Origin of the sequence: Leptospira fletcheri, from assembly GCF_004769195.1 — a bacterium.
Classification (GTDB): domain Bacteria; phylum Spirochaetota; class Leptospiria; order Leptospirales; family Leptospiraceae; genus Leptospira_B; species Leptospira_B fletcheri.
In genome coordinates this window covers 1,208,190-1,323,532 of the sequence record NZ_RQET01000004.1, presented here as the reverse complement: position 1 = coordinate 1,323,532, position 115,343 = coordinate 1,208,190, and the positions used below count along the sequence as shown (strand labels likewise).

Below are 115,343 nucleotides of genomic sequence, written 5' to 3'. Positions count from 1 at the left end.
AAGGTGTGCGGTTGATCAATCCGATCCTAACCATATAGGATTCGTAATGATCCTCCAAGGTCCGTTCCTCTTCCCCTACCACCGCCGAAATCGGCCGAAGCCCCACCGGTCCGCCCTTATACCTATCTATCATACATTCTAGAATTTGGCGATCCATTCTGTCCAAACCGTACTCGTCGATTCCTAATCTGCGGAACGCTTCTTTGCAGGCGGACATTTCGATGCGACGATCACCCTGGACTTCGGAAAAATCCCGAACCCGTTTCAACAAATGATTCGCGATCCGAGGAGTCTTGCGGGACCGGCGACCGATTTCCCAGGCGGAATTCTCCTCGATCTCGTAACCTAGGATTTTGGCGGAACGAAGTACGATCTGCTTCATCTCCGCATCATCGTAATAATCCAAACGGGAATGGATCCCGAATCTACTCTTCAAAGGATCGGAAATCAATCCGCTTCGGGTAGTCGCTCCGATCAAAGTAAAAGGCTTCAACTTGATCTGAACGGTCTGCGCGGTGATTCCTTCCCCCACGAGAAGATCGATCATGAAATTCTCCATAGCGGGGTAAAGGATCTCTTCCACTTTTCTTCCGAGAGAATGGACCTCGTCGATGAATAGGATATCGCCTTCCTGCAAGTCCGTAAGCAATTTGGCGAGATCCGCCCCACGAGTCAGAACCGGCGCGGAAGTTACGACGATCCTTGCGCCTAATTCCTGGGCAATGATTCCCGCCAGAGTGGTCTTCCCCAACCCCGGAGGTCCGGAAAGAAGCACGTGATCCAGGGCCTGCGCTCTTCGCTTCGTCGCCTCCACGAAAACCGAAAGGTTCGCAAGGGTTTCTTTTTGGCCGACAAACTCGGAAAAAAAGGAAGGACGTAAGGTAGCCTCCTCCTCGAATTTTTCCTCCGGATTCAAAGTATGTCTGGCCAAAAAATTTCTCTTATTCCTTAAGTTTAACCGAAATCTTGAGGGTCTGTCCCTTTCGGAACACGGTGATGGTAAGTCTCTGACCGACTTTCGATCCGCGGATCTTGGCGACGACTTCCGACGCGTTCTTGACCTTGGTTCCGTCGATATCCAAAATCACGTCTTCGATTTCGATCCCGGCGTCGGCAGCTGCGCTTCCGTTCACCACTTGTCTCACGAAGGCTCCTGCAACCGCCGGAAGTTTCAACTCCTTAGCGATCTCTTCCGTCACATCGTCCAAGCCTACTCCTAGTTTCGGACGTTTGACTTTTCCTCCGGATTTCAATTCTTCTACGATCGATTTTGCCTCGTTAATCGGGATCGCAAAACCTAACCCGATCGAACCTCCGCTCGGAGACACGATCATCCGATTGATTCCGATGACTCTTCCGTTGATGTCAAGGAGAGGTCCACCGGAATTCCCTTGGTTGATCGCGGCGTCGGTCTGGATATAATGGACTCCCGAATTGTCGATTCCGCCTCGGCCCACTGCGGAAACGATGCCCACGGTCATGGATTGGTCTAGACCCCAGGGAGCGCCGATCGCGATCGACCAATCTCCCACTTTAACGGCGGAAGAATCGCCTAACTCGATGGGGACCAGATTCGCTTCGGCCTGGATCTTAAGTAGGGCCACATCGATGGTCTGGTCCGAGCCCACCAATTGAGCCGGAAATTTCTTTCCATCCTTCGTACTGACGGTAAATTTATCCCAACCACCGACCACGTGTTCGTTGGTAAGAATGTATCCGTCCTTACTCAAAATGATTCCGGAACCGAGTCCGCTCTGTTTTTCTTTCTGAGGCCGTACCCTGCCCCGACGTCCATAATAAAAATCGAAAAAAGGATCGAACCCTTGTTGGGTCACGGTACGTTCCGTAGCGACGGAAACCACACTCGGAGAAGTGTTCGTATACACTTCTTCGAACGCTTGTTGGATGGAAATGGCGGCTTTTGCGGACGCGGACGGTTCCCGATCCGCCTTCGCATTTAAAAATAACGAGCTATTATTGGAAGTTCCGCAATAGAGCACGGGCGAAATAAGAGTACCCGCAAGCACGGACACGCAAATCACCAGGAAATTTTTGAATCTGTCGGTTTTTTTCATGGATTCCTTTCCTCAGGAATGGGATTCCGGTTGGGTACGCATCAGGATTCGCCGGAAATCGACTCTGTCAAGTTGGTTTCGGAAAACGTTAATGGCACCACATCCGGGATTTTTTGTTTTTGAAGGTTTAGACGGCAGCGGAAAAAGCACCTTGAGCCGTCACGTATTCGACCTACTTTCCCGGAAAGGTGTTCCCTCAATTTGCTTCGCGGAACCCACGAAATTCGAAACGGGACTCTATCTTAGAAAATTTTTGAGTGGAGAACTGGAACTTTCGGGAGAAGAGCAAATCGGAGCCTTTCTGAAAGATCGGGAAGTCTCCCTCCAAAGGAATATTCTCCCGGCGTTAAACGAAGAAAAAATCGTCCTGCTAGATCGATACATGTATTCCACGGCTGCATACCAGTCCGGTCCCGAATTTTCCGCCAGGGAAATACTCGAAAGAAATCGAGCTTACGGCTTTCCTGAACCGGATCTTCTTTTTTATTTGGATCTGGAGCCGAAACAAGCTCTGGCTCGCTTGGAAGGAAGAAAAGAGGCCAAGGAAAGATTCGAATCTCTAGGAACTCTGGAAAAAATACGAAACTCGTATGAAAGCATCCTTCCGGAAAATACGGTACGCTTAGACGCGAACCGACGTCCGGAAGAACTCGCGGATCTGGTTGCGAAGAAAATCCTCTCAGTTTGTGGAAAGAGTCGCTAGGTTTCGAAGAGTTTCCTCATGGATGGCCGCTTCTCGATCCAATTGGTCGGCCATGTTCAAGAGTTTTCTTTTACGGTCCGATCCGGAGGAAAGCTTCGGTTCCTCGGCAGCTAGTTCCCGCAAATGATTCGCCTCGCCCCGTTTCCTCTTTGCAAGGCTCTGTAGGTATTTTCGGACGACTTCTTTTTGTTCCGGTGTGGAGAGGCTTTCAACCAAAGCTTTCTCGGTCAGTCGGGCTTCTTCTTCCGCCGAAAAGGAAACGACGGCCAGGGGAAAAAACGATAAAACCAGGACCAATCCGGAAAGGATCCTCCAGAAATGCACCGGTCTCAAACCAAATTTCTGATTCATGGGTCTCTATTTCTAAATCCCTAAGGATTTTTACTTTTTTGTCTGTAGAATAGGACCCTTCCTTTTTCTGTACACGAAAAAACGGGAATACCCCTCTTTTCGGTTCGAAAGATTGCATAGAATGCTGTTGACTCGGGAGCTTCGTCCAAAAAACTCTCCTCCATACCGCACCTATAGCTCAACGGATAGAGTACAGGCCTCCGGAGCCTGGGGTCCAGGTTCGAGTCCTGGTAGGTGCAGAGAAACAAGGACTCGAAGCGAGTTCTTGGAAAGCAAGCATAGCGACCCATAGGGAGCGTACATGCTTGCGACCGAGCCACAGGATGTGGCGAGGCAAGAACGAGACGCCGTGGAGCTTAGTTTGTCACGAAGGCAAACTGCGTAACGGCGAGTCCTGGTAGGTGCAGAGAAACAAGGACTCGAAGCGAGTTCTTGGAAAGCAAGCATAGCGACCCATAGGGAGCGTACATGCTTGCGACCGAGCCACAGGATGTGGCGAGGCAAGAACGAGACGCCGTGGAGCTTAGTTTGTCACGAAGGCAAACTGCGTAACGGCGAGTCCTGGTAGGTGCAGATAGAACAAGGACTCGAAGCAAGTTCTTGAGAGCAAGTATAGCGACCATAAGGAGCGTAAATGCTTGCGACCGAGCCGCAGGATGTGGCGAGGCAAGAACGAGACGCCGTGGAGCTTAGTTTGCCACGAAGGCAAACTGCGGTTCGGCGAGTCCTGGTAGGTGCAAGAGCGACTCCCGCACCGCGGGACCGCGCTACTCCGGGCTTTGGTCGCAAGCAAAGATTTTCCGCACTCCATTGATTCCCATTTCCGAACGCTTGCGACTGCTTCGCACCCTACGTATCGCTGTCGCGTTCGAAAATTCGCTTTTAAGAGCTACACTCTTCCTTACATTCGTTGTCCGATTTTCGACTATCGCGCACCAAAGTAAAGCATTGACAATGCATATAAATTCTCTATTTTATGCATATTATGAGAACGACCGTAGATATTCCGGAAGAACTATTTTTGGAAGCGATGAAATTGACTCGTCTGAAAACCAAAACCGAAGTAATTAAGGAAGGACTTACCTCTCTGATCAGAAGGGAAAAGTTAAAAGACCTAAAAAAATACAAAGGTCACGTCAATCTCCCGATTGATCTGAATGATTTACGGAAGCGATGAGTCGCGTTCTATTGGATTCATCCGTTTGGATCGAATATTTTAGGAATGCCGACTCGCCAATTTCGGCCAGTGTCGACGAGTTGATTGATGCCGAAAATATCTACACGAATGATCTGATTCTGACCGAGTTGATTCCTTTTTTGAAATTAAGGAGGCAATCGAAAATTATCGCTTCCTTAGAAGCAGTCGAACGTCTCCCATTGGAAATCGACTGGGAGCAAGTCATCGAGTATCAAATCCTGAATCTTAAAAACGGAATCAATCATGTCGGCATCCCAGATCTGATCATCGCCCAAAATGCCGTTCAAAATAAAGTATTGCTTTTCACATTAGATAAACATTTTAAGCTAATGAAGGAAACCCTTAAGCTGAAAATTTATTAAGACGCCGCTACGCATTCATTTCTCCCGACCGCGCTACTCCAGCACTTCCACTTCTTTCCAATTTCCTCTCTGTAAGGCGATCTCTTTTGCGCTCAATCCTTCATTCGTTTTTCGCTCCGGATCGGCACCATGCTTTAAAAGGAAAGCGACTATGGAACTATTCCCTTGCCGAGAAGCTGCGATATGCAAAGGAGTGTATCCACCTTCCTCCTGACTGAAGTTCGGGTCGGCTCCCTTTTCGATCAGTAATTTCACGGTTTCGTCCCTTCCCGCGGCGACTGCGGAATGAAGCGGAGTGTTGCCGAAAGAGAATTTACTTTTGGATCTTGCTTGGAGATCGGCGCCATGATCCAAAAGATAAGCGACCAAAGAAGTTCTCCCGAAATGCGCCGCCAGATGCAAGGGAGTCCAACCGTCTTTGCTATAGGATCGAGCCGCGTCGGGATCTTTTGCCAATAATTCCCCCACTCTTTTTTCGTCTCCGATAGCTGCGGCCTCGAACAAATTCAGAGGAATCTCCAAACCTAAATAGGCCTGGATGATATCCTCTTTTCCATAATACAGTGCGAATAAAAACGGAGTGATCCCTTCCGGATTCGCCACGGATCCGAGAGAAGGATTTTCGCGCAATGCAAAGATCACCTGGGATTTTTGTCCAGAAGCGATCAAATGAAATATATCGGACATGGGTAAAATATCTCCCGAAGCTCAAAGAGGGATAGTGACCGAAATCCGAAGTTTGTCAATTCGGATTAAGCCTTAAAGAAATCTAATTCTCTTGTAACTTAAAAAGATCGAAGGGCTGTAGATCCACCGAAATCGGAAGCGGAGTGAGAAGAGAATTTCCGTTCGACGTGTCGAACATGCTCACCCCTGGTCTGGTAAATTCGGTATTTGCCACGTACAAGATTCGATCCGAGCCGAGTAGCAGCGCGGAAAGGCTAGCGTCGAAGGAGGAAGGTATGTAAAGTAACGTAGCGGATTTTACTCCTGTAGAAGGATCGAAAGCCTGTAACGTTTTGTTAAAAGAAGCGTCCAAAACACTAGCATAACCCAGATGGTCGTTAGCGATCTGTACCACCATAAGATCCCCTCCCGCAGTCGTTTCCAGATACAGCGGATTCGCTCGGAAGCTTCGCGTGGAAAGTTGGAACGCGACGATCGCGCCGTCCAACGCGCTGATATACCCCAACCGATTCGGCGTCGCTATCACCAAATGCGGCTCTCCGAAAAGATTCAGAAGTTGGGGTTTCCCGACGGGATTGGCAAAAGGGAAATGATAAACAGCGAGAACGGTATCCGAAACGATATCTATTTCCAGAAGATAGGAAACTCCGCTCGGAGGAAAATATCCGCTCGGATCGTTTCGGTCCAATCTTTCCAAGCATACGAAAAGGCTATTTCCCACGATCTTCATCCCGGACATTTCCGGAAGTCCGTCCGGAATTCCGGAAGTGGAGGTCGTCTCGGAATATCCGCCTAGATCCAAAGCTCCCAACGAGGCGCCGTTACTCGGGTTGATGATCTTTAGGAAGCGGGAATTGTAGAGAGATACGTATGCCTTGTTCGGACCCGCGAATTCGATATCTCCCGGATTGGTTCCCGCTCCCATGGACCATTCCGCCTCGGTCTGAAAGGCGAGATCGGGATCCAGTACCTGTACACTATCTCGATTTAACCGATTAATAATATACACTTTTCCGTTATAATACCGACCGACCGCATCCGAATGAATGGGAGTCAACCCAGGATACGAGACTTTCAGGTCCGGATTCAATACCTTGAACCGACCCGAACTGCTGAAGTCTGTCGTTACCACTCCTATGTTTCCCGAAATGTTCGGCGTCAAAAACAAAGAGTACAATGGAGGCCTTTTGATATCCTCGCAGTCGATCGAAGCGAAGAGTAAAAGTCCGATTAGAATTCGACGGAACCTCATCTTAGAACCTCCCGCTTAAGGTCGCGAACCAATTTCTTCCCGGAAGAGGATACCCTACGATGTCTTCCACCTTTTTGTCTCCCGCATTCCGAAAATCCATCGTAAGTAGGAGTTCTCGAGGCGCTCTTTCCGCCGCCTTCCCCTCCTCCTCCGAAGAGGAATAGAGAACGAACGTCAAATACAGATTCCAGATCTGTCTCGCCGGCTGGTAATTGATGTATTCGTTGGTTCTATCCTTGAATACGGCGCCTACATAAACCAGTTCTACTCCGCCTTCCCATCTCTTCGTGCGGTAGCCTAACGTGGAAGAGAGTTCGTGTTTCGGTCGAAGCGGAAGGTATTTCCCTTTCAAATACGGCGCGTCGGAAGTGTTGATCGCCAATTGATAAGTATAATCGACCAGGAACTTCCAACCTTTGAACTCCGTTTTTTGGGAAACTTCCGCACCGTCTATCTTCGCGGAGTCTATATTTTCCGGTCTCAAGGTAAATTGAGAATTCGGAATGAAAAGAATCATATCCGAAATCCTTTTCCGGAAATACGAAACGGAAGCTTGGGACCGAAGATTTCCGGCCGAATACTTTCCCGAAAATCCGGCGTCCAAATTTCCGCTCTTCTCCGGTTTTAAACTATCGTTGGGTAATATGGTGCCGACTTCTCCGAACAATTCCAGAAAACTAGGGATCCTGTATTGCTTCGAAGCATTGGCTTTGAAATCTAAGGAGGCCGTTTGTGTTTCGAACAGCTTATACAGTACGCCTGTCTTGGGATTGGAAAAGGAAGTGCTCTTATTGGCCGACGCTAACGGATCCTGTCTCTGGAACCAAGGAGTATCGGTTTGGAAACGATCCTGATAAAGATCCCAGGAAACGCCTGGAGTAAGAATCAATGTTTCACCGAACAACCGGATCTCGTCCTCCAACTGAGCGGTCAGATAGGTACGGGATTTTTCCGGTTCATAAATCACATCTTGGTTATTGACGTTGCTCCTACTCCGGCCGAAGGTTTCTCTCTCCCATCCGAAATGGGTACGGACGATCTGCCCGTAATCCAGTAAATAAAACGTAGGAGTGGCTTGCAGACCGGATTGGTGGATCTTAGCCGAGGAATTGGGAGCGCCGGAAGAAAATTCCGATTTGGGATCATAGAGTTGGTCGTTCGCAAATGTGGTAAATGCCCGGGTCTCCATCCGGAAACGCCCGTCGAACAATCCTTTGGTGTCCGTGGAAACCGAAGAAGTGTTTCTGAGATACTTCCGGTGAACCCGGGTTGTCTGATTGGATGCCGGCCCCGGAATTCCCTGGGAACGATAATTTAGATCATTCCAAAATCGGATTTTCGTACGGCCTAGATCTCCGTCCAGGCCGAGCATTCCGGTGGATCTTTCGTATTGAGCGTTTCTCCTTCGATCTACTGTATCATCGTACGGATTTACGATCACTGTCCCGTGAGGATTCAAAAACGGAAAATTCTGATCGGATTTCTCTCCCAAAAAAAATAGGCTGGTGCCGATTCCTCCGTATGTTCCTGTATGTGCCAAGGTTCCTTTTCCCGTACCGAAACTTCCTCCTCCTAGGTTGATCCTTGTTTTCGGAAGTCCTGTGGATTTTCGAGTGACCAGGTTCACGCTTCCCCCGATCGCCGATCCGGAAAATCCGACGGGAGCCCCGCTGCGATACACTTCCACGCTTTGCAGATTGTCGAAGGGTAAATCGGCAAGATTGACCTCCCCTCCTTGGGAATTGTTAAAAGGAACACCGTCTATAAAAATCCGAGACTGGTTGGGATTCGTGCCTCTCAAGGAAAGCGTCGAATAAGAACCTAAGCCCCCGTATCTACGGACTCGAACACCGGCTTCCCTTTCCAAGACATCCGGCAAGCTAGTATAACGCGAACTATATTGGTCCAGATTGATGGAAGACTGGAATCCGCTCGGATTCTTCCGAAAATTTTCCGGCTGGGAAGAGTCGGCGACCTTACCCAAAACTCGGATCGGAGCGGATTCCTGCGTGGTCTGGCCTTGCGCGAAAATGGAGATAGAAAAAAAAGCCAACCCGAACAGGAAGAACCGGTTCCGGCGCAAATCAAAAGATCCGTCTTTAAGAAAAGTACCTGTATCTAAGGGGGCCAAAAATTTCTCCCGGACGGGAGAAGATACGAGCGGACTAAAAAAGGCGCGCGAAAGGACTTCCCGCCCGACCTTAATTCCCGAAAGTCCGACAATCGATAAGCGTTAGGACAGGTCTTCTGGCTCGTGCCGGAGATCGGCGCCTTCCCGTCCAATCGGACAGTGGCGGTTGCCGTCCCCTTTTAAAAGGCACTTACAGCTGCGGGCTCAGCTCCGGTTTTGCACCGGATTCCCTTTTTCCCTCTGCTTGCGAATCCAGCTTTCTTCTCGAAAGCGGCAAGGCAATCGCAAAAAAGATCGATTTGCCTCCTTTTCATTCGCAGAATGAAATATTTTCTTGAAGTCGTCGGGTCTAAAGCCAGAATGTTTGCATCCAAAATTCACGAAAAAACCCGGAGCATAGAACCCCGAATGAAACTGAACAATCTGTCACTATGGCTTTTCACCGGAATCGTACTCTTTTCCGCTTCTTCCGTATCCGCGATCGGAACCTACTCGGAAGGTTGGGCCGTAGCGAAACTGACCCAATTCGAAAGCAGAGGACTCATCTTCGATTCGTACGAAGGCACTCTGGAAATGATGTCCTTCGACGCGTCGGAAAAATGCGATGAAATGAAGGACGAATGCTTCACTCCGGTAAAGAAAAAAGTTCCTTTCAGCGTCAGACCCGAAACTACCGACGCGGTGAATTTTTTGAACAAGAGCCTAAATCAGGACGTACTCGTTCATTATAGAATCCATAGAATCACACCTCTCGCCTTGTCGACGGACTTCGAAGTCCTGTCGGCCCAAAAGCAGGAGACCGTTTTGACGAAAGAGATCGCGGAAAAACTCGCGGGGCCCAAGACGGGATCCAAGAGAAATTTTTCCGTCACCGGTAGGATTCTAAATTTAGAATATAAGGGAACCTTAATAGGAACGTACGAAGGAATTTTTCTGGACGAAACCAGGGGAAAGGTCCATCCGTTTTCCGTTACGAACGAGGACATCGCGAATTTCGCCTGGTCCGCGATGAGGTTCAACCTGAAATACTTCTTAGGGATCTCCGTCGCATTTACCACGGGAGCCAGGGAATCCCATTACGATCTGTTCGAAGTGAACTTTAAAAACCCGGCGGGAGCTTTGGAGTCGCCTCCACCGTCCAATTGACGAAAAAGAAGGGAAGACCGCGCTAACGGGTGGATCTTCCCTTCTTCAAAACGAAAACCTTAAGGCAGGACCGTTCCGTCGGAATGGATTTTCGGACCCTTACCGGGAAAATCCGCCTTGGTCAGGGATTGCAAGAGTTCTACCGTTTTGTTTTCGGGGTCCGGAGCCGGAACTCCGTTTTGGCTGAGCTGTAGAGGTAAAATTTTTCCTCTTACGAAATTTCCCTTCTGATCCAGATCCGCTTCCAATACCAAAGAATATCCGCCGTAACCCTTCGTGGAAAACACCCTGTACCCCAAAAAATTTCCCAAGGAATACGCGATCAATCTTCCTCGATAAAGTTCCATGGCCCTAGGCAGGTGAGGACCGTGACCGATAAATAGATCGGCCCCCGCATCGATCAATGCGTGGGACAGTGCGACTAGATTTCCCCTGTACTCGCCGTAAAACCTTTCCTGCTCGTTCTTGACGTGGAGCGCAGGACCTCCTTCCGATCCTCCGTGCACGGAGATAAAGACCAATTGGGCTTTTCTCTTTGCTTCCTTGACCAGGGCAACACCGTCCGCAATGTCGTTCACGTTATTGTGAGCGGCCTTCATGTGACTGAATCCGATCCAAGCAACCGTGGTATTCTTTACTGTCATGTAAGTGATGGCGCCTTTTTTTCCGGTGTACCGGAGTCCGGCGGCGGAAAGATTCTTAGCGGTATCGTCGAAACCTTGCTGGTGAAAATCCAAACTATGGTTATTCGCGATGGAAAGAACGTCGAAACCCACATCCTTTAGAATTTTTGCATACGAAGGAGGAGTCCGAAAAGCGAAGATCAGAGGGCGATTGATATTCTTGGAGGAGGTAGGATAATCCGTAAGAGTACTTTCGAAATTCGCAAAAAGGATGTCCGCACCGCGGAGGGAGGATTCCACTGAGGAGAAAAGAGTGTTTCTCGGGTCGGAAGGAAGTCGATTGTCGGGATAATTCGTTCCCATCACCAAATCGCCGACAGCCTTGATCTTGATCGTCTCCGTTTCGGCCCAAATCGGATTCGAAACGAAGGCCAAGAGGAGAATCGCACGACTCAAAAAAAACGGAATTCTCTGCATAGTGGGAGATTTTTCCGACCTTGATTTTCCGAAAAGCCGTTTTCGATGGTACCGAAACGCCGATCCTCAAGATAAAATTTTGGCCTCGGCTTTTCCCGAAGTACCGATGAGAAAACTATATGGACCGAATCCCTTGCAATACTTGCTATACGGAAGATTTTCGCCCTTTGTTTTCGAAGGCAAGTTCGCGAGGAGAAACGTTTCGTATCGTGGAATGCAAACGATGCGGTCTCGTACAAGTAAACCCTCAACCTTCCCCGGGGGAAGTGGCGAAATACTACGAGGATTCCTATTTTACCCGAAGGACGGACAGAGGGTACGATGATTATTATTCCGAATCCACGAAGAGGGAAATCTCCCGGGTGTACAATTTGAACCTAGGAGATCTGGATTTCTTTACCTGGGAAAAAAACCTGGGACCTTCCAAAACCGCCTTGGATGTGGGTTGTGCGGCGGGGTATTTTTTGGACTATTTGAGAGACCGGGATTGGCAGGCCAAGGGCCTCGACATCGCTTCCGGGCCGGTCGCTTTTGCCGTAAACGAGCTGAAATTAGATGTGGAACAGACGGACTTTCTGACCTGGGATCCCGCCGGAACAAAACAATTCGATCTAATAACCCTTTGGGCGAGCCTCGAACACCTCCACTACCCCAAACAAACCCTGGAAAAAATCCTTCTCCATTTAAAACCGGGAGGGAGATTGATTCTCTCCACTTGTCGTTACGGACTCTTGGCCCGCACTTTAGGTCCCAAATGGAGATACCTAAACGTGCCGGAGCACCTGTATTATTATAGCCTGGACGGAATCGAAAAGCTCTGCATGGAACTCGGATACTTGCCCCTCTCTCATATCAGCTATGGAAGCGGCCTAACGATGAGAAAGAATGCAGGTTGGAAATTCAAGGTGTCGAAAAAAATTTCGGACTGGGCCGTCAAGTTCTTCGACCAAGGAGACATGATGGCGCTCTCCTTCGGTAAGACAAAATATTGATCCGAATTCGGATTTCGCGGAACCGAAAAGTCGATTGCTAGTTCGAGCCGGGTTTTTCCTTCACTCGAATCACCTTGGTCGCGAAGATCACCTTATAGATCTCTTTTTTCGGTATGACGGACTCCTTCTTCTGTTCCCCTTCATCCCATTCCACTTGGATGTTATCCACGTCCTGGCTCAGGACCCTCGCCTCTTGGATCCTACCGGTCCGATAAATGATGGTGCTATAATTCTTGCCCGCAGAATCCGCCGGACTGCTCTTATCCAGATATTTCCGAAGGGAATCCTCGAAGGTTCTTTCGCTCTCCGCAAAAAAATCCGTCCTGGCCCTCTCCCTCTCGGATTCGAAAAAAGAATCATAATCCTTTTTATGAATGAATCGAGTGGTGGTATCGCATTCCGTAATCTTCACTTTTCGAACGGATACGGAGGATAAAAAACCCAAAACCAGGGAAAGAGAAACTTGGGGCCATTCCGCATAACTTTCCAAGACGTAAACTTTTCCTTCTTGCTTTGGCAAAGCAGGTTCCGAGGAAAGTTGCCATAGTCCGTAAAACGCGTACCAGCGATTGAATTGGCCGAGAGGAGAACAAGGTTGAGCGTCGGATTCTAGGGCGATTTTTTCCGGTTGGGAAAACTCCAGACGTTTCTCGAAGCTACAAGCGACCTGCAAACCTACAGAGCAGATCATCCAGAGAGCCGCAACCTTACGAGACGTTCCTCGTTCCATACGGGCAAGTTCGATGGATCCGACTCATCTAAGCAATCTATTTTGGGATTTTACTGGATTTTTATAGGAGCCCGAGCGGGAAGAAGTGTGAGTCGTTTTCGATTTCGTTTTGGAATGGGACGGAGTCGTGGACTTGGATCGAGGCAATCCTTCCCGAATAAGCTGGAAAAAGAAATAAGAAGGAATCAAAACGACCACAGCCAAAAAGAGAAATTTGGGAAGCAAGGATTCCAAAAAGGATTCTCTCAGAATTCCTAAGGTACGACGTTGGTTTTCCGATATTTTTTCCCGGTAATCGGTTCCGTGTTCCCGAGCCAGCGACTTCAATTGGATCGAACGCCAGATCTTTTCCAGAGGGTTCAAACGTTCCTCAAAAGCGGCTTCGGTACGAACCCGGTTCCATTTCAAACAACTTCCTACAAAAGCCGTCGTTATAAAAAGGAAAAGAGGCAAAAGAAGCATCACGGCAAAGGATACCGATCTTTTTTTCCTATTGGATACCTTTGGGGATGTCTTGGCCATAGTACTCTTTTCGGACGTTTCCCCTAGGGTCCTAAGTTCGCTGTTTTGGAAAAAAAAGATTTTCCGAAATTGCGGACGGGAACAAGGGAAAGGTATTTCGACTTGTATTTATTTCCTCCGATCGGAGCCTATCGTTTTCGAAAAATGCTCCCGTCTCGAACGCACTTCCCCAAGCTGTTTTTCCTACTCTTCCTATTGACCGATTGTACTACGGTGGGGTTCCACAGGGAATCCGTACGAAACTCGCTGGAATACGGCAAAACACAAACCCTCAAAGTATGCGTTTGGAAGGACGAAAACGTCTCCACGGAAAGGATCTCCTCCTTGATGGATTCCTGGAACGACGAATTAGCGTTGTATCGACTGAGAGCGGAAACGGTACGTATCACGGAATGGAAACGCCGGGGGTGGACCGGTATCGCGATCTTGGAAGATCTAGTTCATGCTCCCCTCCCCGAAGGTTGCGATCGGATCTTGGCGTTCGCAGGAGCGAAGAGTACGGATTATTTCTATCAGATCGCCCAGATCGTTTTGGCCTTCTTCTTCATTCCTTTACCGGAAGTCTTAGGGGCCGTGGACAGAAACACAGGATCGAGAGGATACGTATTGGCCCATTGGTTTTCTCTAAACCAACTTTTCTGGAGCACACCTTCCGCGACCTTAGTGCACGAAGGATATCATCTATTGGGTTGCGGACATTCCTTGTTTCTCTCCGAATGTTATACGAAAATACGGGAGATCAAGGAAGCGGGTCTAACGGAGTCGGCTCGGAACGACCTCTTCTTCCCCGCCAAAAATCCGAGAGGCGGATATTTCCTACAAAGAAAAGATCTGAATTCCTTCTTTTTGGGGGAATGATCCGATTCCTGCTTTCAGGAAAGAAAGCCGCGGGAATTTTGGAAGAATGAACGGAGAAGAAACAAGATCGTCGTACCGGTTCTTTTCCGGAACGGGAGAAGAAGCAAAAGGATTTCTTTATGCACTCGCGGGAACCGTTCTCTTTTCCTCCAAGGGAGTTTTGGTAAAGCTGGTATACGGATACGGAATCGACTCCGTTACGGTGCTGACGCTTCGAATGCTGTTCGCCATTCCGTTTTTTGCATTCGTTCTCTACCGGGAATCGAAACGTACCGAGAACCTTCCCATCTCGCCGAAGAATTACAGAAATGTGGTATTCCTGGCTTTCATCGGGTATTATCTGGCCAGCTTCTTCGACTTTTGGGGATTGGAATACCTCTCGGCGTCCATAGAAAGATTGGTATTGTTCACGTATCCTGCGATCGTTCTGCTATTGAGTTTTCTTTTTCTAGGAAAGCGGGCTCATACGGTGGAATTGTACGCGGTGGCGCTCACATATTCCGGTATCCTCCTGGCATTCTTGCCGGACGCAAAAGCGGAAGGTGGCAAAGCTTTCCTAGGAGCAGGTCTGGTGTTTCTATCCGCTTTGGCCTATTCCGTTTACTTGATCGGAAGCGGGGAATTGATTCCGAAATTGGGATCCCGTAGATTCACGGCTCTCTTGATGCTTTGGTCCGGAGCCTTCGTGATTTTCCATTTTCTAGTCACGAAGAATTGGAAAATTCTCGTCGAACAACCTTGGCAAGTCTACGCCTACGGTCTTGCTTTGGGATTTCTAACCACGGTTCTGCCCGCCTTTTTGACCACGGCCGGAATCCAAAGAATCGGCTCCAGCAAGGCTTCGATCGCGGGAAGCGCGGGTCCGATCTTCACACTTTTTCTCTCCGCAGGTCTTTTGAACGAAAAGATCACTCTGGAAAATCTAGCGGGAACGATTCTCGTACTCTCCGGAGTGTTTCTGCTGGGCCGCAAAAAGGAAAGACAATGATTAGGCGGTAATATCCAGAACCAACATCGCCATATCGTCTCCGAAAGAACCTTCCGAAAAAGAGAACACTTCCGAAACCACCTGCTCTATATATTCCTCCGGAGAAACGACGTTTCTATGTTCCAAAAGAATGGAATGAAATCCGGGAAGATCCAGGATCCTTCCTTGCGCGTTGAAGATTTCGTACATCCCGTCCGAGTAAAATACGATTCTGTCCCCGGTTTGCAGCTGTACGGATTCGTTGAAGTATTCGATGGAATCGAAGATCAATAGAGGCAGGTTCATCCCTTTCAACTCCTGCATTTCCTTTCCCCGAAAGAGAAGAATAGGCGGATGCCCGGCGTACGAATAAACCAATTTTCTTTCCAAGGGAAAGAACCTAGCCCAAACGGCGGCGATATGGTGTTCCACCACCATAGGCTTGAGATCCCGAACGAATTGCTGGATTCCGTCCGCGGGAGAAATCCCCGTCTTTGCATGGTGACGGAAAGAGAGGACCGCCATTCCGGAAACCATAGCCGAGGAAATCCCGTGACCGGAAACATCCCCGAATAGAATATCCACCACTCCCGTCTCGTGCTGTATATAAGTGATGATATCACCGCCTACCTTTTCGAAAGGTCTGAAATAACTTTCGATCCGATAAAAGGGAGAAGAAGGAAAATCCCGGGCGACCAAAGAACGCTGCGTCAACCTGGCCAATTCCAAATCGTGGTTCATTCTCTCGTAAAAGTCGTTTAAGTCCGCCTCCTTTTTTTTTCGATCGAAGGCCAAAACGATCAGGTCCGAAACCAATTTCAGAACGTTGATATCTTCCTGCGTCCAGAGCTTTTGCCCTCTGACGGAATCGAATCCCACGAACCCGAGATCATCCTCGTTGGAAAGAAGAGGAGTCACTACGCCCGAGCGGGAGGAAAGACGCAAAAAGAAGGATCGAAGGGATTCGTCCGATTTCGGAACTTCGTCCGCGGAATTCATAAGCAAAAAACCTTGGGAACGCAAAAGAATCAGGCTTTCCTTACGTAACTCCTCGACCGTAAGATTTTGCAGTCGGTGCATTTTCGACTCCGCACCTTCCGCGCACCATTCGTGAGTGTTGGATACCGTCAGCCCCGAATGTGTGTATAAAAACACATAGGCCCGGTCCGCATCGCAGAACTTACCTAATCTGGACAACGCGAAATGGATCGCTTCGTTCGTACCGCTCGGAGCGGTTCTCAAAAAATTTCTGGCTATTTCGCTTAACAAACTTTCCAGTTCGAGAGTCCGTTTTAACCTTCTCTCTGCGCTTCTGAGAAAAGTGACGTCCTTTTGCACTCCCCAGGCTCGGACTAATCTACCTTTCTCTATGATTCCCAGCGCCGTATTGAGGAAAAATTTCCGCTTTCCGCCGGTATCCACCTCCACCGATTCCGAATCGTGAGTCTTGTAACCGGATCTTATGAATTCAGATAATCCGATCCTGTTAAACCGGTTTTCGAATGCCAAAAAATCCTTTAGCAGCCGACCCTTGATTTCCTCCGCATTTCGATAGCCGTACATCCTGGCCATGGTATCGTTGCAATGGGTCAGCCTGGCGGTTTCGTACAGGATTTTTACCTGTTCCTCCAAAGGTAGGCTTACATCGACCGGAGGCTCCAACTCATAGCACCAAATTCCCTCGGGAGTTCTAGTAATATAACCTTCGATTCGCTCGATTTCCTCGAGTCGTTTCCTATATTCCAAGTGCCAATCCTTACCTAGATTCCGAACGCCGATCGTTTCGAGCCTTCCTCTTAATATCGGCCGTGGAAAGTCTGAAATTTTCCCCGTTTTTTTCCCGGGAACCGGAGATTTGTCCGGGAGAATCCGTAAACTATCCCCTATCGAATCGCGGAGGAGCCCCCATGAAAACCCAGCAGAAAAAACAGATCAATCAGGAGAAAATCGCAGCCCTAGCCGAAATTCTCGCGGACAAACTCATCGAAGAAATCCGGAAAAGGGCGGAAGAAAAAAACCGAAACTTTCCGAAGGAAGCGGCCTAATCCGGTAGGAAAACCGGTTGCAAGGGACATTTCCCGGGCGATATTTCGCTTGTTCGGAGGTGGAAATGTCCCTCGGATTGATTTCCCGTTTTTTACGCAAAATTTCCTTATTTGCAGTCGTTTGCGTGTCATTCTCGTTTTACGGCTGCGGTTATAATACCATCCAAATCCAGGACGAAAACGTCAAAGCGGCTTGGTCGGAAGTATTAAACCAGTACCAAAGAAGAACGGACCTGATTCCGAATCTGGTCAACACGGTCAAAGGTTACGCCTCCCAAGAAAAGGAAGTGCTGACCGAAGTAACCAAGGCAAGGGCCAGCGTGGGTTCCGTCCAGGCGACTCCGGAAGTACTGAACGATCCCGAGCTATTCAAAAAATTCACGCAAGCCCAAGGACAAATGACTTCCGCACTTTCTCGTTTGATGGTCGTGGTGGAGAAATATCCGGACCTGAAGTCCAACCAGAATTTTTTGGACCTCCAAGCGCAATTGGAAGGAACGGAAAATAGAATCACGGTCTCCAGAAACCGGTACATCCAGTCTGTACAGGAATACAATGTGACGGTCCGCACGTTTCCGAATGTGATCACGGCGAAAATATTCGGATATTCCCCCAAACCGAATTTTACCGTGGAAAACGAAAAGGAAATTTCCAAACCCCCGCAGGTTCAGTTTTAAGCGGAAAGTCTTTTGAAGCGCGCCTTCTTATTCCTTGTATTTTTCTTTAGTGTAAGATCCGTTCTTTCGGAACCGATCTCTTTGCCCGAGCTGCACCACCGAGTCACGGACCTGACAGGAACCTTAAGCTCGGAAGAGATTTCCTCTTTGGAGGAAAAATTGAAAAGCTTGGAAGAACGCAAAGGAAGCCAGGTAGCGATCCTCGTACTCCCCACTACGGGGGAAGAAAGCATCGAACAATATTCCATCCGACTGGCCGAGAAGTGGAAGGTGGGTCGAAAATCCATCGCGGACGGGGTGATCTTTTTAGTCGCGAAGAACGATCGAAAGATGAGGTTCGAAGTCGGAAGAGGCCTGGAAGGAGCGATTCCGGACGTACTTTGTAAGCGGATTCAGATCGAGTATGTCCGACCTCTCTTCAAGGAAGGAAAATACTATGAAGGCATCGAGATCGGAATCGAAAAAATCATCGGTTTGATCGAAGGAGAACCCTTACCCGAACCCACTCACACTACGTTTCACGAAACACCGCAAGGGAAAATCGGTCTGACCGGATACTTCCTCCTCCTGGCCGGGGTCGCAATTTTCGTCGGAATCTTTTTCCGAAGAATGTTTTCCTTCTTCAAGGCGGTGGCAGCAGCAGGTATAGGTTATTGGGTCGGAGGATTATTGGGGATTTCCTTCTGGACCATGCTTCCGGTCCTGATCGTATTCTTCGTCATACTTCTGGTGCTTTATTCCGCCTGGAATAGCGGGATGGGTGGAGGATCTTCCTGGGGTTCCTGGGGAGGACCGGGCGGCGGGTCTTCTTGGGGTTCCTCTTCCGGCGGAGATTCCGGCTGGAGCGGTGGCGGAGGCGATTTCGGAGGCGGCGGTTCCTCCACGGATTGGTGACACATGAGCGAAAGTACTTCCCGTTTTTCCCGTTTTTTAACCCATCTAGCGGCGAGCGTGACCGAATTCCTGGTTACTCCGCTCGGACATGCGTTCGAATTGAATTTATTAGGAAAATATTTTAAAAAGGAAGATCTCAAAAGAATCGGAGAGATCGTTTCCGAATCCGAAAAACTCCATAGAGGAGAGATACGCGTCGCGATAGAAGCCAAACTTCCTCTCTCTCAAATCTGGTCGGGAAAATCCGCCAGAGACCGCGCGCTCGAAATGTTCTCCTTCCTGAAAATTTGGGATACGGAGGAAAATACCGGTATCCTGGTCTATTTGCTCTTGGCCGAAAGGAAGATCGTGATCCTTGCCGATCGCGGGATTTACGGAAAGATCGGACAAACGCAATTGGACGAGATCGCGAAGGAAATCGGAGAAGGCTTTAAAACTTCCGAACACAAGAAAAGTCTAGCCCAGGGAATCCGAAAATTAACCGAGGAACTTCGAAAGCATTTTCCTGCGGGAGAAAAAAATCCGAACGAACTCCCGGACGATCCTTACCTCGCCTGAATCCTTTTCGCGATTTCTCTCGGATAAGATCCTCCCTTACTTCAGCTTTTCCTTGAAAAAGACGATCTGCTCCGCAATCGTATCTTCGAACAATTTTCCGTAATACGGTTCGAAATGACCCATATCCAAGAGGTTCGTTTTGCAGTCCCGTATCCTACGCGCGGTCTTAAGCGCGGCACCGTACGGAATCAAGGAATCCTTTTTGGCGATCTGCATCAGCACCGGTGCCTGGATCCTGGAAGCGTACGACACGGGGCGGTACATGGGAAGCAGAAGACAAATCCTGGCAGGAGCTTCGTTCGTCCATTCCGATCCTTCAGGAATCAACTTCGTATAACCGTCGTACGAATCCGGAGTGTTCATCAACGCGAAACTCCCCGGCCTTGCGACGATCGGAACCGTATGAGGTTTTGCTCCGAACGGAATCCGAACCAGATCCTTCAATCCGTGTAGGAAACCCTGTAGTTGATAAAGAAGCGGAAAGGAATTCGTGGTGGAAATTCCGTCCACGAACGGAACTTGGGAAACCACCGCTTTTACGTCCGGACTCTTGGCGGCTGTCACAAGAACATGCCCTCCTCCGAAGGAAGTCCCCCAGATCCCAAATTGTTCCCCTTTTACCTCGGGCAGGGATTTTACGAATCGGATCGCTTCCAGAAAATCCTCCACATGCCTCTTCGGATGGATCAAATTTCGGGGAAGTCCGTCGCTTTCACCCAGGTTTCTGTAGTCGAAAAGAAAAACGGCAAAGCCCGCCTTGCAAAAACGCTCCGCATAATCCGGGAGTCTAAATCTCCTTTCGGCGCCTATACCATGACCCATCACGATGACGGGCGGCTTCAGTTCGTTAGGAAGATATAATGTCCCTCTACAGACGGTGCCCTTGCTTGAAAATTCCCGCGGCGACGTTTTCATGGATTTCTCCTTCCGATAAATATGCAGATTTTATTATAGACTTTTGATCCGGTTGACCATGGAATACAAGCCGTTACGACGGCTCATGGACAAATGCTTGTCCAGTCCGATCTCCTTTAAGAAATCCAAGGAGGCGCTCCGAATTTCGTCCCGGGTGCGACCGGAAAATACCCGTAGAAGAAGAGCGATCATCCCTTTAGTGATCGCGGAATCGCTGTCCGCCGAAAAAAAAAGTTTTCCCTCTCTTTCTTCCGGTAAAACCCAAACTCTAGATTGACAGCCAGGAACGAGCAAGTCCTCGCTTTTTTTGCCTTCGGGAAAAGAAGGGAGAGTATCCCCGATCTCGATCAGGAGTCCGTATCTTTCCTCCCAATCCGAGCATTCGGAAAATTCCTTTACGATTTCTTCTTGGGTTTCTTCCAAACTTGGCATGCAGAATCCTCAGGGAGTTTCTCCATCTACCTTAAAACCGATCGCTTTAGTGGCAAAACAAAATTAGTTTCCCTTTCCACGTCTAGTCCTCCTCCATTTTTAGGCTGGACGATCTCCCGTTTTTCTCCAAGGATTCCTCCTGGAAAAACACCATGAAAGCGTTCGAAGTCCGCAACAATTTCGGAATAGAAAATCTGAGTTCTGTCACTCGTCCCAATCCTAAACCCGGTCCGGGAGAAGTGCTGGTAAAAATCAAGGCCTGCTCCCTGAATTATAGGGATTTTTTGATGATTACCGGACAGTACAATCCCCGACAAAAACTTCCTTTAGTCCCTCTTTCCGACGGCGCGGGAGAAGTCGTGGAACTCGGACCGGATGTGAAGAACGTCAAAGTCGGAGACAGGGTATGCGGAATCTTTTCCCAGGGGTGGCTCGCCGGAGCTCCGCGATTGGACAACATACGGGAAACTCTAGGAGGGCCGCTGGACGGGATGATTTCCGAGTATCGAGTTTTTCCGGAAAAAGGCGTGATCTCTTTTCCGGAACACCTTTCCTATGCGGAAGCTTCCACTCTCCCTTGCGCGGGACTCACCGCCTACAATGCGGTTGTCACGTTCGGCGAACTAGAACCCGGAATGACGGTGGTAGCGTTGGGAACCGGCGGGGTATCCCTTTTTGCATTACAATTCGCTAAAATGTTAGGTTGCAAAACGATCGTCACCTCCTCCAGCGACCAGAAACTGGAAAAGGCAAAATCGCTCGGAGCGGACGAAGGGATCAATTACACTGCAAAGACGAATTGGGATCGGGAAATCCGGAAGAAAACGGACATGAAGGGAGCCGATTTGGTCATCGAGGTCGGAGGAGCCGGAACACTTTCCAAGTCCATCCAGTCCGTAAAACCAGGAGGAATCGTCGCCCTAATCGGGGTGGTCGCCGGAGGAGGAGAAGCAAACCTTTCTCTCTTTCCCATTCTAATGCAGGGAATCAGAATCCAGGGAGTGATCGTGGGAAGTAGATCGGACTTCGAAAGAATGAATCTTGCGATTTCTCGGAACCTCATGAGACCCGTGATCGATCGGATTTTTCCGTACTCCGAATTCCCGAAAGCGTTGGAATATTTAAGGGACGGAAAACATTTCGGCAAAGTCGTAATCGAAATCTGATACCGGAGGAACCGATGAGCGCAAATTATAAGATCGACTTTTGGTTCGAATTCGCGAGTACCTATTCCTATCTGAGTGCGGGAAGAATCGAACAACTCTGCGCGCAAAAAGGGATTCGTGCGAATTGGAAACCCTTCCTGTTAGGTCCGATCTTCAAAGAGCAAGGAATGGAGGACTCCCCCTTCAACCTTTTCCCCGCCAAAGGAAAATACATGTGGAAGGATCTGGAAAGAAGATGCGAAAAATACGATCTACCCTTTGAACGACCCGACAAATTTCCACAAAACGGATTGAAGGCCGCGAGAATTGCTGTCGCATTTTCCGGAAGCGAGTGGGTCCGCGAATTCACCCGCAAAGTATATATCGCGGAATTTTCCCGAAACAAAGATATAGGCGAAACGGAAACCCTGTCTGAAATCCTGAAAGAGCTGGGTCAAAACCCGGACACCATCTTCGAAAAGTCCGAATCCCAGGAAAACAAATCCGCCTTGCGCGAGAATACGGAAACGGCAAGTTCCCTGGGGATCTTCGGCGCTCCCAGTTTTATCGTACGTGGAGAGCTTTTCTGGGGAGACGATCGTCTGGAAGACGCTCTCGAATTCCTCACCCGAACTTGATACTGGTCATGGACACGGAACTTTGGATTTTGTCGTTGTAAAACGAAATCTCTTCTTCGTCCGACGCCAAAGCCAAGGAATACAACATAGGAACGTAATGTTCCGGTGTCGGTACCGCAAGTTGAGCGGAAGTTCCGAGGTTTTGATACTCGGACAAAGCCTTGGCATCCCGTTTTAGGATCAGGGACTTGAACGTTTCGTTCGCTTCCTTCGCCCAATCCGGGACCTTCTCCTCGTTTCTCCAGTCGTACAGCCTGAGATTGTGCACCAAATCTCCGCTCGCTAGAATCAATACCCCTTGCTGCCGCAAGTGGGAAAGTTCCTTTGCGAATTCGTAATGCCAAGCCGCAGGTTTCGTCCCGTCTAAACTGAGTTGTAGAACCGGAATGTTCGCCTTCGGAATCATGTGCCTGAGCACACTCCAAGTTCCGTGATCCAGCCCCCATTCATAGTCCGGTTCGATCTGTTGGAAAGAAACGGACTTGGAAATCGAACCGGCCAATTCCGGATCTCCCGGAGCAGGATATTGAACGTCGAATAATTCCTGGGGAAAACCGTAAAAGTCGTGTATGGTCTTCGGAGATTCCACGGCGGTAATCCTGGTCCCGCGGGTGACCCAATGTGCGGAAATACAAAGCACCGCCTTCGGATGAGGCAGACCCTTCATGCTTTCTGCCCAACCCCGGGTGAATTCGTTTTCTCCGATGGCGTTCATCGGACTTCCATGACCGACAAAAAAAACCGGGAGCCGATCCATATTCTCCTCTTTCCTCCGATACAGAAACTTTCCCAAACCTGCCGCCGCGAAAGCGAATCCCGTCGCTCCCCAAAGGAAACTTTTCCTGGAAATGCCGGCTTTCGGCCACCGTTCGTCAAAGCTCATATTGTATAGATTTAGACTTTGGGAAAGGAAAAATAATTCAAATTTAAACTATTCTGCCGCCGAAAAGCGGAGAACCGTCAATTCTTTCGGTGCAATTCGAAGACTTTGGGACGGATCCGGGACTTCGAAAAATGCTGATTCGATGCCGATTTCCCTTTTCTCAACTTTCTTTGCTCGGCTGGAGGAAGTGAGTGAATTTCCTTACATTCTTCCGAACAACAATGATCGAATTTTTCCGCACAGCTCTCGCATTGGATAAACAAAACATGACAGGCGGGATTGGCGCAATTGATGTGATGTGAGGAGGAATTTCCGCACTGGTGGCATTCGCTGAGGATTTCCTGTCCGATCGTTTCCTGCAGCCTACCGTCAAAAACGAAGTTCTTACCTTTAAATCTGGAGGGCAGACCTTTCCGACGAATCTCGGCGGCGTATTCGATGATCCCTCCGTGCAACTGGTATACGTTCCGAAAACCGTGGTGCCGAAGATAAGCGGAAGCCTTTTCGCAACGGATTCCTCCGGTACAATACATTAAAATTTCCTTATCCTTTTGGTCTTTTAGGAGATCCAGGATCATCGGAAGCTCCTCTCGGAACGTATCCGCCTGAGGAAGTAAGGCCCCTTCGAAATGGCCGATCTCGGATTCGTAATGGTTTCGTACGTCCACTACGAGTGAGCCGGGAGATTCCAGCTTACGGTTGAATTCCTCCGCGGACAAATGGACTCCCACATCGGTAACGTCGAAACTTCCGTCGTCCAGACCATCTGCGACGATTTTTTCCCGCACTTTGATCTCTAATTTCAAAAAAGAACGACCGTCGTCTTCTACCGCGATTTTAAACGGTACGTCCTGGAATTCCGTCGTGCGATCCAAGTATTCCCGCAAAGCGGCGAAATTCGGCTCCGGAACGGAAAGCTGAGCGTTGATTCCTTCCCTCGCGATATAAATGCGTCCCAATACTCCGAGTTCTTCCCAATCGGAATACAATCGATCCCGCATCGTTTTCGGATCGGAAATGATAACATACCTGTAAAAGGAAAGAGTGCGTCTCGAAACGGACTCGTTTTCCAACTTTTGCCGTAAGATCTCCTTACTGTATATGTTATGCAACGGTTTCTTTATCATATCTTAGGTCGGAACAGTTCCAAAAAATAGGTTTTGTCCTTCCGGTTCGGTGGCAAGTCGAAAAAAGAGTTTCCCTTTTCGGAAGAACCTGCATCTCATTTTCCGTATCATAGATTCTTCCCGGTCTGACGCCCAAAAGTACGGCGCCGGCCTAAAAATCGGGAAAGGGAACAAAAAGATCCCTAAGACCGGAAATTTGTCCGGAGAATCCTTACAATGGAAAGCCAGTCTCGGGAAATGGATTTCCCGAAATCGCGATGGATCCAGAAAGGAGGATATATGGAATACTCGATCACATTATTAGTGGGAATCCTAGTCGGATTCTCTCTGGCATTTTTCCTAGCAAAGAGATTGTACGGTTCGGAATCCGGAATCTCCCCGTCCGAGCACGAAAAATTAAAGATGGAAGTCGCTGCATTGAGAGCGACGGAACTGCGCTCCAAAGAGAGGACGACCCAGTTGGAATCGGACCTCAAAACCGTTTCCGAAAAGAACACGCAAGCGATCGGAGCTTGGCAAGCCATGAAAAAGGAATCCGATCTGTTAAAGGAAAGATTGGAGAACCAAAAAAAGGAATTCGAAGAACTGACCTCCAAGTTAAAGGAGGAATTCAAAAACCTGGCCAATCAGGCTCTCTTGGATAATTCCCAAAAATTCAATCTCCAAACCCAGGAAAAGCTGGGGGACCTACTAAAGCCATTGAAGGAAAACATAGAGAGCTTCGGAAAGAAAGTGGAAGTCTCGGCACAGGAGACGAAGATCAGCACCGCCACTCTGAAGGAGCATATTTCCTCTCTGACCAAGTCGAACGAAAGCCTTCAAACGGAAGCCAAAAATCTAGCGGAGGCTCTTCGAGGAGACAAAAAAGCCCAAGGAGACTGGGGAGAGGAAATTCTCGAAGGAATCTTGGAACGAAGCGGCCTGAGAGAAGGAGAGGAATTTTTTCGTCAGGCCAGCTTTAAAGACGAAGAAGGAGGCAAACGACCCGACGTGATCGTACGATTGCCGGGTAACCGTTGCGTGGTGGTGGATTCCAAGGTCTCCTTAAACTCTTACGTCTCGTTTTACGGAGCGACCGAGGAGACCGAAAAGGAAATCTATTTGGAACAGCACGCTGGTGCGCTCCGAAAACACGCCAAGGATCTTGCCAGGAAAAACTACCAATATCTGGAAGGTCTGAACTCTCCGGATTTCGTACTCATGTTTCTTTACAGTGAACCGGCCTTGTTTTGGGCTCTTCGAAAAGATCCTTCCCTAGCTTTGGAGGCGTACCAACAAAACGTCCTCATCGTTACTCCGTCCTCCCTGATGATTTCCCTCAAAATGGTTTCCAATATCTGGAGACTAGAAGACCAGGACCGAAACGCAAAAGAGATCGCCCGCCAATCCGGATTGCTTTTGGAAAAATTGGGAAATTTCGTGACGGACCTGGAAAAAGTGGGGGGTGCCTTAAGCGTCACGCAAGGACATTACGAAAATGCGATGAAGAAATTGAAATCCGGAAAAGGAAATATCCTGAAAAAAGCCGGAGAGCTCATGGAGTTAGGCGCTGGCGTCTCCAAGGAAGAGACGAAAAAAAAGCTTTCGGGCTTTGCGGACGAGGAAGAAGAGGACGAACCTTCCCTGCTCTCGGCGGATTAAAAGGCTCAAATCGGATCGGAATCCGGATTGTGCCTGCCGCCGACGACCGGCATTTGCTCCGTGCACCTCTTTAAATACAAAAGGGAGGTCTTGTCTCCGGGATACACTCGGAGCGCCTCCCGAAAAGTTTCGCCGGCATCCATAAATCGACCGGAAAGAAACGCATCGACACCTTTTTCAAAAACCGTCTTGGAATTCCGAAACGCCTCTTGTTCCGCTTCGCTCAGATAATCTCCGATCTCGTAGATAAAAACCTCTTCTTTCTTTCCTTTGATCGGAATCCGATCCAGTTTTCGACTCAAAAATCGTTCCCTGTTCTTCAGACTCGAATAGGTGTCTTGGCTCAAAAGGATTCCAGTGCCGTAAAATTTGGTCAAGACCTCCAACCGCGCAGTCACATGAACCGCCTCGGAAATAACGGTGCTATCCATTCTTCCCTCGGCTCCGATCAATCCCAAGATCGATGATCCGGTATGGATTCCGATTCCGACCCGAATGGGGCGACGGCCTTCCGCCAATCTTTGACGATTGTATACGAGGATTTCTTTTTGCATCTGAATCGCCGCGAGCACCGCATCATCCGGAGATTCCGAAAATAGGGCCATAATCCCGTCTCCGAAATATTTCTCCACAAAGCCGCGGTTGGTCCGAATGACGGGTTCCATTCTGCCTAGATACGTATTCAGAAACTCGAAATTTTCCTCCGCATTCATGCTTTCGGAAATTTCCGTAAAGGATCGGATATCGGAAAATAGAATGGTCACTTCCCGCCTTACCTGATCGCCCGGCTTCAACTCCGCAAAGCTACGTTTGTCGAGTAGACCTAAAAACTTGCGCGGAACGAAACTGCTATAAGTGGAATTGATCCGACGCAACTCTTCCGCCAACGCTTCCTTTTCGCGATACAAATCCCCGTAACGAAAAGAGAGAACGAAGGTCTCTATCATCACCAGCACGAGCAACCCTAAGGGCAAAAAGGAACGGGTTTTGAGGATTTGGTGGGCGGAAAGCACTTCGATCACCCCCGCCGTGGAAAGGATCGAATAGCCGACCATCAGAGGGATCGCGTACGGTTTGCGCTTCCAAACGGCCAATCCCAGAACGTAAACGACGAGAATGATGGACGCAAACATGGATGCCTGGTAATACGGAATCGCCTTCGATGCCTCCGGAAAAGGCAGAAATGCACCGATCGAAAAAACCAGACCGAGACCGTAAAAACTTCCCATCCAAACCCGGGGGAAAAGATCGGGATAAATGCTTCTGAGATAATGAAGACCTAAAGGAAGAGAGAGATAGAACGTGAGATATTCCAATCTCATCGAAGTCAGATAACCGAAGGATGGAAAATAAGAGAGCAGAATCTTATCCTCGGTCACCAAAATCCTAACGAATAGAGTGAAGCAAAACAGCCCGAAAGGCAAAGGAGAAAGGTCCTGCCTCCGAATCAAAAACAATCCGATATGGTACAGGAAGGTCAAAAAGAAAATGCCTCCCAAAAACCAATCCATGTCCCGGAACCTGGTCACTTCTTCTCTTAACGCGGAGGATTCGCCGAACCGGATCCCGTACCAAAGACCTCCGAATCTATGATGAAAATTAGAAATTTCTAATGTTACTTTCGCGGTCGAAACTCCCAAGGAATTCCATTCGCCGAACGAGCTCCTGCTCTCGGGAACGCTGGAAGCCGGATCCCTGCCTACGATTCCTGACTTCAGAACCTTAGTTCCGTTCACGTAAAGATCGAATGCTGTTGCCTGACCCTTGGAATAAAACGCGAGACTCGGAGTGTTCTTCGGAAGAAGGATTTCGAGTTTCATCGTAGCGTAACCCGAGCCCATCCAAACGCCCGGAACCGCAAAGAGGGATTTTTTTTCTTCCGCATTTCCATCGGAAGCCAATCTGTCAGGATAATACTCCCAATCTCCGGTAAGATCCAGAAGCGGATGTCGTTGAAAATCCCAATCTCTAAGATCTAGAATTCCGTTCGAGACCTTCGGCCTTTCCTCGGTTTGCCGGGAACAGGCAGAGGCAAAAAAAAGGAACGGTCCGAGAATGGACAGGAAGAAAAAGAATCGAATCGCCGAAAGGCGACTGAATTCGATGATTCGTTTCAACGTTACGTTCCCCTCAGTGATATAAGCATAATCGAAAAGGCGGTACGTCAAGAGAATTGTTCCGAACGAACGGGTCTTTCTTTTTTTCCTTTACCAATGCCTCCTATCTCCGATTCTCTTTCACATGAAAAAAAGGATTTCCCGAATTTCTTGTTCTGCTCCGCTCCTATGTATCTTACTTTTCTCGAACGGCTGCGGAGATCGTTTACGCGGAAAGCCGACTCCTGCCATTCCGGAAATCGCGGGTTTTTATGTGAGCGATCAATCGCTTAATTGGAGTAAAGAAAACCGCCTCAAAATCCAGACGCTTTGGATTCGGAAAAACGCAAGAGAGGAATTGGAGTTCGTAAATAAAACCCTCGTTCGACTGCAATTTAGACTGAGCGAAAATAGGGAAGAAATCAAGCTGAGATCCGGCAAACTGGTCACGAGCGGTCATGAATTATTATTCTTCGAATCTATATTCAAAGAATTGAATAGACTTTATTCGGGAAAAAACACCAGCGACCCGAAACATTGGGACGTCAAATCCTTCGGCCCTTTTGTCAAAGTCAAGGAAGTCGGACATATCCTGACGGATGCTTCGGGAAGGAGCGCCGAGATTTCCGCAAACATGAACGTCATTCGGTTTTCCGACGGGGAATCGTACAGGAGGATAGGTTCTCCTTTAATCGGAAGAATCAACGTCAATCTGGGAAGAAGCAGAAAGAATTTCGACAACGAGACCGCCGGAGTCCTATTTTACGAACTTTCCCCGGAAATGTATCCCGGAAAAGAAGGGCGAAAATACGTGCTCGGATTTTTCTCCACGACGGACGACCTTTCCGTAGATATGCCGGTAATCGTCGGAAACATTCCGGGAACCGTAGCGGAAGTTTTCGAACATTTAGCAGTGGTGGAAATCCAACCGAAAACCGGTGTCTCCCCCTCTCCTTTAGATCCGATCCTTTTGGTCGGATCCGTGGATCAAAAGGCTGCCTCACAAAAACAAGGAGCGGAAGAATTGATCCGCAGATTAAAGCAGGATCCGAACGTCTCTAAAGAAGAACTGATCCGTGAATTGGAAAAGATCAAGAACAAATAAACGTTCAGACGTCGCAAAGGCCTTGCAATCCCTTTAGGAAATCTTTGCGACGATTTCCTAAAGGTGCAAAAAAACGTTCGTCAAATGCCTCGACTTTCTGTACGGCAACCTTCAATAAATTTTTCCCTTCCGAAGTGACTCGTACCAGCTTAGCTCTGGTATCCGAATCATGGGCGAACCGACTGACCATTTTCTTTCCTTCTAGAGTCCGGAGCGCAGTGGAAGTGCTCATCGGGTCCGTCTTTGCCTGGTCGGAAATTCTGATTTGAGTGGTTTCCACCCCCGAACATTCCAACCAATATGTGACCGCCAAAACCACGAACTGTGCATGAGTGAGATCCAAAGGCTCCAGTATTTTTCGGATCTCCCTCTGCCAAAGATTGGAAACCTGCCAAAGCAAAAAGCCGGGGCTATCCTCGGCTTTATCGAATCCAAAAACTTCATCCTTTGACATCTGCACCCATCCGCTCGGCAATCCTTTCGAAATCCGTCGATCCGATTTCCAAGATTCCGAAACGGAAAGGAAAACCCCAGGATTTTTTATTTCGAATAAAATCCAAATCCTGGACAAGAGGAAGTATCTCCGCATCCTGCGAAGGAAGAAAAGAAACCTTTCTCCGAAACGGAATGAAGTCCGCACTCATAGGAAACGAAAACACCTCGTCGTCCTTGATCCTTCCGATCGCGGTAAATTTCCGACAAAATTCCTTTTCCCCAAATTTTTCTTTGGAGGAATATACCAGAACCCAATCTCCCTGCCTCATGCGCGCAAGAGGCCCCTTTTTCCCGTGGCAAGCCTGAATGATTCCGTTTTCCTTCCCGTTTTGCGCGTGATCCCGAGAGGCCACTACGATCCAATAGCGATTCATTTCTTGGCCTTCTTTACGAAATCGGCAAACGTACGGATCTCCGTCTCCATATTCCTCGCCTGCTCCTCTCCGATGATCTTCTTCCACAGAAAACCTAACGGTCCCCGAATGCTCAATTCCACTTTTACTTCTGTTCCGCCTTTTACATCCCGGAAGAAATGTAGAAACTTCATTTTGGCCCCCGGCAAACTGGTTTCGTCTCCGAGGATAAAAGGAGATTCCGCTTCCGTAATCCTCACTTTTACTTTGGGTCCATCCTTTGGCTTCAGATCGAATACCGTTCCAACGACCACAGGGCCTTCGATCTTAGTCCAAAGTAGGCCCTCATCCCACTTGGGCCAATTTGCCACGTCCGCCCTGGCCTTCCAAAGCTCCTCCGCAGATACCCCGTCCACTTTCGTATCATACTTGAATTCCCACATATTCCCTCCGTTAATAAGCAAACTTATAATATATATGTATATAATATGTATACTTACTATCAAGCATTTTACTATCTAAAGACCGTTTTTTTGGGAAAAAAGAAATAAAAAAGGCGCCCCCTTGCGGAAAGCGCCCCACTAAGATCGGAAACCAGTTCGGTTTATTGGTTACTTTTTGCGTTGGATGCCATTTTCAGGAAATAGCCGTTCGTATCGTACCATGCTTGACCCAAGTACAAAGCGTTCGTAGCCTCCAAGTGATCGATTCCGGTAGTGGTAATCGGATAAGAAGGTCCCCCTTTCCAGCTTCCCCATTGTTGAGAAGAAGCCGGCACCACTCCGTCGTTGCTCACGCTCTGTCCGTAAAAAGGAGCCCCGATTGCGCAGATCGGATAGATCAATCCCATTGCCGGGTGCTGGATCAGATCCGGAATGGTAATCGTGGAACCGAAGGAATAATATTTTACTCCCGATGCATTTGGAGTGGAACTGTTAAACGCCGCGGCGCCGTCCGTGGTTAAAAGTTTCAAAGCCGCAACCGCGTTTTCGTTGGACTGGCCGTACACGAACCCAACGACTGCATTCAGGACGGTTCCTACATAAGGGAGAGCCCAACTAGGAATCACGGCCAAAACTACATTGGCAACCGGACTACCGTAATGCGGTGTGTTTAGTGTGGTCAGAGTCGCTACGTTTCCCGAAAATCCTAGGTTAGAAACCAGGTATCTCGCGTCCATACCGCCTTGGGAATGCCCGATAATATGCACCTTACCGGTGTAATTCGCAGCCGCCATCGCTGTTTGAATAGCCGTCTTTAATTGGACGGCTCTTTGCGAAGAAGAACCGGTAGCGGTGACGCTGGGTGTAATAACTGTGGCTCCTTGGGATTGGAGATAAGCCGCATTTCCACCCCAATAGTCCACCACTCCCGTGGCTTTTCCCCATCCGAACAAGCCATGAGCCAACACGATGGGATAACTTCCCGCCAAAGGTTTGCTGGAAGAACCGCCGCCGGAAGCTTGGACCGCTCCGGAAATTAGCAGAGTCAGTCCGATAATCCAAATCCTCAACACTCTAGACATTTTTTTAACCTCTTCTCTTTACTATTCATCACTATATGGAAGCCCTCCGTTTCCTCGGCCAGAACCGAAAGGAGGGGAAAGACTTCCTGATTTATTTTTCAATTGCGATCAATTGTTCGAAAACAATCAGAATTTTATTTCATACGTTTGTTATATATAAATTCCCTTTGGCTCATCCTTACCGAACACTGCTCGGCAAGTAGACTCTATGGATTGCAATACCATTCCTGTTCTAAAAGGTCAAGAAAAGATTGTGAATGAGAAGAAAGAAAATAGGCAAAAAATTTTTATATATCAATCGATCGTTATACTTCCACAGACAGAAAACCCTAGAAGGGACGATCTAGTTTCCGTTTTTTGATAGAGGAAACGGATGTTTTTGAAAGGGATAGAGCCGCCTTTTAGATATCCAGGCGGGTTTGTTGCTTTGGGTCAGAAGGGAGAAGTCCGCGAGACTTCAGCTTTTGGAGGACTTTTTCGGCGATTTTCTTCCCCCAAATTTCTCCCACTTGCATGGATTCCTGGGTGATTTGAGGATTCTTTTCCAAAAGTTTTTTACCCACCGGCGAATTGTAAAATGCGGTGATCTCCCGGATTTCTTCGATCGTAAAATACTTATCGTAAATCGGAACGATCAGTTCGACCATATCCTCTCCATGAAGTTCTTTCCGGAAGTCTTCCCAGAATTCCTCCGGAATCTGGGGCATCAGTTGCTTGAAACGGGAAATCATCTGGCCGACCACCAAAACGCCCATCTTCTCCGAACCGGAGGAAATCAAAAGTCGGCGGATCTCCTCTTTCTTGATGTCTTCAGAGAAGATAGGGACGGTAAGAAAAAGAGAAAAAACGATCCAGGAAGACAAACGACGATTCATGTTCTTACTCCGGCCATCCCTTCAGAATGACCCAAAGCGGAGAGAAAGTAAAGCCGTTTCGTCGATACCGAACGAAGAACCGTTTTTTCTAGAGGAAAAAAATCCGGGAAATTTTCCGAAAACTCCTGCGATGAAGTCTTTTTTTCCGGCTTTTAGCGTCCCGCACGTTTGCGCATATTCGGATCTAGGATCTTTTTACGCAGCCTCATGCTCATGGGGGTGACTTCCAACAATTCGTCGTCGTCCAAGAATTCTATATTCTGCTCCAGACTGAACCTACGAGGAGGAACGAGACGGATCGCTTCGTCCGCGCCAGAAGAGCGAACGTTGGTCAATTTCTTTTCGCGAACCGGATTCACTTCCAGATCGTTTTCCCTGGAGTGGATGCCTATGATCATTCCCGGATACACTGAGGTTTGCGGGTCGATCAGAAGTTCGCCCCGTTCCTGGATCTTCCACAGCGCGTAACCGGTGGTTTCTCCCGAGTCCATGGAAATGAGGGCTCCGTTTTTACGACCGGGAATTTCTCCCTTATAGATGTCGAAGCGGAGATAGCGGCTGGACATGACGCCTTCTCCCTTGGTTTCGGTCACGAAATATCCGCGGAAGCCGATAATGCCTCTGGTCGGGATCACGAATTCCACCCGAGTCATTCCGGAAGGATGAGCCTCCATCAACTGAAGCTCGCCTTTCCGTCGATTCAGTTCGGCGATGATACTCCCGGTAAACTGGTCCGGCAGATCCATCACCAGATATTCATAGGGTTCCAGCTTTTCCCCGTTTTCTCCCTTTTTAATGATCACTTCCGGACGGGAGACCTGGAGTTCGAATCCTTCTCTGCGCATAGTTTCGATCAATACGGAGAGGTGGAGTTCTCCCCTACCCAAAATCTTAAATCGATCCTTGTCGTCGGTCTCCTCCAAACGCATTGCTACGTTCGTTTCCAACTCCCGATCCAACCTTTCCCGGATATTCCGAGTGGTTACGAACTTTCCTTCCTTACTGGCAAACGGAGAGTTGTTGACCATGAAATACATGGACACGGTAGGTTCTTCCACCTCTATCGCAGGCATGGGCGCCGGTTTTCCGGGCTCGCAAACCGTGTCCCCGATAAACACGTCGGGAAGTCCGGCAATTGCCACGATGTCCCCCGCTTCGGCGGTATCGATTTCGTTTCTTTTCAAACCTTCAAAATTATATAATTTCGTAACTTTTAATATTTGGGCTTCGTCCCGTCCGTTCTTTTTGGGGGAAAGCTGGACGACGTTCATCCCTTTTTGGAGATTTCCGTTATAGATCTTTCCGATCGCGATCCTTCCCACATAATCGTTGTAGTCGAGGGAAGTGACTTGGAATTGGAGAGGCGCTTCCGCATTCGCTTTAACGGGAGGAACGTGCTTCAGAACCATATCCAAAAGAGGATCCAGATCCTTACCCGGAGCATCCTCCAGTTTACCTACCGCCCAGCCTTGTTTTGCGGAAGCGTAGATGATAGGAAAATCCAATTGTTCGTCGCTGGCGCCTAAATCGCTGAACAGATCGAAGGCCATATCTACAACCGCGGAAGGTCTCGCTCCGTCCCTGTCTATCTTATTGATGACCAAAATCGGCTTATGCCCTAATTGCAGGGACTTGCCGAGTACGAAACGAGTTTGGGGCATGGGTCCGTCGAAAGCGTCCACGAGCAATAGGCAGGAATCCGCGGTAGAGAGCACGCGCTCTACTTCCCCGCCGAAGTCCGCGTGACCCGGAGTGTCCACGATATTGATCCGCGTACCCTTATAAATCACCGCCGTATTTTTGGCTTTGATCGTGATCCCTTTCTCCCTTTCCAGGTCGTTGTGGTCCATGATCCTCTCACCATCTTCCTTGGCGGTGACGGCTCCGGTCTGCCTGAGGATCCCATCCAGGAGAGTCGTCTTTCCGTGGTCTACGTGTGCGATAATGGCGATATTGCGGATTTCCATGCTAAAAACCAAAATTTCCCGAGGGGCCAGGGTGGCAAGGTCGATTTAGGCCTTCGACGCTTTGTACATTACGTTTTAGAAACAAATCGCAGGAACAAAAACCGATCAGATTTCGGGAAGAGGAATACGATCCGTCTCTCCCGGGACCGTTCCAAAGCGATCCTCCTTCCATTCCTTTTTGGCCCGTTCTATTCTTTCCAAGGAACTGGACACGAAATTCCACCAGAGGTGTTTCCTTTCGGGCAAAGGCTCTCCACCCAAAAGAATGGCCCGAGTGCTCGTTTCCGCACGGAACTTGATGGATCCGCCCAAAGGATAGACAGCCATTTCCCCGACTCCTACGATCCTTCCTTCCGCATCTAGACCCCCTCTGGCGACGTAAACCGCTGCCTCTTGGTTGGAAGGAACGGGAAGTTCCACTTCCGCTCCCGGTTCGATCTCGAAATCTGCATAGAACAAAGGGGAATATGTTTTTACGGGAGAAACCTCTCCCAAAAAGGCCCCGGCAATCAGCCTCAGTTCCCAACCTCCTCCGCTCAATTCCGGAAATTCATCTCTTCCGTAATGAAAAAATTCGGGCGGAGTCTCCTCGAATTCCTGGGGCAAAGCCGCCCAGGTCTGGATCCCCTCTAGGATCTGGTACTCCGGATCCGGCTGGGAATGCTCACTATGAGCGATTCCTGAACCGGCGGTCATCCAATTGACTTCGTACGGCCGAATGATTTGCCGAGTTCCTAGAGTATCCTTATGCAATACGACACCGTCGTAAAGATACGTAACTGTGGACAAACCGATGTGAGGATGGGACCGAACGAGCAATTCTTCTCCGGTCTTCAGAGAAACCGGTCCCATATGATCTAGAAAAACGAAAGGGCCGACGGCCCGAGCTTCGAGATTCGGTAGAATCCTGCGAACCGTAAATCCGTCGCCCAGATCCTTTAATTTTCCGGTAAGGTATTTCATATCAATTCTTAGACAAGTCGTGAATTCGTTGACACGGTTCGAAAGTGGGATTTCCTTCGCATTCCGGTCCGTGTTCTTTCATCCGTCGCTCTGTTCTAGTTTGAAGTTTTTTGAAGTCAATTATTATGGCTCCCTGCGAATGCATAAATTTTTCTTTTCCGCCTGTATTTTTCTCTTTTTAGCGGGAAGCTCCCTTTTTTCCGAACCCTTACTACTGGGTAGAGAAGAATCCCAAAGCATATCCGATCGGATGGAATATTTTCAGGATGAAACCGGCAAACTGGATTTGCAGGATATTCTCCGGACTTCTCCTTCCTTCCGACCCAACCGCAGGAAAAATCTTCATTTAGGCTATACGAATTCGGCGGTATGGGTCCGCTTCTCCCTCCAAAACGAGAACCGTATTGGTCAGGAATATCTGATCGTTTCCGAATTTCCTTATTCGGATCGGATCGTTTTTTACGAAACCGAAAAGGGAAAAATCCTGCGCTCCATCGTTACGGGAGATACCCTACCCTTCCATACTCGGGATGTAAAGCACAGGTATTTCGCGTTCAAAACCGACTTCGAATCGGGGGAAACCAAAGATTACTACCTGCGTTATACCAATGACGGGCCGATGAGCATTCCCCTCGTCGTCAGCCCCACTAGAATCTATCTGGAAAAAAGTACAGCGGAAACGTTAGCGCTCGGATTCTTTTACGGGTGCATACTGATCATGATACTGTACAATTTCTTCCTGTTCACTTCCATTAGAGAACTGGACTATTTGTATTACGTAATCTATCTCGTCTTCGTTTTTCTGACCCAGATCAGCTTTAACGGTCTTGCGAATCGATTCCTTTGGGGCGAATTTCCGACATGGGGGAACGTCTCTACGAACGTTCTTTCCCTTTTCGCGTTCTGCGCTTCGGCTCTTTTCAGTCGGCAGTATCTCCGCCTTGACGAACGTTCCTTCGGAAACCGGATCCTGAAAATCTTCGCGGCATCCACCCTCATTTTCGGAGTCGCCTCCATCTTTGCGCCGATCCGTTTCTCCTCTTTGGTCTCCGTTTTCATAGGCCTGGTACATCCGATCCTGTTGATCGGAATCGGACTGACAAGACGCCTGCAAGGATACAAACCCGCCGGATTCTTTTTGCTCGCCTGGATCTCTATGGAGGCCGCGATTTTTCTCACCTCGCTCCAAAGGTTAGGAGTATTCGATTCCGTTATGTTAGGCGAATACGCGATTCATGTAGGCACTACCCTGGAGGTTACTCTGCTTTCCTTCGGACTTGCCGACAGCATCAATTCGCTCAAGGAAGAGAAGCAGCGGATGATTCTGGCCCAAAATGAAACCCTCGAGGAAAGAATCGCAGCCAAAACGAAGGACCTGGAAATCGCTAAGGAAGAAGCCGAGGAGGCAAACCTTCAAAAATCCAGATTTCTCGCCCATATGAGCCACGAAATCAGGACTCCCATGAACGGAATATTAGCGATGTCTAAAATGCTCCTGGAATCCGAGCCTCCTGGGGAAAAAAAGGAAACCCTAGGCATCATTGCGGCCGGAGCCGATAATTTACTCACGATCATCAACGATATCCTAGACCTTTCCCGAATCGAATCCGGAAAACTGGACCTGGTCTACGAGTCCTTCCGTACCGACGATTTCCTATCGGAAATACTCGGAATTATCCGCCTCCGAACCGAGGAAAAAGGGATCATCCTGAAACTGGACCAATCCCCCGAAGTTCCCGAGTTCATTCATACCGACAAGACCCGCTTGGCCCAGATTCTGTTGAACCTTCTCGGGAATTCCTCCAAATTTACTGTTCAGGGAGAAATTCGATTGTCCGTCCGTGTTCAGGAAAAAAGCCCCGATTCCGTACTCCTGGAATTTTCCGTGAGGGATACCGGGATCGGAATTCCGGAGAATCGCATCCCTCACCTTTTTCAACCGTTCACGCAAGGGGACAATTCCATCACGAGAGCCTATGGAGGCACCGGTCTCGGATTGGCGATTTCCAGACGTTTGACGGAATTGCTTGCCGGTACGATTTCCGTGAAAAGCAAACCCGGAGCTTGGACGGAATTTACATTTACGATCCCTTCCTCTACATCTGGAAAAAATTCCGAAAAAAACACGGAACCGATCCCGCCTCCTCCTAAGGAAACCGAGATTCTGGTTGTGGACGACAATGCGGCCAACCAAATCATCGTGGAACGGATCCTAAAAAAAATCGGCCATTCAGTGACCATTGCCTCGGGGGGAAAGGAAGCGCTGGAATGGTTGGGCAAAAAGGAATTTTCGGTCATCTTAATGGATCTGGAAATGCCCGGGTTAGACGGTTTCGAAACCACGAGAAGGATCAGAAACGATTCGAAAGGGGGAAAAGCCCCGATCATCATCGCCTTGACCGCCCATGTGATGAAGGAATTCGAACAACTCAGTTACGAAGCCGGTATGGACGATTTTCTATCCAAACCGATAGACCCTGCCGTTTTACGGGAAAGGATCGAATATTGGATCCAAAAATCGGCCTGAAGCACCAAGGCAGGGATTCCGCTACACAAAACTGGTCAAAAATCGAGACAACTAGGCCTACTGAAGCAACTTGACAGGAGATCTCTTCACACCAAACTGGTCAAAAATCGAGACAACTAGGCCTAGAATACGATGTTCGCGATCATATCTGTCGGGAATCGACAATTTAAAGTAACCCAGGATTCTGAATTCCTGACGGAAAAAACCGGAAAAAAACCCGGAGACACCTTCGATGCTAAGGTTTTACTGTTCGCGGAGAACAACAAGGTTCATATCGGTTCTCCCGATCTGAAATCCGCTAAGGTCTCCTTGAAGGTCGTGGATGACGTCAAAGGCGAAAAAATCCGCGGATATATTTATAAAAAGCGCAAGAACTCCCAAAGAACCTGGGGCCACAGACAACAGCTCCAGAAACTAAAGGTAGTTTCCCTCTCGGCGGTTTGATCCGAGTAAAAATCCTCCGAAAGGGAGAAGGGTTTCAGGGCCTTGAATCGGTCGGACACGCATCGACTCGACAGGGCGCCAAAGGATCCAATCTACTCTGCGCGGCGGTCGGAACTCTGGTCCAATCCTTATACCTCCATCTCTGGAAGGAAGGAAAGGCGGAATCCGCGGAAATCCGGGACGGTTTCTTGAAATTCGAGATCCGCTCCGGTTACGAGACAGATCTTCATGTCCGAGCAAACTTCGATTTCGTAAGGGACGGACTGGAAAATTTGAGGGAACAATATCCCTCTGAAATAGAACTCATAGGAGAATAGACGATGGCACATAAGAAAGGTGGCGGTTCTTCGAAAAACGGACGGGATTCCCAATCCAAGCGTCTCGGCGTCAAACGTTTCGGTGGAGAGCTGGTTCTGGCCGGGAATATTCTGGTTCGCCAAAGAGGCACCAGGCTCCAGGCCGGAAAAAATGTCGGATTAGGAAAAGATCATACTCTTTTCTCCTTGGTCCATGGTAGAGTGAAATTCGAGCAGGTCACCAAGACCAAAATGCAAGTTTCGGTTTATCCGGAATAAAGCCAGCTCCTATACCATTAGGAGATTTTGAAAAGAAAGGCCGCTGAGGAATCCTCCTCGAGCCTTTCTTTTTCTGTTTCAGGACGATAAACCAAAATGGAAAAGTTCGTAGACGAAATCGTAATCGAGGTGACTGCGGGCCACGGCGGAGCCGGTTCCATGCATTTTCGTCACGAGAAATATGTAGAGTTCGGCGGACCCGATGGAGGTGACGGAGGAATAGGAGGAGACGTCTTATTCCGAACGAACCTTTCCATGATCACCTTGGACCGGTATCTTACGAAAAGAAAGTTCCGGGCTATGGAGGGATTTCCGGGAGAAGGAAACAACCGCTCCGGAAAGAAAGGCGAAGACCTGATTCTTTTCGTTCCCCTAGGAACCCAAATTTACGACGAAGACAGCGGTGAACTTCTTTTCGACTTCATCGCCGACGAATTGGAATTCTGCGTAGCGAAAGGAGGACGGGGAGGAAAAGGGAATTCCCATTTCAAATCCTCCACTCACCAAGCGCCGAAATTTTCCCAACCTGGAGAAGACGGAGAATACAAACACCTTCGTCTCAGCCTAAAATTGCTCGCAGATGTGGGCATCGTAGGACTTCCGAACGCAGGCAAGTCCACCCTACTCTCCAAAATCACGGAGGCCCATCCTAAAATCGCGGGCTACGCCTTCACCACCCTTTCTCCCAATCTGGGAGTGGTAAAGAGAAGGGGAGATATCTACCGGTATACGATCGCGGATATCCCGGGAATCGTAGAGGGGGCGAGTAAAGGGATCGGCCTCGGACTCTCCTTTTTGAGGCACATAGAGCGGGTAAAAGGGATCCTTTACGTCTTCGACGCCAGCGCTTTGGATATAGAATCCGACTTCAAAATGCTAAGAGCGGAATTAGAAACTTATAATAAACAATTACTAGACCGTCCCCATTTGATCGTATTGAACAAGATCGATGTGTGGGAAGACCAAAACTTCACCAAAGAACTTCTGGAATCCGTTTCTTCCTTGGGGAAAGTGATTCCGATTTCTGCAAAGGAATCGGTCAATCTGGAGCGATTACTGGAAATCATGGACGAAACTTTCTTTAAACACGAATTGGAAAAGCATAAGGTAACCGACGAAGAAAGACAAGCGACGGAAGGCCAGGATGAATAGATCGGATTTGGACGAAAAAATCCGTAACGCGAACACCGTCGTAATCAAGATCGGCTCTGCCAGACTATCTGGCTCGGAAGAGGAAGTGAACGATTTTCTATTCCAATTGGTAGCGGATGTGCGCCACCTACGCGATCAGGGAAAAAAAGTCGTAGTGGTTTCCTCGGGCGCGATCGCACGGGGAAGAAAAATGTCGGAAACTCTTCCCTCAATCGTGAACGCCGGAGACTCGCTTTCCGAGAAGCAGGCCTTGGCCGCGATGGGACAGAATCGTCTCGTCAATCTCTACGACAGTTTTTTTTCCAAGGTCAACCTACCCATCGCTCAGATCCTATTCGGAGTTCTGGATCTGGAAACGGGAGAAGGATTCAAAAACCTGAAAAGCACATTCCGCCAACTCCTGGACTGGGGGGTGCTCCCGATCGTGAACGAAAACGATTCGGTCGCCACGGAAGAACTTAAGTTCGGAGACAACGACGTTTTGTCCGCCGTGGTCAGTCTAATCGTAGAAGCCGATATCCTCGTCATCCTCACGGGAGTCTCCGGTTTTCTTCGGGAAGGAAAAACCGTTTCCTATCTTCCGGAAGTCGGTTCGGAGGAACTCGCAAACGCGGGAGGCCCGAGCGGACCGGGAACAGGCGGGATGTACACCAAACTTAAGGCGGCGACCATCCTAAAAGAGGCCGGAATCCCTACGGGAATCATAGACGGAGCGGAGAAAAACTGCGTGCGTCGTTTCTTGGAAGAGAATAGACTGGGGACATTGGTGGGAGGAAACGGCAAAAACCGTTCCTATTCCGAGGAGGAGATCAAGTCTATCCTCCAGTCCAAGAGAAACGGAGGAACATCCAGATGATCCAAAGATCCGTCGAACTCGAATACGTGGAGGAACTCTGCCGTAAGGCCCAGACCGCCTCTCGTGAATTACGAAAACTGAATACTTTCCGAAAAAACTCCGTCTTGGAAAAACTCGCCGAAGCCTTACAGGCGAGAAAATCTACAATCCTTTCGGAGAACTCCAAGGACCTGACCGCAGGGAAAGAAAAGGGATTGTCGGAAGCGATGCTAGATCGTTTAGCCTTGGATGAAAAGAGAATCTCCAATCTCTCTAAGGCCGTATTGGAAATCAAGGCCCTCCCCGACCCGATCGGAGAAGTGGTCCGCGGACTCACTCTTCCTAACGGAATCAGACTCTCTACAAAGCGAGTCCCCCTAGGCGTAGTGATGGTGATCTACGAGTCCAGACCGAATGTGACGATAGACGTGGGAGCCCTTTCCTTCAAATCGGGGAACTCCTGCATTTTAAGAGGAGGAAGCGAAGCTTTCCATTCGAATCGTATCCTCTCCGACATCTTTCGGGATTGTATTTCTGCCGCGGGAATTTCTCCGGACGTCGTCACCTTCGTGGACCAAACGGATCGCGAATTCATGCTCCCTTTCCTGAAACAGACCCGCACCGTGGACTTGGTCGTTCCTAGAGGGGGCGAAGGGCTGATCCGTTTCGTTTCCGAAAACTCTCTGATTCCTGTGGTCAAGCACGACAAAGGAGTCGTAAATCTGTACATAGATAAGACGGCCGACCCTAAAAAAGCGGTCCCGATCGCGCTGAATTCCAAAGTGCAGCGCCCGGGAGTCTGCAACGCGGTCGAAAATTTGGTTCTCCATTCCGGCTATCCTCATTCCAAAGAACTGTTGCAATCCCTCTCCGAGAAAGGAGTCCGACTTTTGTTGGATCCTCCTTCCCTGGCTCTGTTTCCTTCCGGCGAACCGGTGAAAAACGAGAATTATTGGGAGGAATTTTTGGATCTCCGACTCTCCGTAAAAACGGTGGATACCATCGAAGAAGCGGTGCATTTTATCTCGGAAACTTCTTCCGGTCATACGGAGGCCATCGTGACTGAGGATCTGCAAGCGGCGAACTACTTCAAAGAATCCTTAGACTCGGCTGCACTCTTCGTGAATCTCTCCACAAGATTCCATGATGGAGGGGAATTCGGACTAGGCGCGGAAGTGGGAATCTCCACCGGCAAACTTCATGTTCGAGGACCGATGGGCCTGGTCCACCTTACGACTACGACCACATTCGCGGAAGGAGAAGGTCAGGTCCGGAGTTGATTCCGAAACCTAGAGAGAACTCATGCCCATTCCTGCCGCGATGCCGAACGTAACGGGAATTTTCGGCGGCAGTTTCGATCCTCCTCACCTCGGACATCTCGGAATTGCGGAATCTTTTTGGCGGGAATTTCCGGAGGCCTCCGAACTTTGGATCCTTCCCAACTCCCTCTCTCCCGCAAAAAACGAAAAGCACGTTTCCACCGGAATCATTCTGGACATGCTCCACCTCCAATTCGGAGAAATGAAAAACACGAGGATTCTGGATCTGGAACTGCAAAAATCCGGCCCGAGTTATACGTACGATACCTTGTCCGAACTGAAGAGAATCATGCCGGAACGGGATTATCTTCTGCTGGTGGGAGAAGACCAGTACGCCGCATTTCATCTCTGGAAAGAATGGAAAGGAATCCTATCTCTTGTAACGACCCTTCTCGTATTTCGCAGAACTTCCGAGATCACTCCCCTCAATCCTGAGTTGGATCGATTCCGCGAAAAGATCGTTTTCTTGAAGAACCCGATCGTTCCCGCCGCTTCCTGCGACCTCCGACAAGAACTTCCGGAAGCGATCCGGACAAAGCGGAAACCGATTGCGCTCACCGAGGCAGTGTGGCAAAAGATTCTAGAGACGAACTCGTATTCGAAGTGAACCCATGAACCCGGAAACGATACAAAAACAAACGGAATACTTCATCCGGATCGTTCCGGAGGAAATCACAGTGACCCGCTGGGAACATAGCCTGAGAGTCGCGGAGATTGCAAGGGAACTGGCCGAATTCCATGCTCCGGATTTTTCCTCGCACGCATATTTGGCCGGAATCATCCACGACATCACGAAACAAAAAACGAAGGACTTCCACCTGAATGTTTTTCGGGAAGCGAAGGACGAGGAAGGCCCCCTACTTCCGGAAGCCGCCTGGCATGCCCGTTCCGCGTATCACTACCTGAAGGGAAAATACGGACTTTCCAACGAATCGATTTTAGGCGCAGTCAAGCACCATACTTTAGGTGGGGACGGATTGGGAGTTTTAGAGTGCATTCTGTATGCTTCCGATTTTTTAGGGTCGGATTTTGCGGAAAGACAAAAGGATTACGCCGAATGGAGAGAAGAAGCCAGGAGAAATCTCTATCAGGGAGTTCTGAATAAGGCGGTCCATACGCTTTCCGATTTGTTGGAAAATCGAAAGGAAGTCCATCCCAGAACGATCGGAATGTATCACTTCGCTTTGGGGAAAATATCCAATTGACATCCGGCTTTTTACGAGCGAAATGGAACCGAGGCTTTGCTTTTGGGTTCCTCTAAATCTTCGAAACCGTCCTTTCTACTTCCCCTTTCGATCACGATAGGCGTTCTGCTGGTCGTCGTAATTTTTTTCCTATTCAAACAATTACGAAGAACCGGACTGGACGAAAAGATCGGTTCCGGCAAACCCATCCATATCCTAATCCATGCAGTGGGGGCGGAGGATTCCTATGAATTCGGCCTTTTGGCCACGATCTTTCCCTCTCAAGAGAGAGTGGCTTTATTTTTCGTACATCCGATTACTACGTTCGAAGATCCCGATGACACTCTCGAACAATTAAAATCCAAGGCCCAATCGGCGGTCGCGAACGCGTTGGAAGATATTCTCGGATCCAAACCCACTTACAAGATCAAAGTGGATGCTCCCTCTTTCATCCGACTCGTAGATCTACTGGGGGGGTTACCGGTCTACACGGACGATCGCACTTCCAAAAATTCCCCCACTTACGGGAGAACTCCCGGGCTTTATACCTATTCCGGAAATGATGTCTACGATTACGTTTCCCACATGGAAAAACGGGAAACCCTGGACTATCTGGATAGAATCAGCCGCCAGGAAAGTGCCGTCCTTACACTTTACGAAACTATGTATGAAAACCGAGACCTTTTAAACGCGAGTTGGTCGGAGTTCGCGTTTTCCCTCGTGGACACGAACCTTTCCAAAGAGGACTTCTATTCTCTTTTGAAATTCATAACCTCCCGCAGATTCGTTTTCGGAGTTACGGAACTCCCGGGAGAACCTTCCCAAGATCCGAAAACCAAACGATTGTATCTAAAGGCGGACCTAGCTAGGGCTGCTGCTGCATTCCGCAAGTTCCAAAAGGACGTTTCCTCCGAAATATTCGCGGACGGGGAATTCGCACGGACGGAAGTCTTGAACGGGACAGAAGTCGCGGGCCTCGCCAAAGACGTAAGAAGCATTCTGGCGGACAAAAGGATTAAGGTCCTCTCCGCGGATAATGCTTGGACCAAAGACGTCAAGAAAACTGTAATCCTAGACCGTTCCGGAAATACCGCGGTTTCCGATAAGATTTCCTCCGTACTGGATAAGACGAAAGTGTATCACGTACTACGCAAAGACCTAGGTTTGGATTCCACCGTTCTCCTCGGTTCCGACATCCAACCTAAAAAATGAAAGATATGACTCCAGCCTCTAAAAACACCCCGAAAGAAACGTTAGAAATTCTGAAAGCCGTCCATAAGATTATGAAGGACAAAAAGTGCGAAGAGATCGCTGTGTTGAATCTCGAATCGGTCAATTCCTACTTAAGTTATTTCGTAATCTGCACCGTTAATTCCGCGGTCCAGGCAAACGCGGTCGCCAGAGAAATCAAAAAAACCTTGAAGTCGTTTAAACTTCCGCATAAAGAGACGGACAAAACGGGAACCTCCGCCTCATCCGGTTGGACTCTCATCGACTACGGAGAATTCATCATCCACATCATGACTCCGGAAAAAAGGGAGTTTTACAATTTGGATCGTCTTTGGAGGGACGCGGAAAGAATTCCTATGGAATGACCGGTCGCGACGATTCGGAAAATTCCCGATTTAAACCAGTTTGTCTCTTAGAGTCTCCCACTTGGATACCGGCAATTCGCAACTGAAATCCCGACAAAGATAGGCACGGACCCCGCCTTCGGAAACGCGACCTTTGAGCAAAGAAGTCCTTTCTCCCAATTCCTCCGCTTCCTTGTCCGTCGCCCAGACCAGAACCAGGTCCGGCAGAAACAAGGAGCCGATTCCTTTCCAGAATGGCAGGAGTTCCTCCTTGGCGGAATAAACGATCGCAAGTTCTCGTGAAACGACGCTTCGGAGCCAATAAGCGGAAAGCATATAAGGATAATTCATCGGAGTCGTCTCGAGTTCCTTTTTGAAATAGGAGAAAATCGAGTCCGCATACTTCCCGTATTTTTCCGATTCGATCCCCATTTTCGCCAAAAGAGTGAAAGCGTATGCGAAAGAGCTGTTCGCAGAAGGTTCCACACCGTCATAACCGTCCACACTGCGCCGAAGTAGAAGGTCTTCCGCGTCCGAACCGGTATCGAAGAAAACTCCTGCGGGAGTATGGAAAAGTCGAACCGCTTCCTCCGAATATCGTAACGCCAAATTCAGATATCTCAGACCTTTTCCCGCCTGGAAAAGAAAAAGAGAAGCTAAGATAAATTCCGCATAATCAGTCGAGTATCCTAGAAATCTCGCTTCTCCCTCGCGATACCTTCGTAGCAATCTGCCGTCCTCCCGGATCAATTTCCTTTCCAGAAAATGGAAGGATTCCTCCGCTGTACCCAAAAGCTCCCCATCGCCGAAAGCGAGCGCGGCCTTAGTGGCGGCTTTTACAAAAAGACAATTCCAGGAAAGAAGTACCTTATCGTCGAGCAAGGGACGAATCCGAGAGGATCTCCTTTCCAGAAGTTTCTTCCGACTCCTGATCACGATTTCGTTCAGCTCTTCCGGTTCCAATCCGTGCTTTCTCGCGAAATTCACTCGGAACGTTTCGTGCAAAATATTACTATTTTCGAAATTTCCCGGTTCGGTTACGTTCCAAAACTCCTCTAGCAACTTTGCATCCGAACCGCAAACCTCGTGGAATTCTCTCCTGGACCAGACGTAAAATAGGCCCTCTTCCCCTTCTGAATCCGCGTCCTCCGCGCTGGAAATCCCTCCTCCGGGAAGTTTCATATCCCGAAATAGATATTCCAATACGTCATACGCTGCTTCCTTGTATTTCTCGTCTCCGGTAACCTGGAAACATTCCACCAGGGCCTCCAGGAAAAGGGAATTGTCGTAGAGCATTTTTTCGAAATGAGGAACCAACCATTTATGATCCGTGGAATACCTGCACAATCCTCCGCCGATCTGATCGTAGATTCCGCCCTTCTTCATAGCGGTCAAAGTCTCCTCTACCATCTCTAGAGCCTTGGATTCTCCCGCACTCTTATGAAACCGGAGCAAAAAGGAGAGCCCCATACTGGATGGAAATTTATTGTTCCCGTTCGTTCGGAAACCGGCGTAATCCGGATCGTAAAATCGATCGTACATCCGAAAACAATTCTCGAACACGGAACGTTCCGGCAAGGAAAGATCCTCGCTCCGATGTAGCGCCTTCGTCTCTTCCGAATCCTTTAAAAATTGTGCCAGTTCCTCGGAGGCCTCCACGAGCTCCTCAGCCTTTTCCTTCCACAAATCCGAAAGAATCCGGAGCACTTCCGTAAAACTTTTTTTCCCGTATTTCGGGACAGGAGGGAAGTATGTTCCTCCTGTGATCGGTTTTCCTTCGGGAGTCAGGAAAAGATTCAGAGGCCACCCGCCTTGCTGGTTCATCGCATGCAACGCGTCCATGTAGATTCGATCCACGTCCGGTCTTTCTTCGCGGTCGACTTTTACTGAAATGAAATGTTCGTTCAACACGTCTGCGGTGGCCCGGTCCTCGAAGGATTCCTTCTCCATCACATGGCACCAGTGGCATGTCGCATAACCGATGGAAAGGAAGACCAACTTATTTTCGGCTTTCGCTTTTTCAAAAGCCTCGCTCCCCCAAGGAAACCAATCCACCGGGTTCGCAGAATGTTGGAGTAGATACGGACTCTTTTCGGACGCGAGTCGGTTTAATTTCTTAGGAGTTCTGTCCATTTATTTCTCTAGCATTAGACTTTTCTCTCAATGTTTTCGATTTGGCAAATTCTTCCGAGCCGAAAACCATGCTCCGTAAGGAAGATTATCGAAGTCATGCAGAGCGTCCAAGCCGTTCCTTTCTTAAGGAAAATTTATTTCCGGCTTTTTTTGGCTGGGGCTCTGTCCGTACCAGGTTCCCTTTTTGCCCAGGAGGCCGAACCGTTCTCCCCCAACAAACCCGTGCTTCACCTCTCCCTAAAAGAGGCGGTCAATTACGTTCTGGCAAACAACCTAACTGTCAAAAATGCCAAAATGGAATACGTCAAGGCGGATTCCGACTTTCTAAAGAACGACTCCAAATACGCTTGGACTCTGGTTGGTTCTTTCACTTCTGTAAAGACGGGACTTCCCTCGAACCGAAATAACATCATCTCCGGAACGAAAATATCGAACGACCGGATGGCGATCGGAATCCAAAAGCAATTCGAAACCCAAACGTATTTCAGCTTCGAAGTCAGCAACACACGATTCGACACGAACGCTTTGGAATCTGCTGCGTCGGCGGCGCCCCTCGGAGCCTTGGGTCCTTTGTTGGCCGCGCCTCCCCAATACACCAGCGCATTGACCGCTACTTTGAGTCAGGAACTGTTGAAATATAGTTTCGGAAAGACCGACAAGCAGCGTCGTAAAATGCTCCAGCAAAACGCGGTTATCAAACGGGACAACCTGATCGATACACTTTCCCGCCTCGTCGTCCAGACGTTGGTCGATTACTGGACTCTCAGTGTCTACGATTCCCAAGTCGCTACTTTCGAAAAATTGGAAAGAAACACCCGGGCGATCCGAGATATCACTGCGAGAAAAACGGGGCTCGGACTTTCCGAATCTTTCGAGCTGAACCAATGGAATTCCGCGGTAATGAACACCCAAAACAGTCTGGAAAAAGCCAAATTGGCAAGAGACACCGCGGAAAGGAACTTGGTTCGGGTTTTGAGCGTGGATCCTTCTTCCAAAATTGCCGGAATCACCGATTTGCAGGACAAGATTCCTGCAGACATACGACCGGAAAAGGATTACGAATACGCCTTACTGAATCGGATCGACTTAAAGAATCTGAGGAGACAAAAGGAAGTCGCCGACCTAGATCTGAAAATCAAGGAAGCGGAAGACATGCCCTCCCTTAAGATCAGTGGACGCTACTCTTCCCAAGGTCAAACGTTTCTAAACCCCCAAGCCAACTTCGTCAATCCGGATACCGGAGTTCTGTCCTTCAAATACCCGGATATGAACGCAAGTTTCAATCTTTCGTATCCGTTATTCGATTTGGGAATCAAGGCGAATATCCGGGACGCTAAAATCAAAGTAAAGGTATTGGCAAAGCAGGAAGAGGATTTGAAGGAACAGATCCGAGAGGAACTGAACGACCGTTTCGCTTCCCTTTCCGCAGGACAGGAATTGTTGGATTCGGCGATCCGCCAGAGAGACGAAGCCGAAAGTTATTATAAAGGCGTCCAAGTTCGTTACAGTCAGGGTCGTTTTACCGCAGTAGTGGTCAAACTCGCTCTGGATAATCTGATCAACGCGGAACTCCGACTCGCGCAGGCCAAGATCAACTTCAACGTGGACCTGATCCGATACAACTTGGCCAAGAATTACGTATTTGAAAAGTTCGGAGTGGAAGTCTCCAAAATCGTGGAAGAACTGTCCAAATACGATCCCGACGCGGAAAAAAAACCTTAATATCGCCCTTCCAAGCCTGAAAAACGGAGCCGCTCCTTTTCCGCTCTAAATTTTAGGCCTTTGGAATATTCGGAACTTCTAAAGGAATTGTTTCCCCTTCCAATGCCCGGAGGAACTCGATGAGATCCCTTTTTTCTTCCTCTGAAAGTCTTGCAGGCTGCGATTGCGGACCGGAAACCGCTTTGAAATGTCTTTCTTCGATTGCGTGATTTACGGCCTCTTCCAAGGACTCGAATCGTCCGTTATGCATAAAGGATTTCTTTCTGGTTACATCCCGTAAAGAAGGAGTCCGAATCCGATCCTTGGTTCCGGATACGCCGGTATTATGCATTTCCGAATCCGAGAAATTCGGACCTTGGTGACATTGGACGCATTTTGCTTTGTTTTGAAAAACGTCCCAACCGCGTTTCTGAGCGGGAGTCAGCGCCGCCTCTTCCCCCATCGCGAATCGATCAAAGTTGGAATTCCGGCTCAATATGGTTCTCTGAAAAGAAGCGATCGCGAATACGATCCTATCCAAAGTGATCTCGGGGCTACCGAAAGCCTTCTGAAACATTTCCCTATATTCGGGAACGGAAGAGATTCGCTTAACGACAGTAGCTCCGTTCTTAGACATGAGTTCGGAATACACCCTCTGCTTCACTACGTCCTCCAGATCCCGGGTTTCCGGATCCTTAAAAACGTCTTTGTAGAGCGTCACGTTCGTAAGGGTTTGGTCCACGTTTTGGTGAATCCTATTTCGTGGAACTCCTTCCGTATGGAAATCCGTGTCCTTGTACGTGGCGCAACTGAAGTCCTGCCCGAGAGAAAGACGTTTATCAAAATATAAAGTCTTTCCCAGTTCCACCTTATCCCGGTTATAGAGATTATTGCTGGGATGGATGACATTCCTCACGACGAAAGCCTGCAATTCCGGTACGGGCCTACGCTCTTTGCAGGAATTCAAACCGAACGTGATTGGAAAAAGAACGACGATCAAAAATCTATGGTTCATGCAAAAACCCGGTGCGCCATCTATTCCTCCAGCTTTCCCCAAATTCGGCCTTTGTCAATCTCCTATTTAGAGTAGCTCTAAACGCCGCTTTAACGCGAATGAATCGGTCTTCGACCGTGTCACAGAAACGGATTCCCGGAGTCTCTCTTTAGGAAACAGGAGGAAAAAATGGAATCTAAATCCGTAATTATCGTCGGTGGTGGATACGCTGGAATCGTGGCGGCAAATCGACTGGCCAGAAAAAAATTGCCGATACGAATCCTATTGATCACGGGAAACGAAACGTTCATCGAAAAGATCCGAAACCACCAGGAAATCGCGGGAACGAATTCGAAATTTTATTCCGTGCGGTCCCTGCTCAGGAAGGAAGTGGAACTAAAAACGGGATTCGTAGAAAGCATCCTCAAGGAAAAACAAAGGGTTCGTTTAACGAACGGAGAGGAATATCCTTATGATTTTTTAGGATATACCTTAGGAATGAGAGCCAAAACTGGCGAGAGATTTCCGGAGACGTATCATTCGATCGCGGAAGAGAAGGATTGCAAACGGATTCGACAAGAACTTTACAAAAATCCGGGTCGAAGGATCACCGTGCTCGGAGGAGGCTTGACCGGAATCGAAACCGCTTCCGAATTAGCGGAACGTTTTTCGGACGCGAAGATCGCCCTCGTCGACTCCGGACAGATAGGCGGAAATTTCAACGCGGAAGCTGCGATGTACATGCGGGAAACTCTACTAAAATTGGGAGTCTCTTTATTCGAAAACCGGAAAGCGATTTCCTTTTTACCCGACGGAATCCTCACGGATACGGGAGAAAAAATTTCCCACGACATCTGCCTACTTTCCGCAGGACTCTCTGCTTCTCCCGTCGGAACCGAATCCGGTTGGAAAACGAATGAACTCGGTCAGGTTCTCGTCTCGGAAACCTTGCAGGTTCCCGACAAATGGAATATCCTTGGAGCCGGGGACGGAATTCGAATCCTAGGGGAGGGACATTCCCATTTGAGAATGTCTTGTGCCACCGCTCTTCCTATGGGAGTGTACATGGCCGAACGCATCTCGTTTTTATTGGGAACAAAAAGCGAAATCGGATCCAAGCCTTTCTCGCTCGGGTATGTGATTCGTTGCGTTAGTTTAGGCAGAAAATACGGTTTGATACAGCATCTCAATCCGGATGATACTCCGAAACATTCTTTCTGGAAGGGACGGTTCGGAGCGATGGTCAAGGAACTGATCTGCAAATTCACCGTCTTTTCTTTTAAAGCCGAAAAATATTTCGATTTTTACAATTGGCCGGCAGGTCCTAAACTGGATCGAATCGCCGAACCTCGAAGTGAAAAAGCGATCGTGGCCGCGGGAAAATAAGACAAATGGATAAGCTCGGGCAATTTCTGGAACACAAGAAGCTGCTATTCGGGATAGCGTATAGAATGACCGGCAGCGTAGTCGACGCTGAAGACATCGTGCAGGAAACCTTTCTGAGATGGGAAAGATCCTCCGCCGAAAAAATCCGTTCTCCTAAGGCCTTCCTTTCCACGATCGCGACACGATTATCTCTGGATAATCTGAGAAGGTCCAAGAGAAAACGCGAAACCTATATCGGTCCATGGTTGCCCGAGCCCATGTCTCCGATTCCGCAGGAAGAGTTCGTCGGAATGGAAGAGGAGACTCTAGACCTGGCCTTTTTACACCTATTAGAAAAATTGAATCCGATCGAGAGGGCCGTCTTTCTGCTGCGGGAATCGTTTTCTTTGGGCTATCCTGTCATTGCGGAAGCCGTAGGCAAAAGTCAGGAAAACTGTCGCCAAATCCTGAAACGCGCCAAGACTGCGCTGAAGTCGGATCGCAGACGATACCCCGCCGATACGGAAATGCGAAGGACTCATCTTCGGAATTTTCTACTCGCGACGACCAAAGGGGATCCGAGCTATTTGATCCCGTTCTTCCGGGAAGAAATCATGATGTGGTCCGACGGCGGAGGAAAGGTGAACGCGGCAAGGGTTCCGATCGTAGGAAAAGATAGAGTCGCTACGTTCCTACATCGCGTACGAAAAAACCCTCTCAGAAAAAAACTTCGCTTCTATTTCTCCTATGTAAACGGCGCGGAATCTCTGATAGGATATTCCGGAGAACGACCGATGTATTTCCAGAATTTCATCATCGAACCGGACGGAATCTGGAGAATCTATACCGTCTTAAACCCGGATAAACTTTCCGCATTTTCCGACAAAGACAAGCTGATACGGGAAGGCTCTTTGATTCCGATCGAATCTTTTCTATTATTCCCGAATCCTCAACCTTCGGGATTCCAGAAATGGATGACTCCCGTGGTAAAATTGGTCCGCTGGGTTCTCTGGTAATTTTCCATATGCGTCCCAAATGGGGAAAGATTCGGTCGTTCGGGAAAATTTCTAGTTAACATAGGATAATCCTCTTTCGGCCCCTTTTACGTTCGGGATTATTGACTTTGTATCATTCATAGTTTTCTAATATAGTAATGAAACTAAGGTTGATAATTTTATATATGATCGGATTTACGATATTCAGCGTGTTTTGCGGAGTCAATAAGACTGTGATCGAAAATCGAGCAAACTCTCGGATTACGGACGAGGAGAAACCGAGCGGATATTTCGAATCCAAATTCGGCAAGGTGGCTTATTGGGTCCAAGGGAAAGGAAAAACGATATTCCTATTGCATTCTGCGGGCCACGACCATCGGGATTTCGAAGCCATCCTTCCGACCCTCGCCTCCAAATTTCGAGTGATTCGCTTGGACTGGCCCGGCCACGGAGAATCCGAAAATCCTTCTCCTCCCTCCTCGGCTTCCGCGGTATCGATCGCGGAACTTCTGCAGGAAATCGCTCCCAAACTTGCGCCCGAAGGAGCCGTTTTTTTAGGAAATTCCGTGGGCGGGTTTGCGTCCTTAAAAATGGCTTTGGAAAAACCGGAACTGGTAAAGGGCCTGGTCCTTGTCGATACGGGAGGGATGAATGCTCCCGATTTTGCGACGCGTACATTTTCCAACCTGAAAGGAACTTTATGGTTCACCAAACTTTCTTGGACTGCCTTTCCTAAATATTATCTAAAAATCCGAAATGAATACACGAACCTAATTCTGGAGCAAATCCGGAAAAAAGGGGAACAGGAAGGAGCAAAGGAAGTGAACGCCGCGATCTGGAAGAGTTTTCTGGATCCGAAACACGACCTCAGAGAAAAAGTCAAAGATATCCGCCAGCCTACTTTGATCGTATGGGGAATACAGGATCCGGTACTGGAACCGAGTCTTGGAAAAACTCTGCACCGGGAAATCAAGAATTCGCGGATCGTATTCCTAAAAACGGGTCACGTACCTTTTGCGGAAGATCCCGATGCCTTCTTAAAAGTCCTGGTACCTTTCCTGGATTCCGTATTGTAACGGAGGCGTTTTGGGATTGCAAAAAGCAGGATCGGATGACTCTTAAAGGAGAGACATCCGATCTTGGAACCAGAACTGATCCGACAGGAAAGTCCCGAATGGGACCGAATTTTTCAGACCATCCAAAAACTCTCCGGAATGCCGAAAGAAATTTGGAACCGAGCGGAAGGACTCTATTCTTTTCGAAAGCTCGAGTACGGCGATTTTTTCGTAAAACAGGGAAAGGTTCCCACCGAATTCGCCTTCGTTTTTTCGGGACAGCTCCGCGAATACTATCTTACCGACCAAGGCGATGAATACATTAAAAGTTTCTGTTTTCCGGGAGAATTTACCGGCTCCTATTTCGACCTTCTTTCGGAGCACCCGTCCACTTGCAATATTCGCGCCTTATCCGATTGCCTACTAGGAGTAGCGAACTTTGCCGATTTTACTTCGTTATACGAAGACCATCCCGCTTGGGAAAGATTGGGAAGAAAGACGGCGGAATTTCTGTTTATTAAGAAAGCGAAACGCGAATACGAACTTCTGGCTCTTTCCGCGGAACAAAGATACGAATCCTTAAAAAAGGCCTACCCGAAAATTGAGGAATCGATTCCGCAATACCATATCGCTTCTTATCTCGGGATCACACCCGTAAGCCTGAGTAGAATTCGATCGAAACTTTCCAAGGCGGGAAGTTAAAAAGAAAACGCCGGAAGAAAACTCCCGGCGTTTCTCTGCAATTAGCGCTAAATGTTTAGCGAATTACTTTGCGGATGCGGCTTCGCGAATCACGTAAGCAGCGATCTCGTTCTTCTGAATCTGGGTCGTTCCTTCGAAGATACAAAGGATTTTTGCGTCCCTCATCAGCTTCTCCACCGGATATTCTTTCGTATATCCGTAACCGCCGTAAATCTGAACCGCGTCCGTAGCCGCTTTCATTGCAGTCTCGGAACAGTACGCTTTTGCGATTGCGGAATACTTCGGAAGACGAGGATCTTCCGCGTCGGACATGCGTGCGGACAGATAACAGATCTGACGAGCCGTCTCGACTCCGATGGACATGTCGGCGAGCATGTGTTGCACCGCTTGGAAGCTGGAGATCTTGGATCCGAATTGCTCCCTTTGGCGAGCATACTTGGACGCGTGATCCAATGCAGCTTGCGCCACGCCCACACCCATAGCAGCCACGTAAGGACGGGATGCGTTCAGAGTTTGAAGAGCGTAAATGAATCCGAGGTTTTCCTTCCCGATCATGTTCGCTTCTTCCACCGCACAGTCTTCGAAGATGATCTGACGGGTATCGGAAGCACGGATTCCGAGCTTATCTTCTTTTTTACCTACGATCAAACCCGGAGTGTCGCGTTTTACGTAGAAGCAGGAAACTCCGCGGGTTCCGCGTCCCTTGTCGGTATAAGCGAATACCGTATATGCTCCCGCGCTACCGCCGCCGGTGATCCATTGCTTGGTTCCGTTGATGACCCATTTGTCACCTTTCTTAACGGCAGTAGTGCTCATTCCCGGAACATCCGAACCTGCTCCCGGTTCGGAAAGACAGAAGGAAACTCCGTATTCTCCGTCGACTACCGGTTGAAGCCATTTTTTCTTTTGTTCATGACTTGCACCTTTCATGATTGGAAGAATTCCCAAACCGGTGTATCCGAAACAAAGGCTAATCCCGAGACATCCTCTGGAAAGCTCTTCGGTCACAAGGCATTGTTCTATGGAACCCAACCCCCAGCCGCCGTATTCTTCGGGGATAGTTAGGCCGTTTACGCCCAATTCCTTTCTCATTCGATTGATCAATTCTTCGGGGTGCTTATTCTCTTCGTCCCAGTGGATCGCTACTTCGTGGGTGATCTCTTTTTTTACGAAATTACGGATCGTATCCCGAATTTCGATCTGTTGCTCAGTCAGTTCCTGGTACATTGGTTCCCTTCTTAAGAGGTTTCTGTTCCTAGTTTTTGAGGAGCGGGGATTAGATCAACCAAAACCTTCCCAAAATGCCGACCAAATCGTCCTGAATGGGACAGAATTCCGAGAAAACCCGAATTTTTATCGAATTTGGCCTTTCTAAACAAGTTTTTTATACAGAACGTTCGTTCTGTTTTTATTCATTTCTATAAGAAGGCTAAAATCGGAACATACAAGAGAGGAACAAGAAAGAGCCGACCCCTTCATTCAAAGTTTCGTAACTGAAATCTTCTCCGGTTGCCGTCTTTAATTCTTGCTATTTCTCTTTTTTATGGAAGTACTGGACTAGGTCTCTGGATCCCGATGACGATCCGGACAAAGAGCCGTTTAGCGCTCTGTTAAGCGAATCAATGATGAAGATGAAAATGCGCCCCTCCTCTACTTCGTTCGATGCTTCCGAGAGACAGAGTTCGTATGCTTGGCTGGTTTTTGCCCTCTGTCTTGTATTCGTAGAAAATTGTTTCCTAAATCCGATTTTCAAACCCTTGGTCTTTCCGGCGGAAAATAGCAATCCGGACTTTACCGCACTGATCGGTGGGCTACTAGGCAATGCAAACCAAAAAGCCCCCGTTGCTTCCGCTGGAGGGGCCACGGCTGCCCCGGTATTAGACACAACTCCTCCGGTACCCGGCGGATCCGGAATCATTTCCGCAGTTCCTTCCGGGACTTACTCGGGTTCCACCAAAGCGCAAGTGACCCTAAGCTGGACGGCAGGTACGGATAACGTAACTTCTCAAGCGAATCTGACCTACCAAGTATATTATTCTTTAAGCAATAACCTGACGACGCTGACAAATACTTTGGCGAACGGCACCCCCTTCTCCACAACTCAAGCCGGACTTTCCGAAATCGCAGTCAACCAACTCTTTGCGAAGACTGCGTATTACTTCAACGTCGTCCTTACGGACCAGGCGGGGAACCAGAGCATATATACTTCGCAGCCGTCCACAATGATGCCCGCAGTCTATATTTTCGATTCCGTCAGTAACAACCAGGGAAATATAGGCACGAGAACGAATGCGGATACCCTCTGTGCGAATAGAATCTCCTCGATCAGTCAGACCTCTTATCCCTGGAAAAACAGTTGTTCGATCGTGAATGCGTTCATTTCCCTAAGTCCCGCAGACACCGTCTCGAACATTTTAAAGTCGGTGAACGCGGGAGTGATCGTATTGGGAAGCCAAGGAATGATCCTAGCTTCGGATAAAGTACAGCTAACGAGCGGGACAATCCAAAACACGATCCGAAATGCGCTTCCGGAATACAGCAGCGGAGCCGGGTGGTGGAGCTTTTCGGATTTTACCGGACAATTCGTTTCGGTAGATAGTTGTGCCAATGCCACTTCGAATTCCGGCGGGGTATCGGGAAGGATCGGATTTCCCGATATAACTTCTTCGGCATGGATCGACGATGCGATTAACGGAGAAGGATCCCCGAGCGGAGCAACCTGCGACATATTCAGGACGGTATTTTGTATCTGTTATTGATGTTACGAAGATTATTCTACGGCCAGAATCACTGAAGAGGCGCTAAAGAAAGCGTATATTTCTTTCCCGACTTCCAATTGCAAATTTTTTCGAGCTTGGCTGGTCAGGATAGAAATCATCACGTTCCCTCCGGACAACTCTATCGACACTTCGTCGTTAACGCTTCCTTCCGCTATGGAAAGCACGGTTCCTTCTAGGCGATTTTCCGCGCTGATCGAAAGATTCCGATCGGTGGAAAGCAAAATAAACGAGGCCTTGATCAAAGCGTAAGCCGACATTCCCGTTTTTAAACCTAGATTCTGGACGCTTTGGTTCGTAATCGTCGCGATAATTTCCTGATTCCCTTTCAGCGAAAGAGTCACTTCCGAATTGACGGCCCCGCGAAGGATTCCCTTTACTTTTCCATAAAACTGATTTCTAGCGCTGGTTCTCACGGCAATCCGTCTCAAAAAATTCAGCAGTTCGGTAGGATGACGCATCCGCTTGCTCAAACGATCCAGGAATTTTTTGTGCTCCTCTTCTACGATATCGAATAATTCCAGAGTTTCCCTGGCCTTAGGCGTAAGCCTGGCCCCTCCTCCGTGCATTCCCCCGACAACCTTTTCCACCAAAATCTCTTTGTATAAATTATTCATTAAATCGATCGAATCCCAAGCCGTTTTATAGCTGATCCCGACCGCACGAGCAGCTTGGGAAATGGAACCGCAGGCCTCCACCGCCTTAAGCAATTCGATCTTATCTTTGCCCAAAAAATTGGCTTTATCGTTCTTCAGCGAAAGGGCTCCGTCGAAACGAATCTTGTCCTTCATACCCACATTCCTTAGAAAATACTAAAAGAAACCGAACCCCCGAAAGCTGCAAAAAAGATTTTCAAAAAAACGTTTACTTGTCGCTATATAATTTAAAATATAGCGGCTGCGACTTCAACGAAAAAGAGACTCAAATGCGAAAAATCCGTAACTTGTTTCAACAGATTGGAATTCGTTTAATTTATTTTGTTATCACAACTTTTCTTTTTACGGGGAACATCATCCATGCGGAAAGCTCAAGTACCGAAAACGCGACTTCTCAGTCTGGCGGAAATTCCGTAACACCCGATTCTCCCGGATCCGTTCCTCCTACTGCCCCCGCAGCGAATACTGAAGCGCCCCCCTCATCTTCTCCCGTCAAGGAAACGGTTCAGGAACCGTACAAAAGTCCGTTGGTGGGCAAACTTACGACGGAGTACCTGCGCTCCCTGCAATTGACTCCGGAGCAAAACAAAGCGGTAAGAAGCAGCAAGGAACTTTGGTTTCAGGATAAGTACAGAGTGGGATTCGCACTCAGGCCCAGATACGAATCTTCTTTCAATCCGGATTTCGACAAGACGACTCCTGACAATAAGAATGTGTTCACGAACCAGACCCAGGCCTACTTGATTGGAGACATCAACAAACATCTTCTTTTTAAACTGACTTTGGAAGATGTACGCCAGTGGGGAGGAAGCCAAACTCCGGCAGGAACGAACGACTCCCGTTTCGGACTTACCGGGAATGCGGGTACGTTGTACAACACCTCTACGCAAAAGACGGTCCCCGTCTCTAATCCCACCTCCTTCCGAGAGGCGTTTTTGGAGATTCGAATGATGGACGAAGCGCTGAAACTCAGGATCGGAAGGCAGATCCTGGAATTCGGAGACGGCCGGATCGTTGGTGCCAGAAACTTCAATCAGATCGGAAACGCTTTCGACGGACTTCGTTTCACCGCAAAGAAAGGAGATCATAGTTTCGACGTCTTCGGAACGGTCCTGAGTTCGCAGAACAACGCAAGTGGACTCGTTACCGCGAATGGAGCCACGAATAATTCTCTAGGAGACGCATATTTCGTCGGTACCAACTATTGGATCAAATTAGCGAATTGGATCGGAGGCGACTTTTACGATTTTACCCTTCTAAAAAGAGCGATAGTAAGCCCGACCGCTCCGGTCTACGATTCGGAACTTCGAACGAGACAAAGCGATCAACTGAATACCTACGGATTCCGACTTACGAATCGTACCCAAAACAACGCGCTTCCCGACGGATACAAATGGGATTGGACCGTCGAAGCCGCTTGGCAAGGAGGATCCACTGGACAAAGGGTAGGCACTTCATGGTTGCAATCCCCCGGAACTACAAGCATCAACATCAACGGGCAAGCGATACAGAACGAAAACCAAAAATACGACGCTCACTTTCTCGCGCTTCAGACCGGGTATTCTCCCGTGGCCCCTCTCAGAGTGGGTGTCCAGTACGTGTACGCTTCCGGAGATCCCAATAGGAACGATTCCTCGGTTTCCACTTGGAATCCTCTGTTCGGGGCAAGAAGGGCCGCAGGCGGCGCAATTCCCTGGTCGGGGGCCAATATTTCCGGCGTAGTATATTGGCAGAACGTAAAAGACTATTCCATAAACATAAAATACGATTCCGGAAAATGGGGAATATTCACTTTCGTATCACATTTATATTATAAAGCGAAATTACAGGACGGATATTACAATAACAACGGTTATGTCGCGGGAAGCACCGAAGACGCTACGAATCAGAACGCAAACAACGCCTCCGCACAACGTCTGGGTAAAAAGATCGCATCCGAAATCGACCTAATCTACCAAGTCACTCCGTATGAAAATCTTTCGATCTGGGCGGGGATGGCTTTCCTCCATGCGGGAGACGCGATTACGAACGCAAAAGTGAATCTTTCCAATCCGAATCCGGCGCTGCAATATACGAATCAGCCCAATTCCACGTATTTCTTTTTACAATCGGTTTTCGCAATCTAACAAGGGAGTCCATTATGAAACGAATCAAGCAGTACCTTTTATCCCTCCTCCTTCTCTTTTCCGTTTCCTTACATGCGGAAAAGATCACGATCGCGGCCGCATCCGATCTGAAATTCGCCATGGATGAAATCGTGGTCTCCTTCAAAAAAGCGAATCAGGGAGAGGAAGTGGACGTGGTGTACGGATCGTCCGGAAAATTTCAGACTCAGATCCGCCAGGGCGCGCCCTTCGACCTATATTTTTCCGCGGATATCGCTTTCCCACGTGAACTTGTAAAGGAAGGTTTTGCGTCTGGGGAAGTCGTTCCTTACGCATTAGGAAGGATCGTACTTTGGAGTGCGAGTCTAGATGCTACAAAGGCGACCTTATCCGTTTTGACGGATCCGAAAATCAAACGTATCGCGATCGCGAATCCGAAGCATGCCCCGTACGGCAAGAGAGCAGAAGAAGCGTTGAAAGCCTCCGGCCTTTGGGAAAAAGTGCAGGAGAAATTGGTTTTGGGGGAAAACATAGCCCAAACCGCCCAATTCGTAGAGACCGGCAATGCTGAAATCGGAATCATAGCGCTTTCCTTGGCACTCAGTCCCGAGCTGGCAAAAAAAGGCGGCTATTGGCTGATTCCGGAAAATCTTCACGAACCTTTGGAACAAGGCTTTATCGTAACAAAGCGCGCAGCCGATCTCTCTTTGGCAAAAAAATTCGTCGAACATATTCGCGCAAAATCCTCGCGGATGATCATGAAGAAATACGGCTTCGTACTGCCGGAAGAAAATCCTACAAAATAGATCGTATATTCCGGATTTGTAAAATATTTCGGGAAGGAGGAGGGTCGTTATTCTTTCGGAGGAAGATCTACAGGCGATTTGGCTGACGATCCGTCTCGCAGGGTTGGTGACGATCCTGCTATTATTGATAGGAACGCCGGTGGCATGGTGGTTGGCCAACACGAAATCGAAATGGAAAGGACCGTTAGGAGCTTTCATCTCCCTGCCGTTAGTCCTTCCCCCGACCGTACTCGGATTCTATCTTCTGCTTCTCTTCGGCCCGAGCGGACCGGTCGGAGAATTGACGCGTTTTCTCGGCATCGGTCATTTGCCCTTCACTTTTTGGGGTTTGGTTCTAGCTTCCGTCTTCTATTCTCTTCCGTTCATGGTCCAACCGTTGCAGACCTCGTTCGAAGCGATTGGGGAGAAACCGCTGGAAGCTGCGGCCACTCTAGGAGCTTCGCCCTTGGATACGTTTTTTACCGTGGTCGTCCCTCTTTCTTTTTCAGGTTTCGCTGCGGCATCCGTACTTACCTTCGCCCATACCGTGGGGGAATTCGGGGTGGTGCTCATGATCGGAGGAAACCTCCCCGGGATCACTCGAGTCGCTTCCGTACAGCTTTACGATCACGTGGAGGCCTTCGAATATCCGCAGGCCCATCGTCTGGCCGTGTGCATGCTCATCTTTTCTTTTTTGGTCCTATTAGCGCTTTATATTCGACCGAACCGCATAAATAAAACATAATATGGAAGGAATAAGCGTAAATCTACGTTTCAAGCGGTCCTCTTTCACTTTGAACGTGAAATTCGAATTGCCGGGAAAAGGAGTGACCGGGATCTTTGGACCGTCCGGTTCGGGAAAGACGACTCTACTACGATGCCTTGCAGGATTGGAGAAAAACTCGAAAGGATCCGTCATCGTAAACGGAAACGTATGGCAAGACGAAAAAATTCGACTACCTGCGTTTAAAAGATCGATCGGCTACGTATTCCAGGAAGCAAATTTATTCCGGCACTTAAACGTGCGGGAAAATCTGATGTACGGAGTGGAAAGAAGCCGATCCGCCGAAAAAGAATCACATCTACGAAGAGCGATAGAATCCTTGGACATCGGTCCCCTCCTAGATCGGAGACCGGATCATCTTTCCGGAGGAGAAAGACAGAGAGTGGCCATTGCAAGGTCCCTCGCCGTCAACCCGAGTCTCCTCCTACTCGACGAACCCTTAGCGTCTTTGGATTCTGTCCGTAAAAAGGAAATTCTTCCGTATCTGGAACGGATTCACTTGGAATCCCGGATTCCCGTTCTGTATGTCAGCCATTCTCACGACGAGATCGCTAGACTTTCCGATCATCTATTAATCCTGGACGGGGGATCGGTCATCAGGAACGGCCCGATCGCTTCGACCCTATCAGGCCTGAATCCTCCCGTCAATCTCGGTGAAAATTGCGGAATCGTTTTAGATACCGTTGTAGGCGCGATCGAAGAGGAATGGTCGATGGCTAGATTGGATTTTTCGGACGGAGTCATCTGGACCTTGGATCGCGGAATTCCGATCGGATCCAAAAATAGGATCGTAGTTCTCGCAAAAGACGTCAGCGTAACTGCCGATCGGCCGGACCAAACGAGCATTCAAAACGCGTTACTCGCAAAGGTGGATGGAATTGCGGAGGACGAGCATCCGGGATTATTGCTCGTCCGTCTGAAAGTAGGAAAAACCTTTTTTCTATCTCGTTTAACGAAACGCGCCTCTTCCTTACTCGGCCTTTCGCAAGGGAAAGAAGTCTGGATCCAGATAAAATCGGTAGCGATTAAATGACCGTCCGAGGAATTCCGACCGTCTACTTTCGAATCTTCTAATACCTCAAATACTCGCTTTTGAGCACGAAGGATCCTTTGGAAGCGACCTGAACTCCTTCCGGTACGCCGCTTAAGATGATGATATCGTCCTCTATGATGTCCCCGACCACCACATTGACCGCTTCGAACCTGCCGTCATCATGATGGATAAAGACCACGGAACGGCCTTCGATTTCATGGACCGCTTCCAAAGGTAACATTCTCCTCTTTCCGTCACCCGTACTCACGACCAAACCGGCCACTTTTGCCGTAACCGTCTGCCCGGGCTTCAGCTTTCCGCCGCGATTCGAAACCATGATCCTGATTTTTGCAGTTCGTTTAACGCTGTCCAATATGGCGCCCACATAAGCCACTCGCCCCTGGATCCTCGTACTTTCTTCGTTTCCGAAGGGATAGATCGTCGCCTGGGCTCCCTCGTGCACCCCGCCCAAATCCTTTTCGTACACGTCCAAGAGGACCCAGAGATTGTTCAGGTTCGCGATGGTAAACAACTCCTCGTTTCTGGAAGTCTGTTGTCCTATGATCGCTTTTCGTTCCGTGACTTCTCCGTTGATCGGACTCCGAAGCACCAGATTGGAGGAAACGTAAACCCCTCGTTCTATCCCCTCGATCTCCGACGGAGTCAGTCCGTAATTTTCCAGTTTAATCCGGGTCGTTTCCGCCTCTGTTTTGGCGGTCTTGTACTGCATGGTCGCAAGTTCGTATTCCTTAGCGGCAGTGACCTTCATTTCGAAAAGTTCCTTTGCCCGATCCGCCTGCAATTTCAGAGCTTCTAGGGAAGCTCTGGCTTTTACATAGGCCGCCTCCACTTCCCCGAGTTGCACGGAAGAAAGTATCGCTAACGGAGAACCCTGGCTTACACGATCCCCTTCCCTTACCAAAACTTTCTTGATTTTCGCCTCCACGGTGGATCCGACCCGAGCCATACTCTCCGGATCGTACGTGATCCTTCCCGGCAAGGCGAGTTCCTCGAACTGAGAAACCTCTTTTAAACTCACGAAAGTCACGGGGTGTCTTTTTAGGATTTCGTCCGAAACCTTGAAGAAATTTTTGGATTCCTGCGCGAGATGCTTTTCCGGTTTTTTCTTATAGAAATGCCTATATCCGTAGGCCGCTCCCGAAACCAACACGATCAGAAAAACGATCATTTTGTATCTCTGCAAAATCGCCGTCATCTTTCGTCTCCTTTTGAATGGATTTTGGATGGGTAGTCGGAGTTTTTTCCCGTCGCGGCCCGAAAAGCCTCCACGGCGTTGAAGTAAAGATACAAAAGATCGTAATATTCGCGTAAAATGAAAAGATAGTTTTTTTCGGCCTGGAGAAAAGTGACCTGATCGGAAGCGCCGCGCACGTAAGCGATCCTGGATTTTTCCTCCAATTGTTTATTTTTTTGTAATAGATTAATCCTTTCGTATTTGGTAAGCAGTTCTTCCCGAGCCAACAATTCCTTTTTCGCCGCCTCGATTTCGGCGTCCACTTCCCTTTTTTTCGCGTCCAAAGCCAATTCGAATTTCTTGTATTCTTCCTTGGCGGCGTAGATTTTTCCCTGTCCTCTATCATTCAACGGAATCGGAATCATGGCGAACACTCCCCCGTAATTCTCGCTTCCCTTCATCCGCCATTCCCCGCCGACCTGAAGCCAACCCAACGACTCTTTTCTTTGGAGTTCTATATTCATTTTCTTTTCCTGGAGCCTTTGTTCCAAAGCTACGATGTCCGGACGATCGCCGGGGGACGTCGCATCTTTGAGCCTTAAACCCAAATCCTCCAAAGAGCGGAACCTCATCGATTCCACCTGAAAAGCGAAAATACCTTCCCGTTCCGTAAGACCGCTCAAAATCCTTAGGTCCTTTTCGATCGCCTGCCTCCGAACGATCGCGTCCCTGTAGAATCTCTCCACCTGAATCCTTTCTAACTCCAACCTCTCGAATTCCAGAGGGGAAATATCCCCTTTTTGGACCCGAAATTTCGTAAGTTCCAGAAGGTCGCTGTAATTCTCGTAAAATTCCTTATTGGTATCCACGAGCAAGGTCAGGAAGACGAAAGCCCAATAGTTCTGCCTGAGTCTCATCCGAAACATTCGATCGAAATTCCGAAAATCCGCTATGGATGCTTCGAAGGATTTTTTGGCGACCCGAGTCCGTAAAGGTACGACTCCGTAAACGTCCAGGTCCTGGTAGAGAGCGGGAGCGGTTTCCGGACTTCCTCCTTGTGTATTCGGATTTCCTCCGATAAATTGTTGCTGGAATTGGAAAATCGGATTTCGGTACAAGGAGGCGGTAATCACGGCCCCCCGGGAAATTCCCACGTTCTGTTTTTCCGAAAGATACAACGGATTGTTGGAAACGGCGTATTCGGTCAGACGATCTATATCCCAGTCGATCAGCCTGGTCTGAACTTCCGAATGTTCCGCTCCGGAAATCGGAACATATCTCGGACTAAAATGTTCCGTTTTCTCTTCTCCCGAAGATTCGAATGGAATCGTTTCCGACGAAAGAAGACGATCGAAAGAAAAGAAAAAAAAGAATCCGCAGACGACCGAGAGGATCGCAAAAGAGATTCCGCGTTCTCCGAAACACCGAAACCTCGTTTCATTTTGCTGCAAAGATCGATGGATTCGCATTCTAGCCTTATTGACTATTCCGGCATGCAGTTTTCGTGCCCGCAAGCCGGTTTGTCGGTTTTTCCGGAGTTTTCCCTAAAAGAGTCGGTGAACATACCATTTCCCCTTCCGTTTCGTAAAATAAGGGTTAATGAGCTCCGACTCCCATTTTCGATTTTCTTGAAACTTGAATTTGACCTCGCAAGCCTGAGGAGTTTCGAAATAAAAATCGACTTCGATTCCTCCGGAGGAAAGAAGAAGGTCCCGAACCGTACGTACGTCCGTATGATTCTTTTCTTTTTCCAATGCTTCCCGATCGAAAAAGTACGTCCGAAAATAATTGTCCTTTGCGGAAAGTTCCGTTTTCAATCTCGCTCTGTCCCAATGGCCCTTCAGATCGATATAAATCCCATCCTCTTCCGAAACCAAATCCGGAAGAAACGTCAGATCCTTTCTTACCGTTCCGTCTATCAGCCTTCTCAGGATGGCGAGAATTTCCTCGCTGTCCTTTGTGAATTCTCCCGTGTGACCCGAAAGATAGATCTTAGCTCTTTCCACATTCGGTGAAAGTTCCTCCGAAACGGTCCTTTTCCGTACGAATCGAGTACAGTCCGTGCAGGCAAAGGCGACGAGGAACAAAAGGAAAAATACGGGTCTTACCCGGAGATTGTTAACGTAACCGAAGGGATTCATTCTAAAATCTCCTACCCGGGAGTTCTCAATGCTTTTTTCAAGAGTTCTTCCAGGTCCTTTCCGTACAATACGGACAGTCGGGAAGAATTGTCCGCCAAGAATCTGCGTGCGCCGTCCGTAAATTCCGCATCTCCTACGATAAAGGCTTTGTCCAGGCCCATGTCTTTGACCTGACTGAGAGTATCTCTCAGGAAAATGTCCGAGATTTTTGCGTCCTTCCATCTTCTGAATTTAAATAGGGCTCTTGTTTCCTTATCCGTCTTACTTAAACCCATGAAATTGAGACCGTCGCCTTCTTTATTCGGAACTTCCCGACTGATCGTATAGTTCAAAGCGATGACCACCTTGACGCAAAGGTTTTTGAATTCCACACCTTTCAGAGCGCGGAAATGATCCATGGCGCTGATCCCGATTTTTCCGATTTCGGCTACGATCTTGCCGCCTTCCTCATCGATAATTCCTTTGATGTGAAAAGATTTCGAGGATTTCAATCCTGAGATTTCGAAATATCTCTCTACCGGAAAAAGTTCCGGGAACAACCGCCCTAGCTCCTGGTCGGGAATGTACCCGCTTTTGGCCGGTTTTCCCGCTTCCAATCTCTTCGTTTCTAACTGGTATTTATAATTGGCCAATTCCACGATTCTTTCGTCGTCGACCCTTTCCGACTCCGCCTCGATCAGATATTCGCTGGCTTCCTCCAGACGACCGATTTTGACCGCAATCAAAGCGAAATGGTAATCCGAATCGATGAGTTCCTGTTTCCAACCGTTGTTTCTAGCGATCTCCATACAGAGCCGGGAATGTTTCAAAGCCTCGTTAAAGTCCCCCTTGAGCAGGAACTCCAACATGATGAATTGGAATAATGTATAGCGAACGTATTCGTCCGGAATCAGATCCACGACGGAGTTCGCAACCCGTATCGCCTCGTCGTATTCTCCGGAACGGGAAAGCGTAAGCGCGTACAAAAAGCCGGCTACCGCGGAATTAGGTTCTTCTTCATAGGCTTTTTGGAAATACGGCTTGGGATCCCCCTTCCGTAAGGTGGCCGCCACCACTCCTTTTGCGATAAACAAGGCGGTCATTTTGACTTTTTCATCCGGAACTCTAGACAGGAACTTGTCGGCAATTCCGAATTCCTTCTGGCCCAAAGCCATGAAAGCGACTCTTATATTCGCTTCCAGATTTTCCGGGTCAACGCTCAGAGTATCAACGTAGTGAAAAACGGATTCCTCGAAAAGATCCTGTTGGTAATAGATATCCGCAATCCGGTTCGATACGGCCGCTTCCGAAATCTCTTTATCATAAGAGCCGATCTTTTTGATCTTTTCCAGGTGTCTGGCTTCGTTGATGGTATCGCCTTCCATGGCGTAAATTTTCGCCATGATGAAATGAGCCCTCACGTTGGAAGGATTCGCATCCAAAATATCCCGGATTAAAATCCGGGAATCGACGTAATTCCCCATCGCCGCGAGCGCCAATGCCTTTTCAAATGCGTCTCTTTTGGACTGAATCAAAAAAGATCCAGCTGCTACGATCAGGATGATACCTGCTGCAATAAGAATTACGAAGATCATGTTCCGGAATTTCCCGTCATTTACCAAATAAATGTTGGATAAAATCAAACCTTTTCAGTATCGTGCTCTCGATGGGAAGAATCACCTACCTTCGGTTCGCCTTCTCCCTGTTCTTTCGGGACGCGACTACAAGTTTTCTTCATATCTTCTTCTCCACGTTCTTCGCGACCGGCCTGATCCTGAGTTTTTTCTCGATTCGGACGGACAAATCCGTTTCCGACGTTTCTAGTATCGATCTCTTCCGCAATTCTCCCTACTTGGTTTTGGCTCTTTCTAGCGTCGCCCTGATTTTTATGGGAATTGTTCGGACGACGAGTCGCTCCGGAGACACCGGAATTATGATGGCTGTAGGCGGAAATCGCTTCGGCTGCATCCTACTGGAAACGACGGAACTCTGGATCATTCACGGTTTCGGCTTCCTTTTGGCCTCCCTTGCCGGTGTTCTTTACCCGCCCGGAAATCCGGCCTTGGTATCCGTATTGGATTATGTGAGCGCCTTCTTCTATGAATCCGCTCTGCTCGGTCTTGCAGGAGGATGCACCGCCTTCCTTCATACATTAGTCGATCCGTACAGATCTATCCGGAGGGGAAAATGATCCTACGGATCAACAATCTTTCCCGCACATACGGAAACACGAAAGCGGTAAATTCCGTTTCCTTCGACGTGAACCAATCCGATTATGTCGCTATCGTGGGCCCGTCCGGTTCCGGAAAAACGACCCTCCTTTCCATGATTACCGGAATGTTGACGAGCAGTTCTGGAGAGATTTATTTCGATACTTTAAAGCTCTCCAGCATGACCAAAGGAACTCTGGCGAAATTTCGGGCTCGAAATATCGGGCTGATCTTCCAGTTTTCCGAGCTGATTTCCCACCTGACCGTGGAAGAGAATATTCTGCTTCCCGCCCTTTTGGTCGGGAAATTCGGAGAGCAGGAATATAAGGAAAAATGCGAATATCTCATTTCTAGCCTGAACCTGAATTCGATCCGGGACCAATTGCCTACCAGACTTTCTGGAGGTCAGATCCAAATGACCGCGATCGCGAGAGCCCTGATCAACGAACCCGAAATCCTATTGGCGGACGAGCCCTCCGGAGATCTGGATCCCGAAAACAGCGAGTTAGTGAGAAAATTGCTCTCCGACTTCAATTCCAGAGGATTGACCGTGCTCCTCGTGACCCACGATATGAATCTAGCGTTCGACGCGAAGACGATCTACGAAATGCGGGAAGGTAGCTTTACCCGAGTCGTGAAATGAAATCCTTTTTGGGATTGGACATCGGCGCACAAAGCGTTAAGGCATGTAAGGCGGACGAACACGGATCCATTCTATTCGAATCCTCGGTTTCCACAGGATCGGAGATGGAGGGAGAAACGTTTTTGACCTCCTTGAAAAAACTGGTATCCGAACTCCTGCAAAAAGGTCAGGTATCCGCGATCGGGCTCGGAAGCCCCGGTCCGATCGATAAGGACAAAGGAATTCTGTTATCATCCGCCAATCTTCCCAAACTCAAGGACGTCCCTGTCGTTCCCTATCTCAAGGAGACGTTCGGACTTCCCGTTTATTACGACAACGACGCGAATTGCGCCGCGTTAGGGGAATATTGGTACGGACAAGGCAAAGGATCCCCCAATCTACTCGTACTGACCTTGGGAACGGGAATAGGGGGAGGCTGGATTCACGAAGGCAAACTATTCGACGGTTACAAAGGCAACAGCATGGAGGTGGGCCACACTACGATCCGCCCCGGCGGATCTCTCTGCGGGTGCGGTCACAAAGGCTGCGCGGAAGCGTATTTCAGTGCCAGCGGATTTTCCACTAGATACAAAGAACTGACCGGCGGCACGTTTCGAAACGCCGAGGAATTCTTTGCCCGAGTGGAAAAAGGAGAACCCGAAGCCCGTAAAATTTTGGATGAAGGAAGAGAGGTCCTGGCCGAGCTGATCCGCAACCTGATCCACATCCTAAATCCGGAATGCATCGTTTTGTCCGGAGGCTTGGCCCGATCTTATTCTCTTTTCGGAAAACCGCTTGAAAATCGGGTTAGAGAAATCATTTTTCCCGTATTCAGAGACCACGTTCGCATTTTAGCGGGCGGCTCCATCACGGGAGCGCTCGGCGCCGCGAGCCTTTGTTTGGGACGGAACGAATGAACGACGCAAACTGTCTTTTTTGTAGGATTATCCGGAAGGAAATCCCCGCCAAAATCGCCTATGAAGACGAGACTATATTAGCATTTCATGATATTTCTCCCCAAGCGCCGGTTCACGTTTTAGTTATCCCGAAAAAACATTACGTATCACTGGACGAACTAGGAGAAGAGGAAAAGAATCTGGCCGGGGAACTTCTCTTTCGCATCCGGGAATTGGCGAGGTCTCTCGGACTGGCCCCAAACGGCTACCGCGTGGTCAACAATAGAGGTCCGCAAGGCGGTCAAACCGTATTCCACTTGCATTTTCATCTGTTAGGCGGTCGACAGATGACCTGGCCTCCGGGCTGAACCGTCGGAGCTCCTGCTTGAAAAAACTCGCGGTCGGAATCTTAATCAGCGGTATTTCCTTGGGTTTCCTGTTCTGGAAATTGGATCTTTCCGGTTTTGCTAATATTCGGGAAAGATGGGAACCGATTTATTTGCTCCCTTTTTTTATTGCGATCATCTGGGGCCTGTCGCTTTTTTCTTGGAGATGGTACCTTCTACTCGGAAAAAAGATCCCGTTTAAGACCGCGCTTCTCTCTTCGTTTATCGGCGTGGGAGCAAATCAATTCCTTCCCGCACGAGGCGGCGATATTTTCCGATTGTACTTATGCAAAAAGGATTCCGACGCCAACTACGGATCTCTGGTAAGCGCTCTCTTTCTGGAAAAAGTTTTGGATTTCGCCTTTATCTTCAGCGCAGGACTCGGCGCTTTCTTCCTGCTCGGCATTCACCAGGATTTCGTGCGTTTCCTATTGCCCCTCCTAGGAATCGTTTCCATCCTGGGTGTCCTCGTTTTCGTACGTTTTTTCCACAAACGGATCGCGTCGATGGGAGAAACATTATTTTCAAAAGTGGGAAAAGGGGAATTTTTCCGCAGCAAACTCTCCCCTCTCGTACTGGAGCTGGGCGGATTTTTAAGTCTGAACAATGCGGGAAAGCACGGCTTACTCACCGGATGCACTTGGCTCTTCGGTTACGGACTCCATTATACTTTGCTACAGTATTTGGTAGGAATCCACTTAAGTCCGATGGAGACGGTATTCATTATGTTTTGCGGAGCGGTCGGAGTCATGGTACCTTCTGCCCCTTCCGGCGCAGGAGTATACCACGCTTCCATTACTTCGGGATTCGTCTTATTAGGAAGGGAAAGTTCGGAAGGATTGGTGTACGCCACCACGGTACATCTAGGACAGATGGTTTCGTTGGGAATCTTGACGGCAGTTCTTTATACGTATTGGTCTCTTACCGGAAAGGAACGTGTTCCCGCGGAATGATCCGGGGAAAGAGACTGATCCCTTTTTCGCTTATCCATTGCTGATCGGAGGAAAGTCCCGCAAGGAAGACCTTTCTGCGGGACTGGTTCCGAAATAGGTTCAATTCGCGGAGAATTTTTGCATGTCCTCGCAACCGGGGATCGTGCGCTGTTTTCCATGGCTTCCTTTATAGAAATCGCAGGTCGTTTTTTCCACTGCGGCAATGCAGGTTTCAAATGAGGTGACCATCTCCGAAGTGACTTCCTGTTTCTTTTCCTGACGCGCTTTACGAGCCTTCTCGAAATTTTCCTTGAAATAAGCCTCGCAATTCTCTTCCGATTGCATAAACGGAGGAATCATATTCCGGTATTGGGCCGGAACTTTCGCGAGCTCGTCTTTCGTACATTCTATTGTCTTAGAACACATGACTTTTTGGAATTTCGGGGCCAACTCCATTAGCCTTTCCTCGGGAGATTTGGAAGATTTGCAATCTCCTAAGGAAAGAATACAGAGAGCGGTTAGCGATAGCAGGATTGAAATTCTCATCGGAAACTCCGGTAAATAAATTTTGAACCAACCTAACGAAAAGATTCGATCGGGAAATTCTTTTTCCGAAGCTTGGGAAGAAATTTCCAACACCTCGTCCGCTTTAATGGAGGGTGTCGATTCGAAGGTGGAATCAGGCCACGTTTTTGAACAACCGATGAACCACCGCTTTGCGCCCCACTCCTTTCAGCGAGGCCTCGGAGGTTTCCCAGACGTACCCTTTTTCGCTCAGCATGCGATCCACTCCCGGAGTTTTCAGGACGGATTGGGTTACCCAGATTTCTCCGGCTTGCGCAAGACCCTGTACTCTCGCAGCTATATTCACACTCTGACCGAAATAGTCCAATCTCTCATCATTGATGACGGCTAACGAAGGCCCCTCGTTCAAACCCACCTTCAATCCGATCTCGAAGCCTTCGGTATGTGCCTCCTGATTCATACGATGGATCCTGCTCATCATCTCGAGGGAAGCCAACAGTCCTTCGACGGGAGAGGAAAACGTGGCCATGATTGCGTCCCCCATCGTCTTTACTATGGCGCCGTTATGTTTCTTAACAGCCTCCATTAAGAGTCGGAAATGCTCTTGAACCAATTTGTATGCGATCATGTCGCCGGCCTTATCGTACATCTCCGTGGAACCTCTTAGATCGGTGAACATGATCGTAAGACTTTTGACGTTCAGATTTAAATCGGACCGCAACTGCTGCACTCGGAACAAATCGCGGAAAGTCTGGTTATTCAGCAGATTTTTGGCCGTCAGGAATTCGGAAATCGTAGTAGGATGAAGTTTGGTAATTTCCGAGATCCGACCGGGATTGGGAGCAAGATGCAACCCGCCGGCCTTATTGATGGTACGATTCGTGATCTTGACCTCGTACTTACCCTTGGGAAGATGCAGTTCCGAAGGAGTAAATCCCGAGGGGAGAAGATTCAACTCCACAGTATTCAAGGTCTGAGGACCTTCCTTATCGAAGTGGAGAAAGGCGGCGGAATTGTTTTCCACCGACGTAAACTGATATACCTTCAGATTCTCTGCGTCCACCTCGATCGTAACCGTGGCGTTCGGTTCCATATTCAACAATCCGCGGAGGGTCGTGCTCAAAAACTGCAGTAACTGCGGGGATTTCTTGTAGTTTTGCGAAAAATGAAAGTTGTAATAGGATTGGACGTCTTGCAGGGAAAGAGCCGTAAAGTCGATTCGTTTTACCGAAGGATGGATCGTAAACGTGACTTCGACTTGGTCGTCCAAAGTGGTGGGAACATCTATATTACAAATATAGCAATGAAAGGAATTTTGATCGATCTCATCCAGGGACTTATGACTAGAAGCGACTCCTCCGCAGGCGGGACAGACCATATTATAAGCTACGTCGAAAAGGCCGATTTTTGCGCCATGTAGAAATAGATCCAAAGATTTAGCGGAATCGAAACCGGTCTTCGATGCAAATCGGAACGGATTGATCCGGATCAGATCCCAAACGTCCGCTTTTCTCAAATGTCCGATAAAAGTCCGAACGTCGGACTTGTCCAGGTTGGAAAACCCTTCCAGTGATTTTTCCTTTTGCTCCAGATTGGCTTCTTGAAACATGCAACCCCCTTTCGGAACTCTTTCGGTTTCATAATATGTTAATGTAACGGAAATAATTACAATTTATTTGACGCTCACCGATCCCTTTCGGCGGAAAGAAAGTCGGATTTTCCATTCGATTTTTATGAGAGAAAGGAATTTTTGTTTTTTTGCGTCCAAAATCTGCGAAAGAAATGAATTCATTCCTTTGGGAAAATCAGAAAGTAAGGCACCCACCCGGACGATCGTATGGAAAAAATGAAAAACGGAAAGAACTCTAGAGTGGTCATCACCGGAATAGGAGTCATTCTCCCGAACACGTTCACCGTTCAGGATTTTTGGACCAACATTTCCGAAGGAAAATCCCAATTGGATTTTATCTCCCGTTTTTCCACGGAAAATTTTCCCGTGAAAGTAGCCGGCGAAATGAATACTTTCGATTGGAAAAGGCACCTTCCGGAGTTGGGCGAAAAACACGCAAAGAATTACAATACGGAGACCTTCGCCCTGATGTCCGCCATGGAAGAGGCGAATAAGGATGCCAAAATCGCGAAGAATTCCCTAGACCCGTCACGGGTCGGATTCATCGATTCTTCCTCCCGCGCCTCTCTTTCCTGGTGGGAATTCGCGTGGAAAAAGTATCTGGAGGAAAAGGACGAGAACATATTCGATCGCTATTCCGTTTTGACTTCCATGGCTTCCAACCCCACCAATCTCACTGCTATAAACGCGAATATACAGGGATTCGTGACCACCATTTCCGCCGCTTGCGTAGGAGGCCATCACGCCATCAGTCTCTGCTACCAAGCGATCCGTAAAGGAAGGGCGGAAGTCATGTATGCCGGAGGTCACGAGTTCCCCCTTCTCAAACCTCTCATGATGATGTATTCCGATCCGATAAGTCGGGTCATGTCCATGGAAAAGGAAAATCCGAAGCGAGGGATCCGCCCTTACGACAAGAATCGGGACGGATTCTTATTGGGAGAAGGAGCCGTCGTCTTAGTGCTGGAAAGACTGGATCGTGCCTTGGAGAGAGGAGCGAGAATCTACGCCGAAGTTCTGGGAACCTACAGTTACAACGAAGCCGACCATGCGTTACGAATGGACCTGACGGGAAAAAAAGCCGCCACAGGATTAAAACACCTGATCCGAATCAGCAACCTGCATTTGGGAGATATAGACTATTTTTGCGGCCACGGAACAGGAACGTATAATAACGATTTGGCGGAGAGTAGAGCCGTTTCCCACTTGTACGAAGGAAAACCCAAATTTCATTGGTCGCCGGTAGGCTCCATCAAACCGATCTTCGGACACACATTCGGGGCCGCCGGAATCATAAACGTAGCCGCGACTTCCTTGATGCTTCGGAACCAGATCATTTGCCCTACCATCAATCTAACGGACCCTGATCCGGAATGCGACCACGACCACGTCGCGGAGGGCGCTAGAAAAACAAGATTGCGATACGCCGTATCCATGGCCTTTGCGATCGGCAGCCAGTCGTCTTTTGTCAGTCTGGCGGCTCCCGATTTTTAAAGTCGATTGATGCGAACCAAAAGTACCGTATGATTGTCACGGGTCATTTTCAGATTCGCCTCTTCGGATAGAATAGAACAGATTTCCTTGAGATCTTCGTGTTCCCGGATCACCTTTTCCATAGTATCGATATTCAAGACCTCGGTGAGCCCGTCCGTACAAAGCAGAATGTGATCCCCTGCGGACAATTTTCCTGTCAGATCGAAAATATCCGCCTGCATGTCCTTACTTCCGCCTCCGATACAACTCGTCAAAAGATTGCGGCCGGAAAGACCTCCCAATTCCTCGCTGATATTGTGGTCCACGGTGATCTTGCTCAACCTGCCTTCCGTCATATGATACAGACGACTGTCACCTACGTTAAATACCCAGGATTTCTTTTTTCCCAAAAGACAACCCACCAAGGTCGTCCCCATACTCGGCTTTCCGATGGATTGTCCGTGAAAATTCACTTCGGTATTGATTTTTCGGATCAGATTTTTCCAACCGAGAGGAGGAAGCTCCTCCAGAGGCTGGATCGCGCGGGCCATCCAGGAAAGTTTCTCCAAAGCGGTTTTGCTGGCGACTTCCCCTGCCTCATGCCCTCCCAATCCGTCTGCTAAGGCAAAAAGAGCCGGAAAATCCTCCGTATCCGTCTCCCTGACTTCCGCAAGCTCTCCCTGAACCTGCCCGCATAGAAATTCTCCGTTGGCAAAGAACGAATCTTCATTGTGGGAGCGAAAGTTCCCCTTGTCGGTGATTGCATAATAGCCGATGTTCATTTTTTAGAAATTCCGAATATAGGTCCGGAACCCTCTGCGGTCTTTTACAAGAATGCACCGGTTTCATCCGTCCTACAAGAAAAAAGAGCGTTTTGAGACGGTCGAAAACACGAGTTCTATTTTGCGGAATACCCTCCGTCCACAGGCAGGGCCACGCCGGTAACAAAGGAAGATTCGTCGGAGCAAAGCCAAACCGCCGCCTGGGCGACCTCTTCGGGGTCCGAAAGTCTACGCAAGGGGTGAAGATCGGTAATCCGATGTTCCGCCTCCGCAGGATCGGTGGAACTCCGAAATAAGCCTGTCAACATTTCCGTTCGAATGAATCCGGGGCAGATCGCATTCACACGAATTCGATCCTCCGCATATTCCAAGGCCGCCGACTTAGTCAAGCCGATAATTCCGTGTTTGGCGGCGGAATAAGGTGCCACTTTCCAGTCTGCACCGACGAGCCCGGCGACCGACGATACGTTTACGATCGCCCCTTTTCCTCGTTTCAGCATCAGCGGAATTTGGTATTTCATACAAAGCCAGGTGCCTTTTAAATTCACGTCGATTACTTTGTCCCATACCTTTTCCGGATAATCGTGCAAAGGCAACGCCAGTCCTCCGATTCCCGCATTGTTGACCGCGAAATCCAGTCCACCGTAAATCGACTCCGCCTTTTGTACGAATTCTCGGACCCCGGAGTCGACGGAAACGTCGCAAACGAAAAACTTCGCCTCTCCGCCGGAGGAAGCTACTTCCGCTTCCACCTTTTTTCCTTCCTCTTCCCGCCTCCCGCAGAATAGGACTTTTGCTCCGCGCGCCGCGAATTCCAAAACCACGGCTCGTCCAATCCCGGCATTCCCTCCGGTTACGATCGCTATTTTATCTTTCATGAATGCTCGACTCTATCTCGGGTCGCCCGAGAAGGGTTTCGGTGAAGGAAAGTAAAGCGACATCCGCCGACCGAGTCAACTAAAATCCCTAATTGATTCTGCGCGTCGGACTATTGCGCACCGTATTTAAGTATTTCTTTAAGTGTTCGTTGATCTTTTCCAGGTCCGACAATTCCTCGTTTAGATCCGCGATTTTCAGATCGTTGGCCAGCACCAGCAAGTACCGCAATTCCTCCAGATGCTCTTTGGCCCGAAGTATGTTCCGGATTTTCTCGGATCGGATACGGGCTCCCCAAGCTCCCGAGATTCGTGCGGGTATCAGGGAAGAAACGGATCTTACTCGCTCGATCCAGGAATTCTCCGCCTTCGGCCGCAATTCGTCGCACAGTGCATACAATCTCAGTATGAAATCGTGGGAGATTTTCCATACCTCCAATCTCTGGAAGCCCGATCGAATTTCGATATCCGCCGGGAAATTCGAGGCCCCCACGGGAGGACTGGGCATCGCCCGGATCTTCCCGGACGTCAACTTCTCCCGGAAAGATGCGGGAACAAAACTTACTTTTCTTTCTTTATAATCAAAAAATAATACTCTGATTTTAACGAGGGAAACTTTTCTTTTTCTACCGTCCTTGGACAATCGAAAATAGAGATCGAAGGATTTCTCCTCCAACCGATCCAGGGAAACGTCTATAGTCGCCACATCCTGGTAAAGTAGTTCGCCTTCGTAGCGTATCGTAGCGTTCGCAAAAATGATGCTGTATCCGTGGATATCCATCACGGAATATCCCAGAAATTGGAAGAAGCGGAGATGAGCTTCCATCACCAGCTCCATAATGGTCGCGAAGGAAACATGGAGGTCCATGCTGAGATCGGTCTTTCGAATCGGAATCTCCGTCGAAAAATAATACCTTTCGGGAAATTCCGCCTCCTGCTCCGAAGAGATTTCGTTTTTCATTCGGAAAATCTTTCCCGAAACTCCTTCGGGATCTCCAAAGTCTTACGAGCTTTGTAATCGTAAAATACCAGGGAAATTTTTACCGTGGCGACCTCTTCCCTCTCGGGAATTTTCGTCACGAAGAAGATCAAATCGCAGGATTTCCGTCCGAGATTCGTGACAGCTACCTGCCAATCCAATCGCTCCCCTTCTCTAGCTTCGGAGCGATAGTCGACTTCCAATTTTGGAACGATGATGTTCGCCCCGGCGATGTTCGATTTGGACCAGGAAAAATGCTCCAAAAACCCGTCAAAGACCTTGTCAACCATAGGAATCAAAGAGGCATAGGTCACATGGGAAACGAAAATCCCTCCGACTACGGTCGCACTCCGAATATCCGCGTTTTGAACATGGACTTCCATCCGATAATCGAAGTGTGACGGAACGGAGATCTGAGACATGATTTTCTCTTTCGAAGGAAAGATCCCTTTTTAATATCGGTCCCGTAAAAACGCTTCTTGAAAGGAGGGCGCGAATCCGATTCTAGAATAGACTCCAACGTTAGGCGAATTTAAGTCTTTTTTTCCGAAAGTTTTTCGATTTCACCGTTGATTTTAATTTTCACCCGATTTCTCGGGTCACCGGTATGAAAATCCGGTTTTTTCCGTCAAATCAATGATAATCTGTTGGGAGTTTACCGTGTGCCGTTCCACGGTTAGAATTTCTACGCTAGAATGCAATGCTTAGAGAATCTTACCATCCAGAACCGGTCAAAATTCTTTCGGATCCGGACAGCCTTGTGCGGGAATTCGTTAAGCCGGGAATGTACTTACATTTGGCCGCAACAATGTCCCGACCGAATGCACTGATTTATTCTCTAGCAAGAGTTTTTAAGGATAAAAATCCGGAATTCACATTTAGCGTAGCGGGAATTCATTCGAGCGCGCATTCCATCGCGCTTTCCGGCATCGCCAAAAAGGTCATCACCGGTTTTGCCGGAGACACCTATCCCAAACCCAGTCCGAATTCTTTGTATAGGGATCTGCTGGAAGGAAAGCCCTTCCAAGTGGAACTCTGGTCCTTACTCACGATCATACAACGCTTGATTGCAGGAGCGATGCGTCTACCTGGATTCGTCTCCAATTCCTTGGTCGGCTCCGACTTGATCACGGACAAATTGGGAAAATCCGCCTTTCTATACAACAAACCCACCGAAGGCAATCCTTATGGGGAAGCCGCCTCCTCTCATCTTTCCACCGAAACGAAAGGGATCCGAGGGAAAGACCTTCTATTTATTTCGCCTTTGAATCCGGAATACACGTTAATGCACGGAGTCGTCGCGGACGAGGACGGAAACATCGTGCTCTGTCCTCCGGTGGGAGAAGGAACCTGGGGAGCCATGGCCGCCGTAAAGGGAGTGATCGCCACCGTGGAAAAGATCGTCCCACGGGGAATGATCCCGCCGGAAATCGTAAGCATACCGAGTAGTAGAGTGATCGGTTTGGCCGTAGCAAAATTCGGCGCCCACCCTCAATCTCTTCGCGTACACAATCTTCCGGATCTACCGGCCTTCAAGGGAATCGAAACATATCTGGACGATTATGAATTCCAATCCGAGGCCAACGAGTGTGCGGGAATTCCGAGCAGGGCGGCAAGATGGTACAAGCAATTCGTAGACCTAGCGGGAGGGCACGCAGAATATCTGGAGGAGATCGGCTCGGATAAATTACGAAGATTGAAAATGATTCCTCCGGAACACCGACTAACGCGGAAAGAGGATCCGAATACGGTTAACGATTCGGAACAGATGATCATTCTTGCGGCGAGGGCCGTGATAGAACGGGTAAAAAAAGGAGGGTACAAAACCATACTCGCGGGAATCGGAGCCGCTCATATGGCCGCTTGGACCGCCTTTAAATTATTGGAACAGCAGGGAATCTCCATCCGCGTCATTTCCGAACTGGGATTTTATGGAATGAGTCCCTTTCCGGGAGACGTTTTTTTATTCAGCCAGCTTCACGCTCACAATTGTTTCATGCTTTCCGAAACCGCCCAAGTTTTAGGGACCATCGTTCCGGATTCCTGCCTAGGTGTGATCGGCGCTGCGGAACTCGATTGGTTCGGAAACGTGAATTCCGTCGCGGACGGAAAAGGAAAATTCCTGGTGGGATCCGGCGGAGCGAACGACATCGTCTCGGTGGCGGATACCGTCGTGGTGGCAAAAGCGAACCGACAAAGATTCGTAAGAAAAGTGAAGCACATCACTTCTCCGGGCGAAAGAATCATTGAAGCAGTCTGCCAATTCGGACGCTTTCAGCGGGACTCTCTTTCCAACCACCCCTTCGAATTGTATTCCTGGATCCCGCCCGCCTCCGATGAAGAAATGGAAACGATAGAAGCGGTACTCCGGTACACACTTTGGCTACCACCCGACGAGGAACTTCCCATGCGGAAAGAACCTCCGATTACTGCGGACGAATTGACCATTTTACGGGAACTCGATCCGGAAAGAATCTATACCGAGCAATTTATGGTTTATACTCGCCTGCCTTAATTGGGCAAATATGTGTACAAATCGTGGAATTATGACTGGAAATTTATTGTTTAGCTGGGAAAAATTGAATCATGTCCAACCATAGCCTGGGGACCTCCAACGGGGTTCGGTTCACCGGATTCGGTCACTATCTCCCCGAACGAATCGTTACGAACGACGAGATCCGTTCCGGACTGAAATATCCGGAAATGCACCCTGCCGAAAAGGCCGTAATCGGAAACATCGGCGTCTCTAAGAGACATAGAGCTTCGGAAAAAGAAACCCCCGCTTACATGGCGGCCAAAGTTGCGGAAATGGCCTTGGCGGATGCGGGGAAAAAACCCGAAGACGTGGACCTGTTCCTATTGGCGAATTGGACCGATCGCTATTACGTTCCGGAACTGGCTCCGCAAGCATCCGTACTAGCCGGTACAAAACGGGCTCTTGCATTCGACATTTGTACGGCATGCACCGGTTTCGTCCACGGAGTCCAAATGGCCTCGGCATTCCTCTGTTCTGGAAAATTCAAAAATGCGTTAGTGATCGGAAGCGAACGCTTTTCCGTCCGGACCAGAATGGGAGGTTACGGGGAATTTACCGCGGGAGACGGAGCGGCAGGAGTGTTATTGGAGTTTACGGGAGAAAAAGAATTCGGAATCATTGATTCCTTTTTGAAAGACGACGGCAAGTTGGCCCCGATCATCATCACCGGTCCTCCTCCCGACAGCTATATCAAAAGTTTTCCGGAGTTGGTACCGAATGCGGCCGATCTGACGCTTTCCGCAATGGACGACCTGCTGCAAAGAAACCGTTTCACTGTGGAAGATATCGATTGGGTCGTTCCGCATCCGGGAACGGATGCGGTGCTCCAAGATGTCTTAAAGAGGACTCCGTTTCCGAGAGGGAAGATTCTCACGAACTTCGAGAACGTGGGAAACATTTCGGCAGCTTCGATACCGATCGTCCTGTCGGAATTCTATCGGAAAGGAACGTTTAAAAAAGGGGATCTTTTTTTGACTCCCGCCGTCGGGGCGGGATTCTACTGGGGAGGACTCCTCTTTCGGCTTTGATTTCGCGGATAAAGAGAGAACGTCGGAAAGGATTTTCGACATAGATAAAAACAGGTGAAGTGACTAGATGATCGTAACAGGATTCGAACTTCGGGAAAGATTAAACGCCGAATCCTCTTCGGAAGTGTACAAGGCGGTACGCAAAGAAGATGGAAAATTCATAATTATAAAATTTCTCCCCTTACTAGACGAACTACATCCGTCGGTCGTGAACCTGAGGAACGAATACGAAATTCTCAGGACTCTGAACGGAGGAAAATTCGTTCGCGCGATCAATTTTGAAAAACTTCCCGACGGGTATGCGCTATTCATGGACTTCATGCCCGGAGGGGTTTTAAAACAGCATATCGTTCAAAATCCTCTCCCTTTGCAGGAGTTCTTCTCCGTCGCGGTTCAACTAGCCGAACGCTTGGGTGATATACATACCAAAAAGATCATCCATAAGGATATCAAACCCGAAAACATAATCTATAATAGGGAAGAAAACGAAGTGCGGGTCATCGACTTCGGGATCTCCACCCGGTTGACCAAGGAGGAAACCTCCTGGTCCTCCCCCAACATACTGGAAGGATCCATACAATACGTTTCTCCGGAACAAACGGGAAGAATGAACCGCTCGGTCGATTATAGGAGCGATTTTTATTCCTTAGGAGTCACGTTCTACGAAATGCTTACCGGGACTCTTCCGTTCGAGGGAGAGGATCTTCTGCAATTGGTCCATTCGCACATGGCAAAGAACCCGGCGCCTCCGAAAAAGCTAAGGCCGGAAATACCGAACGTACTTTCCGATATCGTAATGAAGATGTTGGCCAAAACCGCCGAAGACCGTTACCAGACGGCGAAAGGTCTGCAGGGCGACTTGGAAAAAGCATATTCTCTCTGGAAAGAAAATTCGGACTTTCCCGATTTTCCTCTGGCGCAAAACGACTATTCCCAGGAGTTCAAGGTACCTCAGAAACTTTACGGAAGAGAAGAATATATAAAAGCGTTGTTAGGCGAATTCAAGGAAGTCGCCGCCGACGGAAAAACCAAAATGGTTCTGATCGCAGGCTATTCCGGAGTCGGAAAATCCTCCTTGGTCCGGGAAATCAACAAACCTCTCACCGAGTCCAAAGGCTATTTCATAACGGGGAAATTCGACCAATACAATCGGAACCTTCCTTTTTCAGCCGTCATACAGGTCTTTTCCAGCTTGATCGAATTGGTATTGACGGAACCTCCCGAGAGAATAGAAGCTTGGCGGTCCAAAATACGCAAAGCCCTCGGCGCCAACGGAAAAGTGATCACGGACGTGATCCCCGAATTGGAAATCATCATCGGAAAACAGGAACCGATTCCCGAATTAGGACCCCAGGAGAACGCGAACCGTTTTTACGTCGTATTTCAGAATTTTATAAAAGTATTCGCGGCGTCGGAACATCCTCTTGCGATTTTTCTCGACGACATGCAATGGGCGGATACCGGTTCTCTGGAATTGCTCAAAAATCTCATGGAAGACGTAACGGTAAGTTATCTTTTCCTAATGCTTGCGTATCGGGACAACGAAGTGGACGCTTCCCATCCGTTCCGAACGCTCGTCGATACCTTAAGCAAGGAAGGTTTGGACCCGCATAAAATCGAGTTGCATCCGTTGCTGTTAAAGGACGTCAACGAACTCCTTTCCGAAAGCCTGAGACGCGGGCCGGAAGAAACCAAAGAACTTGCAGAGATCGTCCATTCCAAAACCGGAGGAAATCCTTTTTTCATCGGGGAACTACTCAAGCAATTGTCCCGAGAAGAGATGGTCTATTTCGATGCAGGTTCCGGAAGACCGGGCGAAGGCCGCTGGAAATGGAATCTCGCCAAGATTCGGAATACGAAAATTTCGGATAATGTAGTCGAGTTACTCATCGATCGTATTCGCAAATTGGCGCCTGAAATACAGGAGACCCTGAGGATGGCGGCTAGCATCGGAAGCAACTTCGATCTATCCTTGTTGGCGCGCATTCTGGGAAAAACCTTCAAAGAAACCTCGATGTCATTACAGGAATGTATCAACGAGGAATTGATCGTTCCGGTGGGCGAAAATTATAGGATCGCGGAATCCTTTTTGGAAACCGCGGCAAACAAGGAAAAAAACGAGCAAACGGCAAAGACCGTCCTTTTCCGTTTCCAGCACGACAGGGTCCAGCAAGCCGCGTACGAGATCATCGACGAGGAAAAGAAAAAGCGGATCCGTCTCGGTATCGGAAGATTGCTTTTGCAAGGAACCGAAGGGAAGCATCTGGAAGACATCGTCTTCGACGTTGCGAATCACTTGAACACCGGCTCATCCCTCATCGAAGATTCGTCCGAAAAAAAACGACTCGCAGAATTGAACCTGTTGGCGGGGCGAAAAGCCAAAAATTCCACCGCTTACCAACCCGCTTTGGTTTATATAGAAAAAGGAAGAGATCTGCTCTTCACGCTTCCCGAAGGTACAAAAGGGGACGACGTTCTTTGGTCCGTCTTTTACGACCTCTGCTATTCCGTTCACAAGGAACTCGCCGAAATTCTTTATCTCACGGGGAACTTCGAAGACTCTCAAAAGATCATAGATGTGTTATTGAAATACGGAAAAACTTCGGTAGAACAAGCCGAAGCGTACAATATGCTCATCATCCAGTATTCCGCCTTGGGTAAGTTCGATCTCGCCCTGCCTACGATCGTAAAAGCGCTCAAACCCCTAGGCGTAAATATTCCGGAAACCGATTTCGGACTGGTCCTGACCCAGGAAATGGAGATCGCGAACGGAGCTTTGGAAGGCAAAACGGTGGATTCCTTACTGGATCTTCCTCTGATGCAGCAACCGGAACACATCATGGCGGTAAACCTTCTGATCGGCGCGATTCCAACCGCGTATAATTTCGCCCTCGCGCTGTTTCCTGTGATATGCGTAAAGATGGTGAATCTCTTTCTGAAACACGGAAACCTTTCCGATCCTTACGGTTATTCCTCCTACGGGGTCGTACTGGCCTCGGGATACCAAGAATACAGAAAAGGATTCGAATTCGCCGAACTCGCGGTCAAGGTCAGCGAAAAACACAAAAACCCGAGCGGAACCACTAAAGCCGCGAATATCCTGGCTAACTACACGACCCCGTTCGTGAAACACCTGAAATTTTCCGAAGACATTAACCAAAAGGGAATACAATCCAGCCTCGAATCCGGGGAATTTCTTCACGGTGGATATTGCGCCATGAACGACGCGGTCAACATCGTTCTGCAATCCCAAAATATCGAATCTGCCGCGTCGAAAGTGGACGCTCTTTTAAAATTTTCTAGAAAGGTGAAAAACAATCTAGCGATCGATACCGTTCTCGCTTCCGCCTTGGTTCTCTCGAACTTGAGAGGAAAGACGGCTTCCCATCTGGAATTTTCCACGGAAGAAATGGACGAGACTCAGTTCGTAGAACTATGCAACGCTCACCAAAGTCCTTTTCCGATCTGCCTCTTTAAGATCATGAAATCGAGGGTTTTACTTACCTATGGGGAATTCGCTGCCGCTCTTAAGGAGTTGGACGAGGCCGAAGGACTTCTGGGTTATATCTCGGGACAAATCTCCGTGGAGGAGCATGCGTATCTTCACGCGTTAGCTATGGCGGCGAGCTTTAAGTCCTCTTCCCAGGCCCAAAAAACGAAATTCCTGGAAAAGATCAAACAGAACCTAACGAAGCTGAAACTACTTTCGGAAAACTCGCCGGAAAATTTCGAGCATAAATACCTTCTGGTGGACGCGGAACTCTCCCGCCTCGAATACAAGAACTGGAAAGCGGCAAAAACCTACGAGCAGGCTGTACAGCTCGCCGCCAAAAACGAGTACTCCAACGATGAAGCCCTAGGGTGCGAATTGGCGGCTAGGTTCTGGTTGGCAAAAGGCAGCGCAAAAATCGCGGCCCAGTACATTAGCGAATCCTATTATAGATACGGAAAATGGGGTGCTCTGAAAAAGCAGGAGATACTCCGTGTGGAACATCCCGAATTCGTAAGAGAGAAAAGCAGAGGTACGTTCCGCACTGCCTACACTCTCGGAACGATCGGGACTCATACTGCCTCCGCGACGGAAGTATATACCGGACAAACCCTCGATTTCCAATCCATACTCAAGAGTTCGAACGTGATTTCCGGGGAGATCAAGCTGGAAGCTCTTCTTGATAAGCTCATGCAGATCTCCATCGAAAACGTGGGCGCTCAAAAAGGAATTCTGATCCTCAAACGCGACGGAAAACTTTCGATAGAGGCGGAAGGAAATATTTGGAGCGAGGAAATCCACGTACTCCAAGGAATTCCCGTTCAAGAGAGTTCGAATCTACCGATCAGCATCATCTACTACGTGGAAAGGACAAAAGAGGATCTCGTACTGAAAAACGCTCACTCCGACGAGAAATTCAATAAGGATCCTTATATCCGTGAACAGAAGACTAAATCCGTGCTCTGCTCCCCCATTATCAAGCAGGGGGAACTGATCGGAATTCTCTATCTCGAAAACAATCTTTCGGAGGCGGCCTTTACCTCGGACCGGTTGCAAACCATCTCCATCCTTTCCTCACAGGCGGCGATTTCCATCGATAACGCCTTGTTGTATGCGAATCTCGAAGACAAGGTGGCAGAAAGAACCAAGGAATTGGCCCGTGCAAACGATGATCTGGCCCTTAAGAACCAGCACATTACGGATAGCATTACGTATTCTTTAAATATCCAACAAGCCATCCTACCGGCCGACGAGCTTCTCGGCAAGACTCTGGCGGAACACTTCGTCGTTTTCCGACCGAAGGATATCGTCTCCGGAGATTTTTATTGGTTTTACAAACAGGAAGAAGCGGTCTTTCTCGCGGCCGTCGATTGCACGGGTCACGGAGTGCCGGGTGCTCTCATGTCCATGATCGGAAACACCCTTCTAAACCAAATCGTGACCGAAGCCGGAATTTCGGATCCGGCTTTGATTTTAGAATCTTTGCACGAGAAAGTTCGACAAGCCCTAAAACAGGACAGAGAACAAACGAATTCGGGAGACGGAATGGATATCTGCTTACTCAAAATTGAAAAAGGAAATTTATTCTTTGCCGGAGCTAAACGTCCTATTTTTATAGGAAAAGGGGGCATCTTGTCGGAAATCAAAGGGGATAGAGCCTCCATCGGCGGAAGGCAGACAGAAGAAACGAGAAAATTTACCACGCATTCCATCCCGCTAGAGCCGGAAGTCCGTACAAGTGTTTATCTGACAACTGACGGCTTTATGGATCAGCCCAATCCGAATCGCGAAAAGATCGGCACCAAAGGATTTTTGAATTTCCTGGGGACCATAGAACACCTCCCCTGCACGGAACAAAAGGAAAGATTGGAATCCTTTTTATCGGCTCATCAAAACGGAGAAGCGCAGAGAGACGACATCACGCTAGTCGGGTTAGTCTTGAACGGACGGTAGGAGAAGTTTCTGAAAAAGGAAGATGCTAATGATGGACAACGAGCTCTTAAATCTATTCAAATCCTACAAAGAAGCGGGCGAGTACGACTTACTCGTCAGTTTTAAAGGTAGACTTTCGCAGGAAGTTCTCACGGAATTGGGATCCTTGATCCGAACTTCCTTGAGTGCAGAAGTCAAAATTAAGAAAATCTTTGCGGTTTTTATCGAACTTGCACAGAATATGCTGCATTATTCTTCCGAGCGCCGCACAAATGAAGAAATGAAGGAAGCCGGAGTAGGTATTCTTGCCGTCAGGGAAAATTCGATTGGCTATCAAATCGCGTCGGGCAATCTAGTCCAGAATGAGAAGCTAGACTTTCTCTCTGAAAGGATCCAAAGAATCAACTCGATGAATAAGGACGAATTAAAGTCCTTTTATCAGCAGCAGCTAAGAGCGGAACGACCTGACGACAGCAAGGGCTCGGGAGTTGGCTTGATAGATATCGCTCGCAAATCGGACGGACCGCTCGTGTTTCATTTCGATACTGTGGACGATAACAATTCTTTCTTCACGATTTCTGCATTCTTTACTAAGGAAAACTAAGAATGGAATCCTTACACATACAGCAGACTAAAACCTCGCCGGAAGTCATCCTAGATTCGTCCAAGGGCGACGCGGAAATCATCGGGGAATCCTACCCGGAAAACGCAATGGCATTTTACAAGCCTGTATTTGAATGGTTGAAAGCCATGCAGTCCGACGGGAAACGGATCCGACTGAAGTTTCAGATGGATTATTTCAACACGAGTTCCTCGAAGGTGATCATGGACATTTTGGACAATCTACAAAAATTCCATGAAAAAGGCGGTAAGGTCGAAGTGGAATGGTTGTATAAAGAAGACGATGAGGACATGCAGGAGACCGGTGCCGAATTTTCCTCGGACTTGAGCATTCCGTTTCAAATGAAATCTTACAAATGAATTCCGCGCACCGATTCAGTACGCGGATTCCGGAGATTTAGCTGAGCGCCCGGATGACTTCCTCCGGCGCCTGAACCAATTCGATCAGCACTCCCTCTCCGCAAAGCGGGGATTCTTCGTTTCCCTTCGGATGAATAAAGGTAACATCGTGTCCCCCGGCGCCTTTCCGGATTCCTCCCGGGGTAAATCGGACTCCTTTCGAAGAAAGCCATTCCACAGCCTTATGAATATCGTCTACCCAGAGACCGATATGATTCAATTTCGGATCATGTACTTTCGGACTTTTCGTCGGATCCACCGGTTCCATGATATCCACTTCCACCGCATAAGCCCCTTTACCCATTCTAAGAATATCTTCGTTCACATTTTCTTTTTCGCTGCGGTAAGTTCCCACATTTTCCAAACCTAGGACATCCACCCAAAAGTTCCTCAGCTTGTCCTTGCTCTCGCCCCCGACTGCCACCTGCTGGATTCCTAGAATCTTAAACGGTCTCATAATAAACCTTCGTATTTTTTTTCCAACTTCTCCCTTAGAAAGGGAAAGGCAATTCATTCCCCGAAACGAAAGACCGCTTCCGACGGGAAATGATCGCTGGCCTCGGCCGCGTCCCCTTTCCGAAAGACGCCGTACTTGGTTTTGACCAATCCTCTCGAATAGAAAATATAATCTATGGTCCGGTCCGGCTTCGCGATGGCCGGGTCGTTCGGATAATAGGTAAAGAATTTCTCCTTTTCGGGACCGTTCAATTCCTCCTTCGTAACTACGGAAGACCAACGATCAAAGAGTGGCTTGATTTCCTGATCATCCCCGTAATAAAACGCTCCATTCGGATGCAAGGTTTTCCGATCGAAATCCGGGGGGAGAAGATTGAAATCTCCCGCTAAAATCCAAACCGACTTCTCTCCGTCCAGCTTCCGCAACAGATCCGAAAGGAACTTCACCTGTTTTTGCATCGTGTCAGTTCCCATCGAGAACGCATCCAAATGGGTGTTTAAAACGGAGAACTTTCGCCCCCCCGATACGGAAAGATCCGCCTTCAGTACGGCCCGCTTCAACTGGAACTGACGACTGATAGGATCCGCTTCGGCCAGAGGCAACTGATAACGCACCGCCGAAGCGATTTTATATTTACTCAAAATGACCAGCTTCATTCCGGCCGATCCTAGAACTTTGGGGTGAGGCACGAATCCCGCTTTCCAATAAAACGCTTCCGTCCTGCACGGATAAAAATCCGAAAGTAATGGAACCAATCTCTCCGATTGGTTTTCCCCGCGAGTCCTTTTGGCCCCGTCGTCCACTTCCTGTAGGAGTACCAGGTCCGGATCCGTTTCCAGGATTACGTTAGCGACCTTTTTCAAAGTGTTTTCCACTTCTTCGGAAGTTGTCACGGTGTCCGGACCGGATTCGTCGGGAACGTCGTACCAAAAGACTTTTTTCTTACCGGCAAAATATTGCACGTTCCAAGAAAGCACTTTCAATTCCTCGTTTCCCGGCATCTCGAGCGCGTCGGATTTGCATACCACATCCGCGTTTTCGGTTTGCTTCGGATGAAAGGTGGAAAAATAAATCGCCGCCAACAATAGAGAGAATGCGACCAGCACGATATACAGGATGTTCTTTAAAATTTTCAAGACTCCTCCTAAGATCCGTTTTCATCCGGAGTTCCGCTTCGTTCGGCGAAGCATCCTTTTGTAAACACGCTCGGGGTTTCGTCCACAATTTTCGATCCGGATTTTACGGAGGAAGGAATCGGAAAGACTTTCCCTTTTTAGGGGGCTCCGGCAGCATGGAATCGATCGCATGTATCGTTCCTTTTTTATCCCGTTTCTTTTCCTGGTTTTCGGTGGATTCGCTGTATCCCTCCAGGCGGAGGAAGTGGAATTACAGGTCATTCTCAAGAACGGTACCAAAGGAGGAGAAGGTTCGGCGGAAAAGGTCCGTGCCTTTGCGCTGGAAAAGCAGATGATCCCGCTTTCCGTCGGAGAGATCGGTCCCGTAAGAGGAAGTTTCCGCTTACCGAAAGTGGAAGCGCCGAACGGACTTCCTATTCTTTTACAGGTCACTTACGGCGGAGTGAATTACAATAAGATCGTTCCTCCGGTTCCGATGATGCGCGCACAACCCCAGGAAATCACCGTCTATGAAAAGACCCAGGACCGATCCGCGATTAAGACCAAGTCCTTACTACAGATCACCCGATCCAAGGATGCTTTGATCGCATTCAAAGTATTCATTCTCCATAATAATTCCATTCCTCCCCGCAGTTTTCAGAACGACGCGGATCCTATAGAGATTTTCGTCCCATCCGAGGCTACGGATGTTTCCGCTCAATTGACCCAAGGCGCCGGAATGGGAATCCCGCTCCAGCTCCGTCCCGGAAAACAGGGATGGATTCTGGATCGCCCCATTCTGCCGGGAACTTCCCAATTGTACGTTTCCTATTCCATCCCGGCCAACAATTTAGCCTCCGTGACGTTTAAAGACAAACTTCTCTTCGAAAAGAACGACGGGGAACGGGTCGTTTTTGCCAAGCCGAAAGATATGGAACTCTCTTTTGTGGGAGCGAAGAATCTCAAAAAGTTGGAGGCGGACGTCCCGGAGGACGTAAAGGCCTACTCGGTAGCCTATTCCGCTCCTCGCCAGGAAGTGACCATATCCGTGAGCGGAGGAAAAGCGGTGGAATCGTTTTCTTCCGATCAGGAACGAAATATAGAGAACGGAAAGATTTTCGTTTCGGCGGAAAAAACCCTCCTGGGAGTCGTTGCGGTTCTAGGACTTTTATTCACACTTTCCTTTCTGTTCGCTTATCGAAAACTCCCCTAAATCATCGCTCTTTTTTCATCCGATCTCCTTGACTTACAAATTAGTTTGATATAAAATTAAATTTTCCCAATTCTTTCGGAGGTCGGAAAAATGAAAAACTCATATTCCGGAAAAATCATCGACGCTTGGGCGCAGCCCGCCCTGGTCTCTATGTTCCAAAAATTGCCCGAAGTATCCTATCTTTTCAAGAGGTCCGGTTCGGGAAAATACGCGCGCACCAACCTTTCACCGGAAGAAACCGTCGAGCTGATGGACCGGTCGGGAATCGACAAGCTTTTGTTGCGCGCCTGGTGCAGACCGGGCGAATGGGTCTGCACCAACGATCAAATCTTCGAATACACGAATCTGTTTCCGGACCGCTTTGTCGGTATCGCGTCCGTAGACCTACACAAACCGGTGCAGGCGGTAAAAGAATTAAGGAGAGCGATCCGGGATCTGAATTTCAAAGGATTATTCCTTTTGCCTTGGCTTTGGGAACTTCCGCCGAATCATAAATATTATTACCCGCTTTACGTGGAGTGCATCGAGCTCGGGATCCCTTTTTGTACGCAGGTGGGTCAGACCGGACCGCTCAAGCCCTCCGAACCGGGACGACCCGTACCCTACCTAGACGAGGTCGCATTGACTTTTCCGGAATTGGTGATCGTCGGAGGTCATATGGGATTTCCCTGGATAGACGAAATGATTGGAGTCTGTATGAAGCACGAAAACGTGTACATAGACACCTCGGCTTATCTTCCCTCCCATTATCCGAATCAGTTGTTGGAGTATATGAAGACTAGCGGCAGAAGCAAGGTGCTTTTCGGTACGAATTTTCCGCATCTGGAATTTAAGAAATGCACGTCCCAGCTCGGAAATCTGGACCTGCCCGATTCTTCTCTGAAACGTTTCCTTTTTTCAAACGCGCAGAGAGTCTTTCGTCTATAACCGGACGTTCTTGGCGCTTTTAGCGTTTGCTTGAACGCTTCTTTTTCGGGGCAGCAGACTTAATTTTTTTTTTGACCGGCTTTTTCAGGAACGAGTGAATCCACGAATTCCTTGATATCTTTCAGGACGTTTTCCTTTTCTGGAGAGGTTTCATTCATGATTTCATGATATAGATTCGGATAGGTTTTAATCCTCTTGTTCTTATAGACAAGATGGTTATAAAATTCCAAACTTCCTGCGGGATCCGCGATCCGATCCGCTAACCCGTGAAGGATCAATATGGGAGTCCTCAGGATCGGAGCCTTTTTATTGGCGATCTCACCCTGTTGGAACAGCTCGTATCCCATGGAGAAGGAGACTTTGCCGTGTACCAGAGGATCCTCGGCATAAGCTTTGACCACCTCCGGATCGTGACTCAATAGGTTGATATCCAGATTTGCGTCCAAGGTGGTGGCAGGAGAAATTTTACGTAAGAAACCGGCGGCGGCAATCTGGATTTTCTGGAAGGCGTTTGCCGGAATTTTCAGTGCGGGGGCCGAGGCGACGACCGCATAGAGATAGTCCTGGTTGATTCCCTCTAAAGCGTACCGAATGACGACGGCTCCTCCCATGGAGTGTCCTAAAAGTAGAATCTTATCTTTCTTTTCCCGACGACGGACTTCCTGAACCAAATCGGCCAAATCGTCTACAAACAGCTCGAACGTATCCGCGTGTCCGCGCTTTCCTTCCGACTTACCGTGTCCTCGCATATCCAAAGCGTAGAAACTGATATCGCTGTCTTTAAAATAGTTTAATAAGTTGTTATAACGACCGCTATGTTCTCCGAAACCGTGATTAAAAACCATGACTCGGTTGGCATCAGGCTTGATCCAGGCTTGGCAGTATAGCTTAGTATTATCGCGTGAGGATTGGATAGTAAATTCTTTGTGCTGATAAGCCATGGAAGAAGACTCCGGGGTTGGAAAGGATTCCGATCGAAGCTATCGAAACTTTCCGGACGGGTCAAGTCTTTATTACGTACGGTCAGATTTGCTGCTTCGGAACTTGATTCTTCGTATCCGAACCGTAACTAGACCCGCTGCCGGAAAGTATTCGTTGACGGTTCCTTCGGGCCATGGTACAGAATCCAGGCCGCAAAGAAAAGAACCCACGGCCAAACCCATGAATGGAGAGATCCGGATGTCCCTACCACCTTCCGAGAAAAGTAAACTTCGCTATTTTGGACTGCAAGAACTCGCGGACCGGGGAGGAAATGCCGTCCTGGCTTTCTGGATGATTCTCGGAATGGCTTTCTTTTTATTCGCCGACCAGAATCTGATTTCTCCCAACTTGCGGAACATAGCTCGGTCCTTCGGAATCTCGAACCAGAAGGAAATCGACTGGAAGATGGGTGGGGAAATCCCGATTTTTTTCTTCGTACTTGGCGGCTTGGTTTCCGTAAACATGGGGTACCTGACCCAAAGGTATTCCCGGAAAGTTCTGGTTGTCTCGACCGTGTTGTTGGGAGAAATCCCCTGCCTACTTTCCGGCTTGGCTCGTACTTACGAGGAATTCTTACTCCTCAGAACTTTGACCGGATTCGGTTTGGGTGGGAGTTTTCCTCTCCTCTTTTCGATCTTAGGGGATTATTTTACGGACAAATCCCGTTCCACTGCCTCAGGCTATCTTTCTTTAGCCATGGGCTTAGGTGTGGGCGTAGGCCAACTCGTGGGAGGGATTCTCGGAGAAAGCGATCCGGAAAACGGATGGAGACTCAGCTTCGTCTATATGGCGACGCCTTCTTTTTTGTTCATGGCCGTTTATGCTTTGTTTTGCGAAGTTCCCCGTAGAGGCGGATCGGAAAAGGAATTTATGCAAACCGACAATTCCTCCGAATCGGATGTTCGTTTAACATGGCAGGATATAAAAATTCTTTTTGCCAACAAAACGAATATAGGAATTTTTCTGCAAGGAATTCCGGGTTGCGTTCCGTGGGGAGTGTTCTTCACCTTTCTGGCCGACTACTACGAACACGATTACGGGATCCCCAAAGCGAGCGCCGCAGGGTTGGTGACCTTTGCCGCCATCGGTATCTTTGCAGGCACATTCTTCGGCGGAGTCATCGGTCAAAAGTTGTACAATAGAAATAAGAGTTCCATGCCGATCTTCTGTGCGGTGATGGTACTTATCGGGACCGCGCCTAGCATCTATCTATTGCACGCGGGACGCGAGGCTCTGAACCCTAGTTTCTTATGGATCAATGTGGCAACCGGCTTCATCATTTCCGTAACCGGCCCGAACGTACGTGCCTTGATCATGAACGTCAATCCTCCGAAAAATCGCGCCGCGATGTTTTCCCTCTATAATCTGACGGACGACCTAGGCAAAGGTCTCGGCCCGGCCATGGCCGCGATCATTTTGGGGTTCGTTGCGGACCGGAGTACCGCTTTCACGATAGCCGTTCTATTTTGGATCCCTTGTTCTCTACTCTGGAGCATCATCCTTTCGAATTTCCGGAAGGACGAGGAAAGCGTACATAGAATTCTGACGGAAGAAGCGCGAAAAAAAGGAAGGACTTCCTGAAGTGAAGCAAGAAACTCCGAACGTTTTTTTATTCGATATAGAAGGAACAACCACACCCATCGAATTCGTCCACAAAGTTCTCTTTCCTTACTCCGACTCCAAGTTTCTGTCTTTCTTCCGGGAACAATTCCCGGAAGAAAAGCGATTCGAAGAATTCAAAACCGCATCGGAAAAGGAAACCGAGTTCGACGGGCCGCTGGAGAAAACTCCGGAAAGTCTTTCGAGATTCTGCTCCTATCTGGTATCCAAGGACCGAAAGTTAGGGGCGTTGAAGGAGACGCAGGGAAAAATTTGGAAACGCGGCTACGAATCGGGAGAATTGAAGAGTACGATTTTCTCCGATGTACCTAGTTTCCTCGGCAAAATCAGGAATTCCGGAAAGTCGGCTGCCGTCTATTCCTCCGGAAGCGTGGAGGCCCAGGTGCTCATTTTTCGCTATTGCGAAGCGGGGGACCTGACCCCTTACTTCCGTTCCTACTTCGATACGGAAGTGGGAGGAAAGCGGGAACCGGAAAGCTACCTTAGAATTGCGGACAGGTTAGGAGTTTCCCCTAACGAAATCGTCTTCTTCACGGACATAAAAGAGGAGGCCGAAGCCGCAATCTCCGTCGGAATCCGCCCCTTTTTAATGGAAAGACCCGGAAATGTACCCCAAGGTCCGCACTCATTTCCGACTTTGAGGACTTTCGACGACGTTCCGCCGGATTTTCTCGGAACTTAATACTGAAGAGATCCGCTCCGCCTACCGAAATTCGTACTATGACTCCGTTCCGAGCCTTTCCGATCGTCTTGTCCCTTTTTCTCGCCTTCGGAACAATCCAATCCAAAGAAGTGATTTACGCCTTTCGCGATCCGGGAATGCCGAAAAGTTCCAAACAGGACGACAAACTCAGAAAAGAAAAGATGGTTCTGATCGGAGAAACGATGATGTTCGATAAGGTAAAACCCATCGAATACGAAGGGCAGTACAAGAACCTGGAACTAGGTTACGATATCCGCCCGGACATCGTGACGGTGAAAGTACATTACGATCCGGGAATCCGTCCCGGACAGGTCCTATATCTCATCGAAAAAGACTTCGATCACGAAACCTTTAAGGACGGAAACATCGTAGGACAAATCGAAGTGAAATCCGTGTTTCAAACCGCATTCATCGGAAAGCAATTACGAGGGATCGGCTATCTGGGAATCGCGAAAGAAAAGGTTCTTTCCGTAGCCTATCCCTTGTCTTCGGAACAGACAGGCCCAGCTTTAGTGGAACGGAAAAAAGGGGATTATCATTACGCGAGAAACGAAATCCCGGAGGCGATCCAGGCATACCGCAAATCGATCCGCTTGGACCCGTCTGCCCCTACGGCACATTATCGATTAGGAATATTGTATTTAAACGAATCCCCGGATCCCCAAGGCGTAGCAACCTGTTCCGGAATTTTACCTATGAGCGCCGGAGCGGAATTCGCGTCCGCATGGAAGAAAAGAGGAAGATTTGAATCGGACCAAGATATGATCCGGTTTGCGAGGGAATACGTGTCCTTTTTGAACTGCAAATCGGAACAATCTCCGAGCTTCCTCAAAGGGAGCGGAATTCCCGAAGAACTTTACCGGGCGGAGGAAGTCGCCCGATCCGGATTTCAGGTTTCCCGTTCCGATTACGAACTTTTAGTAAGAAGTGCCGAAACCTTTTATAAATTTTACCTCGCCTACTCGCCCAAAAAAGTACAGCAAAGAACCGGATCTTCTCCGGAAGAATCGGCTCAGTTACGGAACAAGCAGGACAAATCCTGGGAAATCGCCGAGCGATTGTTGAAGGAAGCCCGTACGGATAACGAGACGGATTATCGGATCCATAGAATTACCGCCCTATTGAACGCAAAACGCTTTCTGGAGATTTCAGGCGGAATCAATTCCACCACCATTGCCCCCGAAGCAGCATTCTTCCGGAAGAAAGCTTTGAGCGCAATCCAGTCCTACAAGCAGTACAAACCTAAGAACGTTCCCGGAGATCCGGACATTCTAACCATGGAAAAAGATTTAGGAGGAGACTAGGCCTTAATCCTCCTCTTCCGGCAGAAGCGCTTCTATAAAATAAGCGATGAATTCCAATTTACCTGTCATGCCGGATTTTTTGTAGATAGAAAAGGATTGGTTCTCTATCGTTCGAACGCTTTTTTGCAGATTCGCCGCGATCTGCTGGTTGGAAAAACCTCTTAACATCAGCTTTGCAATCTCCTCCTCGGAGGGAGAAAGTCCCCAAGCAAAAAATTGCAATTTGATCGAGCGCCAAAACTCCTCTCCCATCTTCTTTCCGCCGGGAACGCTCAAACGATTCTTATAAGCCCGAAGATTTTCCTCCGCCTCCTTGATCCGTAGCTTCGCCTTCTTAAGTTCCAAAAACAAACCGATCAAAACGAGTAACCCGACCGAGGCTAACAAAATCTCGACGGATTCGGAGCGAATCGGATCCAAGGAACGAAAAGCGAAGATCTCGTGGAAGGAAAACAACTCCGCAAAGACCCACATAAGAAAGAAAACAATATAAACGAAAACAAAAAGGATTCTAAAATTACCGATATTTAATACTCGCATTCCCTTCGTCGCAAATGGCGAAAATCGCCGAATCAAAATGTCTTACCGAAGAAACGTCCGGAGAATACCGGACCGGTTTAAGTCGATTCGATTTGCGGAGGGGGCAAGGATAACAACGCGGAGAGCAGCATCGGAGAAAGAAGGAGGGAATCCGTCCTTTCCTTATAATACAGGAACGATTTGGGTGAAAAGAATTCGAATCCGAAGATCGGAAGGGATTTGTCGCGGAACTCGCCTTTTGTTTGGACTTCGAAATAAGACCCGGTAAATAGCCCTTCGTGCCCTCGGACATTATGCCTTGCACTCTTGAGCTGGATCGCGTCTCGACCGACTCCCGTATAATTTCCGTTCCAGATATCGATACTATCAATGACGGCGTCCATTCCCACGGAATAAAGTAGAACAGCGAATATGAAAGCGCGAAGAAACCGAAATCCGTTCTTCTTTTTGCTTTCCACGATGGGAATGATCGATCGCATAAACGAGACTAAGTGTAGAAGCCGAGGAATCCTTAAGTCAATTCTTAAAAGAGAATCGTTCCGACTTTTTCCGATCAATAACTTTACGATTTCCTACAAAAAGAAACCTTAGTCTATCGTTCTCGTTTCTTTTCTTCGAAAATCTTTCCTTTATTTCCGATTTGGAATGAGTAGTTACCACATTGGTGGCTTCTACTCATTGACATGCGTTTCGTATCCGATACAATCATTTTGTATGATGATCATAAGCGACGGTAAGTGGGTTAAGGATTATTACGACGATAACGAACTGCATTTTTACCGGAAGAGAAAATCCATATTCAAAAAAAAGACGAAATTCCAGGAAGTCGAATTGGTGGAATTGCCTGCGATAGGGGAAGTTCTGATCATAGACGAAGAACTACAATCCGCCAAAATGGACGAGCACATCTACCATGAGACCTTAGTCCATCCTGCCATGATCTCTAACGAGAATCCGAAAAAGGTTCTGATACTCGGCGGCGGAGAAGGCGCTACATTGCGGGAAGTCTTGAAATACCAGTCCGTGGAGCTGGCGGTGATGGTGGACATAGACGCAGAGTTAGTCGAGTTCTTTCATCATAATATGCCCCATTGGCATTTGGGAGCTTTTGACGATCCCAGAACGGAATTAGCTCTGATCGACGGAAAAGAGTACCTGGAGAAGACATCGCATCAGTTCGATGTGATCATCATCGACCTTACCTCCGGATTCACCGAAAGGATGCAGGAGGAATTCGAACCGATCCTGAACCTCTACTCGAAGGAATTTTACGCTCTTTGCAAATCCAAACTCGCTCCGAACGGAATCGTCGCTGTCCAGGCCTTCGAGCTCACTCCCTTGGATTGGTCGGAACACGCGGTTCTTTATAGAACCATGTCCAGCGCCTTTTCCCGGGTGACCAGCTATTCTACGTTTATACCTTCCTTTTATACGAACTGGGGATTTCTCATCGCTTCGAATCGAAAAGACGCCGCCGAACTGAGTCCTGAGGAAATGGAACAGAGGATTCAGACACGGGACTTAACGAATAAACTCAAATCCTTTAGCGGACAAAATTTCCTCGGAATGAAAAGCATGCCTAAGGATCTGCAAGCGAACCTCCAAAGACCCGGAACGGTGATAGAAGACAACAAACCGATCAAAGTATATCCCAAAGAGGATCATAACCAATAGATCCGAAACCGCTCGAATACCTCCTACTCCGATTTCCGGTTTGAAACCGCCGGAAATCCGCCTTCCCTTACATCCCAAATAGCTGAAAAAAACCGTTTCCGGCGGATCGAAATCCTTTCGCACGGTCCGATTTTTCGATTTTTTTATAACTTAGGTATTTACCTAAGTTATATTTCATGATATACTTAGTCAAATGCCTAACCAAAGTACGCGTCTCGATAACCTTTTCCATGCGTTGTCGGATCCGACCAGGCGCTCCGTATTGGAACGTCTAAGCACGGGTCCGGCCTCCGTCGGAGAATTGGCAAGGCCCTTCAACATGGCCCTTCCCTCTCTGATGCAGCATTTGGACGTCTTGGAAAGCTGCGTTTTGGTCAGATCTCGGAAAGTAGGTCGCGTACGGACGTACGAACTCGCCGGTAAATCCCTATACGCGGGAGAACGCTGGTTCGTGCGCCAAAGAACCCTATGGGAGAAACGACTGAATCAACTTGACGGTTACTTGATGGATTTAAAGGAGAAACAGAATGACGGCACATGATTATTTTCAGCCCGATAAGAACAAAGATTTAGTCTTCGAACGAGTGATAGACGTTCCGAGAGAACTGGTATGGAACGCTTGGACCGATCCGAAACATGTCGTAAAATGGTTCACCCCGGCCCCTTGGAGAACGGTGGATTGCGAGATCGATTTAACGCCGGGCGGAATTTTCAGGACAGTGATGCGGTCACCGGAAGGACAGGATTTCCCGAACATAGGTTGCTATTTGGAAATCGTGAAAAACGAAAAGTTAATCTGGACGGATATGCTTCAGCCGGGATATAGCCCTTCGACGAACGGTTTTTTTACTGCCGTTCTCACACTGGAAAAGCTGCCTCAAGGAACCAAATACAAGGTTCTGGCGCGCCATAAAGACGAGGAAGCCCGAAAGAAGCACGAGGACATGGGTTTTCACGACGGCTGGGGAAAGGCTTTAGACCAGCTCGTGGAACTTTGCAAAACGACCCTAAAGGTTTAAATCTCCAATCGGAGAAAAGGTCGTCTAGAATCCGAGGATTTAAGACGACCTTCATCCGATTCTTTACGGGACTTCCCGCTTATCAACGATCCGATGATACGGATGGAATCATTTTTTAGATTTACTTTTCTTTAATGTTCCGGAGGACCTATGGTTCGTTTTGACGGAGCGACTACTCGTCTTTGTATCTGGACTATACTCGCTGCCTTCCCCTAACGCTTCCGGGTGAAGGTATAATGGGCCGTCCGAAGTCGAAAAAGGATTCGCTTGTTTCTCTTCCCTTCCTCTCATCACTAGGATGTATAAGCTCGGCATAACCGTTAGCACCAGAAATAAAGCCGATGTCAGCCCTCCCACCATCACAGTAGCCAGTGGCCTTTGGACATCGGATCCCACCCCGGTTGCCATAGTTGCCGGAATCAGGCCTAAGAGAGCCAAAAGCATGGTCATCAAACGAGGACGCAACTGACTCACTGCGGAAGCGGTCGCCGCGTCCATCACGTTCATCTTTGGAACCCCGGCCACTTGGCCGTGCAGATAGTGATTCGCTTTGGAAACGAAAAGGATCCCCGCCATAGTGGCGATTCCGAAAAGGGAAATGAATCCAACTCCGGCGGAAACGTTGAAATAATACCCCCGAATCAAAAGCGCGTAGATCCCTCCGATCAAGGAAAGTGGGATACAGGAAAGTGCTACGAATACGGAACGGAGATCTCTATAAAGAAGGTACAACAGGCCAAAAATAATCCCAATCGTTAAGGGAATTACGATCGCCAACTGCTTTCCGACCCGGGCAAGGTTTTCGTATTGGCCGCCATATTTCACCTCGTAACCTTCAGGGAATTTCACTTCCTTCTGGACCCTTTTCTGAAGCTCGGCGACGAAACCTCCTTGGTCCCTTCCCCGGACGTTCAGACGCACCGTCACCGTCCTCTTACCGTCCTGACGGAAGATCATCGTGGGGGAATCCTCTTGGGTGATATCGGACAATTCGGAGAGCGGGATTCTTTCTCCATTGGGAGAAATGATCGGGATTCGGGCGATTTCCCTTGCGGACTCGCGGTAATCCTTGGCAAAACGGGCCACGATTCCGAACAAGGCACGTTCTTTCGGAGGACTGTCCATGGGTCCTTCGTACAGATAACTGATGGGCTCCATCCCTACCGCAGCCTCTATCACTTGTTGGATATCGTTCACGTTGATTCCGTATCTGGCCGCAACGTCCCGCTTGAGGCGGATCACGAGCTGAGGCGCTGGTCCTTCCTGCTCGATTCCGTACTCGCTAGCGCCTTTCATTTCGGATACGATCTTCAGAATTTGATCCGCCAAATCCCGCATGATTCTCATATCATGTCCGGATACGAAGACGGCCAAGTCCGCGATGGTTCCCATGATGGCTTCCGAAAGGTTGTCCATGATCGGCTGGGAGAAACTGACTCTGACCCCCGGCAAGCCCTCTTCGAGCTCGTTCCGCATTCGGATCAGTAGCTGTTCCTTCGTGATCTTTTCCTTCCACATTTTATAGTCTTTTAATCCGACGTAAACTTCCAACCTGTTCGGAGGTAGGGGATCGGTACCGTCGTCGTTCCTTCCGTACTGGGAAAGAATCGTGTCGATCATCTCGTTTTTATAAATGATCTTTCTGACCTTAGGAATGAACTTTTTCGCCTCGGGTAAGGAGATACCTACCGGGAAGTACAACCTTAGAGTGAAGCCTCCCTCGTCAAGAGAAGGTAGGAATTCCGTTCCGAGACTCATAAAACCGACGACCAAAAGTCCGCCTACCGTGGTGAACGCGATGGCTACGACCCGTTTGGATCTCACGACTAGAAAATGTACGACTTTTTCGTACGTGGTTTCGATCCAATGATAGATCGGATTGTGCCATTCGATCGGGCCGGGATTCTTCGATTCGAAATACGTTCTATAGAAGTACGACATCAGAACCGGAACGATGGTCATAGTGAACAACAAGGCGCCGAAAATCGCGAAAGAAAGCGTAAAGGCCATGGGCTTGAACAGCCTTCCTTCAATCCTTTCGAAGGAGAAAATCGGAAGATAAGCGAGTATGATGATCAAAATGGCGAAGAGAATTTCCGTCGCAACCTCGGACGCGCAATCCATCGTAAACCGGATGATTCCCTTCTGCTTCTCCTGCTCGGTCGCATTCTTGTAACGACGCATGATGTTTTCCACCATAACCACGGCGCTATCCACCACGATTCCGAAGTCCACCGCTCCCAAGGACAATAAGCTCGCGGATATTCCGGAGGCATTCATCATCGTAAAGGAGAACAAAAGCGCGAACGGTATCGTCGCGACCACTACGATGGAAGCTCGAATGCTCCCGATAAAGAAAATCACGACTAAGCTGACTACGGCGATCCCTTCGAGCAGAGTAGTACCGACGGTTCTAAGCGTGTATTGGACCAGGTCTCCTCGGTCGTACGTCGTACGGAGACGGGTTCCGTGAGGCATGTATTTTTCGTTGATCTCCTGAACCTTTGCCCGGGTTCTTTCCAGGAAAGCGTTCGGTTCCACCCAACGTCTCATCGCCACGAGTCCTTGGACCGCGGAATCCACGTCGATCAGTCCTTCCTGATCGTTCTGAATCGTATAACCTAAAATACCGCTCGGTATGGGCGGCGCGACTTCCACTGTTCCGATATTCTTGATGAAAACGGGGACCCCGTTCAGGTTCTTCACTACGATATCTTCTATCTGGCTGATATCGCGGATGGCTCCCAAAGACCGGATCGGCAGGGACTGCTCCCCTTGTAATAGAAAGTTTCCTCCGGTGTTCAAGTTGTTGTTCTGGACCGCTTCGATCACGTCGGAGACGGTCGCTTGGTAACGGATCAGACTTTCCGGATTCATTACGATGTGGAATTGTTTCGGCAATCCTCCGAAGGTCACAACGTCGGCGATTCCGGAGATTTGGAGCATCTTAGGCATGACGATCCAGTCCTGGATACTACGCAACTCCATCGGGGTATGGGTCCCCGTCGTGGATTCGACTACGTATCGGTAAACTTCTCCCACGGGGGAACTCATAGGAGCCAGCGTAGGACTGACTTCTTCCGGAATCGTAGCATCCCGAACTTTTTCCATCAAACGCATCCTGGCGAAATAATCGTCCGTTCCCTCTTCGAATACGAATTGAAACACGACCAGTCCGTTGATGGTTCTGGACCTACGAACGATTACGTTCGGAGTGGAATGCAATACCCGTTCGATCGGCATCGTCACCCTTTCTTCGACCTCCAACGTCGCCTTACCGGGAAACTTGGCGACGAGACGAACCTGAGTGTCTGCGATATCCGAATAGGCCTCTTTCCGGATATCGATCCAGGACCAGATTCCAACAAGTAAAGCGGCGACTCCAGCCACCAACGCAATCAATCTATTATTAAGAGCAGCTTCGACAACGCTGTTTATGATCTTCATTTCGAATTACCAAACTATAAAAGGAATTTCTAAATACCGCAGAGTAAAAACGTCGCATTCCGACTTACGCCGGCCCGTGATCTTTCCCGTCCAAAAGATTCTTGATCGACGATACGGATGCGCCGGTCCGGCTTTGAATCAAAGAGCTGAAACCGCAATCGGAGGAGGTATGTTTAGAAGAAGAGAGGAAATAAGACGGGTATAGGAATAAGAGCTGAATAAAATGGGATAAAAATGACGAAAGGTTTCGAGCGAATCCGATGCGACCAGGACCTCGCAGAAATAATCCATAAAATCGAATCTGTTTCTGAAAGAAAAGGCAAAATGACGGGAATGTTCCGCCGATATCGACTCTACGGAATTACTTTTGGCGACCTCAGAATTCGCAGCAATAGGCGGTTCTCCCTGGTCCAGTCCGATCAGGGTCAAATCCGCGACTCCGTCCTGCTTCGTTGGACACAGGGTAATCGTTGCGAGCAGAACGATTATCACCCTCTGTAAAAAGATTCTTTGCACCATTTTCTACAATTTGAACAGGGCAAATCCGTGCAAGCCTTTTTCCGGCTAGATGAGGCGGTAGAGAAGGGACGAGTTCCCTGTCCAAGTGCGAGCCATCCTCTAAGGGAGGAGAATTTTGTTCCCATTGATCGGGACTTGCAATGCACCTCTCAAGTAATACTTTCATGTCTTCCTTAGGCGCCTTCAGCAGGAGGCAAATAACGTTATCCGTCGGTCAGGTAAATTCTAGACCTTTGGATATATAAAAGAATTAGAAAAAGGTCGAACACGCTCTCGTTGATAAACGAAGGTCTAGAGAAATTCTTAATTTCAACCGGAGTCTAAATTAGATTGTATGCAATAATTTTAAATTTTTGGAAAGTATCAGAGAACAAAAAGTCTAAGCTTTAGAGGTTGATGGTTCCACCGATAAAAAGAAACCGAGGAGGACCAAATGTCAAACCGACGACCGCTTGAAAAATATACACTCTTGATTCTGGTTTTTTTCGGAGTATTTGCCTGCCAGAACATCGCACTCCAGGCTCCGATATATAAATCGAGTTCCGCAAATTCCGCCGACAATCCGATTCAAAATCCCGCTCTCATGTACCTGATCGCCGATCAGGTAACGCTAACTCCGGACGAATGCACGAGCACTTACATTATGACGAATCTAGTCTGGCCGCTCCCCGCAAATTACGGAAGAATTTCTTCGAACACCCGTAATTATCAGACCCTCATCGGAATCGATTCTACGATAGACATCGCAAGTCAATATTCTAATTTTCTAAACCCTGAAACTACGTTTTCCGTAGCGGTGGGTGGAAATACCGCCTGTGACGCGATCACTCAGCTTAACTCGATCAAAACTCCGAATCCGCAAAACTTCGTCATTTCGAGCGCCGACGGAAACGGACTTTTACACGGAATACACGCCGACGATAGCGTCAAAACGATGATCAGGCTCGTATCGAAAATCCGTAACCGTTGGCCGAACGTGAAAATCGTAGTCGTAGGTGTACACCCTACGAGACTACAAGGGATCAATTCTGTTAAGGATTACACGAACTCGCAAATAGCGACGTATCTAAAATCGTTAACGCATACTTGTTATTATGATCCGATGCCTTTATTCGATGTGGGACCGGGAGAATCCGCTCCGGCGTCCTTAATGCTGGACTCCATACATTACAACAGGAACATCTCTTTTCAGATTAAGGAAAAACTGATGGAAAACTGCGAGATCCCCATCTGAGAGATATGTCCGCCTCGGGTACGAAAAACCCTGCGATCCTGAAGGAAAATATTCGAAAAAAGGAAAGTAGATATATGCCGCGCGGAAAGCGGCATATATGCGTTGGTCATCTTCGAAGACTTATACCTACGCTTTCTTCTTTTCCATCTTTTGCTGGGGAATGGCTTCTTCCTTTGAGCCGATCCGTTTAAAAGATTCGGAAAATTTGGAGCGAATATCCGTCCAATTTTTTTCGATGGTCGTATTCGTCTGGACGACGCTATCTACGATCTTTGTAGCTAAATCCCTGAGCCGGACGGAAGATTCGCTGCTGTCGGAAGCTCCTTTTGCGACCAACTCCTCGAATCTCTTGGTCATAGACGCTTTCGTCTTGTCCACCTCCGCCTGTCCTGTCCGAACGATTCCGATTCCCGCATTTACGAGTGTCATCATTTCAAGAGCCATTTCGATCCTCCGAATTTAAGATTCTGAGTTTATAATCCGTTTAGATAGAGTGGTCAATAAAATTTGATGACCGAACAAAAAATCGGAGATGAATTCAATTCATTTAACAAATCAAAGATAGCGTGAGTGTAACAAAAACGACTACAAAGCGTTCGAATGATTCCTTTCAATTCTGACGATTTATCAATGAATCTTATGCCTGAAACGAAGATATAACCGAAAAGTAAGGAAAATGTACGCATTTCTTGCGTTAGTTGGTACGGGAATGATCGGAATGAATCTTACGTAAAACCGTCGGATTTGCGTGAAGATCTAAATGGAAAATTCGGGACCGGGGCGTTCCAAAGCATCTTTCTTAGCCCCGAAGAATTAGAATAAAAATACATTCGCTCTAATCGAAAATAGATTCTCTGAAATTCGTTCCGTTTCCGATCGTTCCTGAAAAAAAAACCGAACGGAACTGTTTGATCCTTATTGTATGGAGGAGTTTCTTTTTCAAGTTTTCGGCTTCCTAGTGGGGATCCTGGCCTTCTTCGGCATGCATTACGGATTTACGGCTGCCGAAAGGCGCAGGCTGCAAAAAAAAGATATCGATCGGAAATAAAGCGACCGACTCGATCAAACCCAGGAATTCGCCGGAGAATTTTCCGATGAACCCGCTTTCGAATTATCTCTCACCGTTTGGTTTGTCCGGAATCCGAGCCGGATAAAGTTCTTCCCCGGCCGATTCCGAATAAATAATAAACTTAAAAGGATCCGCTTTGTGAGCAAACGAAGGTAGTTCCCTCGTTATTCAATTTTTCCTAATTCTCTAATTCTTCGAAACTTTCAAAGCCGAGCTTTTCGTTCTTTGATCGATCCAGCTAGTATAATGATCGACGAACGTTTCCTTAACCGATCTGTAGGCAACTCCCAATTCATCGATACTTCGTTTATTGTCCGTTAAAAAACGTATTCCAAAATGTTTTTTCATAAAGTCCCGGTTCAATCCGAAGAAGGGACCGACCAACATGGCGGCCCAATTCGGCACTTGGAACTTCGGAAGCAAATACGGACGTCGATGGACGTTTCGAATCGCATTCGCCATCTCCAGGAGAGAGGACATCTCTTTATGAGCCAATATGAAACGTCCTTTAGCGTTCGTATTTTCGCCCGCTTTGATATGCGCGATCGCAAGGTCGCGGACATCTACTATAGTGAAACTTAGATTTGCGGCACCGTAAAAGAAATATCCTTTCAGAAGTTCTTCCATAAGAGAAAGACTTCCCGAATCGGAAGAGGAGGTAAGTGAGGGTCCTAGGACCAACCCTGGGCAGATCACGACCATGCTCCAACGTTTCTGATCCTCGAACATATTCCATGCGAGCTTCTCCGCCAGAACCTTCGAATAATGATAAGGCTGGTTCTCTAGATTGCTCGAAGTATTGAAATATTCTGCCGACAAAATCCGATCTTTCATATCGAATACGTCGATATAATCTCCGAATATTGCGCCTACCGTGGACGTAAGAACGACCCTGGATACGGAAGGGGTATTGTTAACGGAATCCAATACGTTCTTCGTTCCCATCAATGCCGGGACGAGCATCTGGTTCTGTCCGTCTACGATCTTTTCCGGAAGCAAAAAAGGGGAAGCGACATGATATACGATTTCGCAATCCTTCATCGCGGGGCCGAAAGACTCCAATTTTAGAAGGTCGGCTTCGAAGATTTTCAAACGATCCGGAAATTTTTCCTGCAATTCCCTTAACGGCTGCGTTTTTGCGAAATTTCCGATATTTCTTACGGTCGTATGAACGATGTCGTTTCCTTCCGTTAACAACTGGTGAACCAACTGGCTCCCTATATACCCGCTACCGCCGGTAACTAAAACTTTTTTATGCATTTACGAAGACCTCTTGTATGAGCGAAGAACGATTTAGATTCGCGTCCCGATTTCTATGCGATTTTCAAATGGAGAAAAAGATACCCCAAATAGTGAGTAATCACTCGCTTTTGTAAAGTAAAAATTGAATCATGCTGGGGCCGCGCCCTACGGGACGGGCTGCTTCGGGTTCGCGGAGAACCGCTCATCCAACACGCAGGTCCCATTTTATTCATAATTCATTTAACAATCCTGCGTGTTGGACAAGCCCTGCGCATCCCTCGCGGGTACTTCGTGGATCGGCGGGATATTGTATTTTCCGAATATTCAAAAATGCGAAGTTCCTTAGGCTGTAAACTTCTCAAGTATCTTGCCTAAGGACGTAAAAATTCGCTCTTTCAGCCTAAGTTAGCTATTTCATGCTATGGATCGCGACACGGTTTCCTTCGGAATCAAGGATAACCGCCATAAAGCCGTTCGGTCCGATCGAAGTCTTTTCCTGAAGAACGCTGCCTCCCGCATCTTTTACCCGATTTAAGGGCTTGGACAAATCTTCGCCCCCGTTCAGGTACAAAAGCGAGCCTTTATCGGATACTTTCTCCCCGTCTTCGACGAGACCTCCGGAAACACTACCGTCCGAATATGGAAATACGGCGTATTTCTTAGGCGCCCCTTCCATCATCGTTAATTCGAGATCGAATACTTTCGAATAAAACTCGATCGCCCTTTCCATGTTTTTAACCGGGATATCGAACCAAACCGCAAAATTCGCCATAAATCCTCCTAATGCATAAGCGAATATCTAAGATAGAAAAGAAATCTTACAAGTCCGATTCCATATCGGTGAAAAAATTCCCGGACCGATCATTTCAATCGGATTTTTGGAAACCCTTCATCCTGCCGAAAATTACAAAATCGCTTCGTCCTTTTGCATATGAAATAGGTTCGTCGACTCCTCGGGACTCCTCCGTATTTTGCTTAGTTTAAATTCTTCCATGCCGAAAATATTTATCACATTATCATAAAAATAATTTGACCATAATTGAATATTCTGTCTATTTAATGAAAATATTTTATTTCCAATAAGGAGAACTACGTGAGAAAATTCACACTAATCTTATTCCTGGCGGTTTCGGCCTGCATTTTCAGCTGCAAGGGAGAAAAAACTACGTTAGATGAATCTCAAACTCTTTTAAACGGGAATTGGGTATTGGATTCGGGTTGCGAACAAGATCCGAGTCCGAACCCTATTGGATGGTTGATTATACACAATAATTCCGTAATTTCCTGCCTCAAAGAATCGCAATCGGTTACGAAAGGGTTGATCGTAAGAACGAAAAACCAAGGTATTTATCGATTCGAATGGCAAAAAGGCGGATCTTCCACTGCCGAATATCCGGTCACTCAATGGCAACTTTTAGGTCTGACTTCCCAAGGAAGTACCAGTTGTTATTCGAGAGTGAAAAACCCTGCAAACAATCCACCTGCATTTTGTAACCAATAAGAATTTTCAACGGGATAAGAATCACTACGATTCTGGATGTCCGGAAAGCGGAGCTCGATTTGCTTCCGGACATTCAAGAACGATCGAATCGAAACTCGAATGCCTTAATTTTATTGCCTTCAAATCCCACCCATTATTTCCTCGATGCTAAATTTGATTTCCGGTCTCTATCGCATTTTTTCCGTCCCTTCCTCCTCCGATTCTTTTGCGTAATTGCACTTTCCGTTTTCGTTTCTTGAAACTCCATGAGCAAAGAAGAAATGTAGAAAGCGTATGTTTTTACAGTGGGCGCTTACCAGAAAAATAAATTGCAAAATACAAAAGGAATCTTCGAAGAAATACGACCGTACAATCGCGCCCTACCAACGACTGGGCTTAGTAGGTAGTCTCGATCCGAGGAATCATCGGCATATACCTAGCAACCAATTCAGATCGGCGTAGTTGGCAAAGAATATTATTTTGGAATTCTCTTGCTCTTGCTTCTTCCGTTGCTCTCGGGCAAAGTGTGAGTTATATTCTACGGGAAGAGAGTTTTCACAATGGCTATAACAAACGAATGGTTTTGCCGGAGTTAGTCCAGGATTACTTGAGCATTGATCTTCGGAGCCTATTCTTTTCTTATTATTTACCGAATACAAGCTGCCATTTGTTTTTTTGGATTCTTCCGACACTACTCTGTCTCCTCAGGGGGGTCAGAATTTTTTATCGCAGGCAATTTAAAAAGACTGTGTAAGACAGAGTCCTATCTCCACAACTGTCACCTAACTTGCGTGAATCTTGTACGATACTATATCATTAGCTTATTCCGTTATTTTAACTTTTGCGAGGCTCGAAGCGCTTACCTATCCGCATTCTTTTTACTTTTCCGCAGCTTCCGATTCCAGTTCAACTAGCCGAACGGCAGAGCGATGCTCCAAACCCTTCTGCCATTCGCGATGATCTCCGCGCTCGCTTGGCTCTTCCTATAGTTAGCAATGAAGAGGGCTTGGAAAAACTTTCCTATTTCGGACTCCAACGTTCGTTCAGTTCGGCAACGCCCCTTTCCCAAACGGGAGGATCATAAACGAAGGTTTCCTTCTTTCTCGTCCGATCGTTGGACGAAATCCACCACCCCGTAAAGGACCAAACGGAATTACTCACCGTCTCCTGTCGGATCAGATGTAACTTAGAATCGTAAATTTGAAACAGGGAATCCGTCCATTCCTCGTTGATGATGGGTATGATACCGAGGGAAAAGATGCTGAAGAAATATGTCAAAGCATGGATTCCGGAACCGCGAAGAGTCTGTCGTTCGAACTTTTGTACAAAATGCCCCACTACATAAAAACGAACCTCTCTCTTTTTTAAGGCCAGATTTTTTCCGATCGGATCCCAATCGAATAACTCGCAAAGATCCAAGATGGATCCCGCAAGTTCCTGATCGTAAAAATCTCGGATAAAATTCCGGATGGATTCCTGATCTACGGTTTTATCCATTCCAGAGAAAAGGATTTCTGCGATTGGAACTCCCCAATCCAATGGTGCGACAATCTGGTCCTTTTTGGGAACGGCCAAATACCTCTGTCCGGACACGTTCCTTCTTCCTTTAAAAAAATCGGAGAAGAACTTGGAGCCGTAATTTTCCAATAAATAATTCGTACATTCGCTTTTCGGAAAACCCTGGATCGTCTCGTTCTGAGGAACCGGATAGTACGGACGAAAACCTATAAGACCTACCATATTTTCGGTCGCGGAACTTGCGGAATGTTTCGCTAGGATCGGATCTCCGACCTTGTAGGAAGTGACGCAACTGAATTGCAAAAGTGTTGCAAGAATCGGTATGAAAAGGGAAAAAGGGGTAATATTTCGATGATCCATAAAAGCATTCCTACTTGAAATGAATTCCTTACGCTTGCAAAGAAGAAAAAAATTTTTTCACCTTACGATCATTTTAAGAATCGCCTCGAGCGGTTAGAATTAATGTTTTCAGAAATCTCTTCTCCTATCCTAGCAATTTCCGATCACAAAGTTCGCCGTATTTTGTCTTCCGTTTATGCAGTCATCGTCCCGATTTTCCTTTTACTCTTTGCTCGATCCCTTGTCGACGATGCCTACATCATCCTCTCTTATGTAAAAAACCTCTCCCAAAATTTTCAGTGGGGGATGTATGCTGGAATGCCTGCGAATACTGCGACTTCTCCTTTAAACGTAATCGCTTTATCTCTAACGAACTTTTTCGCAAAAGATCCGGAATCTTCCGTTTGGATCCTGAATTCCTTGGTATATTTGGGGATGTATCTGGTTGTGGATAAGATTGCGGAAAAAAAAGGTCTCCCCATTTACTCGGCGTTCACAATCTGCCTGATTCTGTTAAGTAATCCTTGGATTCTCTCCTCCCTGGGCTTAGAAAGCATTTTGGTGATTCTTTTCTTTTTGCTTTGCGTACTGTCTTATCTGAACAAGAATCCTGATCTTTTCGGGATCCATTCCGGTTTTCTATTCCTCGCGAGACCTGACGCGATCGTGATGACGATTCCGTTTTGGATCATGGGTTTCGGAAATAAGAAATATCGTGCAGCGGCCATAGGTCTTCTGGTCGTACTTCCATGGTTTCTTTTTTCCTGGTTCCAATTGGGAACACTATTGCCTGACACTTTCTTTATTAAAAAAATAGAAAAATCCTGGGGACATTACAGCTTCGCCAACGGATGGATCCTGTATTTCCGGAACTTGTTTCTGCCGGAGTCGATCGTTTCCATCCTTCCGATCTTCTTCGGCCTTCTCGCCGCTTGCGCAACCATGCGTGAGAAAGGATTCTGGAAAAAACCGGAAGTTCTGATTTTTCTTTCAGGTGCTCTGCACTTTCTCGCTTATTCTTTGCTGCGGGTGCCACCGTATCATTGGTACTACATCCCCTCACTCTTTTGTTTTCTTTTCGCTTCTCTATGCCTGTTACTACGCTTAAATTCTTCCAAATGGATCCGTTACTGCCTATTCGTCTGGATTTTTCTTTCCCTCTCCTGGAGCCTTTGGCCGAAAAAAGGAGATGGCATCTTCTCCTCGGAAATGCCGATCCATACGAATTGGGCCAAACGGGACCATTACAAAGCGATGGCCGAAGAGCTCGATCGACAGTTCTACGAAGGAACCTACGTACGCTGTTATTGTGAAATTGGAACATTGACATTCTTCTCGAAGAACGTCATCTTACGGAACGAATTTACGGAAAGAGTGGACTATATCAGTCTTTTCCGATACCTGGAGCTGAACGCAAGGGAATTCGATTTTTTACGGTCCGCCTTTATCCGATTCAATTTTTTTCATATAGAAAAAGTCCAGAAGCGGTACCCGAATCTTCCTTCCCCTAAGTATTCCATTGGAGCCGACCCGCCAAATCCGAACTCGGCTGTACTCTTAGGAAAAGGATCCAGTCGCTGGTCTTCCGAATTTTCCCTATATCTGTGGAAGACTGAAGGATCTCCCGAAAAGGATCATTAAGAATTCTCGTAACTCATTTTGACGAAACCCAGTTTCGTATTCACGATAAAGATTCCGAAGATGACCAAAAAGGCTCCGCCTAGATCGAATACGTTCGGAGTTTCTCCCAGGATCCAAGAGGTCAACATGGCAACGACAGGAATCAGGTTCCCGAAAATGACCGCCTTGTCAGGGCCCACAGCTTGGATCCCGTAATTCCAGCAAAGATATCCCACGAAAGTACTGAACGCCGCCATATATAGGATGGCGTACCAGGCAGAACCGGGAGCGTTTTTCCATTCCACGCTCCAATCCCCATTGACCAGTGTCAGGACCAGCAGCGCGATCGTTCCGAATAAGGCGGTAAATGCGGTTGTTTGGATCGTGGAAACGCCCGGTATGAATTTCTTCATTCCTACCGAATAAAAACTCCAGCAAGTGGCTGCGGTTAGAATGAATAGAATTCCTTCCCCATGAAAGGCTTGGATCAAGGCGCTTATGCTTCCGTCGGAAATGACGAGCATGACTCCGATAAAGGAGATCAGAGTTCCTAGATAGTGCTGGAACCTGATCCTTGTTTTCAAAAGAAAGTAAGAGAGAAAAATTGCGATCGCCGGTGCGACGGCGACTACGATCGCCGCATTCATGGGAGAAGCCTTCTTCATTCCTAGAAAGAAAAAGAAATTGAATCCGAAAACCCCGATGATTCCGAGAGCGACGAATACGATCAGAGTTCTTTTATCCACCTTCAAGAGTTTTCTATCCGTGAAAAATACGAATGAAAACAAAAAGAATGTGGCCAAAACGAAACGAAGCGCTCCCGCTAAGCTGGGCGAAAAGAAAGAAAGCGCTTCCTTTGCGACATGGAATGTCGTCCCCGTGATCAGGGCAAAAAATACTAGAAAAACGTACGGTTTGATAGATTGCATATCGATCCCTATTCTGTTCCTAAAAGAGTTTCATATTCTTTTAATTTCGCTTTTGTAAGCTTGATCATCGCTTCCAGATCCTTCTTCTTTTGTTCCAACTTCTGCAAATGGGTCTCTAAGATCCGGATCCTTTTGTTTAAAGGCGGTTTGAAATTTTCCCCGCTTTGTACCTGATCCAGAAGGCATCCTTCTATAAAAAATTCTTTGATATCGTCCAGGGACATGTTCATCTCTTTCAGGGCTTTAATCCCTTTGAGATGTCGAATTTCCTTTTCCGAATATTTACGGTCCTTCCCGTGCATTCTTTCCGGCTTGGGCAAAATCCCGATCTTCTCGTAATAGCGAAGCGTATAAGAGCTGAAATTCGTAATCTCCGAGATTTCCGAAATGCTCAGGAATTGATTCATTTGGATTCTCCCCTATCCTCGGTGCCTATCGATTGGACCGACTTAGAGTTAGCTCTAAGTCTAAATTTATCGCCGGACTTGGCAAAAAAATTCCACGAATTTCGGACGATAGAACATAGAGTCGAAAAAACATATAGTTTGTCATCGAACTTTTTTATGAAAACGGAATCCCCGAGAGTTTCTTCGAAAAGAAGTCTGATCTTAGGATTCCGGACGATATTTTTGGTTGCGGATTATAAGATCAGACGAATTCATTCCTATTTCGAATAGTATCTAAGCATGACCAAAGAACATTTCGACGTGATCACCGTCGGTGCAGGGCTCTCCGGAATCAGTGCCGGTTACCATCTGCAAAAATTCTGCCCGGGAAAGAAATACACGATCCTAGAAGGCAGATCCGATATTGGCGGAACCTGGAGCCTATTTCAATACCCGGGGATTCGTTCCGATTCCGACATGTTCACTTTAGGATATTCTTTTCGACCCTGGAGAGAAGCGAAGGCGATCGCCGACGGTCCTTCCATTCTGAAATACGTACGGGACACTGCGAAAGAGTTCGGCATCGATAAAAATATCCGCTTCGAGCATAAGGTCCTTTCCGCCTCTTGGTCGGACAAGGATCTACGATGGACAATAAAGGTCGAAGTCGGCCCGAAAAAGGAAAAGCGGACTTATACCGCGAACTTTTTATACATCTGCAGCGGATATTACAATTACGAAAAGGGGTTCACCCCTAAGTTCTCCGGAATCGAAAAGTTCAAAGGCAAACTGATCCATCCCCAACATTGGCCCAAGGACCTGAATTATACCGGAAAGAAAGTGGTAGTGATCGGAAGCGGCGCGACTGCCGTGACCCTCGTGCCTTCCATGGCGGAACAAACGGCTCATATTACGATGCTCCAAAGGTCTCCTACCTACATCACGAGCCTTCCGTCCAAGGATATAGTGGCGGACATACTTAGGTTTCTTCTTCCCGCAAAATTAGCCCATCACATCGCTCGAGTTAAGAATATCCTAATACAGATCTGGTTCTATCAGCTCTGTAAGAGATCGCCTAACCTGGCCAAATGGCTGATCCGAGCCAGACTGAAGGCAGCTCTTCCGAAAGGCTACGAAGTGGACACTCATTTCAAGCCGAGTTACGAACCTTGGGACCAAAGGGTTTGTCTGGTTCCGGATTCGGACCTGTTCAAGGCCATCTCCAAAGGAAAAGCGTCCATCGTCACCGATCAGATAGAGACTTTTACGCCTCACGGTATCAAGCTGAAATCGGGCAAGGAATTGGAAGCGGATATCATCGTTACGGCGACCGGTCTGGATCTAGTGGCTGTCGGAGGAATTCGTTTAACGATAAACGAGTCAGCCGTGGATATTTCCAAACTGTACACGTTCAAGGGTCTCATGCTAAGCGACATTCCCAACTTCGCTTTCTGTGTCGGATATACGAACGCATCCTGGACCTTAAGGGCGGATCTGACTTCCACTTATGTGTCTCGTCTCCTGAATCACATGGATTCCAACGGATACTCCAAATGCGTCCCTATTTGTGACGAATCCGAAATGGAAAAAGAACCTATCCTGGATCTGAATTCCGGATATATCCGGAGATCCTTAGACAAATTCCCGACGAGAGGGGCTCACAGACCTTGGCGATTCCATCAAAATTACATAATGGATTTATTCGATATAAATTTCGCGAATATAAAAGATTCCAATCTTTCCTTCGGATAGAAAGGAACCAGTACGAAGCAAAAAGGAAAACTGAATGAAAAATTTTAAAAACAAAGTAGCTGCGATTACCGGAGCCGGTTCGGGAATGGGAAGAGAACTAGCGATCCAACTCGCGGAGCAAGGCTGCCATCTTGCCTTATCCGACGTGAACGAATCCGGATTGGCGGAAACCATTCGGATCATTAAGGACCGAAATCAAAATAACGTCATCATCACCGGCCAAAAGCTGGACGTAGCGGATCGTTCCGCAGTTTTTCAATGGGCTTCCCAGGTAGCTAAGGACCATAACAAAGTAAATTTGATCTTCAATAATGCGGGAATCGCCTTCGGTTCGACGATAGAAGGATTCGAAGAAAAGGATTTCAAGCGGGTCATCGATATCAATTTCTGGGGAGTGGTTCACGGGACCCAGGCCTTCCTTCCCTATTTAAAAACAAGCGGAGAAGGACATGTCATCAACACTTCCAGCGTATTCGGCATCATTGCAGTCCCGGGCACTTCCGCTTATAACGCTTCCAAATTCGCAGTCAGAGGATTCACCGAAACTTTAAGGCAGGAATTGGACGTTATGAAATGCGGGGTCTCGGCTACGAGCGTTCATCCGGGAGGGATCCAAACCGCGATCGCTAAGAGTTCTCAAATCAACGAAAGCCTAAAGTCTCTAGGCATGGATCCGAATGTCGCGAAGGATAAAATGGCCGCTCAATTCATTACGACTCCGAAGAAAGCTGCATCCGTGATCCTAAAAGGAGTTCGGAAAAACTCACGTAGAGTCCTGATCGGCCCGGATGCCGGCTTTGCTGATCTTATGCAGCGTATCTTTCCCGGGGCTTATCAAGTGCTGGTAGGAAAACTGCTTTTAAGAAGGATGAGATAGATTCGGATTGCTACAACATCACTTTTCCAAAGTATCTAGGAGGTTCGCGAAAATCTTGCTCACCGTTTTCTGGATATCCGGATCTCCGTAGTCCCCGGCAGTGATCACGCAAGTGAGATCGAGTTCGGGTACCACGAATATCCTTTGACCGCCGTTTCCGATCGCCGCACTCCAGCGCAGCTTTTGCCCTTGTCGATCAAAGGCACCGGTCCACCATTGGTATCCGTATTCCACAACTTCTCCGTTGACGCTCATAAGGTTTATGTCCGTTGTTACATGAGGGCGAATAGAATCTTCAACCCACGACGCCGAGACCAAAGACTTTCCCTTCCATATTCCGTTTTGATTGATAAGTCTGCCGATCTTCAACATATCTCGGGGTTTCAGCCTTAATCCGGCATATGCCATAGGAATGCCTCGAAACGTCTCCGCCCATTCCCATTCATAGATGCCAAGAGGAGAAAAGAAGTCCTCTTGAGCGATTTGAAGAAGGTTACGTCCATCTATTTTTGTTAATATATCAGCCAAAGCGGAAGTGGCGCCTCCGGAATAATTGAACTTCTCTCCGGGTACTGTCTCCAACTCTCTGTCGAAATAATAGGAAACAAGATCTTTCTTCCAGAGCAAGGGAAGCTCATCACTCG

At 48.2% G+C, this 115,343-nt stretch carries 110 protein-coding genes, 1 tRNA gene and 1 riboswitch (2 of these 112 cut by a window edge); of the genes, 61 read left to right on the top strand and 50 right to left on the bottom strand.

All coding sequences use genetic code 11. From position 1 onward, the window contains the following. Positions 1-931, bottom strand: the 5' portion of a protein-coding gene (gene ruvB, locus EHO60_RS09565; RefSeq protein WP_135767870.1) for a Holliday junction branch migration DNA helicase RuvB. 101 nt of this gene lie to the left of the window's left edge; only the first 931 of its 1,032 coding nucleotides appear in the window; its start codon is at positions 929-931; its stop codon lies beyond the left edge, outside the window. 10 nt (positions 932-941) lie between these two features. After that, positions 942-2,075, bottom strand: coding sequence for a trypsin-like peptidase domain-containing protein (locus EHO60_RS09560; RefSeq protein WP_135767869.1), 1,134 nt, complete (start codon positions 2,073-2,075; stop codon positions 942-944). Positions 2,076-2,166: 91 nt separating this feature from the next. Here EHO60_RS09560 and tmk point away from each other — a divergent pair, with 91 nt between their 5' ends. Further along, positions 2,167-2,778, top strand: coding sequence for a dTMP kinase (gene tmk, locus EHO60_RS09555; protein ID WP_135767868.1), 612 nt, complete (start codon positions 2,167-2,169; stop codon positions 2,776-2,778). Here the strand turns inward: tmk and EHO60_RS09550 are convergent. Further along, positions 2,755-3,129: an LIC10421/LIC12816 family protein gene (locus EHO60_RS09550; protein ID WP_135767867.1), complete on the bottom strand. Its 375-nt coding sequence runs from the start codon at positions 3,127-3,129 to the stop codon at positions 2,755-2,757. The genes tmk and EHO60_RS09550 overlap by 24 nt on opposite strands. Positions 3,130-3,296: 167 nt before the next feature. On the opposite strand from EHO60_RS09550, the gene EHO60_RS09545 reads away from it, so the two are divergent. From EHO60_RS09545 to EHO60_RS09535, 3 genes are all read left to right on the top strand, one after another. Then, a tRNA-Arg gene (locus tag EHO60_RS09545) sits at positions 3,297-3,368 on the top strand. Between the two features lie 746 nt (positions 3,369-4,114). Next, positions 4,115-4,306, top strand: a complete 192-nt coding sequence (locus EHO60_RS09540; protein WP_135767866.1) for a type II toxin-antitoxin system VapB family antitoxin — start codon at positions 4,115-4,117, stop codon at positions 4,304-4,306. Beyond that, positions 4,303-4,689, top strand: a complete 387-nt coding sequence (locus EHO60_RS09535; RefSeq protein WP_135767865.1) for a PIN domain-containing protein — start codon at positions 4,303-4,305, stop codon at positions 4,687-4,689. Before EHO60_RS09540 ends, EHO60_RS09535 begins: the two co-directional genes overlap by 4 nt. Before the next feature lie 33 nt (positions 4,690-4,722). On the opposite strand, the gene EHO60_RS09530 is transcribed toward EHO60_RS09535, so the two are convergent. The 3 genes from EHO60_RS09530 to EHO60_RS09520 form a co-directional block, all read right to left on the bottom strand. Next, a complete protein-coding gene (locus tag EHO60_RS09530) occupies positions 4,723-5,376 on the bottom strand; it encodes an ankyrin repeat domain-containing protein (protein WP_135767864.1) in 654 nt (217 codons plus the stop codon). A gap of 82 nt (positions 5,377-5,458) precedes the next feature. Further along, the gene (locus tag EHO60_RS09525) at positions 5,459-6,628 is read right to left on the bottom strand and encodes a hypothetical protein (RefSeq protein ID WP_135767863.1); all 1,170 of its coding nucleotides are present in this window, start codon (positions 6,626-6,628) and stop codon (positions 5,459-5,461) included. A 1-nt stretch (position 6,629) separates the two neighbouring features. Next, a complete protein-coding gene (locus tag EHO60_RS09520; RefSeq protein ID WP_135767862.1) occupies positions 6,630-8,711 on the bottom strand; it encodes a TonB-dependent receptor plug domain-containing protein in 2,082 nt (693 codons plus the stop codon). A gap of 138 nt (positions 8,712-8,849) precedes the next feature. Then, a riboswitch (cobalamin riboswitch) is annotated at positions 8,850-9,026 on the bottom strand. A gap of 141 nt (positions 9,027-9,167) precedes the next feature. On the opposite strand from EHO60_RS09520, the gene lsa26 reads away from it, so the two are divergent. Beyond that, entirely contained in the window at positions 9,168-9,905 is a 738-nt protein-coding gene (gene lsa26, locus EHO60_RS09515) for a surface adhesion protein Lsa26 (protein ID WP_135767861.1), read from the top strand. Between the two features lie 59 nt (positions 9,906-9,964). Here lsa26 and EHO60_RS09510 read toward each other — a convergent pair whose 3' ends face one another. Continuing rightward, on the bottom strand, positions 9,965-11,005 hold the full coding sequence (locus tag EHO60_RS09510) for a CapA family protein (RefSeq protein ID WP_135767860.1): 1,041 nt from the start codon (positions 11,003-11,005) through the stop codon (positions 9,965-9,967). Positions 11,006-11,124: 119 nt separating this feature from the next. Here EHO60_RS09510 and EHO60_RS09505 point away from each other — a divergent pair, with 119 nt between their 5' ends. Continuing rightward, entirely contained in the window at positions 11,125-11,997 is an 873-nt protein-coding gene (locus EHO60_RS09505) for a class I SAM-dependent methyltransferase (RefSeq protein ID WP_135767859.1), read from the top strand. A 37-nt stretch (positions 11,998-12,034) separates the two neighbouring features. On the opposite strand, the gene EHO60_RS09500 is transcribed toward EHO60_RS09505, so the two are convergent. After that, positions 12,035-12,727, bottom strand: coding sequence for an LIC_13076 family protein (locus EHO60_RS09500; protein ID WP_246028221.1), 693 nt, complete (start codon positions 12,725-12,727; stop codon positions 12,035-12,037). Positions 12,728-12,751: 24 nt separating this feature from the next. Further along, the gene (locus EHO60_RS09495; protein ID WP_246028220.1) at positions 12,752-13,135 is read right to left on the bottom strand and encodes a hypothetical protein; all 384 of its coding nucleotides are present in this window, start codon (positions 13,133-13,135) and stop codon (positions 12,752-12,754) included. 258 nt (positions 13,136-13,393) lie between these two features. Between EHO60_RS09495 and EHO60_RS09490 the strand changes: the two genes are divergently transcribed. Further along, positions 13,394-14,107 carry a hypothetical protein gene (locus tag EHO60_RS09490; RefSeq protein ID WP_135767858.1) on the top strand — a complete coding sequence of 238 codons (714 nt, stop codon included), beginning with the start codon at positions 13,394-13,396 and terminating at the stop codon, positions 14,105-14,107. A 46-nt stretch (positions 14,108-14,153) separates the two neighbouring features. Then, the gene (locus EHO60_RS09485; protein ID WP_135767857.1) at positions 14,154-15,095 is read left to right on the top strand and encodes a DMT family transporter; all 942 of its coding nucleotides are present in this window, start codon (positions 14,154-14,156) and stop codon (positions 15,093-15,095) included. Here EHO60_RS09485 and EHO60_RS09480 read toward each other — a convergent pair whose 3' ends face one another. Then, the gene (locus tag EHO60_RS09480; RefSeq protein ID WP_246028219.1) at positions 15,096-16,820 is read right to left on the bottom strand and encodes a SpoIIE family protein phosphatase; all 1,725 of its coding nucleotides are present in this window, start codon (positions 16,818-16,820) and stop codon (positions 15,096-15,098) included. A gap of 161 nt (positions 16,821-16,981) precedes the next feature. On the opposite strand from EHO60_RS09480, the gene EHO60_RS17130 reads away from it, so the two are divergent. The 4 genes from EHO60_RS17130 (at position 16,982) to EHO60_RS09465 (ending at position 19,248) form a co-directional block, all read left to right on the top strand. Next, positions 16,982-17,119, top strand: a complete 138-nt coding sequence (locus EHO60_RS17130; protein ID WP_167880179.1) for a hypothetical protein — start codon at positions 16,982-16,984, stop codon at positions 17,117-17,119. Positions 17,120-17,184: 65 nt separating this feature from the next. After that, complete coding sequence (locus EHO60_RS09475; RefSeq protein WP_135767855.1) at positions 17,185-17,796, top strand: LemA family protein; 612 nt, start codon at positions 17,185-17,187, stop codon at positions 17,794-17,796. 12 nt (positions 17,797-17,808) lie between these two features. Then, a complete protein-coding gene (locus EHO60_RS09470; protein ID WP_135767854.1) occupies positions 17,809-18,690 on the top strand; it encodes a TPM domain-containing protein in 882 nt (293 codons plus the stop codon). A 3-nt stretch (positions 18,691-18,693) separates the two neighbouring features. Further along, the gene (locus tag EHO60_RS09465) at positions 18,694-19,248 is read left to right on the top strand and encodes a TPM domain-containing protein (RefSeq protein WP_135767853.1); all 555 of its coding nucleotides are present in this window, start codon (positions 18,694-18,696) and stop codon (positions 19,246-19,248) included. A gap of 36 nt (positions 19,249-19,284) precedes the next feature. On the opposite strand, the gene EHO60_RS09460 is transcribed toward EHO60_RS09465, so the two are convergent. Together EHO60_RS09460 and EHO60_RS09455 are read right to left on the bottom strand one after the other, a co-directional pair. Next, positions 19,285-20,163, bottom strand: coding sequence for an alpha/beta hydrolase (locus EHO60_RS09460; protein ID WP_135767852.1), 879 nt, complete (start codon positions 20,161-20,163; stop codon positions 19,285-19,287). A 33-nt stretch (positions 20,164-20,196) separates the two neighbouring features. Then, positions 20,197-20,595: a SufE family protein gene (locus EHO60_RS09455; protein ID WP_135767851.1), complete on the bottom strand. Its 399-nt coding sequence runs from the start codon at positions 20,593-20,595 to the stop codon at positions 20,197-20,199. A 152-nt stretch (positions 20,596-20,747) separates the two neighbouring features. Between EHO60_RS09455 and EHO60_RS09450 the strand changes: the two genes are divergently transcribed. Both EHO60_RS09450 and EHO60_RS09445 read left to right on the top strand, forming a co-directional pair. Beyond that, a complete protein-coding gene (locus EHO60_RS09450) occupies positions 20,748-21,761 on the top strand; it encodes a zinc-dependent alcohol dehydrogenase family protein (protein WP_135767850.1) in 1,014 nt (337 codons plus the stop codon). A gap of 14 nt (positions 21,762-21,775) precedes the next feature. Then, positions 21,776-22,378, top strand: coding sequence for a 2-hydroxychromene-2-carboxylate isomerase (locus EHO60_RS09445; protein ID WP_135767849.1), 603 nt, complete (start codon positions 21,776-21,778; stop codon positions 22,376-22,378). Here the strand turns inward: EHO60_RS09445 and ygiD are convergent. Together ygiD and trhO are read right to left on the bottom strand one after the other, a co-directional pair. Next, the gene (gene ygiD, locus EHO60_RS09440) at positions 22,365-23,135 is read right to left on the bottom strand and encodes a 4,5-DOPA-extradiol-dioxygenase (protein WP_246028218.1); all 771 of its coding nucleotides are present in this window, start codon (positions 23,133-23,135) and stop codon (positions 22,365-22,367) included. The two genes, EHO60_RS09445 and ygiD, sit on opposite strands and share 14 nt — an antisense overlap. A 203-nt stretch (positions 23,136-23,338) precedes the next feature. After that, positions 23,339-24,388, bottom strand: coding sequence for an oxygen-dependent tRNA uridine(34) hydroxylase TrhO (trhO, locus tag EHO60_RS09435; RefSeq protein WP_135767847.1), 1,050 nt, complete (start codon positions 24,386-24,388; stop codon positions 23,339-23,341). 279 nt (positions 24,389-24,667) lie between these two features. On the opposite strand from trhO, the gene EHO60_RS09430 reads away from it, so the two are divergent. Continuing rightward, the gene (locus tag EHO60_RS09430; protein WP_246028217.1) at positions 24,668-26,029 is read left to right on the top strand and encodes a DNA recombination protein RmuC; all 1,362 of its coding nucleotides are present in this window, start codon (positions 24,668-24,670) and stop codon (positions 26,027-26,029) included. A 5-nt stretch (positions 26,030-26,034) separates the two neighbouring features. Here the strand turns inward: EHO60_RS09430 and EHO60_RS09425 are convergent, their stop codons facing one another. Continuing rightward, positions 26,035-28,197, bottom strand: coding sequence for an adenylate/guanylate cyclase domain-containing protein (locus EHO60_RS09425; protein ID WP_246028216.1), 2,163 nt, complete (start codon positions 28,195-28,197; stop codon positions 26,035-26,037). A 73-nt stretch (positions 28,198-28,270) separates the two neighbouring features. Between EHO60_RS09425 and EHO60_RS09420 the strand changes: the two genes are divergently transcribed. Continuing rightward, positions 28,271-29,230, top strand: coding sequence for an LIC12353 family lipoprotein (locus EHO60_RS09420; RefSeq protein ID WP_135767846.1), 960 nt, complete (start codon positions 28,271-28,273; stop codon positions 29,228-29,230). Positions 29,231-29,234: 4 nt separating this feature from the next. Here the strand turns inward: EHO60_RS09420 and EHO60_RS09415 are convergent, their stop codons facing one another. From EHO60_RS09415 to EHO60_RS09385, 7 genes are all read right to left on the bottom strand, one after another. Next, positions 29,235-29,684, bottom strand: a complete 450-nt coding sequence (locus EHO60_RS09415) for a MarR family winged helix-turn-helix transcriptional regulator (RefSeq protein ID WP_135767845.1) — start codon at positions 29,682-29,684, stop codon at positions 29,235-29,237. After that, positions 29,671-30,099, bottom strand: a complete 429-nt coding sequence (locus EHO60_RS09410; protein WP_135767844.1) for an EVE domain-containing protein — start codon at positions 30,097-30,099, stop codon at positions 29,671-29,673. The genes EHO60_RS09415 and EHO60_RS09410 overlap by 14 nt, the downstream gene beginning before the upstream one ends. Next, positions 30,096-30,521 carry an SRPBCC family protein gene (locus EHO60_RS09405; protein WP_135767843.1) on the bottom strand — a complete coding sequence of 142 codons (426 nt, stop codon included), beginning with the start codon at positions 30,519-30,521 and terminating at the stop codon, positions 30,096-30,098. Before EHO60_RS09405 ends, EHO60_RS09410 begins: the two co-directional genes overlap by 4 nt. 161 nt (positions 30,522-30,682) lie before the next feature. Beyond that, entirely contained in the window at positions 30,683-31,603 is a 921-nt protein-coding gene (locus EHO60_RS09400) for an esterase/lipase family protein (protein WP_135767842.1), read from the bottom strand. A gap of 401 nt (positions 31,604-32,004) precedes the next feature. After that, positions 32,005-32,478, bottom strand: coding sequence for a DUF2059 domain-containing protein (locus EHO60_RS09395; RefSeq protein WP_135767841.1), 474 nt, complete (start codon positions 32,476-32,478; stop codon positions 32,005-32,007). 152 nt (positions 32,479-32,630) lie between these two features. Then, positions 32,631-34,445: a translational GTPase TypA gene (typA, locus tag EHO60_RS09390; RefSeq protein WP_135767840.1), complete on the bottom strand. Its 1,815-nt coding sequence runs from the start codon at positions 34,443-34,445 to the stop codon at positions 32,631-32,633. A 105-nt stretch (positions 34,446-34,550) separates the two neighbouring features. After that, positions 34,551-35,408 (bottom strand): pirin family protein, encoded by an 858-nt coding sequence (locus tag EHO60_RS09385; RefSeq protein ID WP_135767839.1) that lies wholly within the window; start codon positions 35,406-35,408, stop codon positions 34,551-34,553. A 139-nt stretch (positions 35,409-35,547) separates the two neighbouring features. On the opposite strand from EHO60_RS09385, the gene EHO60_RS09380 reads away from it, so the two are divergent. The 11 genes from EHO60_RS09380 (at position 35,548) to rsfS (ending at position 45,039) form a co-directional block, all read left to right on the top strand. Next, complete coding sequence (locus EHO60_RS09380) at positions 35,548-37,935, top strand: hybrid sensor histidine kinase/response regulator (protein ID WP_135767838.1); 2,388 nt, start codon at positions 35,548-35,550, stop codon at positions 37,933-37,935. A 132-nt stretch (positions 37,936-38,067) separates the two neighbouring features. Then, positions 38,068-38,379 carry a 50S ribosomal protein L21 gene (gene rplU, locus EHO60_RS09375; protein WP_135767837.1) on the top strand — a complete coding sequence of 104 codons (312 nt, stop codon included), beginning with the start codon at positions 38,068-38,070 and terminating at the stop codon, positions 38,377-38,379. Next, positions 38,376-38,696, top strand: coding sequence for a ribosomal-processing cysteine protease Prp (locus EHO60_RS09370; RefSeq protein WP_135767836.1), 321 nt, complete (start codon positions 38,376-38,378; stop codon positions 38,694-38,696). Before rplU ends, EHO60_RS09370 begins: the two co-directional genes overlap by 4 nt. A gap of 3 nt (positions 38,697-38,699) precedes the next feature. Further along, on the top strand, positions 38,700-38,954 hold the full coding sequence (rpmA, locus tag EHO60_RS09365) for a 50S ribosomal protein L27 (protein ID WP_135767835.1): 255 nt from the start codon (positions 38,700-38,702) through the stop codon (positions 38,952-38,954). Between the two features lie 96 nt (positions 38,955-39,050). After that, positions 39,051-40,106 (top strand): GTPase ObgE, encoded by a 1,056-nt coding sequence (obgE, locus tag EHO60_RS09360; RefSeq protein ID WP_135767834.1) that lies wholly within the window; start codon positions 39,051-39,053, stop codon positions 40,104-40,106. Continuing rightward, positions 40,099-40,962: a glutamate 5-kinase gene (proB, locus tag EHO60_RS09355; RefSeq protein ID WP_135767833.1), complete on the top strand. Its 864-nt coding sequence runs from the start codon at positions 40,099-40,101 to the stop codon at positions 40,960-40,962. The genes obgE and proB overlap by 8 nt, the downstream gene beginning before the upstream one ends. Next, positions 40,959-42,221, top strand: coding sequence for a glutamate-5-semialdehyde dehydrogenase (locus EHO60_RS09350; RefSeq protein WP_135767832.1), 1,263 nt, complete (start codon positions 40,959-40,961; stop codon positions 42,219-42,221). The genes proB and EHO60_RS09350 overlap by 4 nt, the downstream gene beginning before the upstream one ends. A gap of 22 nt (positions 42,222-42,243) precedes the next feature. Next, positions 42,244-42,867, top strand: coding sequence for a nicotinate (nicotinamide) nucleotide adenylyltransferase (gene nadD, locus EHO60_RS09345; protein ID WP_210409330.1), 624 nt, complete (start codon positions 42,244-42,246; stop codon positions 42,865-42,867). Positions 42,868-42,871: 4 nt separating this feature from the next. Beyond that, positions 42,872-43,465 carry a bis(5'-nucleosyl)-tetraphosphatase (symmetrical) YqeK gene (gene yqeK, locus EHO60_RS09340; protein ID WP_135767831.1) on the top strand — a complete coding sequence of 198 codons (594 nt, stop codon included), beginning with the start codon at positions 42,872-42,874 and terminating at the stop codon, positions 43,463-43,465. Between the two features lie 42 nt (positions 43,466-43,507). Continuing rightward, positions 43,508-44,656, top strand: coding sequence for an LCP family protein (locus EHO60_RS09335; protein WP_135767830.1), 1,149 nt, complete (start codon positions 43,508-43,510; stop codon positions 44,654-44,656). 5 nt (positions 44,657-44,661) lie between these two features. Further along, positions 44,662-45,039, top strand: coding sequence for a ribosome silencing factor (gene rsfS / locus EHO60_RS09330; RefSeq protein WP_135768027.1), 378 nt, complete (start codon positions 44,662-44,664; stop codon positions 45,037-45,039). A gap of 30 nt (positions 45,040-45,069) precedes the next feature. Here rsfS and EHO60_RS09325 read toward each other — a convergent pair whose 3' ends face one another. Further along, positions 45,070-47,151, bottom strand: coding sequence for a thioredoxin domain-containing protein (locus tag EHO60_RS09325; protein WP_135767829.1), 2,082 nt, complete (start codon positions 47,149-47,151; stop codon positions 45,070-45,072). A 96-nt stretch (positions 47,152-47,247) separates the two neighbouring features. Here EHO60_RS09325 and EHO60_RS09320 point away from each other — a divergent pair, with 96 nt between their 5' ends. Continuing rightward, a complete protein-coding gene (locus tag EHO60_RS09320; RefSeq protein WP_135767828.1) occupies positions 47,248-48,873 on the top strand; it encodes a TolC family protein in 1,626 nt (541 codons plus the stop codon). 52 nt (positions 48,874-48,925) lie between these two features. Here the strand turns inward: EHO60_RS09320 and EHO60_RS09315 are convergent, their stop codons facing one another. Then, positions 48,926-49,867: a cytochrome-c peroxidase gene (locus EHO60_RS09315; RefSeq protein ID WP_135767827.1), complete on the bottom strand. Its 942-nt coding sequence runs from the start codon at positions 49,865-49,867 to the stop codon at positions 48,926-48,928. Positions 49,868-50,035: 168 nt separating this feature from the next. On the opposite strand from EHO60_RS09315, the gene EHO60_RS09310 reads away from it, so the two are divergent. The 4 genes from EHO60_RS09310 to EHO60_RS09295 all read left to right on the top strand — a co-directional run bounded on the left by EHO60_RS09310 (position 50,036) and on the right by EHO60_RS09295 (position 53,963). Further along, complete coding sequence (locus tag EHO60_RS09310; protein ID WP_135767826.1) at positions 50,036-51,232, top strand: NAD(P)/FAD-dependent oxidoreductase; 1,197 nt, start codon at positions 50,036-50,038, stop codon at positions 51,230-51,232. Between the two features lie 5 nt (positions 51,233-51,237). After that, complete coding sequence (locus tag EHO60_RS09305) at positions 51,238-52,227, top strand: sigma-70 family RNA polymerase sigma factor (RefSeq protein WP_210409329.1); 990 nt, start codon at positions 51,238-51,240, stop codon at positions 52,225-52,227. A gap of 164 nt (positions 52,228-52,391) precedes the next feature. Continuing rightward, a complete protein-coding gene (locus tag EHO60_RS09300; RefSeq protein WP_246028214.1) occupies positions 52,392-53,282 on the top strand; it encodes an alpha/beta fold hydrolase in 891 nt (296 codons plus the stop codon). 138 nt (positions 53,283-53,420) lie between these two features. Beyond that, complete coding sequence (locus EHO60_RS09295) at positions 53,421-53,963, top strand: Crp/Fnr family transcriptional regulator (RefSeq protein ID WP_135768026.1); 543 nt, start codon at positions 53,421-53,423, stop codon at positions 53,961-53,963. A gap of 63 nt (positions 53,964-54,026) precedes the next feature. On the opposite strand, the gene EHO60_RS09290 is transcribed toward EHO60_RS09295, so the two are convergent. Beyond that, positions 54,027-55,190, bottom strand: a complete 1,164-nt coding sequence (locus tag EHO60_RS09290; RefSeq protein ID WP_135767823.1) for an acyl-CoA dehydrogenase family protein — start codon at positions 55,188-55,190, stop codon at positions 54,027-54,029. A gap of 395 nt (positions 55,191-55,585) precedes the next feature. On the opposite strand from EHO60_RS09290, the gene EHO60_RS17255 reads away from it, so the two are divergent. Next, positions 55,586-56,722 carry a hypothetical protein gene (locus EHO60_RS17255; protein ID WP_246028212.1) on the top strand — a complete coding sequence of 379 codons (1,137 nt, stop codon included), beginning with the start codon at positions 55,586-55,588 and terminating at the stop codon, positions 56,720-56,722. Positions 56,723-56,733: 11 nt separating this feature from the next. On the opposite strand, the gene EHO60_RS09280 is transcribed toward EHO60_RS17255, so the two are convergent. Beyond that, a complete protein-coding gene (locus EHO60_RS09280; protein ID WP_135767822.1) occupies positions 56,734-57,531 on the bottom strand; it encodes a TOBE domain-containing protein in 798 nt (265 codons plus the stop codon). Positions 57,532-57,683: 152 nt separating this feature from the next. On the opposite strand from EHO60_RS09280, the gene EHO60_RS09275 reads away from it, so the two are divergent. Genes EHO60_RS09275 through modC form a run of 4 tightly spaced genes read left to right on the top strand, consistent with a single transcriptional unit; the run spans position 57,684 to position 62,103 of the window. Further along, the gene (locus EHO60_RS09275) at positions 57,684-59,522 is read left to right on the top strand and encodes an alginate export family protein (RefSeq protein WP_246028211.1); all 1,839 of its coding nucleotides are present in this window, start codon (positions 57,684-57,686) and stop codon (positions 59,520-59,522) included. A gap of 14 nt (positions 59,523-59,536) precedes the next feature. Next, positions 59,537-60,307, top strand: coding sequence for a molybdate ABC transporter substrate-binding protein (gene modA, locus EHO60_RS09270; RefSeq protein ID WP_135767821.1), 771 nt, complete (start codon positions 59,537-59,539; stop codon positions 60,305-60,307). Between the two features lie 25 nt (positions 60,308-60,332). After that, positions 60,333-61,031: a molybdate ABC transporter permease subunit gene (gene modB / locus EHO60_RS09265; RefSeq protein ID WP_210409350.1), complete on the top strand. Its 699-nt coding sequence runs from the start codon at positions 60,333-60,335 to the stop codon at positions 61,029-61,031. Between the two features lies 1 nt (position 61,032). Further along, positions 61,033-62,103 (top strand): molybdenum ABC transporter ATP-binding protein, encoded by a 1,071-nt coding sequence (gene modC / locus EHO60_RS09260; RefSeq protein ID WP_135767819.1) that lies wholly within the window; start codon positions 61,033-61,035, stop codon positions 62,101-62,103. Positions 62,104-62,140: 37 nt separating this feature from the next. On the opposite strand, the gene EHO60_RS09255 is transcribed toward modC, so the two are convergent. The 4 genes from EHO60_RS09255 to EHO60_RS09240 form a co-directional block, all read right to left on the bottom strand. Continuing rightward, positions 62,141-63,319: an efflux RND transporter periplasmic adaptor subunit gene (locus EHO60_RS09255; protein ID WP_135767818.1), complete on the bottom strand. Its 1,179-nt coding sequence runs from the start codon at positions 63,317-63,319 to the stop codon at positions 62,141-62,143. Then, positions 63,316-64,767 carry a TolC family protein gene (locus EHO60_RS09250; protein WP_425460277.1) on the bottom strand — a complete coding sequence of 484 codons (1,452 nt, stop codon included), beginning with the start codon at positions 64,765-64,767 and terminating at the stop codon, positions 63,316-63,318. Before EHO60_RS09250 ends, EHO60_RS09255 begins: the two co-directional genes overlap by 4 nt. Positions 64,768-64,842: 75 nt before the next feature. Beyond that, positions 64,843-65,439, bottom strand: coding sequence for a hypothetical protein (locus EHO60_RS09245; protein ID WP_246028209.1), 597 nt, complete (start codon positions 65,437-65,439; stop codon positions 64,843-64,845). A gap of 11 nt (positions 65,440-65,450) precedes the next feature. Continuing rightward, positions 65,451-67,013, bottom strand: coding sequence for a restriction endonuclease (locus tag EHO60_RS09240; protein WP_135767817.1), 1,563 nt, complete (start codon positions 67,011-67,013; stop codon positions 65,451-65,453). Positions 67,014-67,084: 71 nt separating this feature from the next. Between EHO60_RS09240 and EHO60_RS09235 the strand changes: the two genes are divergently transcribed. From EHO60_RS09235 to EHO60_RS09215, 5 genes are read left to right on the top strand one after another with little or no spacing between them, the layout of a single operon-like run. Further along, on the top strand, positions 67,085-67,609 hold the full coding sequence (locus tag EHO60_RS09235) for an ABC transporter permease (RefSeq protein WP_135767816.1): 525 nt from the start codon (positions 67,085-67,087) through the stop codon (positions 67,607-67,609). Next, a complete protein-coding gene (locus EHO60_RS09230) occupies positions 67,606-68,271 on the top strand; it encodes an ABC transporter ATP-binding protein (RefSeq protein ID WP_135767815.1) in 666 nt (221 codons plus the stop codon). Before EHO60_RS09235 ends, EHO60_RS09230 begins: the two co-directional genes overlap by 4 nt. Continuing rightward, positions 68,268-69,167, top strand: coding sequence for an ROK family protein (locus EHO60_RS09225; RefSeq protein ID WP_135767814.1), 900 nt, complete (start codon positions 68,268-68,270; stop codon positions 69,165-69,167). Before EHO60_RS09230 ends, EHO60_RS09225 begins: the two co-directional genes overlap by 4 nt. After that, positions 69,164-69,514, top strand: coding sequence for a histidine triad nucleotide-binding protein (locus tag EHO60_RS09220; RefSeq protein ID WP_135767813.1), 351 nt, complete (start codon positions 69,164-69,166; stop codon positions 69,512-69,514). Before EHO60_RS09225 ends, EHO60_RS09220 begins: the two co-directional genes overlap by 4 nt. A 17-nt stretch (positions 69,515-69,531) precedes the next feature. Then, positions 69,532-70,485: a lysylphosphatidylglycerol synthase transmembrane domain-containing protein gene (locus EHO60_RS09215; RefSeq protein ID WP_135767812.1), complete on the top strand. Its 954-nt coding sequence runs from the start codon at positions 69,532-69,534 to the stop codon at positions 70,483-70,485. 99 nt (positions 70,486-70,584) lie between these two features. Here EHO60_RS09215 and EHO60_RS09210 read toward each other — a convergent pair whose 3' ends face one another. Beyond that, positions 70,585-71,010: an LA_2478/LA_2722/LA_4182 family protein gene (locus tag EHO60_RS09210; RefSeq protein ID WP_246028208.1), complete on the bottom strand. Its 426-nt coding sequence runs from the start codon at positions 71,008-71,010 to the stop codon at positions 70,585-70,587. A 133-nt stretch (positions 71,011-71,143) separates the two neighbouring features. After that, positions 71,144-72,598, bottom strand: coding sequence for an adenylate/guanylate cyclase domain-containing protein (locus EHO60_RS09205; RefSeq protein ID WP_135767810.1), 1,455 nt, complete (start codon positions 72,596-72,598; stop codon positions 71,144-71,146). Positions 72,599-72,826: 228 nt separating this feature from the next. Between EHO60_RS09205 and EHO60_RS09200 the strand changes: the two genes are divergently transcribed. Next, complete coding sequence (locus EHO60_RS09200; protein WP_135767809.1) at positions 72,827-74,113, top strand: beta-ketoacyl-[acyl-carrier-protein] synthase family protein; 1,287 nt, start codon at positions 72,827-72,829, stop codon at positions 74,111-74,113. On the opposite strand, the gene EHO60_RS09195 is transcribed toward EHO60_RS09200, so the two are convergent. The 4 genes from EHO60_RS09195 to EHO60_RS09180 form a co-directional block, all read right to left on the bottom strand. Next, positions 74,110-74,874 (bottom strand): PP2C family protein-serine/threonine phosphatase, encoded by a 765-nt coding sequence (locus EHO60_RS09195; protein WP_135767808.1) that lies wholly within the window; start codon positions 74,872-74,874, stop codon positions 74,110-74,112. The genes EHO60_RS09200 and EHO60_RS09195 overlap by 4 nt on opposite strands. 116 nt (positions 74,875-74,990) lie before the next feature. Continuing rightward, the gene (locus EHO60_RS09190; RefSeq protein ID WP_135767807.1) at positions 74,991-75,752 is read right to left on the bottom strand and encodes an SDR family NAD(P)-dependent oxidoreductase; all 762 of its coding nucleotides are present in this window, start codon (positions 75,750-75,752) and stop codon (positions 74,991-74,993) included. 88 nt (positions 75,753-75,840) lie between these two features. Then, on the bottom strand, positions 75,841-76,710 hold the full coding sequence (locus tag EHO60_RS09185) for a four helix bundle protein (RefSeq protein WP_135767806.1): 870 nt from the start codon (positions 76,708-76,710) through the stop codon (positions 75,841-75,843). Further along, complete coding sequence (locus tag EHO60_RS09180; protein ID WP_135767805.1) at positions 76,707-77,150, bottom strand: acyl-CoA thioesterase; 444 nt, start codon at positions 77,148-77,150, stop codon at positions 76,707-76,709. Before EHO60_RS09180 ends, EHO60_RS09185 begins: the two co-directional genes overlap by 4 nt. A gap of 278 nt (positions 77,151-77,428) precedes the next feature. On the opposite strand from EHO60_RS09180, the gene EHO60_RS09175 reads away from it, so the two are divergent. From EHO60_RS09175 to EHO60_RS09155, 5 genes are all read left to right on the top strand, one after another. Next, complete coding sequence (locus tag EHO60_RS09175; RefSeq protein ID WP_135767804.1) at positions 77,429-79,243, top strand: CoA-transferase; 1,815 nt, start codon at positions 77,429-77,431, stop codon at positions 79,241-79,243. Positions 79,244-79,314: 71 nt separating this feature from the next. Further along, a complete protein-coding gene (locus tag EHO60_RS09170; RefSeq protein ID WP_135767803.1) occupies positions 79,315-80,292 on the top strand; it encodes a ketoacyl-ACP synthase III in 978 nt (325 codons plus the stop codon). Between the two features lie 67 nt (positions 80,293-80,359). After that, a complete protein-coding gene (locus EHO60_RS09165; protein ID WP_135767802.1) occupies positions 80,360-85,735 on the top strand; it encodes an AAA family ATPase in 5,376 nt (1,791 codons plus the stop codon). A gap of 28 nt (positions 85,736-85,763) precedes the next feature. After that, positions 85,764-86,318: a SiaB family protein kinase gene (locus tag EHO60_RS09160; protein WP_135767801.1), complete on the top strand. Its 555-nt coding sequence runs from the start codon at positions 85,764-85,766 to the stop codon at positions 86,316-86,318. Between the two features lie 2 nt (positions 86,319-86,320). Then, a complete protein-coding gene (locus EHO60_RS09155) occupies positions 86,321-86,695 on the top strand; it encodes a DUF1987 domain-containing protein (RefSeq protein ID WP_135767800.1) in 375 nt (124 codons plus the stop codon). Between the two features lie 37 nt (positions 86,696-86,732). On the opposite strand, the gene EHO60_RS09150 is transcribed toward EHO60_RS09155, so the two are convergent. Both EHO60_RS09150 and EHO60_RS09145 read right to left on the bottom strand, forming a co-directional pair. Next, the gene (locus EHO60_RS09150) at positions 86,733-87,191 is read right to left on the bottom strand and encodes a VOC family protein (RefSeq protein ID WP_135767799.1); all 459 of its coding nucleotides are present in this window, start codon (positions 87,189-87,191) and stop codon (positions 86,733-86,735) included. Positions 87,192-87,244: 53 nt separating this feature from the next. Next, on the bottom strand, positions 87,245-88,327 hold the full coding sequence (locus tag EHO60_RS09145) for an endonuclease/exonuclease/phosphatase family protein (protein ID WP_135767798.1): 1,083 nt from the start codon (positions 88,325-88,327) through the stop codon (positions 87,245-87,247). A 169-nt stretch (positions 88,328-88,496) separates the two neighbouring features. Here EHO60_RS09145 and EHO60_RS09140 point away from each other — a divergent pair, with 169 nt between their 5' ends. Both EHO60_RS09140 and EHO60_RS09135 read left to right on the top strand, forming a co-directional pair. Beyond that, positions 88,497-89,519 carry a hypothetical protein gene (locus tag EHO60_RS09140; RefSeq protein ID WP_135767797.1) on the top strand — a complete coding sequence of 341 codons (1,023 nt, stop codon included), beginning with the start codon at positions 88,497-88,499 and terminating at the stop codon, positions 89,517-89,519. A 90-nt stretch (positions 89,520-89,609) separates the two neighbouring features. Beyond that, a complete protein-coding gene (locus EHO60_RS09135) occupies positions 89,610-90,446 on the top strand; it encodes an amidohydrolase family protein (protein ID WP_135767796.1) in 837 nt (278 codons plus the stop codon). Between the two features lie 59 nt (positions 90,447-90,505). On the opposite strand, the gene EHO60_RS09130 is transcribed toward EHO60_RS09135, so the two are convergent. Then, complete coding sequence (locus tag EHO60_RS09130; RefSeq protein ID WP_135767795.1) at positions 90,506-91,387, bottom strand: alpha/beta hydrolase; 882 nt, start codon at positions 91,385-91,387, stop codon at positions 90,506-90,508. A gap of 220 nt (positions 91,388-91,607) precedes the next feature. On the opposite strand from EHO60_RS09130, the gene EHO60_RS09125 reads away from it, so the two are divergent. Genes EHO60_RS09125 through EHO60_RS09115 form a run of 3 tightly spaced genes read left to right on the top strand, consistent with a single transcriptional unit; the run spans position 91,608 to position 95,054 of the window. Then, positions 91,608-93,008 carry an MFS transporter gene (locus EHO60_RS09125; RefSeq protein WP_210409348.1) on the top strand — a complete coding sequence of 467 codons (1,401 nt, stop codon included), beginning with the start codon at positions 91,608-91,610 and terminating at the stop codon, positions 93,006-93,008. 1 nt (position 93,009) lies between these two features. Beyond that, entirely contained in the window at positions 93,010-93,729 is a 720-nt protein-coding gene (gene mtnC, locus EHO60_RS09120) for an acireductone synthase (RefSeq protein WP_135767794.1), read from the top strand. Positions 93,730-93,767: 38 nt separating this feature from the next. Continuing rightward, positions 93,768-95,054 carry a tetratricopeptide repeat protein gene (locus EHO60_RS09115; RefSeq protein WP_135767793.1) on the top strand — a complete coding sequence of 429 codons (1,287 nt, stop codon included), beginning with the start codon at positions 93,768-93,770 and terminating at the stop codon, positions 95,052-95,054. A gap of 3 nt (positions 95,055-95,057) precedes the next feature. On the opposite strand, the gene EHO60_RS09110 is transcribed toward EHO60_RS09115, so the two are convergent. Further along, on the bottom strand, positions 95,058-95,594 hold the full coding sequence (locus EHO60_RS09110; protein WP_167880178.1) for a helix-turn-helix transcriptional regulator: 537 nt from the start codon (positions 95,592-95,594) through the stop codon (positions 95,058-95,060). Between the two features lie 77 nt (positions 95,595-95,671). Further along, the gene (locus EHO60_RS09105; RefSeq protein WP_246028207.1) at positions 95,672-96,073 is read right to left on the bottom strand and encodes a hypothetical protein; all 402 of its coding nucleotides are present in this window, start codon (positions 96,071-96,073) and stop codon (positions 95,672-95,674) included. A 235-nt stretch (positions 96,074-96,308) separates the two neighbouring features. Between EHO60_RS09105 and EHO60_RS09100 the strand changes: the two genes are divergently transcribed. From EHO60_RS09100 to EHO60_RS09090, 3 genes are all read left to right on the top strand, one after another. After that, entirely contained in the window at positions 96,309-97,268 is a 960-nt protein-coding gene (locus EHO60_RS09100) for a spermine/spermidine synthase domain-containing protein (protein WP_246028206.1), read from the top strand. Between the two features lie 193 nt (positions 97,269-97,461). Beyond that, entirely contained in the window at positions 97,462-97,809 is a 348-nt protein-coding gene (locus tag EHO60_RS09095; protein WP_135767792.1) for an ArsR/SmtB family transcription factor, read from the top strand. Next, entirely contained in the window at positions 97,796-98,287 is a 492-nt protein-coding gene (locus tag EHO60_RS09090; RefSeq protein WP_135767791.1) for an SRPBCC family protein, read from the top strand. Before EHO60_RS09095 ends, EHO60_RS09090 begins: the two co-directional genes overlap by 14 nt. Before the next feature lie 108 nt (positions 98,288-98,395). Here EHO60_RS09090 and EHO60_RS09085 read toward each other — a convergent pair whose 3' ends face one another. Beyond that, positions 98,396-101,734 carry an efflux RND transporter permease subunit gene (locus EHO60_RS09085; RefSeq protein WP_135767790.1) on the bottom strand — a complete coding sequence of 1,113 codons (3,339 nt, stop codon included), beginning with the start codon at positions 101,732-101,734 and terminating at the stop codon, positions 98,396-98,398. Positions 101,735-101,872: 138 nt separating this feature from the next. Continuing rightward, positions 101,873-102,226, bottom strand: coding sequence for a hypothetical protein (locus EHO60_RS09080; RefSeq protein ID WP_246028205.1), 354 nt, complete (start codon positions 102,224-102,226; stop codon positions 101,873-101,875). Positions 102,227-102,686: 460 nt separating this feature from the next. On the opposite strand from EHO60_RS09080, the gene EHO60_RS09075 reads away from it, so the two are divergent. Beyond that, positions 102,687-103,487 (top strand): SGNH/GDSL hydrolase family protein, encoded by an 801-nt coding sequence (locus tag EHO60_RS09075; protein WP_135767788.1) that lies wholly within the window; start codon positions 102,687-102,689, stop codon positions 103,485-103,487. 126 nt (positions 103,488-103,613) lie between these two features. Here EHO60_RS09075 and EHO60_RS09070 read toward each other — a convergent pair whose 3' ends face one another. The 3 genes from EHO60_RS09070 to EHO60_RS09060 form a co-directional block, all read right to left on the bottom strand. After that, positions 103,614-103,931, bottom strand: a complete 318-nt coding sequence (locus tag EHO60_RS09070) for a phasin-related domain-containing protein (protein WP_135767787.1) — start codon at positions 103,929-103,931, stop codon at positions 103,614-103,616. An 811-nt stretch (positions 103,932-104,742) separates the two neighbouring features. After that, positions 104,743-105,816, bottom strand: a complete 1,074-nt coding sequence (locus EHO60_RS09065; protein WP_135767786.1) for an NAD-dependent epimerase/dehydratase family protein — start codon at positions 105,814-105,816, stop codon at positions 104,743-104,745. A gap of 391 nt (positions 105,817-106,207) precedes the next feature. Beyond that, the gene (locus EHO60_RS09060; RefSeq protein ID WP_135767785.1) at positions 106,208-106,570 is read right to left on the bottom strand and encodes a VOC family protein; all 363 of its coding nucleotides are present in this window, start codon (positions 106,568-106,570) and stop codon (positions 106,208-106,210) included. Positions 106,571-106,891: 321 nt separating this feature from the next. On the opposite strand from EHO60_RS09060, the gene EHO60_RS09055 reads away from it, so the two are divergent. Continuing rightward, a complete protein-coding gene (locus EHO60_RS09055; protein ID WP_135767784.1) occupies positions 106,892-107,299 on the top strand; it encodes a hypothetical protein in 408 nt (135 codons plus the stop codon). Positions 107,300-108,298: 999 nt separating this feature from the next. Here the strand turns inward: EHO60_RS09055 and EHO60_RS09050 are convergent. Beyond that, positions 108,299-109,156 (bottom strand): Lp29 family lipoprotein, encoded by an 858-nt coding sequence (locus EHO60_RS09050; RefSeq protein WP_135767783.1) that lies wholly within the window; start codon positions 109,154-109,156, stop codon positions 108,299-108,301. 102 nt (positions 109,157-109,258) lie between these two features. Between EHO60_RS09050 and EHO60_RS09045 the strand changes: the two genes are divergently transcribed. Continuing rightward, entirely contained in the window at positions 109,259-110,776 is a 1,518-nt protein-coding gene (locus EHO60_RS09045) for a hypothetical protein (protein WP_135767782.1), read from the top strand. On the opposite strand, the gene EHO60_RS09040 is transcribed toward EHO60_RS09045, so the two are convergent. After that, entirely contained in the window at positions 110,773-111,684 is a 912-nt protein-coding gene (locus EHO60_RS09040; protein WP_135767781.1) for a DMT family transporter, read from the bottom strand. The two genes, EHO60_RS09045 and EHO60_RS09040, sit on opposite strands and share 4 nt — an antisense overlap. Positions 111,685-111,692: 8 nt before the next feature. After that, positions 111,693-112,091, bottom strand: a complete 399-nt coding sequence (locus tag EHO60_RS09035) for a MerR family transcriptional regulator (protein ID WP_135767780.1) — start codon at positions 112,089-112,091, stop codon at positions 111,693-111,695. Positions 112,092-112,370: 279 nt separating this feature from the next. Here EHO60_RS09035 and EHO60_RS09030 point away from each other — a divergent pair, with 279 nt between their 5' ends. Both EHO60_RS09030 and EHO60_RS09025 read left to right on the top strand, forming a co-directional pair. After that, on the top strand, positions 112,371-113,822 hold the full coding sequence (locus EHO60_RS09030) for a flavin-containing monooxygenase (protein WP_135767779.1): 1,452 nt from the start codon (positions 112,371-112,373) through the stop codon (positions 113,820-113,822). A 34-nt stretch (positions 113,823-113,856) separates the two neighbouring features. After that, positions 113,857-114,699 carry an SDR family NAD(P)-dependent oxidoreductase gene (locus tag EHO60_RS09025; RefSeq protein WP_135767778.1) on the top strand — a complete coding sequence of 281 codons (843 nt, stop codon included), beginning with the start codon at positions 113,857-113,859 and terminating at the stop codon, positions 114,697-114,699. Between the two features lie 18 nt (positions 114,700-114,717). On the opposite strand, the gene EHO60_RS09020 is transcribed toward EHO60_RS09025, so the two are convergent. Beyond that, a protein-coding gene (locus EHO60_RS09020; RefSeq protein ID WP_167880177.1) for a serine hydrolase domain-containing protein crosses the window boundary here: on the bottom strand, positions 114,718-115,343 show its 3' portion. It continues 544 nt past the right edge of the window; only the last 626 of its 1,170 coding nucleotides appear in the window; its start codon lies off the right edge, out of view; the stop codon is at positions 114,718-114,720.

Coding starts and splice junctions, on each gene's coding strand:
- ygiD (WP_246028218.1), bottom strand. CDS start 23,135: ATGGATCGGCTCCCGGTTTTTTTTGTCGGTCATGGAAGTCCGATGAAC.
- EHO60_RS09305 (WP_210409329.1), top strand. CDS start 51,238: ATGGATAAGCTCGGGCAATTTCTGGAACACAAGAAGCTGCTATTCGGG.
- EHO60_RS09450 (WP_135767850.1), top strand. CDS start 20,748: ATGAAAGCGTTCGAAGTCCGCAACAATTTCGGAATAGAAAATCTGAGT.
- tmk (WP_135767868.1), top strand. CDS start 2,167: ATGGCACCACATCCGGGATTTTTTGTTTTTGAAGGTTTAGACGGCAGC.
- EHO60_RS09205 (WP_135767810.1), bottom strand. CDS start 72,598: ATGTTTCAAGAAGCCAATCTGGAGCAAAAGGAAAAATCACTGGAAGGG.
- EHO60_RS09460 (WP_135767852.1), bottom strand. CDS start 20,163: ATGAAAACGTCGCCGCGGGAATTTTCAAGCAAGGGCACCGTCTGTAGA.
- typA (WP_135767840.1), bottom strand. CDS start 34,445: ATGGAAATCCGCAATATCGCCATTATCGCACACGTAGACCACGGAAAG.
- EHO60_RS09040 (WP_135767781.1), bottom strand. CDS start 111,684: ATGCAATCTATCAAACCGTACGTTTTTCTAGTATTTTTTGCCCTGATC.
- EHO60_RS09100 (WP_246028206.1), top strand. CDS start 96,309: ATGATGATCATAAGCGACGGTAAGTGGGTTAAGGATTATTACGACGAT.
- rplU (WP_135767837.1), top strand. CDS start 38,068: ATGTTCGCGATCATATCTGTCGGGAATCGACAATTTAAAGTAACCCAG.
- EHO60_RS09060 (WP_135767785.1), bottom strand. CDS start 106,570: ATGGCGAATTTTGCGGTTTGGTTCGATATCCCGGTTAAAAACATGGAA.
- modA (WP_135767821.1), top strand. CDS start 59,537: ATGAAACGAATCAAGCAGTACCTTTTATCCCTCCTCCTTCTCTTTTCC.
- EHO60_RS09170 (WP_135767803.1), top strand. CDS start 79,315: ATGTCCAACCATAGCCTGGGGACCTCCAACGGGGTTCGGTTCACCGGA.
- EHO60_RS09320 (WP_135767828.1), top strand. CDS start 47,248: ATGCAGAGCGTCCAAGCCGTTCCTTTCTTAAGGAAAATTTATTTCCGG.
- EHO60_RS09210 (WP_246028208.1), bottom strand. CDS start 71,010: ATGAGAATTTCAATCCTGCTATCGCTAACCGCTCTCTGTATTCTTTCC.
- EHO60_RS09110 (WP_167880178.1), bottom strand. CDS start 95,594: ATGCGAGTATTAAATATCGGTAATTTTAGAATCCTTTTTGTTTTCGTT.
- EHO60_RS09155 (WP_135767800.1), top strand. CDS start 86,321: ATGGAATCCTTACACATACAGCAGACTAAAACCTCGCCGGAAGTCATC.
- EHO60_RS09395 (WP_135767841.1), bottom strand. CDS start 32,478: ATGAATCGTCGTTTGTCTTCCTGGATCGTTTTTTCTCTTTTTCTTACC.
- EHO60_RS09280 (WP_135767822.1), bottom strand. CDS start 57,531: ATGAAGGACAAGATTCGTTTCGACGGAGCCCTTTCGCTGAAGAACGAT.
- EHO60_RS09530 (WP_135767864.1), bottom strand. CDS start 5,376: ATGTCCGATATATTTCATTTGATCGCTTCTGGACAAAAATCCCAGGTG.
- EHO60_RS09505 (WP_135767859.1), top strand. CDS start 11,125: ATGGACCGAATCCCTTGCAATACTTGCTATACGGAAGATTTTCGCCCT.
- EHO60_RS09550 (WP_135767867.1), bottom strand. CDS start 3,129: ATGAATCAGAAATTTGGTTTGAGACCGGTGCATTTCTGGAGGATCCTT.
- EHO60_RS09140 (WP_135767797.1), top strand. CDS start 88,497: ATGTATCGTTCCTTTTTTATCCCGTTTCTTTTCCTGGTTTTCGGTGGA.
- EHO60_RS09095 (WP_135767792.1), top strand. CDS start 97,462: ATGCCTAACCAAAGTACGCGTCTCGATAACCTTTTCCATGCGTTGTCG.
- nadD (WP_210409330.1), top strand. CDS start 42,244: ATGCCCATTCCTGCCGCGATGCCGAACGTAACGGGAATTTTCGGCGGC.
- EHO60_RS09235 (WP_135767816.1), top strand. CDS start 67,085: ATGGGAAGAATCACCTACCTTCGGTTCGCCTTCTCCCTGTTCTTTCGG.
- EHO60_RS09400 (WP_135767842.1), bottom strand. CDS start 31,603: ATGTCTAGAGTGTTGAGGATTTGGATTATCGGACTGACTCTGCTAATT.
- EHO60_RS09200 (WP_135767809.1), top strand. CDS start 72,827: ATGGAAAAAATGAAAAACGGAAAGAACTCTAGAGTGGTCATCACCGGA.
- EHO60_RS09030 (WP_135767779.1), top strand. CDS start 112,371: ATGACCAAAGAACATTTCGACGTGATCACCGTCGGTGCAGGGCTCTCC.
- EHO60_RS09290 (WP_135767823.1), bottom strand. CDS start 55,190: ATGTACCAGGAACTGACTGAGCAACAGATCGAAATTCGGGATACGATC.
- EHO60_RS09485 (WP_135767857.1), top strand. CDS start 14,154: ATGAACGGAGAAGAAACAAGATCGTCGTACCGGTTCTTTTCCGGAACG.
- EHO60_RS09075 (WP_135767788.1), top strand. CDS start 102,687: ATGTCAAACCGACGACCGCTTGAAAAATATACACTCTTGATTCTGGTT.
- EHO60_RS09190 (WP_135767807.1), bottom strand. CDS start 75,752: ATGAAAGATAAAATAGCGATCGTAACCGGAGGGAATGCCGGGATTGGA.
- EHO60_RS09045 (WP_135767782.1), top strand. CDS start 109,259: ATGTTTTCAGAAATCTCTTCTCCTATCCTAGCAATTTCCGATCACAAA.
- EHO60_RS09455 (WP_135767851.1), bottom strand. CDS start 20,595: ATGCCAAGTTTGGAAGAAACCCAAGAAGAAATCGTAAAGGAATTTTCC.
- EHO60_RS09240 (WP_135767817.1), bottom strand. CDS start 67,013: ATGATCTTCGTAATTCTTATTGCAGCAGGTATCATCCTGATCGTAGCA.
- rpmA (WP_135767835.1), top strand. CDS start 38,700: ATGGCACATAAGAAAGGTGGCGGTTCTTCGAAAAACGGACGGGATTCC.
- EHO60_RS09090 (WP_135767791.1), top strand. CDS start 97,796: ATGACGGCACATGATTATTTTCAGCCCGATAAGAACAAAGATTTAGTC.
- EHO60_RS09385 (WP_135767839.1), bottom strand. CDS start 35,408: ATGAAATACCTTACCGGAAAATTAAAGGATCTGGGCGACGGATTTACG.
- EHO60_RS09195 (WP_135767808.1), bottom strand. CDS start 74,874: ATGAACATCGGCTATTATGCAATCACCGACAAGGGGAACTTTCGCTCC.
- EHO60_RS09175 (WP_135767804.1), top strand. CDS start 77,429: ATGCTTAGAGAATCTTACCATCCAGAACCGGTCAAAATTCTTTCGGAT.
- EHO60_RS09050 (WP_135767783.1), bottom strand. CDS start 109,156: ATGGATCATCGAAATATTACCCCTTTTTCCCTTTTCATACCGATTCTT.
- EHO60_RS09130 (WP_135767795.1), bottom strand. CDS start 91,387: ATGGCTTATCAGCACAAAGAATTTACTATCCAATCCTCACGCGATAAT.
- EHO60_RS09225 (WP_135767814.1), top strand. CDS start 68,268: ATGAAATCCTTTTTGGGATTGGACATCGGCGCACAAAGCGTTAAGGCA.
- EHO60_RS09150 (WP_135767799.1), bottom strand. CDS start 87,191: ATGAGACCGTTTAAGATTCTAGGAATCCAGCAGGTGGCAGTCGGGGGC.
- EHO60_RS09125 (WP_210409348.1), top strand. CDS start 91,608: ATGAATGGAGAGATCCGGATGTCCCTACCACCTTCCGAGAAAAGTAAA.
- EHO60_RS09035 (WP_135767780.1), bottom strand. CDS start 112,091: ATGAATCAATTCCTGAGCATTTCGGAAATCTCGGAGATTACGAATTTC.
- EHO60_RS09180 (WP_135767805.1), bottom strand. CDS start 77,150: ATGTCTCAGATCTCCGTTCCGTCACACTTCGATTATCGGATGGAAGTC.
- EHO60_RS09490 (WP_135767858.1), top strand. CDS start 13,394: ATGCTCCCGTCTCGAACGCACTTCCCCAAGCTGTTTTTCCTACTCTTC.
- EHO60_RS09350 (WP_135767832.1), top strand. CDS start 40,959: ATGATCCAAAGATCCGTCGAACTCGAATACGTGGAGGAACTCTGCCGT.
- EHO60_RS09065 (WP_135767786.1), bottom strand. CDS start 105,816: ATGCATAAAAAAGTTTTAGTTACCGGCGGTAGCGGGTATATAGGGAGC.
- EHO60_RS09315 (WP_135767827.1), bottom strand. CDS start 49,867: ATGAACCATAGATTTTTGATCGTCGTTCTTTTTCCAATCACGTTCGGT.
- EHO60_RS17130 (WP_167880179.1), top strand. CDS start 16,982: ATGAAAACCCAGCAGAAAAAACAGATCAATCAGGAGAAAATCGCAGCC.
- EHO60_RS09410 (WP_135767844.1), bottom strand. CDS start 30,099: ATGAATCGCTATTGGATCGTAGTGGCCTCTCGGGATCACGCGCAAAAC.
- proB (WP_135767833.1), top strand. CDS start 40,099: ATGAATAGATCGGATTTGGACGAAAAAATCCGTAACGCGAACACCGTC.
- EHO60_RS09220 (WP_135767813.1), top strand. CDS start 69,164: ATGAACGACGCAAACTGTCTTTTTTGTAGGATTATCCGGAAGGAAATC.
- EHO60_RS09405 (WP_135767843.1), bottom strand. CDS start 30,521: ATGTGGGAATTCAAGTATGATACGAAAGTGGACGGGGTATCTGCGGAG.
- EHO60_RS09465 (WP_135767853.1), top strand. CDS start 18,694: ATGAGCGAAAGTACTTCCCGTTTTTCCCGTTTTTTAACCCATCTAGCG.
- EHO60_RS09165 (WP_135767802.1), top strand. CDS start 80,360: ATGATCGTAACAGGATTCGAACTTCGGGAAAGATTAAACGCCGAATCC.
- rsfS (WP_135768027.1), top strand. CDS start 44,662: ATGACTCCAGCCTCTAAAAACACCCCGAAAGAAACGTTAGAAATTCTG.
- EHO60_RS09245 (WP_246028209.1), bottom strand. CDS start 65,439: ATGAATCCCTTCGGTTACGTTAACAATCTCCGGGTAAGACCCGTATTT.
- EHO60_RS09295 (WP_135768026.1), top strand. CDS start 53,421: ATGCCGAAAGAAATTTGGAACCGAGCGGAAGGACTCTATTCTTTTCGA.
- EHO60_RS09325 (WP_135767829.1), bottom strand. CDS start 47,151: ATGGACAGAACTCCTAAGAAATTAAACCGACTCGCGTCCGAAAAGAGT.
- EHO60_RS09560 (WP_135767869.1), bottom strand. CDS start 2,075: ATGAAAAAAACCGACAGATTCAAAAATTTCCTGGTGATTTGCGTGTCC.
- EHO60_RS09380 (WP_135767838.1), top strand. CDS start 35,548: ATGCATAAATTTTTCTTTTCCGCCTGTATTTTTCTCTTTTTAGCGGGA.
- EHO60_RS09025 (WP_135767778.1), top strand. CDS start 113,857: ATGAAAAATTTTAAAAACAAAGTAGCTGCGATTACCGGAGCCGGTTCG.
- EHO60_RS09500 (WP_246028221.1), bottom strand. CDS start 12,727: ATGGAACGAGGAACGTCTCGTAAGGTTGCGGCTCTCTGGATGATCTGC.
- EHO60_RS09085 (WP_135767790.1), bottom strand. CDS start 101,734: ATGAAGATCATAAACAGCGTTGTCGAAGCTGCTCTTAATAATAGATTG.
- EHO60_RS09430 (WP_246028217.1), top strand. CDS start 24,668: ATGGAATACTCGATCACATTATTAGTGGGAATCCTAGTCGGATTCTCT.
- EHO60_RS09255 (WP_135767818.1), bottom strand. CDS start 63,319: ATGACGGCGATTTTGCAGAGATACAAAATGATCGTTTTTCTGATCGTG.
- yqeK (WP_135767831.1), top strand. CDS start 42,872: ATGAACCCGGAAACGATACAAAAACAAACGGAATACTTCATCCGGATC.
- trhO (WP_135767847.1), bottom strand. CDS start 24,388: ATGATAAAGAAACCGTTGCATAACATATACAGTAAGGAGATCTTACGG.
- EHO60_RS09420 (WP_135767846.1), top strand. CDS start 28,271: ATGAAAAAAAGGATTTCCCGAATTTCTTGTTCTGCTCCGCTCCTATGT.
- EHO60_RS09160 (WP_135767801.1), top strand. CDS start 85,764: ATGATGGACAACGAGCTCTTAAATCTATTCAAATCCTACAAAGAAGCG.
- EHO60_RS09445 (WP_135767849.1), top strand. CDS start 21,776: ATGAGCGCAAATTATAAGATCGACTTTTGGTTCGAATTCGCGAGTACC.
- obgE (WP_135767834.1), top strand. CDS start 39,051: ATGGAAAAGTTCGTAGACGAAATCGTAATCGAGGTGACTGCGGGCCAC.
- EHO60_RS09300 (WP_246028214.1), top strand. CDS start 52,392: ATGATCGGATTTACGATATTCAGCGTGTTTTGCGGAGTCAATAAGACT.
- EHO60_RS09230 (WP_135767815.1), top strand. CDS start 67,606: ATGATCCTACGGATCAACAATCTTTCCCGCACATACGGAAACACGAAA.
- EHO60_RS09510 (WP_135767860.1), bottom strand. CDS start 11,005: ATGCAGAGAATTCCGTTTTTTTTGAGTCGTGCGATTCTCCTCTTGGCC.
- lsa26 (WP_135767861.1), top strand. CDS start 9,168: ATGAAACTGAACAATCTGTCACTATGGCTTTTCACCGGAATCGTACTC.
- modC (WP_135767819.1), top strand. CDS start 61,033: ATGGAAGGAATAAGCGTAAATCTACGTTTCAAGCGGTCCTCTTTCACT.
- EHO60_RS09525 (WP_135767863.1), bottom strand. CDS start 6,628: ATGAGGTTCCGTCGAATTCTAATCGGACTTTTACTCTTCGCTTCGATC.
- EHO60_RS09115 (WP_135767793.1), top strand. CDS start 93,768: ATGACTCCGTTCCGAGCCTTTCCGATCGTCTTGTCCCTTTTTCTCGCC.
- EHO60_RS09415 (WP_135767845.1), bottom strand. CDS start 29,684: ATGTCAAAGGATGAAGTTTTTGGATTCGATAAAGCCGAGGATAGCCCC.
- EHO60_RS09185 (WP_135767806.1), bottom strand. CDS start 76,710: ATGAAAAACGAAATCTCTTCGGAGCAGGAGGCGGAATTTCCCGAAAGG.
- EHO60_RS09475 (WP_135767855.1), top strand. CDS start 17,185: ATGTCCCTCGGATTGATTTCCCGTTTTTTACGCAAAATTTCCTTATTT.
- EHO60_RS09250 (WP_425460277.1), bottom strand. CDS start 64,767: ATGCGAATCCATCGATCTTTGCAGCAAAATGAAACGAGGTTTCGGTGT.
- EHO60_RS09310 (WP_135767826.1), top strand. CDS start 50,036: ATGGAATCTAAATCCGTAATTATCGTCGGTGGTGGATACGCTGGAATC.
- EHO60_RS09070 (WP_135767787.1), bottom strand. CDS start 103,931: ATGGCTCTTGAAATGATGACACTCGTAAATGCGGGAATCGGAATCGTT.
- EHO60_RS17255 (WP_246028212.1), top strand. CDS start 55,586: ATGATGAAGATGAAAATGCGCCCCTCCTCTACTTCGTTCGATGCTTCC.
- EHO60_RS09135 (WP_135767796.1), top strand. CDS start 89,610: ATGAAAAACTCATATTCCGGAAAAATCATCGACGCTTGGGCGCAGCCC.
- EHO60_RS09105 (WP_246028207.1), bottom strand. CDS start 96,073: ATGCGATCGATCATTCCCATCGTGGAAAGCAAAAAGAAGAACGGATTT.
- EHO60_RS09540 (WP_135767866.1), top strand. CDS start 4,115: ATGAGAACGACCGTAGATATTCCGGAAGAACTATTTTTGGAAGCGATG.
- EHO60_RS09535 (WP_135767865.1), top strand. CDS start 4,303: ATGAGTCGCGTTCTATTGGATTCATCCGTTTGGATCGAATATTTTAGG.